Below are 86,928 nucleotides of genomic sequence, written 5' to 3' on the forward strand. Positions count from 1 at the left end.
CCGCAGCTCGGCCCTTCGTGCGCTCATCGCAGCGACCATGCATCAGATGCAATACGTAAGGTTCACGCGATAATAATCTGTTATCACGTACATGGGATAATGGGCGAACCGAGAGGTCCCGCGACGATCATCAGCGCGCCGACATAGGTTTTCTCTCCGTGCCGCTGTTGCTCAGAAAATTCGCGGTCCTGTCCTGATAGGAGGTGAAGCGGGGCGGCGTTGCGAGCTGTGGCCGTCAACCTCGATGGTGGCCGGGTCGGGGTGGGCGGCGAGGCTGTCGTACCAGGCCAAGCCTGTCCACCGGCCCACCCGACGACATCGCCGCCGGCCCTGCCCAAGATCCAAGATCACGAGGCCCGGGCATTTCAGCACGACGAAAGTGTGGCAGGAACAGGGACGCTAACGGTGGTGCGTCACCGCCAGGGTGCGCACGACGCAGAACTCGTTGCCCTCGGGGTCGGCCATGACCACCCAGCTTCGGTCTGGGCCTTGGCCCACATCTCTCTTGACGGCGCCGAGACCGAGCAGCCTGGTCACCTCGTCGTCGGTGCTGCCGTCGATCGGGCTGACGTCGAGGTGGAGCCGGTTTTTCACGGTCTTGCCTTCGGGCACCTGAATGAACTGCAGGGTGGGCGGCATCTGGCGGGTGAGCACCTGCTCGATGGTCGGCTCCCAGGAGCCGATCTCGACCTTGCCGTCGTTGCGGTCGATCACTTTGAAGTCCAGGACCTCGCACCAGAAGGCCGCGACCGTCTCCGGGTCGTGGCAGTCGATGGTCAACTCGGTGAATCTACTTGTCATGTCTCTCTCCGGTGTTCGAAGGCGTTCCGAACCATGCGGAGAGTGCCGCACGCAGCGAGGGCGTGGCGGTGTCCGCGGGTTCGTCGAGGCCGGCGGCCCAGGCGAAGTGGCCGTCCGGGCGGATCAGCAGGGTGTCGGCCGGCCGGTCGGTGGTCTTGGCGGTGTGGACGTCGAGGAGATGCCGCCAGTCCCGGGCGGCCTGGCGGAGCTCTGGGCGGTCGGCCAGGTCGAGCAGGACGGGCCGGGCGGTGTGCATGAGCTCGGCGACGCTGGTGATGCCTTCGTCGGTGTGCAGGGTGAGGTCGGGGGCGAAGGTGCCGGCCAGCCGATGATGACCGGTGCCGGGCATCGGGTAGCGGATGTCGGTGCCGGCGACGAGGGCGCCCATGCGGCGCAGCGGCTGCTCGTCGGTGAGCAGTTCGGTGAAGAGCTCCCGGAGCGCTTCGGCGGCGGCGTCGTGCCCGCGCCGCAGGGCCACCTGCGCTCGGGTATGCAGCATGGTGCGGGCGCCGGCGAGACGGCGTTCGGCGTGGTAGGTGTCCAGCAGGCCGGCCGGGGCCGTGCCGTGCAGGTCGGCGGCCAGTTTCCAACCCAGGTTGACCGCGTCCAGCATGCCGGCGTTGAGCGCCACTCCGGTGGCGGGGAACAGGTGCGCCGCGTCACCGGCCAGGAAGATGCGCCCCTCGCGGTAGCGCTCGGCCTGGCGGGCCTTGAAGGTGAAGCGCGACAGCCGGGTCGATCCCGCCAGCGGCAGGTGGGCGCCGAGCACGCGGTGGATGCTGTCCTGCAGTTCGGTGAGGGTCATCGGGACGTCGTCGTCGTATTCGGTGGTCTCGTCCTCGATGGTGTAGAGGGAGACGGACCGGCTGCCGGGTGAGGAGCCGACGCCGAGCAGGCCCTGATCGGTGCGGGTGAATCCGGCGCGGATGGTGCCGAAGCCGGGGACGTCGAGATCGCCGTTGCCGAGAACGGCGACCGTGTCGGGCAGGGTGACCTGGGCCAGCCGGTTGACCTCGGGATAGATGGTGCCCGGGAACGGGATGCCGGCCCCCTCGCGGATGCGGCTGCGCGCGCCGTCACATCCCACGACGTAGCGGGCGCTCACCTGGTAGGGGCCGTTCGGGCCGCGCACGTCCACGGTCACCGCGTCGTCGTCCTGACTCACCTCGATCACTTCGTGTCCGCGGCGGACCTCGGCGCCGAGTTCGCCGGCGCGTTCGTCGAGCAGCCGCTCCAGCAGTTGCTGCGGCAGGGGCAGGGCGTGCATGGGGGGATCCGGCATCCGGGTGAAGTCCAGGTGCACCCCGCCGAACGGGAACCGGGGGGCGGGCATCGGGCCGGTGCAGGCCGCTTGGAGACGTTCCAGCAAGCCTCGGTGGCGCAGCAGTTCCAGGATCTGGCCGCCCAGGCCGCCGGCCTTGGGGGTGTCGCGGGGTCGCGGCTGTCGTTCCAGCACCAGCGGCCGCACTCCGGCCAGACGCAGTTCGGCGGCCATCATGAGGCCGGTCGGGCCGGCCCCCACGATGATCACGTCGGTCTTCCCCGCCGGCCGCTCTTCTTGCGCGGGCTGGGTGGCATCGTGGTGCTTCATCATCAATGATCTCTCAATCGTGTCGGGACGGAGCTGTCAGCCGGGAGCCAGGCGGCTGAGGTGTTCCCAGGCGCGGTACTCCTCGGTCCTGGCCTGGTTCATCTGCTGGACCAGGTCGAAGGACTGGCCGCCGACGATCAGCCGCAGGGGCGGGCGGGGCAGGTCCACGAGTCGCATGACGACCGGCGCGGCCGTGCTGGGGTCGGGCCCCGCTTCGTCGCCCCACATCTCGGCGAGCTTCGCCCGCAGCGCGTCGTACGCCGGGTCCGGCGTGGTGGCCGTCGTACCGGTCGTGAACAGTCCGGTGTCGTAGCCGCCCGGCTGGACGATGGTGACCTTGACGCCGAAGGGCTCGACCTCCATGGCCAGCGCCTGGCCGAGGGAGTCGATCGCGGACTTGCCGGCCGCGTACAGACCGGCCGAGGCCATCCCGCCGCCCGTGCCCATCGTCGTCACCAGGAGGATGTGGCCCGAGCCCTGGGCGCGCAGGTGGGGCAGCACGGCCTGGGTGACCCAGATCTGGCCCAGGACGTTGACGTCGAAGTGGGCTCTGATCTGGAGCTCCGTGGCCTCTTCGACCATGCCGTACAACATCGCGCCGGCGTTGTTGACCACGATGTCGAGCTTGCCGAACGCGGCGACCGCCCGTTCCACGCCCTCGTGCACCGCGGCGCGGTCGGAGACGTCGAGCGGGAGGCACGCCAGGGTGTCGGGATGGCGGGCCCGCAGGGCCGCCAGCGGCGCCACGTCGCGGGCCGCGGCCACGACGCGATCTCCTCGCTCCAGCGCCGCCTCCGCGAACGCTCTGCCCAGCCCCCTGGAGGCGCCGGTGATGAACCAGACACGCATGATATTCACTCCTTGCATCAGTCGTCGATGGCCTGGTAGACGGTGGTCCAGAAGTCGGCCATCAGGTGGGCCGGATTCGGGACGGTGTAGCCGAGCTGGCAGAGCAGGATGCCGGTGAGCTGGTTGCCCGGGTCGGCGTAGGCGGAGGTGCCGCTGCCGCCGTCCCAGCCGAACTGGCCGATCGGCGCGTAGTCGCCGCGATAGGTGCGCACCGCCATGCCCAGGCCCCAGCCGCCCTGCTGGCCCTGGCCGAAGGAGATGTGCACGGCGCTGGTGGCCAGGGCGGTGCGGGCGGCGTTCTGCTCGGCGGTGAGCCGGTTGGTGGTCATCAGCTCAACGGCCGCCCGGGACAGGACGCGGCGGCCCTGGTGCACCCCGCCGTTGAGCAGCATCCGGAAGTAGGCGTGGTAGTCGTCGGCGGTCGACACCAGGCCGCCACCGCCGCCCTGGAACGCCGGGGGCTTGCTCCAGCGACCGTTCTCGGGCTCGTCCCAGGCGAGGAACTCGCCGGTGGACGGGTCGGGGGCGTACAGGGTGGGCAGCCGGTCGAGCTGGTCGACGGGCACGTGGAAGCCGGTGTCGCTCATGCCGAGCGGTTCGAAGATGCGCTCGCGCAGGAAGTCCTCGAAGCTGTGGCCGGTGACCCGGGAGACGAGCACGCCGACCAGGTCGCTGCTGATCTGGTACTGCCACTGCTCGCCGGGCTGGTGCATCAGCGGCCGCTCGCCCAGGCGGCGCATCCACTCGTCCTGCTCCGGCACCTCGGTCGGCAGGTTCGGGGTCAGCCCCCGCTCGAAGATGGCGTTCAGGATCGGGGTGCCCAGCGCGGTCATGTCCATGCCGAGGCCGAAGGTGGAGGTCAGCACGTCCCGCACGGTGATCGGACGGCGGGCCGGGACGGTGTCGTCCAGCTCGGCGTCGATGCTCTTGAGCACCTGGCGGTCGGCCAGTTCGGGCAGCCATGGGTCGATCACGTCGTCCAGCCGCAGCCGGCACTCGTCCAGCAGCACCATCGCCGCGGCGATCGTGACCGGTTTGGAGGTGGAGGCCATCCGGAAGATCGTGTCGCGGCGCATCGGCGTGCCGCCGTCGTGCCGCATCGTCCCGATCGCCTCGACGTGTGTCTGGCCGCCGCGGCTCACCAGGGCGACGAGGCCGGGGATCCTCCCCGACTCCACGTGCCGGGTCAGCACCTCACGTAGTCTGCGTAGTCCCTGCTCGGACAGGCCGTTCCTGCCGATTGCCATGATTTTTTCCTGTCGTCATGATTGGTCCGCCGGTTCCGTTCCGATCCGGCGTTCGTGCGTCCCCCTCGCGGAGGGGCCTGTCAGCGGGCAGCCCGGCCCGGTGACGACCGCTCCGCGGCGAGGCCGGGAGCGTAGTTCCTGAGCCGTACGAGGTGCGGGCGGGCCACCGTCGTGCCGAGCTCCTCCTCAGGAGGTGGGCCCAGGAAGAACTGGTCGGCGCCTTCGCGGCCCATCTGCTGGTGCTCGGCGACGAAGCCGCGCATCTCCCGCTCGTAGGCGGCGAACGCCTCCGCTTGGTCTCCAGCGGTGGCCAGTTCGCCGGCCAGGATGTAGGCGCCGATCAACGCCTGGGAGGCGCCGCGACCCGAGGACGGCGCCGCGCAGTAACCGGCATCCCCGACCAGCACCACCCGGCCCGCGTACCAGCGGTCCATCTCGACCTGGGCGTTCGCCTCGAAGAACAGATTCTCCGCCTCCCACATCTCCGCCAGCAGGCGCCGGACCAATCGGCCTTGGCCGGCGAACCGCTCGGCCACGATGTGCTTGTGCTGCCCGTGGTCATCGCGGTTGTAGGCCAGCGGTCCGGAGGCGAAGTGCAGCGCCGCACGGGCTCGGCTGCCGTCGCGGGTGACGAGCACCCCGGCAGCCTTGCCCGGTACGCGGTGGACCCGGCCGCCGAACCGGCCGGGCAGGCCGAAGACCGCCGTGTAGAGGCCCAGGTGCCGGACGAAGCGCTCCTGCGGCCCGAAGACCAGTGAGCGGGTGCGCGAGTGCAGCCCGTCGGCGCCTGCCACCAGGTCGAAGCGGCGCGGCCGGCCGCGGTCGAAGGTGACCCGCACGTCGGCGTCGGTCTGCTCCAGGGTCGCGATCGAGTCGTCGAAGACGTACTCGACCTCCCCGCAGGTGGCCTGGTACAGCAGGCCGGCCAGGTCGTCCCTGAGGATTTCGACGTCGGTGGGGCGGATCGCCACCGGCAGGGCGTCCTCGTCCGTCATCGCCGCGCCGCCCAGGCGCAGGTCCAGCGCTCGGACCTGGTCCAGCAGGGCCATCCGGTCCAACACGTCCAGCGCCTCGCCGCGCAGGCCCGTCGCGTAGCCGCCCGTGCGCACTCCGGGCGCACGTTCCACCACGGTCGGGGTGAACCGGTGGTGGCGCAGCCAGTACGCCAGGGCGGCCCCGGCGACGCCGGCACCGCAAACAAGGACGTCCATCCACGTGCTCCCTCGACCGACGGCGAATCGTACGAATCGAGGATCAAGTACGGTGAATATCCGGAACAACGGCGAAACCCGAAAGATCATCTTCAGTGGGAGTGGACGGAGCAGGTCAGGCGTGGAACTGCGGGACATCGAGATCTTCCTGACCTTGGCCGAGGAGTTGCACTTCGGCCGGACCGCCGCTCGGCTGTGCCTGTCGCCCGCCCGCGTCACCCAGGCGATCCAGAAGCAGGAACGGCAGGTCGGCGCGCCGCTGTTCGAGCGCAACAATCGCACGGTCCGGCTGACGGAGGTGGGGCGGCAGCTCCGGGACGACCTCCGTCCGCTGTATGCCGGGCTGAAGGAGAGCGTGGAACGTGCCCAGCTCGTCGGCCAGGGCATCACCGGCACGCTGCGCGTCGGCATGCTCCCGCTCAACGCCTACGACCTGCGCCCCTACTGGGACGTCTTCCGCCTGCGCCACCCGCGATGGAAGCTGCGCATCCACAAGGCACAGCTGGGCGAAGCCTTTCCCGCGCTGCGCCGCGGGGACATCGACGTCCTGGTGAGCTGGCTGCCCGTCGACGAACCCGGCCTCACCGTGGGGCCGGTCGTGTTCGCCGAGCAGCGCGTGCTGGCCGTCGCCGCCGACCACCAGCTCGCCGGGCGCGCGTCGGTCTCGCTGGAGGTGATCTCCGACTTCCAGCACCCGCACGCCGACACCGGCCCCGGTTACTGGTATGACGCCTACGCCCCTCGCCTCACCCGGCGCGGACGTCAGATCGAACGCGGCCCCGTGGTCCGGGACGCGGAAGAGGCCATGACCCTCGCCAGCATGGACGGGCTCGTCGTGCTCTTCCCCGCCCACGTCAGCCGCTACTGGGCGCGGCCGGACATCGCCTACCTGCCGGTCACCGACATGGAGCCGCTGCCGTATGCGCTGGTGTGGCGCAGCGAGGCGGAGAGCGAGCCCATCCGGGCCCTGGCCGGGATCATCCGCGACCTGGGCCCTCTCCCGCCGGCCTGAAGAGCCCGTTCAGACCGTGGTGAAGTCGAGCCGGGCATCCATGTCCAGCCGGAACCGGCCGTAGGGGTTCACGTGAGCCCAGAACAGCGGGCTGAGGGCTCGCCGGTCCTCCTCGGTGAGCTTGCGGGCCCACTGCGGATCTCGCAGAACGGCCTGAAGGAGCTGGGTGTTAATGAACACCAACGCCGACTGCAGCAGGTGCAAGGTGAGCATGGACACCTCGGCGTGCTCACGGTCAGCCCCGGTCAGCACGCCTTCGCGGCCGTAGAAGATCTTGTCGTTGGCGCTGTTCCAGTTCTCCACGACCTGTAGACCGCTGTTGATCTCCCGGCGTAGCTGCTCATCCGCGAGATAGTCGCAGGCGAAGATCGTGCGCACGACCCGGCCGAGTTCCTCCAGGGCCAGATAGACCGGGTGCTTGGGGCCGTTGCCCTTCATGAAACGGCGCAGCACCTGCTCGGTTTCCGCTGTTCGCAACCGCAGCGCCGTCGCGTACTTGATCATCTGGTCGTAGTTGCGGGCGATGAGGTCCCAGTCGATCGGCCGCTTCTTGAGAATCTTGTCCACCTTCGGCCAGGCGGTCTGGACGGCGTCGGGGCTGTACAGGTCGATCGCGCCGATGTTCTTCAGCCGGGGCAGCAGCTTGAAGCCCAGCAGCTCGGTGAAGGCGAACCCGACCGTGGTCGCGCCGTGGGTGTCGGTGTAGTTCGCCTCGATCTCGGCGTTGGTGCAGTGCCGCAGCAGGCCCTCGATCATCGCCGCGACCTCGGAGGAGGAACACGACTTGAGCTGGGAGTAGATGCACAGGCGGCCTTTGTCGACGTGCCAGTAGATCATGACGCCGTAACCGCCGTAGCGGGCGTGGAACTCGGTCATCAGATTGGAGTCCCAGGAGGCGAATCGCTTGGAGTCTGAGGCGGTGCTGGTCGCCTCGCCCCACCACGCAGGATCGCGGGCCTCCAGGGTGGCGTTGACCACCGCGACGATCGCCGCCCGCAGGTTCTCCCGGGTTGACGTAGGTCGCGCGCACGTGCCGTAGCGCGGCCTCGTCCTGGCCGTGGTCGCCGGTCGCGGCCATCTGCCGGATCCCCATGTTCGTGCCCAGCGCGAAGAGCACGAGCAGCAGCCGGCGGTTCAGCGTCTGCTTGTCCAGCACCTCGCGGGTGGCCACCGAGGTGAAGGCGTCGGTGAAGTCGGTGAGGAAGGCGGTGTCCTTGAGGATGTCGAGCAGGTCGATGGTGCCCCACCGGCGCTGGACCTCGGCCTTGAGCTTGCCCAGGTTCCTCGGCTCGGGCAGCTTGTCGAGCTTGGGGACGCTCACCCACGGCTTGCCGGCCCGCGTGATGATCCGCACCCCGCCGGTACTGCCGGCGGTCAGGCCGGCGTTCAGCTTGTCCAGCGCGGCCCGCATCCGCGTCTTCAGGCCGGCGATGAACTCCGTCGGGTCCAGCGGTTTGTCCAGCGCCGCGTAGTGCACGTCCCGGTTGTCCTCGAAGTCGCCGGGCAGGTCCTCATCGGGGTCACGCCAGCGGCCGGCGCCCTCGACGTAGATCTCGCGGCGGCGCAGTGCGTCCTTCAGTGCCTGTCTTTGAACCCCCGACTGGACCTTGAAGGCGGTCACCGTCGGCCGCCAGCATCGTGAGAGCCGAGGTGTGGAAGACTCGGTCAGGTGTCGTGATATCTAGCCGCGTGCCATCCAAAGTGGCCAGAGATGTGGTCAGTGCCAGTGGAGGGGCCAGGCGCCGGCTTGATGACTTCACAGGAATAATGGGCGCAATCATGACCCGTTTCCTGTACCTCACGCGCCACGGCGAGGCCACTCCGGACGAACAGGCCCTCACTGAGAACGGCAGCCGTCAGGCCGCATTGCTCGGCGAGCGGCTCCGCGACGTCCCTCTTTCCGAGATCCATCACGGTCCGCTCTCCCGGACGACGCAGACCGCCCGCCTGATCGGCGAGCATCTTCCCGGCATCCCCCTGGTGGAGTCCGAGGCTGCCGGTGACTACGTCCCCTACCGGCCGGACAAAGATGAGCTGCCGCCGGAGCACGCCGACCGTTACCTGAGCTTCCTGGAGCAGTTCCCCGCCGACGAGGGCGACGATCTCGCCGCACGCGCCCTGCGTACGTTCACGGGTCCGGCGGCGCAGGGAACCCGCCACGAACTGGTGGTCACGCACAATTTCCTCATCGGCTGGCTCGTCCGTGCCGCCCTCGACGCGCCGCAGTGGCGCTGGCTCGGACTCAACCACGGCAACGCCGCCCTGACTGTCATCCGGTACGCAGCCGACCGTCCCGCATCCATCCTCTTCTACAACGACATGGGGCACCTGCCCGCCGAACTGCGCTGGACCGGCTTCCAGCCTGAGCTGCACGTGTGACCCTTGGCCCTCAACGGATGCCGTGGCCAGATCGGGTGTCACCTGACAATCCCCGGCAGCATGAAGTGACGGGGGGTCGTGGTGTTGCGGTTGTCGCCGTGCTGATCAATCGGATGGGTCAGCGCCTTCGGGAGCGTCAGGCTGGGGAGATGCCTGCATTGCCTGGATAGGCTCCTCCATCGAGGCTTCAACCTTGAACGCGGTGCGCAGGCCGGCGATCTTCAAGATCCGCTTCAGCAGGGGCGGGAAACCCGAAAAGACCTCAGCCACGGGCCGCAACGCAAAGCGACAATAGGTAGACACAAAGCACTTTCTCACAGGTCAGAGCGGGCGGAAGATCGCTCCATGAGCCGTTCGTAACGCCGTCACGGTGACGGCGTTACGAACGGCTCTGACGCTGTCTCCACGCCCTCGTCCGGCATCTCGGGCTGCAGTAGATCGCGCCCGCCTGGTGCTCGGTGCCCGCCACCCATCCCGTCCCGCACTGTGGACACACCACCCAGCCCTGCGCCGACCCCGATTGCAAGATCGCCACAACCGTCCGGCTGCGCCGCACCCACCTCCACCGCCTGCTCCGGCACGCCGGCGAGCAGTACACCGCGTCTACCCGACAACGCGTCGGCAACTCCCGGCCGCAGGCCAGGCACATCAACACAGTCGCCGAACTCCAGCAGCGCGAGAAGAACACGCGACACTACAGCGCCACTACTTGATCTTGATGTTCAAAGACAGGCACTCATCGCGATCAGCACGCACAGCTCGTACGGAATCCGCTCCACCCGGCCGCTACCGGCGTCGACGACGCCCTCCAGCCATGCCTTGGGCACCACCCCGTCGATCGGCACCGTCTCCGCCGTCGCGTAGTGCCGCTGATCGGAATCGACGCCCGCGTAGCGGGCCAGCAACTCGATGGCGTCCATCACCGGCCGGTAGGCGGTGTTGTGGCACTTGAACTCCAGCGCGGCCAGCAGCGGCGCCAGCATCCGCCGGTAGTAGTGCGAGTAGGAACCGCGCAACTGGTAGCGGATCCGCTCGGCGACTACGCGCTCGGTGGCCATCAGCTCCTTGGCCAGCGCCCGCAGCGTCTTCTCCCCGCCCGGCACCGCGGGGAAGACCACCTGCCGGACCGTCTCATCGGGCTTGCTCAGCGCGGCGTTGACCATCTTGGTGAAGATGCCGCGCTTGCCGGGCACCGCGGCGAGCTGACCGATCAGCTCTTTCTCCACCCGCCGCTCGGCGCGCGCGTTGATCCGGTGGATCAGCCCGATCAACAGTTCCACCAGCCCGTCCACGAGTTCGGCCTGCCGGGTCCAGCACAACGCCGCCAGCAGCGTGTAGCGCACCGGCGCCGAGCAGGCCGCGAAATCCGAGGGATACATCCGCATCGCCCGGCCCCGCCACGCCGCCACGATCTGATCGGAGATCTCGGCGAACACCGCCTCGCCCAGCCCCAGGGAGCGAGCGGTCGCCAGCTTGCCGATCTCCACCAGCAGGGTGTCCAGCCCCAGCGGCCCCGGGTCGGCCTTCAACTCGGCCAGCACGTGCGGCCGCCGCAGCAACTCCTCCAGCCGAGCGCACACGGCCGGCCCGAGCCGCGCCATCACCTGCTCGGCGAAGGCATTCTCGAAACGGCGGCATCCGGAATTGACCACCCGTTCCACCTGGCCACTGGCCGGCGGTTCGATCCTGGCGCTGCGGCACCGCTCGCGCACCGCCTCGGCCAGGCGATCACGGTTCGTCTCGATCGGGCACACCTTGTCGGCCAGCCACTGCGCCAACCGCTCCTCATCGTCCTCAGACGCCGGACGGGTACCGAATCGCTTGCGGATCCGCGCCGGTGACGCTCAATGGTCCTGCCCCGCCAGGAGTACTTCGCCAGCAGCTCCGGCTCGACCTCCACCAGCGATGCCACGTACTGCACCGCGGCCGCCGGTATCTCCTCGGGATAGGCGGGAAACCGCCCCTCGATCTCGTAGAACTTCAAAATCAAGGCGAAACCGAGCTTGCCGGCCCCTGCCTTTTCCCCGACCAGGTCCCAATCACCCTCCACCAGCGTCCACGCGCTGATCAGCTCATCCTGTTCCCAGTCGGTACGCATCTCGGCGCTCCTCCCCAGACCGGCGTTATCAGCAGCTCGATCACCATTGAGGAGCTCGAAGGGGTTACCGGAAGGTATGCACTACTTGAGATAACTACGTGCTGGAACCGATAACTAACTCTTCGCATATCCCTCATTGGCCCTCAGGACTGGCCGGGGTGGCGGCTCGCCGTAGCTACAGGAGGACCAGGCCAAGTCCTCGAGCCTGGTGGTTCTGAGAAATGTTTGTGAGAGGATTCGGGCATGGCCGACGGCCCCCAGGCTCGCGAAAGCACCGCATCCGCCGCCGATTCCGGTATCTCCTCCGCCGATGTCACCCGTGACGCTGATGAGGTCGAACGTCGTTCCTGTCCACGATGCGACGTCGAACCCGGATCGCCCTGCCGGTCACGGTCCGGCGCCGTCGCCGGGACCTACCACACTGGCCGCTTCACCAAGGTGCCCCGGCTGGCCAAGCGACTGCGCGTCCAAACCCCCGCCGACCGCAGACCCGGCCAGCCGTGGCGGCCCGGCACCCCGCCACCCGCCCCCGTCGACTCCGACCGGCCCGCGGCCGACATCCGCATCGGCTACGCCCGCTGCTCCTCCCTCACCCAGGAGCTCCAGTCCCAGCTGGACGCCCTGGAAGCGCACGGCATCGACCGCGACAAGATCTTCTGCGAAAAGATCTCCACCCGCCTCAAAGTCCGGCCCGCGTTTGAAAAGGCCCTCGCCACCGCCCGGCAGATCAAGGCCCATGCCCCACACTGCCGCGTCATCCTCACCGTGTACGAGATGAAGCGACTCGGCCGCGACGCCAGCGAACTCACCGCCCTGGCCGACCACCTCACTGCACACGGCCTGATCCTGGAGATGCTCGCCGGACCACTCGCCGGGATCTACGATCCGGCCGGACCCGGCCGGATGCTGTTCGCATTCTTCGCCGCCATCCGAAACCGAGCGGGAAGCAATCCGCGAGTCCACCCTGGAAGGACTGGACGCCGCAGCCCGCAAAGGCAACCACGGCGGCCGTCCCACCGTTATCACTGACGACATGATCCACACCGTGCTGCGGCGCCGCGCAGCCGGCGAACCCGTCGAAAAGATCCGTAAGGACCTGATCATCCCCACCGGCAAACGCAAGGGCCACAACCCGTCCCTCGCCAGCATCTACCGCACCCTCGCACAACACGAGAAGGCCCAGCGCTACCCCGATGCTGTCCGACAGGCCCGCGACGAGTACGCCACCATCCGCAAGGGGTTCCAACCTCGCTAATTTGCGGATCCGCTCTCCGCGCCAATGACCACGGGTGGTCCTCCTGTAAGGCTGCGGCACACCCTGTTACCGCAGGTCAGGAGCGGGTTCGTTGGATTCTGCTCCGTTGCTACTGGAACCCCTGGAAGCCGGAGTCCCACAGGTGCGAGGGGCCGGCGATGCGGGCGACCAGGTCCACCCAGCGGCGGGCGCTGTCGTACTGGCGGGCCAGCACCTCGGTATCGCCGGACGCCTGGTACAGCGTCCACGGCGCGAGCGTGACCACGTCCCCCCAGCCCGCGCCCGGCCGGACAGGGGTCCAGGCGGAAACGCCGGGGATGACCGGTACGTACCAGGGGACGGTGCCGTCGTCGAGCTGCTCGTCGGCGACGTCGCGCAGCCAGGAGCCGAGCATGCCGTGGCAGTCGTACAGGAACGCCGCCGTGGGGGCGAAGATCTGCAGGTCGCCGGTCCAGCCGAGGCGTTCGTCCCGTTGCGGGCAGTCGGTGGGCAGGCCGACGAAGTTGCTGCGCATGCTCCATCGGATGTTCTGGTGGAGCTGGTTGACGAGGTCGTTCGAGCACGTGAACCAGCCCGTGGGCGCCATGTCGGTGTGATACACGCGAGCGACGACTTCCTCGGCGGGGTCGCCGCCGCGCCAGCCGGTGACCTCGGCGTAGCGGAAGCCGTGGAGGGTGAAGCGCGGCTCCCAGGTCTCGGGGCCGTCGCCGCGCAGCACGTAGCGGTCGGTGGAGATCGCCTCGCGCAGCGGGCGGACGCACAACTCGCCGTCCTGGAGGACCTCGGCGTGCCGGAGCGTCACCACGTGCCCGGCCGGACCGTTGACGGTGATGCGGAGGCGGCCGGCGAGGTTCTGGCCGAAGTCGAGGATCAGCCGGTCGCCCGGGCGTGCGGTCACCGAGACGGGACGGATCTCCTCGGTGCAGCGTACGGGCGGGCCGGTGGGTGCGGCCAGCGTGGCCGGGTCCCGTGCGATGACGCGGACGGGGCTCCAGCCGGTGTCGTCGAAGCCGGGCCGCGACCAGCCCGGTCGTTCGGCTCGCGCGTCGTGGGTCTCGCCGTCGAGCAGCCCGGCGGCCAGGATCGGTCCGTACGTGCCGCGCCAGGACTCGTCGGTCGCGACCGTCACGCGGCGGCCGTCGGCGAGGACGACCTCCAACTGGGCCAGGAGCGCCACATCGGTGCCGTACAGGCTGGCGTGGCCGCCGTGGTCGCCCAGCCGGCCCCGGTACCAGCCGTCGCCCAGCCACGCGCCGATGGCGTTGTCGCCGGGGTTCAGCAGGCCGGTGACGTCGTAGGTCTGGTAGAGCAGGCGGTGCCCGTAGCTGGTCCAGCCGGGCGTCAGCGCGTCCCGGCCGACGCGGACGCCGTTGACCTCGGCCTCGTACAGGCCGTGGGCGGTGACGTACAGGCGGGCCCGCTCGACCTGGCCGGGCAGGCGGAACTCCTTGCGCAGCAGGGGTGGGCGGCGGTCGTCGCTCTCCTGAGGGGCGACGGCGACGGCGGTCCAGTCCTCGGCGCGCAGCAGTCCGGCCTCGACGGCCAGCGGCGGGCTCCACGAGCCGGCCGGGCCCGCGCCGCCGCGCACCCGGACCTGGAGGTGGACGCGTTCCCGTGAGACGAGCGGTGCGCGGGCCCAGGGCACCAGGACCGAGTCATCACCGGTGATCCACTCGGTGGTCTCGGTGCGGCCGTGGCTCTCGAACCGTAGCTGGTAGGCGCGCTGGACCCAGTCCGGCGGCGCGGTGGTCTTCCAGGAGATGCGCGGGCCGGACTCCCCGATGCCGAGCGGTTCTCGGTGGTGCTCGACGGTCGGGGTGGAGACGGTGACCGTGGCGGGGGTGGTGTTCAACTCTTGACCGATCCGTTCGTGAGGTGGGGCGGGGATGCCTGCGCAGGTCGTTTCGGGATACGCCGCCGGAGAACACGAAAGGCCACCCTCGCAGGAGGGTGACGGAGTTCGGGCCTGTGGCGTTCGGATCGGGGAGACCAGCCGTCCGTTGTGCGGAACCGCTGGTCTCCCCGACCTTGTGGCGATCTGGTTACTCCTTCTTGTCGAGGTCGTCAGCCGCCGCGGCCAGGGCGTCGAGCGCCGCTTCGACCTGCTCCTGCGACTTCGGCGCCGCGAGGACGGTCTTGGCCGTCTCCAGCACCTTGGCGAACGGCGCCCATGACGTGGCCGTGTAGTCGTCCTTGACCGTCGGCGCCTTCGTCACGACGTCCTTCAGCGTGGAGGCGTCGACCGCCGCCTCGTTCTGCGGCTGCGGCTGCAGGCCGAGGATGGCCTCGTTGACCTTGGCCGTGCGGTTGTCGATCTTCTTCTGGGTCATGTCGGGGTCGTCGACGGCTGCCAGGGCCTTTCTGCCCGCGTTCACGGCCTTCCGCAGCGCCTCGACCGACGGCGCGGTGTACTTCGACGACTCCAGCAGCCTGGCCTCGCCCTGGTCGATGGCCTGGGCGAGCTTGGTGAAGTCGACCGTCACCTGGGCCTCGATCCCGACCAGCTGCCTCATGGCGCGGGTCAGCGCGTTCACGGCCTGGTCGACCTCCTGCTGGGTGTGCTGGGTCGCCTGGCCCTCGCGCCGGAGCGCGTCGAGCAGGGCCTGGGCGGGAGCCAGCTTCTCCCTCAGGTTCGCCAGGCTCTTCGCCGTGAAGGTGTCGGTCATCGCCGCCAGGATCGTCGCCTGCCCGGCGGCCTGCTTCAGCGTGGTGACGTTGAGCGGGATGAGCTTCTCCGCCCTGATCGTCATCTCGTACATGCCGCGGGCCCAGTCCGCGCGCCAGTTGTGGATCACGTCCCAGACATCGTTGTTCTGGTACTTCAGGTAGCGGTAGGTCCGGCCGGTCAGGTCGTGGGACTGGAAGCCGGGGAAGTCGTTCTGGTTGTTGTTGACGATCGTGGTCCAGTTCTGGTTGTCGTTGGACCCCGAGATCGTGTACCGGTGCGCCGCGTCGGACCCGCCCACGGCCCGGAACGACAGCCCGATCGTCGTCAGGTCACGGGGCTGCCCCAGGTCGAGGGTGATGAAGAACTTGCCGTTGACACCGCGGTAGGACTGGTCGGTGCCGTCGTAGTTGTCCAGGTCCCAGTCGATGCCGTTGAAGGCCTGCCCGACGTCGTAGCGACGGACGATGCCCTGCTGCTCCAGAGGGCCGCCGGGGCACGTCGTCCAGTCCTTGACGCCCTGCGGGTCGATCTGGTCGCAGGTGTAGAAGTCACCGATCGGCTGGAAGTCGATCACGCGCGGCGTGTGGTTGTCCGGGTCGGTGTTGCCGAGGTTGGCCGGGTCGGTGGCGATCGGGATCTGCTCGTCGTAGACGTTGGCCGGCCCGACGGTGCCCGCGGTCAGGTCCACGTTGACCTGCTGCATCCACTTCACCGACACGCGCCCCGGGTAGGGCTTGTAGGTCGGCGAGGTGACCGGGCCGTCCTTGCCGGTGCCGACGGTCACCGTCTTACCGGTGTCCCCGCCCGGGCCCATGGCGTCGTCGTCGATCGTCAGCGGCAGCCAGATCGTGGTGGAGTGCTCCAGGTCGTTGACGAGCCAGCGGCTCCCGTTGAACAGGTAGACCGGCTGGTCTTTGGTACCGAGGTTCCAGACCCCGCCGACCTGGCTGTTGTAGGTGGTGTTGTCGGCGAACGGCTGCAGAGGCGTCCAGGCGTCCTGCCCGTTGCGGAACCCGTGCTTGTCGCGCGGCCGGGTGAAGCCCTCGGAGATGTTGGCGATGCGCTGGTACATCGCCTGGTTCTTGAACCAGCCGGACTGGCCGGAGGTGAGAAGGTAGACGTACTTGCCGCCCGGTCCGCGGATCGCCTGCGGCGCCTCACGGTGCTTGGCGATGTTGATGTCGTACGCCTTGTCGGGCACCACGCCGGTGAGGTCCGCGTTCAGCTCCCACACCCGCATGTAGATGTGGTCCGTACCCGTGATCAGGTACTGCTTGCCGTCGCCGCCCATCGCCGGGTCATCGGTGTAGATGGCGTAGTCCCGGCTGCCGAAGCCGATGTTCTGCCCGTAGCGGGGCGGCACGGGGCTGCCGCCGTCCATCGCGTAGTAGACCTCGGCGTTGTACGTCGGCGACAGGATGCGCAGCTCGGCGTACCCGAACATGCCTCCCTCCGCGGGAACCTTCCAGTCGCCGCTCTTGAAGGTCATGACCGGCTCGAACACCGGGACGTCCTTGGACTCCTGGCTGCCGGGCTGAGCCACCTTGAACGTGGTGGTGGCGACGTCGGAGAACTGGGTCCTGTCGGAGTTCGCCGACACGGCCTTGACCACCATGCCGTCGCGGATGGGGACGTTCGGCACGTCCCACCGGTTTTCCCACTGGAAGGCCGTGCCGCTGGTCCTGGGGTCGGAGCCGTCGGTGGTGACCAGCACCTTGTATTTGTTGAGGTCGATGTCCGCGGTGACGTAGACGTTGTCGCGCTCGTTGACGACGACGGACTGGTTGCCGGCGTTGACGCCCCGGTTCTCGTCCACGCGCGGCGAGATCAGCGGCGTCTTGAGCGTCTGGCGGGCCTGGCTGTCGTCCTTGACGGCGTGGTAGCTCTCCTTGGCCACCGTGGACTTGGCCATCTCGTCCACGATCGGGACCGTCGCGTCGTTCGGGTTCGGGTCGTACGCCCCGTTCGAGCCGCCGTACCCTTGGGCCGAGATGCCCGCGGCCTTCGTCGGGTCGGACTTCGCCGCCGGGTAGCGGACGATGTAGGACTCCGCGCTCGGGTTGACGCCCTGGGCCTTGGCGGCGTCGTAGGCCGTCTGGTCGTAGGGGGTCATCCGCACCGCGACGGCGGTGAGCGTCATGTCCGTGCGAAGGTCGTTGAACTGGTACGTCCACCAGTTCCCTACCTGGGACGTCCCGTAGCTGCCGCCCCCTACGCGGCCGGGCTTGTCCGGGTCGTAGCCGCCGCCGCGCGGACCGCGCGGAGTTTCGAAGCTCTGCACCTGGGACGGGTAGTCCCGGCCGTTCACCGGAATTTCCGGGCTGCCGTCGTAGGTTCCGGCGGCGTTCTTGGTGTCCCAGTCGGGGCGTAACTGGCCGACCCGTTCGCCCATGGCGTCGGTGAAGTCGGTGGTGCCGGGCTGGCCCTGCGGGCCGACGTTGAGGCTGGCGCCCGGCCGGGCGTGGTCGGTCACGACCGTGTACGGGCCCTCCGGCCGGTCGGCCTGCAGCACGACCGTCTGCGAGGCGCCGTACCCCCGGAACAACTCCCAGTGTGCCCAGATGACGTACTTGCCGGTCTTGGACCGCTCGAAGTCGATCCGTTCGAGATTGGCGTTGGCGAACGGGTAGGACCGGGTGCCGTCGGGGTGCACGTACGGCGTCTCCGGGCCGAACACCTTGGTGACGCGTTCCTTGTCGATCCAGCTCTTGCCGCGGTACAGGTACATGTTGTTGCCGCCGGCGGAGCTGTCGAGCTGGGCCTGCCCGATCGAGTAGTAGTAGCCGTCCACGGCGGTGTTGTCGAGGCCGGGGCCCAAGCCCTTGCCGTCGGGCGTCAGCCCGGTGGAGTTGTCGATGGTGATCGGGCCGTCCGCCGCCGCGGCCGAGGCCGTCGGACCGGCGAGGGCAGGAGAGGCGATGAAGGCCGGCGACATCGACGCGGCGATCGCCACGCCGATCAAGCCTGCGGTGAAGCGGTTGGCGCGTGAGCGCGACCTCGTCTGAGGATGGAATTCCATGGGGGGTGTCCTTATTTCCGACCCGCTCGGAAGTACGAAGTGCTTGAACAGTGAGATTTCGCGGGGATGTCAGCCCCTCTTCGCAGTCGGGCGCTGACCGGGGCGTTCATGTCGTTCGGCTCAGGTCATGGTTCTTCCTCCCGGTGAGAGGACGCATTGAGGGACGGACGGCTGCCGTGACTGCTCGCCTGCAGGGGGAACACGCGCAGCGCGTTTCGGCGAGGATGTTTACGTAAACATCAGCGCCGTCGGAAAGCTCGCGCAAAGGTCGTGAGATAGCGGAAGTGTGTGTCGATTACGTGAACTTCGCCGCGTCCCGTGCGACGTTTACGTAAACACGACGTGATGATTGCGCGGATCGCCACGAGCGTCAACCCCCACGGGATGAGAACGAGTGGCCGGTTCCGAGCCCGGTATCACCTGACTACCGCGCGGGAGACGCCGAACTGTCACGCACCACCAGGCGGAGAGGGACGAGGTCGGTGCCGGGCGGAAGGGCGCCGCCTTCGCGGATCTGCCGCAGGACACCCTGGACGCAGCGGCGTCCGACCTCGGCGAAGTCCTGGTGGATCGTGGTCAGGGGCGGGATGCAGAAGGCGGCTTCGGAGAAGTCGTCGAAGCCCACCACGCTGATGTCACCCGGCACCGAACGCCCCCGCTCGTGGAAGGCGCGCAGCAGCCCCATGGCCATCTGGTCGTTGGCGGCGAACACCGCGGTGCAGTCCGGCTCCTCGGCCAGCCTCAGACCAGCGACGTAGCCGGACTCGGCCGACCAGTCGCCGGACAGTTGCGGCGGGACCGGGCGCCCGGCCTCCTCCAGCACCAGGCGCCAGGTCTTGGCACGGGTCTGCGCGGCGAAGGACGACTCGGGCCCGGCGACGTGCCAGACCGTGCGGTGGCCGAGGTCGAGCAGGTGGCCGACGGCCAGGCGGGCGCCCTGGGCCTGGTCGGTGTCGACGACGCTGTAGCGGTCACCCGCGTCGGAGTTCACGACGACGGCGTGGACGCCCGGGGGCAGCGTCACGGTGCCGTTGTCGGGCAGGCGGGTCTCCATGATGATGATCACGGCGTCGACGGCGAGCTCGCCCATCCGGGTGAAGGCGCCCAGCACGCTGTCCTGGGTGGGGACGTCGAGGGGGATCAGGGTGATCGCGTACCCCTCGGCGGCGGCGTGGGTGGCGATCGCCTCGACGGTACGGCTGTTGCCGATGGAGGACAGGTCGAACAGGATCACGCCGATCGTGTTGAACTTCCCGTACCGCAGGGCCCGGGCGGCGCTGTTGGGCCGGTAGCCGAGCTGGCGCATCGCGGCGAGCACCTGCTCGCGGGTCGAGCCGATGACGCCGGGGTGCCCGTTGGAGACCCGGGAGACCGTCTGGGAGGAGACGCCGGCCAGCTTGGCGACGTCGGCCATGGAGACGCGCTGCTTGCGACGCCCACCCGGGATGCCGGAGCCACCGCGGTCCGCCCCGCCCGCCGACACGCGAACCTGCTGGTCAAGATCGTCACGGTCCATCGTCGTGTCCGCTCCCGCCTGATCCGCTCGCCTCCGCCGGCCGAAGCTCGGCGATCGAGGCTCTTGACCCTCTGATGTGATGGGTGCCACCATACCGCAACGGAAGTTTACGTAAACATCCACGGCATGGCTGTCGCTCGCAGCCGACCCGGACCCCGGCGACCGTCAACTGAGACGCGCGCATGTCCCGCATGTTCACGTCACCATCGCGCACGCAGAAGCCATCACCCCGCCGGCACATGGCGGCACGCAAGAACCGTCGCGCAGCCAAGCACAGAACTTCGCCCCCCAGAAAAGGTGGCCCCGATGGACAGATCACTCTCGCGCCGCGGACTCATCAAGGGGTCCGTGCTCTTCGCCGCCGGCGTGGCCGTCTCCGCGTGCGGCGGCGACCCGCTGGCCAAGACCAAGTCCTCGGCGCCCGCCGCGGGCGCTCCCAAGGTCACGCTGAATCACTGGTACCACGAGTACGGCGAGGAGGGCACCCAGCAGGCGGCGATGCGGTACGCGGCCGACTTCACCAAGGCCAACCCCGACATCGCGGTCAAGGTGTCCTGGATCCCGGGTGACTACGGCACCAAGTGGACCGCCGCCGTGCTGACCGCCGACGGCCCCGACGTCTACGAGGTCAACGACGTCAGCCCCAACATGGTCAAAGCCGGCCAGGTCACGCCGCTGGACGACGTGCTGGGGGCGGAGAAGGCCGACTTCAGCGAGAAGGTGCTGGCGCCGTACACGTGGGGCGGCAAGGTCTACGCGGTGCCGATGATCATCGACCCGATGCTGCTGTTCTACCGCAAGTCCCTGCTGCAGAAGGCGGGAGTGGCGATCCCGACGTCGTTCCCCGAGCTGGTCGAGGCGGCCAAGAAGCTCACCGCCGGCAAGCAGAAGGGGCTGTTCATCGGGAACGACGGCATCGGTCCGATGAACAAGCTGGTGCCCTGGTCGAACGGCAACATGTTGATCGACGATCGGACGATCGCCTATGACGACCCCAAGGTCGTCGAGGCGCTGGCCGCACTGAAGGGACTGTACGACAGCAAGGCCACCCTGCAGGGCTACTCGACCGACTGGTGGGACCCAGGCGCGTTGATCAGCGGAGCGGCAGCCATGCAGTGGATCGGCATGTGGGCGGTGCCGGGCATGACCGCAGAGCTGGGCGACGACGTCGACGCCTTCCCGCTGCCCGCGTTCGGCCCCGGCGGCCAGGAAGTGGTGGAGATGGGCGGCTGGGTGCAGGTCGTCAACGGCAAGAGCAAGAACCTGGAGGCGGCCAAGAAGTACGTGCGCTGGCTGTGGGTGGAGAACGCCACCGCGCAGACCGACTGGAACCTCGGCTACGGCTTCCACATCCCGCCCCGCACCAGCACCGCCGCCAAGGCCGGCAAGCTGAGCAGCGGCCCGGCCAAGACCGTCATGGACGCGGTGGCCGCCCACGGACTCAAACAGCCGGCACTGTGGACCACCGAGGTCAGCCAGCCGTACGTCGACGCGGCCACCGCCATCGTCAAGAAGGGCGCCGACCCGGCGAAGACGCTGGCCGCCGCGGCCAAGCGCTCCCAGGCCATCCTCGACAAGGTGCCCGTCCTGTGACGACGACCGCCGCACACCCCACCCGCCGGTCGCAGAAGGCGCACCGGGCGCCCGGCCGGTGGGCCGCCCGGTGGCCGGCCTGGCGCGCGTTCATCCTGCTCACCCTGCCGATGGTGGCCGGGCTCTTCCTGTTCAAGTACGTCGCCATCGGCTGGGGCCTGCTGCTCAGCTTCAACGACGCGCGCGGCACGATCGCCCTGGACAGCTGGAACGGCCTGGACAACTACCGGCAGCTGCTGTCGGACCCGGCCTTCACCCGGTCGCTGGTGACGATCGTGCTGTTCACGCTGTTCATCGTGCCGGTCACGTTCGCGCTGGCTCTGGGCCTGGCGGTGCTGGTCAACCGGCTGCGGGGCGGGCGCGCGTTCTTCCGCACCACGTTCTTCATCCCGGCGGCGGTGTCGTACGTGGTGGGCGCGCTGGTGTGGAAGATGAGCCTGTTCAGCGGCACGCCCTCCGGCGTCGCCAACAGCATCGCCTACCTGCTGGGGCACGAGGACGCGATCGGCTGGGTGGCCACCGTGGACCCGCCGCTCTACTGGATCGTGCTGGTCACCGTACGGCTGTGGCTGCAGACCGGCTTCTACATGATCCTGTTCCTGGCCGGCATCCAGCAGATCCCCGCGGAGCTGTACGAGGCCGCCCGCGTGGACGGCGCGCACTCCGAGCGGCAGTTGTTCTGGCACATCACCTGGCCGATGCTGCGCAACACGTCGGTGGCGGTCACCCTGCTGCTGATCATCAACGCGTTCCAGGCGTTCGACGAGTTCTACAACATCCTGGCCTCCAACCTGTCGGGGCTGAGCGGCGCGGACGGCCGCACGCCGCTGATCTACCTGTTCCAGACCGCGCTCGGCCAGCAGAACTACGGCGCAGGGGCGGCGGGCGCGTTCGTGATCACCATCCTGATCGTGGCGTTCACGCTGCTGCAGGGCCGCTTCGCGGGGTTCGGCAGCTCGGCCGAGGAGGAAAGCCGATGAGGAAACGGCACCTGGGCTCGTACGTGGCGGTGATCGTGTTCGCGGTGCCGTTCCTGCTGCCGTTCTACCTGCTGCTGCGCAACGCGCTCATGACCAAGCGCGAGCTGGGATCTCTGGAGTGGACCTGGTGGCCGGAGCACATCAGCTTCCAGGGGTTCGCCGACGCCTTCGGCAACGACGCCGTGCCCTTGGCGCACGCGTTGGGGAACTCGATGCTGATCGCGACGATCTCGGCGCCGGTGTCCACGCTGCTGGCCTCGATGGCCGGATACGGCCTGGCCCGCGTCCCCGTCCGTGCCTCCAAGCCGGTGTTCTACTTCATCATCGCCACGATGATGGTGCCCGGCGCGGCCACGTTCATCCCGACGTTCGTCGTGGTCGGGGCGATGGGCGGGGTGAACACGATGTGGGGCCTGATCCTGCCCGGCCTGTTCAGCGCCTTCTCGGTGCTGCTGTTCCGCGGGTTCTACCTGCGCTTCCCGCGCGAGCTGGAGGACGCGGGACGGGTGGACGGCCTCGGCTACCTGGGTCTCTACCGGCGGCTGGCGCTGCCGAACTCAGGGGCTTTGTTCGCCTCGCTCGGCATCCTGGCGTTCATCGAGCAGTGGAACGCGTTCCTGTGGCCGCTCGTCATCGGCCAGGACCCGGAGTTCTGGACCGTGCAGGTCGCGCTGTCCACGAACCTCAACCAGCAGGCCGTCAACCTGCCGGCGCTGTTCGCTGGCGCACTGGTGGCCATCCTGCCCCTGGTCGCGCTGTTCCTCATCGCCCAGCGCTGGATCGTCCGGGGCGTGCTGCTCTCCGGCATCAAGGGCTGAACCTGCGCCACCGCCCCCGGCGGCACGCGCAATCGAGATCGTTGCTGAGAACAGGAGCCATTTGTGACAGTTGACCCCACCCCCCGGTGGCTGCGCTGGCCGTCGGACCCCGCACGCCCCCGGCTGGCGTACGGCGCTGACTACAACCCCGAGCAGTGGCCGCGCGAGGTCTGGGACGAGGACATGCGCGCGATGCGGGCGGCCGGGGTGAACATCGTCTCTCTCGCGATCTTCTCCTGGGCGCGGATCCAGCCGAGCGCGGACGTGTGGGACTTCGCCTGGCTGGACGAGGCGATGGGCCTGCTGCACGCCCACGGCATCGCGGTCGATCTGGCCACGGCGACGGCCTCGCCGCCACCGTGGCTGACCGCCGCGTACCCGGAGATCCTGCCCGTCGACCAGGAAGGGCGCACGCTGTGGCCCGGCGGGCGCCAGCACTGGCGCCCCACCTCACCGATCTTCCGCGAGCACGCGCTGCGCCTGACCCGCGCCATGGCCGAGCGGTACGGCCGCCACCCGGCGCTGGCCGCCTGGCACGTCAGCAACGAGCTGGGCTGCCACAACATCTACGACTACTCCGACGACGCCGCTGCCGCCTTCCGCGACTGGCTGCGCACCCGGTACGGAACGCTGGAGGAGCTGAACCGCGCCTGGGCCACCACGTTCTGGTCCCAGCACTACAGCGACTGGTCGCAGATCCTGCCGCCGCGCCTGGCCGCCACCTACCTCAACCCCACCCAGCAGCTCGACTTCAAGCGCTTCTCCTCCGACGCGCTCAAGGACCATCTGCGCGCCGAACGCGACCTGCTGCGCGAGCTGACGCCCGGCGTCCCGGTCACCACCAACTTCATGATCATGGGTGAGACCAAGGGCATGAACTTCGCCGACTGGGCGGCCGAGGTCGACTTCGTCTCCAACGACCACTACGTGGACAGCGGCCCGCAGGCCCGGGATGAGCTGTCGTTCTCGGCCAACCTCACCGGCTCCCTGGCCGGCGGCAGGCCCTGGTACCTGATGGAGCACTCCACCAGCGCCGTCAACTGGCAGCCCGTCAACCTCGCCAAACGGTCCGGCGCGCTGGCCCGCGACTCCCTCACCCACGTCGCCTACGGCGCCGACGCCGTCTGCTTCTTCCAGTGGCGGCAGTCGGCGGGCGGTGCGGAGAAGTACCACTCGGCGATGGTGCCGCACGCCGGCGAGGACAGCGAGGTGTTCCGGGCGGTCGCCGATCTCGGCGCGACGCTCGCCGCGCTCGCGCCGATCGCGGGCACCCGGCGCAAGCCCGCCCCCGTGGCGATCGTCTTCGACTGGGAGTCGTGGTGGGCCAGCGAGCTCGACTCCCACCCCACCTCACGGCTGCGTTACCGGCAGGAGGCCCTTGACTGGTACAGCGCGCTCCTCGATGCGGGGATCCGCGCCGACGTCGTCGGCCTGGACGCCGACTTCACCGGTTACCGACTGCTCGTGGCGCCTGTCCTGCACGTCGTGCCCGACCGGCTCGCCAAGCGGCTGGAGGACTACGTGGCGGCCGGCGGTCACCTGGTCACCACCTACTTCTCCGGCATCGTGGACGAGAACGTCCATGTCCGGCTCGGCGGGTACCCGGGGGCGCTGCGCGACCTGCTCGGCATCCGCATCGAGGAGTTCGGCCCCTTGCTGGACGGCGACGCGGTGGACCTCGACCTCGGTGTCACCGGCACCGTGTGGACCGACCGGATCGACGTGACCGGCTCCGCGGTCGAGGTGGTGTCCACCTACAAGACCGGCGATCATGCCGGGCGTCCCGCCGTCACGCTGCGCCACGCCGGTGCGGGCTCAGCCGCCTACGTCTCCACCCGGCTCGGCCCCGACGGTCTGGCCGTGCTCCTCCCTGACCTGCTGGAGACCTCCGGCGTCGGCTCCGACCTGCCGCCCGAGCTCCGCGGCCTGGTCGACCAGGCCGTACGCACCGACGGGACGCACGACTACTGGTTCCTGATCAACCGCACCGACGACCACATCGATCTGTCCGCGCTCTCCGGCCGGCCCCTCCATGGCCCTTCTCTGGCTCCGGACGCGTCCGTCGCCCCGCGCCAGGTCCGCGTCCTCCGATACGCCGCATCTTGACCGTAAGCCCGCCCTGATCCCTGGAGTGCAACGTGCACACGGCGCCCCTCACCCTCGATCCCGCCCTGCGCGTGGCCTCCGTCCGGCGGCGCACCTTCGGCACTTCGTCGAACACCTCGGCCGCTGCGTCTACACCGGCATCTACGAGCCCGGCCATCCCACAGCGGACGCGGAAGGGTTCCGCGGCGACGTGCTCGGGCTCACCCGGGAGCTCGGCGTGACCGCCGTGCGCTACCCCGGCGGGAACTTCGTCTCCGGCTACCGCTGGGAGGACGGCGTCGGCCCGCGCGAACGCCGCCCCCGCAGGCTCGACCTGGCCTGGCGCACCACCGAAACCAACGAGGTCGGGCTCGACGAGTTCGTCCGGTGGAGCCGCGCGGCCGACCTGGAGCCGATCATGGCGGTCAACCTCGGCACCCGCGGCATCCAGGAGGCGGTGGACCTGCTCGAATACTGCAACATCCCGTCCGGCACCGCCCTGTCGGACCTGCGGATCGCCAACGGCGCCAAGGAGCCGCACGACATCCGCATGTGGTGCCTGGGCAACGAGATGGACGGACCCTGGCAGATCGGGCACAAGACCGCCCGCGAGTACGGCCGCCTCGCCGCCGAGACCGCACGGGCCATGCGCATGGTCGACCCCGGTCTCGACCTGGTGGCCTGCGGCAGTTCCAACTCCTCGATGTCCCACCTTCGGGGCCTGGGAGACGACCGTCCTGGAGGAGACCTACGACCTGGTCGACCACATCTCCTGCCACGCCTACTACGAGGAGAAGGACGGCGACCTCGGCACGTTCCTGGCCTGCGCGACCGACATGGAGCACTTCATCTCCACCGTCGTCGCCACGGCCGACCAGGTGGGGGCCAGGCTCGGCTCCCGCAAGACGATCTCCATCTCCTTCGACGAGTGGAACATCTGGTACGCGAGTCGCTGGGAGGCGTCCGCCCCCCTCCAGGGCTGGCCGATCGCACCGCGACTCATCGAAGACCAGTACCATCTCGCCGACGCCGTGGCCTTCGGCGGTCTGCTCATCACGCTGCTGCGTCACAGCGACCGGGTCGCCGCGGCCTGCCTGGCGCAGCTCGTGAACGTGATCGCGCCCATCATGACCGAGCCGGACGGCCGGGCGTGGCGGCAGGCGATCTCCCACCCGTTCGCGCAGGCGGCACGGCATGCCAAGGGTGACGTCATACGGGTCGAGCCGGTGTGCCCGGCCTACGAGACGGCCGAGTTCGGCGAGGTGCCCGTGCTGCACGCGGTCGCGACCCGCGACGAGGCGGACACGACGCTGTTCGTGGTGAACAGGTCGGTGCACGAGCCGGTGGAGCTGGAGCTCGACGCGCGGGCGCTCGGGCCCGCGCGGATCGCCGAGGCGACCACGCTCACGCACCAGGACGTCTACGCCCGCAACACCGCCGACGACCCCGATCAGGTCGCCCCCCGCCCCAACACGAACCACCGCAGCGATCCGCTCCGGATCGTGCTGCCCCCGGTCTCCTGGAACGTGATCAGGCTGACGAGGGCATGACCGGCGAAACGCCTGCCTGCATTTCCAAGACGGCACTCCTGATCATCTGCGTGTCGTGTCTCCGCAACGGAGACGATGACGAGACGTCCCATCCCCCTGTTGTGAGGTCCTTATGTCGTCATTTTCGCCGGGGCCGCAAAGCTACACCCCGAGCTGGCCGTCGGTCGACCTGCATCCTCCAGCCCCGGAGTGGTTCCAGGACGCCAAGTTCGGCATCTACTTCCACTGGGGGGTGTTCACCGTTCCGGCCTTCGGCACGGAGTGGTATCCCCGCAACATGTACAACAGCGGCTGTGATGAGAACAATCACCACAAGGAGGTCTATGGCGATCCCGCGGCGTGGCCGTACCACAACTTCATCCATGGTGCTCATGACAAGGCCGGCAACTGGGTCGAGTTCGCGCCGAGGCTGAAGTCGGCCGGGGGGAACTTCGACCCCGACGAATGGGCTCAGCTGTTCGTCGACGCCGGAGCCCGCTTCGCCGGGCCGGTGGCCGAGCACCACGATGGATACTCCATGTGGGACAGCCGGGTCAACGAGTGGAACTCGGTCGCGACCGGGCCGGGGCTCGACCTGATGCGGTTGCACGCCGACGCCATCCGGGCCAAGGGCCTGAAACTCCTGGCAGCCCTGCACCACGCCTACAACTTCACCGGCTTCTACGAATGGGCGCCCGCACAGTCCTCGGCCTCATTGAAGAAGCTGTACGGCCAGCTTGACCCGGATGCCGAGTTTCAGCTGTGGTTCGACAAGCTCAAGGAGGTCATTGACGGCTACCAGCCGGACATCATCTGGCAGGACTTCGACCTCAAGCGGGTCCCTGAGGCCCAACGTCTCGATTTCCTGGCGTACTACTACAACCAGGCGGTCGCCTGGGACAAGGAGGTGGTCGTCACCTACAAGGACGGGTTCACCACCGAGGGCGAGGTCTTCGACTTCGAGCGCGGCGGGCCGGCGATCATCCAGACGCCCTACTGGCTGACCGACGACAGCATCTCCAGCTCCAGCTGGTCCTACACGGTCGGGATCGGCTACTACTCGCTCAGCACCATGCTGCACGCCCTGATCGACCGGGTCAGCAAGAACGGCACCATGCTCTTGAACATCGCCCCGACGGCCGACGGCACCATCCCCGACGGACAGCGGTCGATCCTTCTGGGCATCGGTGACTACCTCAAGCGCTTCGGCGAGTCCGTCTACGACACCCGGGCCTGGGAGACCTACGGGGAAGGCCCCACCCACATGGGCGGCGGCGACTTCGTCGAGCCCCGGGCAGGAACCAAAACCGACATCCGTTTCACCCGTAGCAAGGACAAGACCGTGCTGTACGCCACCGTGCTCGGCTGGCCGGGGAGCACGCTGCACATCACGACGCTGGCCGCCGACCGGATCAGCCTGGACAACCTGGCCTCGGTGCAGTTGCTCGGCCCCTCCACCGGCCAATACATCACCTTGCCCGGCCATAGCCAGGACGGTTCGGGCCTGCACATCACGATGCCGTCGTCCGATGCCCCGTTCAGCGCCCCGGCCTACCCGGTCAAGCTGACCTTCAACGGCGAGATCCCCGCACTGAGTGCGATCCCCGTCCCGTCCGGCTGGGTACAGATCACGAACGTCGCCACCGGGCTCGTCCTGGGCAGCGGTGGGAACGTCGTTCCCGGCTCCGCGCTCAAGCAGTGGAACTGGGACGGCAGCCCGAACCTGCAGTGGCGATCGGAGGACTTGGGGGCGGGTGGTTCCGTCTGGTCAACCGCGCCAACGGCATGGTCGCCGACAGCTGGGGGGACTTGGCCAACGGCGTCCACTGCAAGCTGGCCGCCTGGAACGGCGGCGACAACCAGCAGTGGCGGTTCAACGACGCCGGAAACGGCCGCTACCAGATCATCAATCGCGGCACCGGCACTGCCTTGGACAGCGGCGGCGACACCACCATCGGCTCCAAGGTGAAGCTCTGGAGGCTCGATTGGAGTCCTAACCTGCAGTGGAACATCACCGCGCTCTGACCCACGCGCTGGCGGGTGCACCTCCACGCTGAAGGATGTCGTGGCCAAGGCCACCACCCTTGTCCGTCACCGGGTCGGGGAAACCAGTGGCTCTGTACAACGGACCTGCCGGTCTCTCCGACCGCCCGGCATGGGCAAGCGCCGGCCTGGCTGCACCGCGACGTGGCCGGGACCACGTCCACAGCCTCGGCTACCGCCACATCTCGTCGCCCACAACTCGGCGGCGACCTGACCCAGGCCGCCGCCGAGCACGAGTCCCTACGGCTACACCGCCCGAGGGAGGTCTCGAAGGGATGAGGGAGATGGTCACCATCACGAACAGCTCCGGTGAACGCATGGCGGACCACCCGTCTGGCCCACTGCTCCGACGCTGGGGACCTGCGGCTGCCGGTGAGGAACTCGCCCGCCTCCTCCTGCCGCCGGATGCGGCCTTGCCGGCACCGCCTGCCCAGGCCGGCGTATGGGACACGATCAGGCAGCACCGCGGCCAGGCTCTGCAGGCCTCCGTGGAAGCCGAGGCCGAAGTAGGTACACCATGGCCGCAACCTCTGGCCTCCCCGTATGCCCGCTTCTTCCACGACGGCGACCGCACCGACTACGAAGCCCGGGGGTTCGCCCCTCAGAACCGCCTGACCCGAGCCGTGCTCATGGCGACGGTGACGGAAGACGACACGTGGCTGAACGAGGTTGCCGACGGCATGGTTCAACCGTGCGAGCAGAGCTCCTGGTGCTGGCCGGCCCACGAGGAATCATGCCGGGTGAGCGGGCCTGTCCTCCCCGACATGGCGGAGCCGTGTCGGGATCTCGGGGCCGCCGACGTCGCCGCTCAGCTCTCCTGGGTCGATCAGCTCCTCGGCCCCTGGTTGGACAGACGGTTCCCCGGGCTGCGCGAGCGAGTGCGCTCGGAGACTCACACGCGAGTCCTCGGCCCTTACGCGCGGCGGCGTGACTGGCATCGGCTGGAGAATCGCTCACCACCGACTTGCCTCGCCGGCACATCTACTGCTCGGTGAAGCGCTACCGCTATCGCGGTGACAACATCGCGACTCCATGGACTCCGATACCGGTAGCCCCTTGGGCGGCTGACCAGCGGGCAAGGTACGTGGAGCGCCCGGCGTGTGGAGACGCGCACGCCGGGCGCGGCGGGCCGGCCGGGGAAACCACCGGGAGCAATCACGGCAGGGCGCCTCGGTCCGACCCGACACAGCACTCCGGGCTCGCCGTAGGAGTGAGTATCACTCTCACCCGCTCCGGCAGGGCGATGCCGCCACGCTCCAGCGCGGTGCGCACCATCTGGCCGATGCGTGCGCAGGACATCACCCGATCACGTGGCGACTGCCTGGATACGGGCACGGCCAGCAACGGACCGGACAGCAGCACGACAGGCCGGCCCACCCGCTCGACCCGCAGCGTGAGATACGCGCGCAAAGCGGCCGACAGATCGGCGCCGAGTTCCTGGAAGGGATGCGGCCGGGGCGGCTGCTCACCGGTCCACAAGGTCAACGGCCCCTCGCTCCGGTCGCGCCCCAGCAGATTCCGCACCTGGCCGGCGGGGTTGGCTCGGCATGCCCCTTGCTCGATCATGAACGTGTACCACGATGACACCACACTCAGATGCTGGACGGCGGAGGCGGCCGGCTGGTCAGGAGCCCACCGGTAGCTGTGCCGGTCCAGCCGCAGCCGCAGCCGCAACCACAGGATGATCGCCCTCACCCTGACCAACGACGACCGGGGTCAATGAAGATACGTGGAAGCCGATCAAGCGGTTCGGAAAGCACCTCTTGAACCGCCCTGATGACGGCTCGGCTTGCACATCCCGGCCGCGTACCACCTCATTCGCCGAACATCCACCTCACTGCTGTCGCCGGTCAATCAAGTTGGAGGCACGTCCGTGGCGGTCCCTCGCCGTACCACTCGGCAAGAGCGCACGCGTCGCTGTGGCCGAGAATGTCGAAGAAACCACAGCCCAGATCCGGTTTGGCGGCCCATCGCATAGTTCTCAACGGCGCCCTTCTTCCGCGGACTGTATCAGGGCGCGCTCACCGGCCTCAGAGATAGGGCGGGGCGTCCTGACACAGCCGACCAGAGCGAGGCGACGACGGATTGGGCGCGATCTTCGTAACAGAGGAGACCCGGGTCCAGGCGAGCCCTGGGGGAGGTCTTCGCCCCCGCTGCCGCCGGCCGAGCTTCCCCGCCACCCCGATGACAAGAAGAGGAGCTGATCATGAAAATCTCCCGGTACTCGGTCGGCCACGAGGTCGCCGCCCTGCCACAGCCCGTGCCGCCGGCACAGCTGACCGCCCAGATCGTCGCCGCCCGGATCGAGGACAGCTTCGTCCAGGCCGTGAATGTCGACACCACCAGGGTGGCGGACGCGACCGAGGCGGAACTCCTCGCGCTGCGCTGGCTGCTCGCCGACAACTCCTGCTATGCCGGGATGGCCGGTAAGACGTACCACCAGATCGTGACGTTCGGGGAGGGACGTCACGGCCAGGTCGTCTTCCGCTACACCGCCGCCGCGCAGGGCGGCATGAACGTCGACGGCACCGCCGTCTTCCTGGGCCGTGGCCTGCCTTACGGCGCCGCGACCGCCGACGCCGCGACCCTCAAACAGGAGCTCGGCGGGACCTACGGCGTCCGGTTCAGCGGCAACTGGACGGACGTCGAGCTGACCAAGGTCAAGTGCGCGCTGAGCCTGGTGCCCGAGGCGGACCGTGAGGCCGTGCGCGGCGTCGAGTTCGCCCGCGTCGCGGGGCTGTCGGGCGACGGGCACAACGGCTACACGCTGGCGCTGTTCGAGCACACTTTCGCCGCGCACATCGCCTCGACGGGCACGGTCAAGGTGGCGACCGCGGCCTTCGACAAGGACGCCCGCGGCTTCGTCGGCACCTATGAGCGGCGCCTGCCGCCGAGCGTACGCGTCCTGCTGCACGAGATCGGCCACGCGGTCGAAAGCGCGCCCCACCGCATCGACGCCTGGCGGAACACGACGGTGACCGTGAACGGCCTGCACCCCGGCACCGTCCAGGACCACACGCCGGTGACGCAGGACGTGCTCGACGAGGCCCTGCGGCTGCACCACCGCGACTTCAGCGAGCTGAACAAGCTCAGCCTGCTCGCCTCCGGCACCTACAACGCCGCCCTGCACAAGGAGCCCGAGGTCAAGAAGCTGATCGCCGACTGCGCGGCCCGCAAGGGCAAGCTGGCCGTCCTGGCCGGCCAGGTCACCGCGATGCTCGACGACCCCGGCAAGGGCGATATCGCGGCGAAGACCGTCAAGGACATCCAGGCGGACTTCAGAGCCATCACCGACGCCTACACGTACGCGGCGAAGATGCTCTCCGGCGGACCCTACACCGACGACTCCTACCAGGAGCTCAAGCGCGACGCGGCGAACCTCAGCCAGGACGTCATCTGGCAGCCCTACCGTGAAGAGCTCCTTCGCTGGGCCGACGTCCGGCTCCGGCAGAACGCATGGGAGGCGCTTCACAAAACGTGGCAGGGCGGCCGCACGGGACGCGAGCAGAACTTCGTCAGGTACGTCAACCAGCAGAACATCGGCTACGACCTGACGAACTATTCGACAACCCACTGGCGCTCGATCGACAGGTTCGGCTATGAGCTGTACGCCGAGGCGTATTCGTACTGGCTGGTGCACCCTGACGCGCTCACCGCGCACCACGCCCAGCTCCTGCCGTACTTCACCAACGGCACCCACCGCATCAGCGCCACCTGACCCGCCACCGCCGCCACCGCCGCCACTGCCGCCGGGTGCTCCTTCCCGGCGGCAGTTCATCGCGGGCCTGTCCAGCGCTGACGGCTCTGGCCCACTTCCGGTGGTGACAGGACGGCTTCACCAGGGCGAATGTGCCTCGCGCCTTTGGAGAAGCCACCCCTGGGTGAGGGTCATCCGATCGCGTAGGCGTGGTGGATGGTCTGGCGGACGGTGTTGCCCACGGTGTCGGTGGACGTGGCGCGCAGGGAGACGAAGCCTGCCGTGCGCGGGTGGCCAACCGCGCCGTCCAGCCCGAGCCGCTGGCTTTGACCCGGATGTCGCGCCAGGTCACTCCGTCGTCGGCGGACATCTGCAGGCGTGCGGCGAGCAGGAGCATCGCGCGTTTCCACTCGGGCGTGGGACGCCGGTCCTCGCCTGCGGGGTCGTCATCATCGCCAAACTCCGGCAGAGCACCGCGGGCCTTGCGGGCCTTGCGCGAGAGCAATAGTCAAGACCTGTGGATCGTGAGTTCTTAGGCGGCTGTGGGGACGGGCGATCCTGATGGGCGTTCGATGAGTTTGCCGTTGGTGAGAAGGTGTCTTTGATCCCTGTTGATGATCGTTAGGAAACACAAAAGACCTTGTTTGCCAGGGATTGTCACTAGCCGTGATCAATAGGATGCTTAATGTTGGTGGTCCGCATCCCGCCGTTGTCCCGTACGTCGCGTGCGAGGGGAGAGCGGACCATGCCGACCATGATCGGTCACGTCAGCCAGGAGCGGTACGAACAGATCATCACTCGTGCCCGGGAGCTGATTGAGCTCCAGACCCGTTCCCAGTTCGAGCTCGGGGACCTGGCGCTGGAAATCGAGCCGATGCAGCCGCACGGCGGCGCGCACCCGGACCGGGGCGAGGCGCTGTTCGGCGTCTTGGAATCCCTGCAGCTGTTCGCCGACGATCTCGCGATTCCGGTGAAGACCCTGGAGACCTATCGCTGGGTGGCCTCCCGCTGGCCGGCTCAGCACCGCCGGCACAGGGTCCCGTACTACATTCACAAGACGTTGGCCTCGCTGCGCGATGATGAGGAGCGGTGGGAGCGCATCACCAAGCCGCCGCTGGACAGGCGCACCCAGACGCACCGGTGGACCGATACGGCCGCCAAGCAGGCCGTCGACCAGAAGTTCGCCGACACCACCTCGGTGCAGCAGAAGGTGGAGCGCATCCACGACCTGGCCCGCGACGAGCAGGTCGCCGCCGCCGTGGCGACCGATCTGCTGCGCCGCCCGGAGGTCGCCTTCAAGGCGATGACCGACACCACCGTCCGGCATCTGGTCAACCGTGCGCAGGTCGATCAGGCCCGGCAGGCCGGCGAGGCGGCCCGGGAGCGCACCCCGGCGCTGCCCCGGATCGAGCGCAGCCGTGACCTCATCGAACTGGTCGGCGCGTGCTCGGTGGTCGTGGCCGCGGTGGGCCGGGTGCTGCCGACGCTTCGCGGGCACGCCTTCACCGCCGAGGAGAAGGCCGTCGTGGCGCGCAATCTCGGCCGGGTGCGCGCGACCGCCGACTGGCTGGAGGCGGCCGTCGAGTCCGGCGACGTGAGCCTGGACGAGGGCCTGGCCCGGCTGCTGCGCGGCGAGTAGCGCCATGCCCTCCAGGGGCCTGGCCGCTAACGTCTGCGGCGACCAGGTTCGTCTCGCGCTGCTGGAGGCCCGCCCGGCCGGGCTGACCGCCCGGCAACTGGTCGGCGCCACCAAACTGAGTCTCTACCAGGTCCGCAAGGGCATCCTCTACATCCGGGAGGCCTCGGCGATGGCCCATTTGACCCCGCTGATCTGGACCTACGCCGATGGCTACCGCTTCTCTTCCCAACCCGATGACTGGATCGCATACGAGCGCTCGCGGATGCGCACCGAACTGACCCGGATCAGCCGCCTGCTCTGGGCGACGGTGGCACCGCACGCGGCCGCCCGGCCGGAGGAGGAGTGGGTCAACCTGGTGCTGGGCCAGCTCAACGTGGTGCAGGCGGCGCTGGGTCTGCTCAACAAGGCCGGGCGAGCGTGAGCCGATGCGTCCGCGCCGTTATCCGTCCGACACCGGCGATGAGGAGTGGGCGTTGATCGAGCCCCTCCTGCCGGTGCCCGCCTGCCGGACGCGCACCGGTGGGCGCCCGGAAAAGCACCACCGCCGCGACATTTTCGACGCGATCAGGTACGTGACCGACAACGCCTGCAAGTGGAGGGCCCTGCCAGCGGACTTTCCGCCTTATCAGACCGTGTTCGGCTTCTTCAGCCGGTGGACCCGGGCCGGGGTTTTCAACCGGGTCCGTGATGAGCTTCGCCGTGCCATCCGATTGCGAGCTGGGCGCTGCCCCAACCCGGTCGCGGGCGTCATCGACTCCCAGTCGGTGCGCGCCGCGGCCACCGTCACCGGGCGTTCGCGCTCCTATGACGCCGGGAAAAAGGTGGGAGGCAGGAAACGTCACCTGGTCGTGGACACGTTCGGCCTGCTCATGATGGTCATGGTCACGGCCGCCGGACAGCCCGACCGCATCCGCCACAGCGTCTTTTCGCGCAGCGGGATGTCGCGGCGGGACAGCAGCAGGTGGATGGTGGCCTTGGCGACCGCGCGGGTCTCGTCGGGACTTTCCTTGCGGCGTTCGGCCTCGGCTGGGACCGATGGGGCGGCCCAGTGCTTCTTGGCCTGGCACCAGGCGAGTCAGGAGGTGACGGCGGCGCGGTTGCGGTTCCAGGTCGCCGGCGCGCATCGGCCCCACAGCTCGGCGAGTGCGGCGCCGATCTCGGCGTCGGCGACCTCGGCCAGCGGCCGGTCACGGCCGAGCCGCTCGATGGTGCGGCCGATGGCCGAGGCGTAGGCGCGGTGGGTGTTCGGGTTGGCCGTGCGCGCGGCGGACAGGAAGGCGTTGGCCGCCGCGGCGAGGGTGGCGTCCCCGCCGCGCAGCGCGGCCACTTTCGGCGCGGCGTTCATGCCGGCCGCCCGGTGAGCTTGGTGCGCGGCGCGGCGCGGCGCTCGCTGAGATGTACCGGATAACGTGCCGGAGTCGCGCATCGCTCGGGCGAGGGGTTGTCCTAGTCGCCGCTCCACCGTGATCGCTCATGTACGTGATAATCGTCCATTCCATGTCGCGAGAATCTAAGAGCGTCTCGCTCCTGCGAGACGCTCCCGTCGGGGTGCTGCTGGGCTCGCAGTCAGGCGAACCGGTGACGCGGAGCGGATGACATGGGCCCAGCGCGGCTGCAGCGCTTCGATTCTGTACGCCCTTCGCTTGGGCCCACGGGGCCTTCTTAGCTGGCCAGGGGCGGTCCGAAGTCGAGTCGTGCCGGAGCGTCGAGGCGGGGGATGAGCAGGGTGCTGTGGGATTGGGCGCCGGGGTGGTCGAGCTTGGCCAGCGGCATGGTTTCCAGGTCGGTGCGGGCGGCGGTGCCGGAGGCGGTGTGGATGTAGTGCACTGGGTGCTCGGCCGGGTAGAAGCGCAGCAGGTGGTCGCGTAGCGCGGTGATCTGTGAGCTGACCGCGATGGTGGCGGCGGCGATGTCGGGGCCCTGCTTGATGCGCAGGACTGGCGCCTGGGGCAGCAGCAGGTTGGACTTGGTGTCGGGGACGATGGCCAGGTCGAGGAAGACTGAGGCTTCCCAGACCGAGAAACCGTAGAAGGGTTCGATGTTGAGGTCGGCCCAGATGCCGTCGAAGCAGGACACCGTTTTGGTGACGTGCACGCGCAGCCCGCGCTCGGGGGCTTGCTGCAGGAGCTGGTGGGCGGTGGAGGCGCCGCACATGACGCTGCCGTAGGTGGCGAAGGCCACGGGGGGCTCGGCGGCGGCCGCGCTCAGGATGAGGTCGGTCCATTGGCGGTAGGTGATGCTGCGGTCCTTGTCAGGACCGTAGTGCTGGGTGAGATCTTCCATCGTGGGCAGGCCGAAGTCGGGGGCGTGCAGCGGGGGGACGGCGAAGACGCGGGTGCAGCGTTTGAGGACGGCCAGCATTTCCAGGGTGAAGTCGTTGGGCAGTTGCATGCCGTACCCGACGAGGTAGATGTCGGCCTCGGGGACGCGCAGGTCCCACGGCACGGTGACGCTGGCCGCGAACGGGCGGACGGGTTGCGGGTCGCTGGTCATGCTGGTCTCCCTTACGAAGGTCTGGGTCAGGCTTGAGGCCAGGTGCGGGCGGGGCCCACGGTGACGGGCATGACGTCGGTGACGTCGATGGCGTAGCGGTACAGGCGCTTGGCGCGGTGGCTGTTGTCGGGGTCGAAGAAGCGCAAGGTGACGTCGAAGACCTCGCTTGCGGGGCGGGCGTGCGGGCTCGGCTCGACGTCGATGTGCTGCAGGGCCAGGCCGCGCCGCAACGCGTCGGACAGGACGTCGCGGGCCTGGACGGCGTTGGTGGCGGCGAAGTTCAGCGCCCGCTCGGGGCCGGTCGCGCCGCGGTTGCGCAGGTCGTGGTAGATGCGGGCGAGGAAGTCGGTCAGCGCGGCGGGCAGCCGGCCGCCGGCCGGGCCGGTGCGGGGGCCGGGGTGTGGGGACTATTTCCTCAGAGAACAACGCTAAGGATTTTCCGCACGTCAGCACGGGTGCGCTGAGCATGGCCCACGGAGCGTGGTTAGTGGAGGTCCTCGGTGATGGTCCAGCGATGGCCTCGCCCGATGCGTTGGACTTCTTGGCGTAGAGATCGGGCGCGTTCGCGGGCGTCGGGTCCGGCGATGCCGAGGGTGATCCGGTGGCCGGTGGCCTCGTAGTGGGTGCGGTGGTCTTCTCCGGCGGCGAGGCGGAGTGCGATGGTGAGCCGGGCGCGGAGCCGGATGCGTTTGCGGGGGTTCTGGTCGGGGTTGAGGCCTTCGATAACGATGTAGGAGAAGTGCGGCGCGAGTTGCTGGTCGGTTTGGGCGCGCGCGGTCTCGCGGGACAGTCGGTCGGCGTCGATGGTCTGACGGAGCCGGTCGCGTTCGGCGACGGGGATGGGGCGGCGTCCGAGCCAGTCGGGCCAGCCGTCAGGCCGGGTTGGCGACAGGGGTGGCACGGGGTCGGCGTCCTGTCCGGCTGGCGTGCTGCTGCCCTCGGCCACGTGGCTCCTTTGTCTCAGGTGGGATGCTTGTTGATCAGCTACATATCGCATGTGCTGGCGGTCTGGGCAGCTCAGCCGCTGGTCCTGGGGGCGAGCAGGCTGGTGACCTGGGCGATGGCGTCCGGTGAGGGCTTGAAGTAGCGGCGCAGGTTCTCCGGTTTCTTGTGCCGGGATTTGGCCATCAGCATCAGCAGGCTCGCGCCGGCCTCGCCCAGGTGGGTCAGCGCCGAGTGGCGAAATTCGTGCAGGTCCCAGCCCGTGCCGGGGCCGCCCAGCGCGGTGTGCTCGTCCAGCAGGGCGCGGGCTTGGCCGTAGGACAAGCGGGCCAGGCCGGTGTCGGGGCAGATGTCGCGGGAGCTGACGACCTTGCCGGGGCCGGGGCGGCGGTGGGTGACGAAGACCGGGCCGCGGGTGCGGCCTTTGAGCAGGCGGGGCAGCAGCCGGGCGGCGCCGGCGTCCCAGTAGACGGTCTCCAGCACGAAGTCCTCGCGGGCCTGGCCGCGGCGGCGGGTCTTGGCGCGGGCGCCTTTGGCCTTGACCTGTGCCTGGCGGGCGGTCAGGTCGAGGTCTTCGATGTTGAGGGTGAGGATTTCCTCGGCCCGGGCCGCGGTCTCATACAACAGGCGGTAGAGGGTCTTCTCGCGGACGCCGACGTCGCGGCGGGCGATCAGCCGGTCGATCGCGGTCCTGGAGCGGGCGGGGGTCTGGCTGTCGGGGGCGGCCAGCCGCCTGGCCCAGGCGGGCACGGCGGGTGCGGTGTGGCCGTGCTCGCGGCACCAGGCCAGCCACGACAGTACGGCGGCGCGGCGGGCGTTCCAGGTGTTGACCGCCGCGCCGCCCCACAGCGTCTCCAGGGCCTCGCCGATCTCGTCGTCGGCCACCGCCGCGAGCGGGCGGTGCTCGCCGAGCCGCAGCGCGGTCTTGCCGACGCCGGCGGCGTAGGCGCGCATGGTGTTGGGGTTGGCCACGGTGTCGAGGAAGACGTCGGCCGCGGCGCGGACCGTCAGGCCCTGCCCTGTCGGCAGCGGCGTCACCACGGCGGGCACGGCGTCCTCCTTGCCGCAGATAACAGGGCCGCTTCGCGTACGCCCGGCGGCAGGTCACCGCAGGTCGTGATCAGCGATGCCACAGATAATAGAGTGTTATCTGCAGGATCAGCCATCCCCGGACCTGGCCCTTGGGGCGGTCGAAACTCGTGCGTACGCTCAGACGGTCATTGGCCAGCTTCCCTCGGTGTCCAGAAACACCTACTTTTAGGGGTGCCACCGGAATACGGCGGAAACGGGCCGCGTGCTTGATCACCGTCACAAGGATCTTGGTGTTCAACCTGGTTGGTGACGGTTTCCCGGGTTCGGGTAGCTCGGCCTTCGGGAGGCTCGGGCGGGTCAGATGTGTGGGAGTGTGTCAGGCGTTGCTGGCAGTGTTGGGGGTGTCCAGTCCCACAGGGGACCGAGTGTGCGGGGCGCGAGGCGCGCCCACAGCGTCGAGGGAGTGAGCCGGAGGGCGAGAGCAGTCAGGGCGTGGGTGAACGGCCCGGCGTTGATCACTTGAAGGCCGGCCTGGTGGGCGTTGTGGGCGGTGGCCTGGGTGCGGGGGCGACGCTGGGCATCGTAGGCGTTCAGCGCCGCGGGTACGGGCGCGTTGTCGGCGAGGGTGGCGGTCAGGCCGACGGCGTCTTCGATCGATTGGCCGGCGCCTTGGCCGCGATCAGGGGGCGGGACAGCCGGGGCTCACGGCGGCGCGGCGCCGGTCGCCGGGCAGGTCTGGAGTGAGCGCTGTTCAGGTCCGTGCGCTAATCGTGTGTGATGTCCGGGTTCTGGATCAGGGCGCGGAACCCGGTCAACAATGCCTTGAGGCCTACTTCGAACTCGTCGTCGCTGCTGACCTCCGCGAGGGCGTCGGCGTGCTGCACGATCAGGGGCAAGACCGCGGCGTCTCGGGAGCGGAACAGCAGGCGCCGGTGACGGCTCTCTTCGGGATCTGACGAGTCCAGGCCGAGGTTGAAGTTCACCGAGCCGATGATGAAGGTGGCCAGCGACGATGCGGCGGCGTACGCGAGCCAGGGGCTGAAGCCGGCGCCGATGAACAGTTCGAGGGAGTATTGCACCCCGGCCAGCGAGTTGGGGCCGAGCCGTTCGGTCCCGCGAAGGAGCGAGGCCACGCCGGGGTGCCGGAGCAGGTGCTCGCGGAACAGGCGTGCGGACCACGCCGCCTTCTCGGCCCAGTCCGTGTCGCCGGGCGGAACCGAGCTCGCCACGCTGAGTGCCCGGTCGACTAGCAGGGTCACCAGTTCCTCGCGGTTGCGCACGTGGCGGTAGAGGGACGCCTGCGTGCAGCCGAGTTCCTCGGCGATGTTGCGCATGGTCAGCGCGGCCACCCCGCGCGTGTCGAGCAGGGCCATGGCCGTGTCGAGGACGGCATCGAGGGTCAGTGATCTGCGCCGCCGCCGCCGCGCGGGTTCGTTCTCCTGGGCAAGCCACCAGGCCGCCGTGCCCGGCCTCGGTTCCGCCCGCTGGTTCTTCCGCGGGTCATGCGGGGGCAGCTCGCCGGCCATGCCTGTCGTTGTGAGTTCGCGCACGGGACCACGATAAGGCCTAGGCGAACGCCGATCACTTATCATAAGCTAACAGCGTTCACATAGTGGCGCGTTGAAGGGATCATCATGCGCGCAGTGCGCAACACCGACCAGGGCATCCTCGTGACCGAGATCGACGAACCGGTAGCGCCCGGCGTACGCCTCACCATCGCCTCGACGGGCATCTGCGGGACCGACGTGAACTTCGCGGCCGGCGGTGCTCAGGGCTACACCGTTCAGGGCTACACCTACGGCCACGAGTTCGCCGGCACCGCCGCCGACGGCCGGAGCTATGCCGTCGAACCCCTGGTTCACTGCGGACAGTGCGACCAATGCCGCACCGGCCATGTCCAGCGGTGCACTGCCCCGGAACACGGAACGCTCGGCATATTCCGAAACGGCGGCATGTGCGATGCCGTGACGGTCTCGGAGAACATGCTCGTCCCGCTTCCGGCCGGCCTGGACGTACGCGACGCCTGCCTCGTGGAGCCGGCGTCAGTGGCCTGGCACGGCGTCCGCAGGGCGGCGCTCACGCCGGGCGAGCGGGTGGCGGTCGTTGGCGGCGGCAGCATCGGGCTGCTGGCCGTGGCCGCGGCACGGCAGCGCGGCCACGACGTCGATATCGAGGTGCGCCACAAGCACCAGAGGATGGCTGCGGAACGTCTCGAAGCCGGCCCAACCGAAGGCCTCTACGACGTCGTGATCGACGCCGCCGGCAGCGAGTCCGGTCTCGCCCGCTGCGCCGAGCTGGCCCGCCCCGGCGGTCGCATCGTGCTGCTGGGCGTCTACGTGCACACCGTTCCCATCCCGGGCGTCGCCAGCCTCGTCAAGGAACTCACCTACGTCAACTCCATCTCCTACAGCCGGCACGACGGCATCCGCGACACCGAACAGGCCGCGGCGTTGCTCGCCGGCAACCCTGCGATCGCGCAGACGGTGATCACCCACCGCTTCCCCCTCGACGATGCCGCAGAGGCCTTCCGCGTGGCCGGTGACCGGGCCTCCGGAGCCATCAAGGTCGTCCTCCACCCCTGACGGTTGTCTCCCCGTCTCCATCACCCGCTGTGGCCTGCGGCAACGCTCTACTCGGCACTCATGGCAACCGACCCGAGGCGAAGGCGGCACTGCGACCTCAAGAGGCACACGAAGACGCAGACGAGTATCCGACAGGGTCGGCACCTGCCAGGGACGGGGGCGTGTACCTCAAGGACAACGACATCTCGCCGGTCGACCCCCCACCCCGCCGGGTGCCCGGTTCGACGGCCCGCCGCCCATGGACGTCGCGCCGCACGCCATCGATCCCGAGGCGGCCGAGCGGCTCTGGACGCTGAGCGAGCGGCTGCTCATCGCCTGACCCGTCCCCAGACCACGTACGTACGAAGGAGTGATGACATGTCCACGCAGAACATCATTGGCGTCACCCCGCCGGTCGCCGAGGAGGCCAGGCGTACCGTCCCCGAGTTCGTCCGCCCGGGTGAGCGCCTCATGTGGATCGGCGGCCGTCAGGTGCCCGGCTCGTCCGGGGAGTTCCTGACGAACACCGACCCGACCACCGAGGAGGAGCTCGCGAGCATCCCCCGCGGCACCGCAGAGGACGTCGACGCGGCCGTCCAGGCAGCCCAGCGGGCGTTCACCGACCCGTCCTGGTCCGGCATCGACCCCGACCGGCGCGGCCGGATCCTTACCCAGATCGCCGACGTCTTCGAGGAGCACGGCGACGAGCTGGCCAACATCGAGTCCCGCACCATGGGCATGCCGAACTGGATGACACGGCACATGATGGGCGCCGTCGCCCAGACCTACTGGCACTTCGCCGGCTGGCCCACCAAGCTCAACGGGCACACCGTCCCGCTAACGCCCGGCCGCCTCGGCTACACCCGGAAGGTGCCGCTCGGCGTGGTCGGCTGCATCTGGGGTTGGAACGGCCCCATGCCGCAGCTGGCGCTCAAGCTCGCCCCGGCGCTCGCGGCCGGCAACACCGCGGTGCTCAAGCCGCCGGAGTGGGCGTCGCTGACCACATTGCGCTTCGCGGAACTGCTGGACCAGCACACCGACCTGCCTGCGGGCGTGGTCAACGTGGTCACCGGCCCCGGGAGCGTGGCGGGTGAGGCCCTGGTCCGCCACCCCGGCGTCGCCAAGATCGCCTTCACCGGCTCCACCCAGGTCGGCAGGCACGTACACGAGGTGGCGAGCGCCGACCTCAAGCGGCTCACCCTGGAACTGGGCGGCAAGTCACCCGTCGTCGTCGTCTTCGCCGACGCCGACCTGGAGGCCACGGCCCACGGCGTCTCGATCGCCCTCCTGGGCGGCAGCGGACAAGCGTGCACCGCCGGCACCCGCATCCTCGTCCAGGAGAGCGTGCGCGAAGAGTTCACCGAGCGCCTGACGGCGGCCATGGCGGCGTTCACGGTCGGGGACCCTTTCGACCCGGCGACGATGATGGGCCCGCTCGCCACGCGCCGTCACTTCGAGCGCGTGACGGGCTACTTCGACATCGCCGCGCAGGAAGGGGCGCGCACCCGCACCGGCGGCACCCGATACGGCGACCGGGGCTACTTCGTCGCCCCGACCCTCCTGGACGAGGTCACCCCAGACATGCGGGTGGTACGGGAGGAGATCTTCGGGCCGATCGGCGCCCTGATGAGCTTCACCGACACCTCCGACGCCGTTGCCAAGGCCAACCAGACCGAGTACGGCCTGGCGGCGTCCGTATGGACGAAGGACCTCAGCACCGCTCACCAGGTCGCCGACGGCATCGACGCGGGCACGATCTGGGTCAACACCCACCACGAGATGACCACCGGGCCCATGCCGTTCGCCGGGTTCAAACAGTCCGGGGTCGGCGGTGAGGGCGGGCCCGAGGTGATGGACGCCTTCACCAAGCACAAGGCGATCCTGGTCGCCCTCTGACGGTGCAGACCAACCCGGCTTACGATCGGGGTGGGCGCACAGGCGCGCCATCATCCCCGGTTCACACACGACAACATGTTCATCGGAAGGGGACAAGCATGCCCAACGGCACAACTCCGACGAGGCGATCCCAGCGGCGTTGGGGAGCCCGCGGCGCGTACGTCATCGTGGGTGTCCTGCTCGCTTCGTTGGCTCTCGTAGCTTCGCCTGCCAATGCCTATCCGCCGAATCCCGGCATCATCCGGAACTGGGCGACTGGGCGGTGCCTCGACAGCAACTTTGCTGGACAAATCTACACGTTGCCCTGCAACAACGGCAACTTTCAGTTGTGGCAAATCTTGTACTACGACGGTTCATGGTGGCGCATCAGGAACTACCAGACTGGTCTATGCATCGACGGCAATAACAACTCGGCCGTCTACATGTCCCCGTGCCAGGATCCGAACCTCTGGCAGAAGTGGAGCATAAACTGGCGGGAAGGGGCTGCGATCTGGAGTAATGTCACCTTCAAGCACGCCACGAACTCGTGGTGCCTCGACAGCAACGGAGCCGGCGCGGTCTACACGCAGCCCTGTAATGGAGGGGGGTTCCAGGACTGGCGCCCCGACGGCTACATGTAGCAATCGAAAGCCAGGCCGTCTTCCCATAGCCCCACGACCGACGTCACAGTGACCCAGCTCCGGGGAGACCGAGAGAAACCGTGGGAACGGTCAGGCCGGGGTGCTTGGCATCCGGCTGAGCAGTCCGTCGTAGGCGGCGGCTGAAGGCGTTGGGCGGCTGTCTGGAGGCAGGGCCGCCACGACAGCTTCCGGCTTGGCGTGCGCGGTCTGGTCGTCCGTCAGTGCGGCGGCCAGCGCTTCGTAGGCGGTGGATCGGCCGATCTTGAGGGTGCGAGCGGCTTCGGTGACCGAGACGCCGTCGCGTACGAGACGGCGGAGGGCGGCAAGTTCGGCGGGGCCGATGACGCGGGGCCGGCCGGTCTTCTTCTTGCCGGGCAGCATGCGCCCTTCGGCCTCACGGCGTGCGGCGGCGGCGATGCCGTCGGCCTGGCGCTCGGCGCGCAGCTCGAGTTCGTACTCGGCTGCGGCGGCCAGGACGGTGAACATGAACCGGCCTTCTTTGGTGTCCAGGTCGAAGTTCTCGGTCAGGGAGACGACCTTTACGCCCCGGGCACGCAGGTCATTGACGGTGGTCAGGACGTGTGCGGCGGAGCGGCCCCATCGGTCGGACTTCCAGAACTTCACGGTGTCGCCCTGTCTCGCCATCGCCAGGAGCCGGCGCCATTCGGGCCGGTCGACGCCATGCTTGCCCGAGAGCTTCTCAGTGAACATCTGGTCGTAGCCGGAGGCCTCGATCGCGTCGATCTGCAGTTGGGGGTTCTGGTCACGGGAGGAGACCCGGACGTAGGCGAGGATCCGCCCGGCGCCAGCGGCTGGCTGTGGCTCGGCGAACTCCACATTGGGGTAGAGCTCGCGGTAACGGGAGGCGTTGGCGAGCACGTGCGCCCGGCCGGCGTTGTTGATGAAGGCGTAGGTGCCACGCGGCTCCCGGCCGTCCGGCACGCGCCGGTCGACCAGCGGCCCTTCGGGCGTCGGGCGCCGGTAGACGTCGAGGCGGGTGAACTCGCGGGCGGCGTCACCGCGGACCGCGAAGCAACCCTCATCGCCAGCGAGATACGCCTCGACCAGACGCCGCCACAGTTCCTCGGGCAGCAGCCCTTTCGGCGGCCGCTCCGGCATTGCGGCACCTCCGAGTCCAGAAACGTCTACCTTTCTGGACACTCTAACGACCAGGCTCGATACCGTCCAGAAACCCCATCCGAAAAGTAGGCGCGTCGGGGCTGCCGGTTATGGGGCGAAGAGGACTTGAGACTCGAGGTCGAGTCGGGTGGTGGGGCTGGCGGCCGGCGGGGTCAGGTTGAGGATCCAGTTGCCGAACCGGCGGATGACGTGGGTGATGTAGGGCGAGATGGTGGCCAGGTCGTCGAGGTCGACGGGGTGGCCGTCGGCGGCGATGGCGTTGGCCGCATCTGTGATGTCCTGGGCGGTCGAGTAAATGACGCAATTGGCCAGCAGCTCGTTGACCTTGATGATCTTCTCTTGATAGTCGGGGTCGTTGTGGCCGATGAGTTTGCCGCCGAACATCAGCCAGTCGGCGAAGTTGTGGAAGGACTCGTTGCGGTTGGTGACCTGGGTGATCTGCTCACGAAGGTCTGGATCCGACAAATACCGCAAGAGCGTGATCGTCCTGACCGCCCGGCCGAGCTCGCGGAAGGCCCGGTAGAGCCGGTTCTTGCGGGAGTGGTTGCCCAGGCGGCGCAGCAGAGTCACCGAGGACAGCCGGTTCTCGCGGATCGAGATCGCGGTGCGGAGCAGGTCCGTCCAGTGGGTCTCGATGAGAGCCCAATCGATCGCCTCGTCGCCGAACAGCGAGTCGATGTGCTGGTACCGGGTGCCCGGGGTGGGTCGGTAGAAGACCAGGTCGTGCCAGTTGCGGATACGGGGCAGCAGGTCGAACCCCATGAGCGCGGCGAGTCCGAAGACCGGCAGCGACTGGCCTTGCGTGTCCGCATGGATGGTGTCGGGCTGGATCTCCGAGGCGTTCTTCAACAGCCCTTCGATGATGTAGACCGCCTCCCACACGCCACATGGGATGAAATGGGAGAAAAGCGCCACATGGGTATTGGAGATGTGTCTGTAGGCCAAACCTCCATAACATCCGTACCGAATGTGACTCTCCGCAAACAGATTGTTTTCCCACGTCTCGATCTGGGAGCCGTCGGCGGCCACGGTCTTGCCGTCACCCCAGACCGAGGCGATGTCGAGCTTGTTGAACTCGTTGATGACATCAGTCGAGGCTTTGGAGATCTTGTCGCTGGTGGAGTGCTTGTTCGCGGTCATGGCGATCTCGGCGGCGCTGACCTTGCCGCGCATGTGCGCGGAGACCTGGGCCGGGCCGAGCAGTGTCCCGTAGGTGAACACCATCAGCACGTACCGGCCGAGCGCTTCCTTGATCTTCGGGTCGGAGCCTGAGGCCGGGCCGAGGTGCCGGGTCCAGCCGGTCTGGTAGGCGGTGCGGGTGAGGATGTCGAGCAGGTCCCGCTGCGGGAGCCGTTCGTGCACGGCCTCCTCCAGCTTGAGCGCCTCCTTGCTCCGCTCGGCGCCCTTGCGCCGTTTGAGCACCGGCCGTCCGCCCTCAAGGGTCAGGTCCGTGTTGGCCGGATACCCGGCGTCGACCCCGGCCGCCGTGTCGGCCAGGAGCTGCCTGTAGTGGCGAGTCAACTCGCGCGGGTCGGTCGGCAGGTCGGCCTCGGTGCAGAACCCCTCCACGAGCGGCTCGCACTCCTCCCAACTCATCAGCTGATCGTGCAAGTTGGCATAGGAGTCCGACCCGGCCACCGCGATGTCCCCCGACTTCAGTTCCGAAGCCAGGTAGGAGAACACGCACACTTCCAGGTGACGGCGCACCAACATGCCCGGCCGGTCCGGGTCCTTGAGGATCTTCCGCCACATCGCCGAGGCGAACGCGTCCACGTCCACCACCATCTCCACCGTGACCGGGGCGCCGTCCGCGCCCGTGAGCTTCACGCTGATCCGGTCGGACACGAACGTCGCCCGCGCGTTGCGCTGGGCTTGCAGGTACTCCACCGCGTCCAGCACGCTGCGCTCGGCGTTGGTCGACTCCAGGTCGATCGAGTCAACCAGGGTGAACAGCGCCGAGCGGTGGGACCGGTAGTGCTGGTCGAGCAGCGGCAGGTAGTTGTTGCCGTGATAGGCCGACACCGCCTCGTGCGCGGCCGCCAGAACGTCCAGGCCGCCGGCCTCCTCCAGCGCCTTCAACACCAGCCGGCCCGCCCGCTCAGCAACATCCCCGGATCCGGAGCCCGCGCTCGCAGCAGAATCGGTACTCGCGCCGTCCGCCGGCGGACCGGCGGCGTCGGACTCCGCGGGTGTGACGGCCTCGCGGACGCCGTCCAGAACACTGCCGAACACACCCAGCAGGTGTTCGGACTCGGCCCGGTGCGCCTCCCGTAAGGCTTCCAGCTGGTCGCGGCCCTTCTTGTGGATTGTCGCGATCCGCTTGCAGAACATCGTGACCACGTCGTCCCGCACTCCAGTCCGCACCGTGTGCAGCAGGCTCACGATCAATGTGAGGCGCTTGTCCTCGTCCAGCACCTTCCGCAGGTCCGCGACATCGGTGACCCTCGCCTCTCCGGCGAAATGTGCGATCTTCCCCGGCGGGATCCCCTCTAACCACGCCTCGGTCGGCCCGAGGGCGTCCAGTTCCCGCAGGAACGCCAGACGGCCCTTGAACTTGTTGAGCGACGCGGCCTGTGCCACGTCCTTCAACCCGTCGTACGCGCTGCGCCGGGTGATGGGGTCGACCAGCAGCAGCCGGGCCAGCCTTGCCCGGGCTCCGGCGTCGACCCGGGCGGACACCAGCGTGAAGAACCCGCGGTTCACCTCGGTGCGGATCTTCTTGGTCATCTCATCCAGCGTCGTGTAGCCGGGCAGCTCGCATTCTGCGCGAACCAACTCCTCCAGCGCCACGTTGATCAAGTCAGCGGGGTTGTCCTTGGCCTGGGCCGCCTTCCGGATTGCCTCATCAGCCACCTCCCGGACCCGAGCCGCGTCATAGGTGACGCCCATCCGCTGGCGTACGAACGACCGATGCCGCTTCGCCGATCGCTCCGCGGCATCCTCCAGCGCCACCCCCTCCGGCAGGCCGATCACCTCTCGGATGTGCTCGGAGACCACTGCGGGGACGTCCTTGAGCTTGGGGAAATATCCCAGCCGCTGGTAGGCCTTCAACCACACCAGCAACGCCAGCAGATGTTGATCATCCTGCGTCTTGCCGCGCGCCCACTCCACCTCGACTGCCGACGGAGTGAACACCTCCGCCAGTTCCCGCGCCGACACGGCCCGCGCGAACCTCGGGTACGCCGTCCGATCGATCGACGCCACCCAAACCCTCCGGAACCATCACTAACCAGCGTGAAGTCAGGAGTTTAGCGACCGGCGATCAAGAGCACGGCCCGTTTCTGCCGTATTCCGGAGGCACCCGTTTTACAGGCGATACGGCAGCCGTGTGGCAACGGGCAAACGGTCCCTGCCATGCCGTCTACCCGAGCCCCGTTGCGCCGTCTACTCCACGATCGGCGGGCTGTCGGCGACGCTCACCTTCAACTGTGCCCTCGACGACACCACGCTCCCGACCGGAGCATCGGCCAACTTCGCGTCCACGACCACCCCCCGGCGGCCGAGATAGTCGTAGGTCTTCCGGTCGAAGATGTACTCCTCCCTGACCCCCATGGGCGAGACCATCGCCGCCGCGATGCCCTTGCGCCCCGCGGCGTCCTGCGCCTCCTTCACTGTCACCACCCCGGGAATCGTGGCCGCGGCGCGGAAGAGCGCGGCCCGCTGCGCGGCGGGCAGATAGGACTCCTGCAGCAGCCCGCCGACCCGGTTCCACGCCTCGTAGTCCTGCAACCCGTCGTTGGGCAGCTGCGTGTAGAGGTGCTTGCGCATGCCCTCGGTGTCGGTCGGCAGCTTGCTGACGTAGGCGTAGTCGTTGCGCAGGAACTCGGCGCGGTCATCGAAGTCGGCCGCCCGCCCCGGACGGCCGGGCTTGCCCACCAGCGCCTGCTCCGCTCGTGCGGCCGGCGGGAGGGTGTGCCCCGGATACGGCAGCGGCGCCAAGAGCTCCTCCTGCAGGACTCCCTTGACCGCGCTGCCCTCGACCGGCAGCCAGATCGTGCGCTTGGAGCGCGACAGCCAGATCCCCGCGTCCCCTCCGGAGGTGTCCATGCTCTGCGACTCATAGACGAGGAACTGGCCGGGCCTGGGATGCAGCTCCGGACGGCTGCCGACGTGCTCAGCCGCCCGCGACAGCACCTCCACTGCCGCGACCGTGCGGATCATCGGCGGGGGCGGCACCGGGGCAGGTGGGCTCTGGACGACGAACACCGCCGCTGCCACCGCAGCGGCCAGACCCCCTGCCAACGTGGCGCGCAGTGCGAGTCGGCGAAAGCCGGAGCGGACCGGGGCCGACATACCGGCCATCAGGCGCTCCGCCTCGGCGCGCAGGTCCTCCTGCGCGGGGACCTCGGAGCGGAAGCTGTTGAGCTGGGCCAGCTCATCCATGGCGAACCTCCTCGATGACGAGTGCTGTGGGGTCGGTCCCGCCCAGTTCCTCCCGGATCTTCGCGCGGGCCCGGTTGACGCGCGAGCGGACCGTTCCGACGCGGATGCCGAGCGCCTCGGCGGCTTCGGTGTAGGTGAGGCCGCCCCAGGTCACCAGGAGCAGCACGTCGCGGTGCCCGGCGGGCAGCGCGGCAAGCGCGGCGGCCAGGCGTTGCTGTACGGCCTGAGCGCTCAGCCGCTCGTCGCTGCGCGAGGTGAAGGGTTCGGTGACCGGGTCCACACCGGTGCGGGCCAGCAGGTTCAGCTGCCTTGCCTCGGTGCGCTTGTGGCGGCCGATGAGGTTGGTCGCGATGCCGTACAGCCAGGGCAAGGCGTTGTGCCTGACCAGGTCGTAGCGGCCGCGCTGGCGGAAGGCAGTGAGGAAGGTCTCCGCCACCACGTCCTCGGCGACGTCGAGTCCGAGGCGGCGGACGACGAATCTCTTGATCTCAGGCGCGTGTCTGCGGAAGATCTCCGCGAACACCTCGGGCTCCTGCCGGGACCGCGCGATGACGGCGGAATCGGCGGGGCTCGTTTCTGACATGCTCTGGCCTCTCGGCTCACGGATGGGACACCCCTACTTGCCCGCCCGGGGCCGACCGGTTCCCGCCATCAGGTCCGGACCTGCGGACCAGAACGAAACCCGCGACGACGAGGACGACCGCTGAACGGCTGGCCCAGCGGCTGGCCTGCGTGGAGGGCGCCGGGCGCCAGCCTGGCGGAGAGATATGAGACCCCCATCGTGATCAGACCTGTTCGTCGCCTTCGGCCGTCGCATCGCGCAGCGGCCGCAGGTTCCCCGGCGCCTCCGGCCGGGTGAACGGGTAACTGCCGTGGAAGTTGATGTGCTCCCAGATCAACGGAGTCAGCCGGGCCCGGATCTCCGGGCCGATCACCAGTTGCCCGTCCGCCTGCAGGGCTTTCACAGCGGCGTCAATGTAGAGGCTATTCCAATAGATGATCGCGTTCAGACCCAGGCCGAGCGCGCCGAGCTGGTCTTCCATGCCCTTCTCATACCCCTGGCGGAGCTGGCCGAGGTTGCCGAAGAAGACGCGCCGGGCCAGGCCGTTGCGGCCCTCGCCGATGTTCAGCTGGGCGCCCATCATCCGCCGGTAGTCCTCCAGGTGGGCCACATGCAGCAGGTGCATCGACTTGAAGATGCGGCCGTAGTGGGCGAACGCCGCCCCAAGCCCGGTCAGGCGGCCGTCGGCCGACAGCATCCGCAGCAGGTCGTAGGCGCGCACCTGGTTGGTCACCAGCGACCCGGCCACATGCAGCATGTCGGCCCAGTGGTGTCGGATGATCCGAATATTGATCTTGCGCAGGCCCAGATCGTTGAGGTGCCGGTAGCCGTTGTCGGCCTTGGCGACCGCCTGGCCGGCCAGGCCGACGTCGACCAGGTCCAGCCGCCACATCTGGGCGTCGCCGATGTCGGCGATCCTGGGGGCGAACTGGTAACCGCAGATCGCGAACAGGCCGAACACGATGTCGCTGTAGGAGGCGGTGTCGGTGGTGACGATGTCGGGCTGCTCGATGGCGTCCAGGCGGTGCAGGGCATCCAGGATGAACAGCGAGTCCCGCATCGTCCCCGGCACCACCAGCCCGCCCAGGCCCATGACCCGGTCGTTGACGACCGCGAGCCAGGTCGAGCCGCGGGAGCGTTTGCCGCGCCCGAAGTAGACCGGGTTCGGCCGGGAATGCAGCGACTTGACCGGGACCACGAACCGCAGCCCGTCGGCGGAGGCGACCAGGCCGCCGCCCCAGTCCTGCACTGCGATCGAGATGTCGCTCTGCGCGGTCACCAGCGTCGCCGACGCCACGGCGATGCCCTCGTGGTGGAAGTATCCCTTCTCCACCCCGAGCAGGCGGCTCAGCGTGAGCGCCAGCTGACCGGCCTTGACCACCGGGACGAATCCGACGTTGTAGGATCGGGCGACCAGCACGCCGGCCTGGCTGATGTCCAGATCGGGGCGCCGCGCCTGCGAGCCCGACAGGTGCGGCATCACCTCTAAGTACCCGGTGTGGCCGTTGACCTCCAGCAGCAGCTCGGGGTAGTCGATGCGCGGCAGCATCGCCTGCACGGCGTCGTGTACCGCCTGGTAGCCGTCCGGCAGCGGCAGCGCCTCCAGCTTCTCCAGGTTCAACCGGCCGCCCTTGACCGTGACGGCCGGGTTGGCCGCGACCTGCTTGTAGGCGGCGTCCAGGTCCTCGGCCAGATCCTGCAGATGCCGGGTCGGGTCCATCTCCAGGCCGAGCGCGGTCAAGACGCTGTCGCGGTGCACCTGCCATACCGGCTGCGGGATCAGCTTGCCGCGCGGATCGCCCCACCGGTCAGCGCCGATCGCGTAGACGTCGCGCCGTCGCAGAGCCGCGTGCAGGGCCTCCAGCAGGCAGAAGGTGTAGGCGGCACGGTCCAGCGAGCCGTCGGGCAGGTTCGGGTTGTGATACACCAGCCGCCGCCACGACCCGCTCACCAGTCCGTCGTGTTCGCGCATGTGCTCGACCCCGGCGTACTTGCCGCGCGCCAGCAAGGTGGGCAGGTCCTTGACCGCCTTCACTATCGGCGTCCCGGCCGGGGTGCAGCCCCACGGGATCGCCTGGGCCAGAGAGTCGATGAACGGCCGGACCGTCTTGAACCGGGCGATCAACTCCGCCCGCCACTCCAGATCGTCGTCGTCTTCCTCACCCGGCACCAGCTCGGCGATCAGATCCAGCGCCGCGGTCAGCCGCTCCTTGGAGATCACCTGCTCGATCCGGCCGACCAGATCCGCCGCCCGCGTCGGCCCCTTCTCGGCCTCCAACGGCGTCGCATACACGACCGCGACCGCCGCGGCCAGGTCAGCGGCGGCCTTGCGGAGCTTGGGCAGCGACTGCAGCTTTTGCTCCCGCCCGGCCCGGGCGGCGCGCGACAGCAGCCTGGTCGCCATCAGCACGTCGAACAGCAGCAGCGCGTCGTCCACCGACGCGCCTTCCAGATGCCGGACCGTCGCCAGCAACGTGGCCGAGCGCCGCATCGCCTCCAGCTGCTTGATCTTCGGGGCCTTGGCGGACATCCCGTACGCGGCGAGCTCGGCCAGCTTCACCGGCGCCACCCCCAGGGTGTCCACCGCGCCGCCGCCCAGCGCCCACACTGCCTCGACCCGCTCCAGCGCCTTGCCCTGCCCGGTCCCGGACACGTCCGTCACCGTGGTGCGCATCCACTCCAGCGTGGAGACCCTCCGGCCGTCGGGGACCTCCAGCGTCTCCAGCAGTTCGCGCCGCAGTTCCACCGGCGTCCGCTCGGTCAGCACAACGTTGATCGCGTCCAGCTCGTCCGTGCGCACATCGCGTACCAGCCGCTCCAGCACGGTGATCCCCGGCAGCACGACCTTGTTGTCGATCAGCCACACCACCGCCCGGTCGAACAACTCCCGCCGCGAGACCCGGAAGTTCCGCACCCGCGAACCCAGGAATCTCAGCAGCTCGTCCTGGCCCTCGGCGAACTCCCGGTACTCCAGCAGCTCCCGGATCTCGCCCTGATGGTCCCACTGGGTCTGGGCCCGCTCCGGATACAGCTTGATGCACGACAGGTCCGCCACACCGATCTGCTCGGCCACATAGTCCACCGCGGCGTGCGGAACATCTCGCGGATCAAGCAGGAACGTGCCGAGCATCCGCACCGTGCCCCATTGAACCGCCCAGCCCAGCCGGTTGTGAGAACCACGCTTCTCCGCCACCTTGGCCAACGCCGGGGCATCCAGGTAGAAGAACCGCTCCAGATCAGCCGGCGACGGCGCCGCCGGAAACCGGCTATACCGGCTTACCTGCTCATCGGACAGATACTCGGCCACAAGGGGCGAAACTAATGATCAACCGCTAGCTACCGGCGAGTACATCCAAGCTGAGACCTTGATCCGTCAGCCATGCTCAGCGCACCCCTTGCTGACGTGCGGAAAGTCCTTAGCGTTGTTCTCTGAGGAAATAGTCCCCACACCCCGGGCCAGCTCGCCGGCCAGGCGGGCGGCCGACCACGCGTACAGGCCGCGACCGGTGGCGATCTGCAGCACCGGCAGCACCTGTCCGGACAGCAGCCGCACGGTGCGGCCGGGCAGCAGGCCGGGTATCGAGACCCGGTCGACGGCATCGCCGTCGGCGGCGGGTTTCAGCTGCCGATCCAGGAAGTCGACCAGCTGCTTGTAGAGGCCGGGGGCGTAGCCGCCGACCGGTTCGATGGCGTAGATCGGGGTCAGGTCGAGGTTCAGCGTCCAGATCAGCGCCCGCGCCTCCGACGGGTCCTCGCGCAGGTAGGCCAGCATCTGGCGCGGGTCGTAGGGGTTGGCGGGCACGCCGGCGCCGTCGGCCCCGACCTGCGGCATGAGCTGTTTGAAGCTGTCGCGACGTGCCTCGGTGCCGAAGTCGTAGGCCAGGGCGCCGAGTGCGTAGGCCGCATGCGGGCGCGCTGGGCCCGCGGTCGAGGGCAGCACCTGGCCGCCGGCGAGGGCCTGCCGGGTGGCGGCCGGCAGGTCGAGTTTGCCGTCCAGGCAGCGTTCGGGCCGGCCGTGGCTCTGACCCGGCGTGCAGGGCCGGGCGGTCTGCAGCAAGGCCCGGCGCACGGCGAGCGTGTCGTCGCCAAGCCCGGCTTGCCGGCGTGCGCTGAGCAGCAGGGCCGCGACGCCGGCCATCAGCGCGATCGAGACGCTGGTGCCCTTGTGCGCTACGGTCCCGCCGCCGGGGAGGGCGCCGAGCACGGCTTCGCCGGGAGCCACGATGCCGTGCCTGCGATAGGCCGTGCCCCAGTTGCTGAACTTGAACATCACCCCGTCGTTGCGGTGCGCGCCCACGGCCAGCACCTCGGGCAGCACCGCCAGCGCGTTGCGGCAGGTGCCCTCGTCGTTGCCGGTCGGGGCCACGATCAGCGCGCCTGCCCGGGCGGCGGTCTGGATCGCGCGTTTGATGGGCCAGGCTACGTCGTCGGAGATGGTGGCGTGCGCCAGGCAGAGCAGGATGATGTCCGCGTCGTGCTCGGTCAGCAACTCGATGCTGCGGGCCACGTTGAGGGGATCGAGCAGGGTGCTCTCATCGCGTACGGCAGGCACGAACAGGCCGCGGCTTCCCGGGGCCAGCCCTTCGACCTGTGTGCCGGGCTGTCCGAACAGCACGCTGGCGGTGTAGGTGCCGTGCTGGACGGCGTAGCTGATCGCCGGAGTGGGCGGCAGCCACCAGGGCTCCAGGACGGTCACCTCGGCACCGGCCAGGCACGGGTGGGACAGCTGCGGCGGCCCTTCCAGCACGCCGATGGTGACTCCGCGGCCGCCGCCGGTGCACCGGCGCAGTTCCTGGGCTCCAGGGACGGCTTCGGCGGGCTGCAGGCCTGCCGAAGCCGGGCGGTCAGACACTCGGCACACCCTCCCTCAGGCCTGCGGGGCGGCGCTGACGCGCAGCTCCTCATAGGTGGGCGGGCAGTACGCCGGGGGGTCGTTGTAGTTGGCGCCGTAGCGCAGCAGCGCCTGTCTGCGGGCGTGATCGCCTGGGCTGTCGCCCTCGATGCCGAGGACGGTGTGCGGCTGGACCAGCTCGGGCCGGCGCACCGGCGGTGCCTGGATGGGGAAGCTCATCATGTACTCCCTGCCGGTCAGGCTTCGGGCCAGGAGCGGACCTCGCCCACGGTCACCGGCATGACGTCCTTGACATCGACACTGAAGCGGTAGACCCGCTTGGCCCTTCTGCTGTTGTCGGGGTCGAAAAAGCGCAGTTTGACGTCCCAGGTGTCGCTGTCCGGGCGGCCGTAGGGGCTCTTTTCGACATCGATGTTCTGCAGCGCCATGCCGTTGCCGAGAGCTTCGGCCAGCGTCTGACGGGCCTGGACGGCGTTGGTGGCGGCGAAGTTCAGCGCCCGGTCGCGCGCGGCCATGCCAAGGTTGCGCAGGTCGTAGTAGATGCGCTGGAGGAAGTCAGCGACGGCGTCGCGCAGCTGGCCGGTGGCGGGCTGCTGCTGGTTGTGCTCGGGCACCCCGCAGTCGCTGACGGCCCGGGCCAGGCTGGTGACCGACCAGGCGTACAGGCCGCGCTTCAGCTCGACCTCGACCACCGGCACGTGCTGGCCGGAGAACAGTTTGACGGTGCGGCCCCTCACGTGGCCGGGTACTGAGATCCGGTCGACGAAGGCTGGGTCGTTGTCGCTCTTGAACTGCCGGTCCAGGAAGTCGACCAGCCGCTTGTAGACGCCGGGGGCGTAGCCGCCGACCGGTTCGATGGCGTAGATCGGGGTCAGGTCGAGGTTCAGCGTCCAGATCAGCGGGTGCGCCTCGGAGGGGTTGTCCCGCAGGTAGGCGACCATCTGCCGGGCGTCATAGGGGTTGGCCGGCACGTTGCCGCCGTCGGCCTCGACATCGGGCATGAGCTGTTTGAAGGTGTCGCGGCGCGCTTCGGTGCCGAAGTCGTAGGCCAGGCTGCCCAGCGCGAAGACCTTGGCCGCCGTCTGCGTGGCTCCGGACGGGGCAGCTGACAGGGCGAGGCCTGACTCCGCGCCGATGGCAGCGGCGGGCACGGGCAGCGAGGTGGTGACTAGTGCGGTGACCGGCGCTGAGGGGAGGGGGCACTGGCACTCGCTGGAGGGCGGGTCGGCCGGCGGTGGCGCCGAGACGGTGATCATTTCGGGGGTGGGCGCAAGGGGCTTGCTCCCGGTGGACTCGCTGACGCCCGCGGGCGTGTCGGAGGTGTGGGAGATGTCGTTCGTCATGGCGGTGACCGCTTTCGTGATGCTGAGGGTTCCGGTCAGGTAGCGGGCGCAGGCCGCCGGTTCGCCTGCGTCACAGGGGTCGGCGCTCGCCAGCAGCAACTCGGCGATCGCGTGCGGGTTCGGGCGGCGGCCGGCGCCCAGTTGCAAACTGAGCAGCAGCGCGGCGACACCTGCCACGATGGGCGTGGCCACGCTGGTGCCGCTCTGCTTGGTGGTGCCGCCGCCGGGCGCCGCCACGGTGATGTTCTCTCCTGGGGCCAGCAGTCCCCGGCGCTGGCTGTGCGGCCCCCAGTTGCTCATCGCCAGGGGCCGGCCCGCGTCGTCCAGCGCGCCGACTGCCAGCACGCCGGGCAGCGCGGCCGGGACGTGGTCGCAAAAGCAGCCGTCGTTGCCGGCGGCCGCCACGATGAGCACGTTGTCGTCCTGGCACCGTCGCACGGCCCGCACCAGCAGGTCGTCGGCGGCTTCGGGCTGTGTGAGCTGACCGCCGCTGATGTTGATCACATGGGCGCCGGCCTCGACGGCCGTCTCGATCCCGCGCGCCAGATCCACCTGCGAGGTGGGCCGCCGATCGGAGAAGACCGGAACCAGCAGCCCGGTGCACCGCGGCGCCACACCGGCTACCTGGCCGTGCCCGAACAACACGCTGGCCACAGCCGTGCCATGCGCTGCCCTCACCCCGGCATCGCCGTCCGGAGGAGCCTGGCCGACCGGCTTCAGGAGCGCTGTGGCCAGGACGGGATGCGTCCGCTCGACCGGGCCGTCGACGACGGCTACCCGCACGCGCTCATCGCCACGGGTCAGCTGCCACAACGGGGCCAGCCCGGCGATGTTGGGCACTTCACACAAGACGAACCCCCTGGGTCGCAGGTTTCGGCGGAGGTGGGTGCCGGCCCGGCGCGGTGCTTACCGGACCGGCACCCGGGAGGGGTGGCTACTCCTGCTCGTCACCCGCGAAGGTGAAGCCGCCGGTGGTGACACCGAAGATCGACTGGCCGACCTCGCCGCTGTCGTCGGCGGCGGTGCTCGTCAGGGCGCGGGTCACCGGGGTGGACAGGACCGGCGCGAGCGAGTCCATCAGGTTGTTCGACATTGCTGACCTCCACTGTTGTCGGCGGATCTTCCGCCGTCGGGAATTGCCTTCACAGGCATCCCCACCAGCAGAAATAACTATTTGTATCCTATTAGTTATTGCGTGTAGTTATCTGAAGTGTCGAAATATGACTACGGCGTCGCTTGACGCGTATGCATGTGCAGAGAACCTGCGCCGCCTCCCATGCCGTCCGGGCACGAGGCTCTACCTCGGGTGGCACCGGAATACGGCAGAAACGGGCCGCGGGCTTGATCACCGGTCGTGGGATCTGAGGGTTCGCGCTGATTGGTGACGGTTTCCGGAGGTTCGGGTGGCGTCGATCGATCGGACGGCCTACCCGAGGTCCGCGCGGGCCGTGTCTACTCGGGAGCTGACGGAGGTGTTCACTCCGTCGCTGGCCGAAGTGGAGTGGGCGCGTGGCAAGACGCAGGACGATCAGCATCTGCCGGCGCTGCTGGTGTGGTTGAAGGCATACCAGCGGCTTGGGTGCTTCCCGAAGCTCGGGGACGTCCCGCCGGTAGTGGCCGCGCACATCCGTGGCGTGGTCGGATTGCCAGAGCAGGTCGTGCTGACCGACGCTGCGGAGCGGTCGGCCAAGCGGCATCGGAGCTTTGTACGCCAGCGCATGGGTGTGGTGTACGACGCGGCCGGCGTACGGGCGGTGGCGGCCGAGGCCATCCATAAGGCGGTGCAGGCGAAGGACAACCCGGCCGATGTGATCAACGTGGCGCTGGAGGAACTGGTCCGCGCGCAGTGCGAGCTGCCCGGTTACACGACGCTGGACGAGCTGACCAAGAAGATCCGTACCGACGTCACTGCGGGTCCCCGGCGACCGCGGTGGCGGCCAGGCGCTTCTCCCGCGCCAGGCCGGGCGCGTCGATCAGCTCTTCGTGGGTGCCGTGAGCGCCGCACGCGAACGCCCCGGAGACGAGACCGGCGAAGACAGCCTCCGCCAGCGGCTCGTCCCGCAGCCAGGCGGTGAGGAAGGCGGAGACGAACGCGTCTCCCACACCGTTGCTGTCCACGACCGGCCTGCTCGGAGGCGTCGCGGGGTAGTGACGTGGCGCGTCGTCCCCGCGCAGCCGAACGTGGCAGCCGCGGGCGCCGTCCATCACGACCACGACGCGGGCCCGACCACGGTCGATGATCCGGGCGGTGACCTCCGCCTCCCTGCCGTGGATCAGCTCCCCGCTGAGGAAGACGAGGTCAGACCCGTAGGCGTAGTCCGCCGCGCTGGGGTGCTCGCCGTCCCAGGTGTGAAGGTCGGTGGAGACGGTTCTGCCCGCGGCCCTCGCCACCGGGAAGAGATCCCTGACGTGGTCGGCGCGGGTGAGGTGCACATGCCGGACATCGCGGACGAGCGGCTCGGCGACGTCGGCGGGCATCCGCAGGTCGGCCGGGTGGCGCCCATCGTAGAACGAGAAGCGCCGTCCCTTGCGGTCCACCAGGTTGACGCTGCGGGGGGTGCCCGCAGGGGCGGGTAGGCCGGTGAAGTCCAGCCCCGCCGCATGGTAGCGGTCGCGGATCAGCCGGCCCTGCTCGTCGTCGCCCACGTAGTCGAGGAACGTCGTCCTGACGCCGAGCGTGTGCAGGCCCAGGGCCACGCCGTTCCCGGTGTGGGCGACGTAGTCCCGAATCGGCGGCACCTCCACGGAGTCGCCAGCGGGGAGGGTCAGTTCGTCCACGCGGACGAGGGTGTCGACCCCCGCCCCGCCGACGACGAGCACATCGAACCGCGTCATGAACTTTCCTTTTCCGCAGACTGCGGGGCCAGTACCACAGCTCGGCCCGGTTCAGGCTTGGGCACGGCGCAACCGCTCGGTGATCTCACCGGCCAGCTGGCGCTGGCCTGGGCCGTTCGGCATCCTGACGGATTCCTTCTTGGCGTTGAACGCCAGCACCCACACACCGGCCGCCCAGGCCACACGCCGCTCTTCCTGGTTCCACGTCCCGCCACCCGCGGCTTCGTAGGCGGCCAGGAAACGTTCGGTCTCGTCGATGCGTGTGTGCGCGCCGGAGGCGTTCGTGGTCTTGAAGACGGCCGCCGCAGCACCTGCCACGGCCGCCTCGGGCAGGCTGACCACGCTGTCCCAGTCGTGCACGACGTGGAGCCGGCTGTCGTCCCAGCGCAGGTTCTGTGATTCGAAGTCGCCGTGGCCGACGACGGGCGGCAGGCGGGTGCCGGTCAGGCGGGAGCGGACGCGCTGGGCGGCCTCGGTCAGCCAGGCGGGCGCAGGGTGGTCATTGAGGTCGGCGTCGAGGTCGTCGGGACGTGGCCATGGACGCTCGTCGTCGTGGTCCCAGCCGACCCACGGGGGCGCCGGGGTCAGCGTGCCGATGGTGTCGACGGTGGGTGCCGTAGCGATGAGGCGAGCCAAGGCGGCCGCGAAGAGTTCGGGCATGTCGTCGCGTCCTGTCAGCATGCTGCCGCCGAGCACGAACTCCTCCGCCGTGGCAATCGTGGCGTCCAGCGGGGTCGGTGCGACCAAGGGGCGCGGACAGGGGAAACCTGCTCGGTGAAGGTGGTGTTGCACCTGGTGGCAGGCGACGAGCCGCTCGGCGTGCGGCCGGGTCTTGACGACGACGCGCTTGCCGTCATGTAAGCGCACGCCGATGACGGCGGACAGGTGGGCGCGTTCGAAGAGCCGTTCGGTTACCGGAGCGCCGAGATTGCGCTCGCACCAGGTGGAGAGGCTCTCGTCGCTGGGCGAGGGCACGAGTCGTCCACCTCCGAATGCGGCGACCGGGCTCACTTGATGGCTCCGACGGTGACGCCGCGTGTCAGCGTGCGCTGGAAGATGAGGAAGAAGACGATGGCGGGGATGATGCCCAGCAGCGCTGAGGCGCTGGAGGTGGTGACGTCCATCAGCTTTTCGCCCTGCAGCAGGCCGAGAGCGACCGGTACGGTCTGCCCGTCGTTGGAGATGAGGAAGATCAACGGCAGGAAGAAGTCGTTCCAGGTCCAGATGAAGAAGAAGATCAGCAGGACACTCAGGGTTGGCCGGCTGATCGGTACGACCATGCGCCAGAGCTGGTACCAGCGTCCGGCACCGTCGATGGCCGCGGCTTCGATGATCTCGCGGGGGAACTGGCTGAGCACCGAGGAGAGCAGGTAGGTGCCGAACGCGGCTTGCATGACGGTGAGAATGATGATGATGCCTAGCCGGGTGTCGTACAGGCCGGCCTCTTTGGAGAGGTAGTACAGCGGGTAGATCAGCGATTCCTGCGGCAGCGTGTTGGCGATCAGGAACAGCACCAGGACCCACAGGCGTCCCTTGACCCGGCCGATGCCGAGAGCGTAGGCGCTCAGCACTGACAGCAGCACGGCCAGCACCGCCACCGAGGCGCTGATGAGGAAGCTGTTGAACAGCTTCTCCGTGTAGTCGACGCGGTTCCAGAAGTCGATGATGCCGTCGAAGGTGATGGCCTCGGGCAGGCTCAGCGGGCCGTTGGCGGAGTAGTCGGCCGAGGTCTTGACCGCGTTGAGCGCGATGATGGCGAAGGGGAACAGCACGACGACGGCCATCACGACGAAGGAGATCAGGACGGCGTACTTGGGGAGGCTGCGGGTCATCGGGCGTCCTTGGTGTTCTGGAAGCGCAGGAAGACGAAGGTGATCACCAGGATGATCACCGCGAGGACGGTGGCGATGGCCGAGCCGTACCCGACGTTGGCCTTCTCGAAGAAGTTCTGGTAGCTGAAGTAGGAGGGCACGATGGTGGCCCGGGCAGGGCCGCCCTTGGTCAGGACGAAGATCGGCCCGAAGACCTTCAAAGCGGCGACGGTGCTGGTCAGCAGCACGACGTAGATCTCGGGCCGGATGCTGGGGACGGTGATGTGCCGGAAGCGCTGCCACCAGGTGGCGCCGTCGATCTGAGCCGCCTCGTACAGGCTGGGGTCGATGCGCTGGAGCGCGGCCATGAAGATGACGAGCGGGTAGCCGAGCTGGAACCACACCATCACGGCCATGACGGTCGGCAGGGCCAGGTCCTGATCGCCGAGCCAGTTGACCTTGATACCGAGGATCTGGTTGAGCGCGCCGTAGGAGGGATGCAGCATCCAGCCCCACACCACGCCCGCGACCGCGATCGGCAGGAGTTGTGGCAGGTAGAAGGCGGCGCGCAGCGCCGAAGCGGTGCGTGGGCCGAACTTCTTGCCGATGTAGTCGAACAACGTGGCGGCCATCATCAGCCCGATCAGGGTCGGGACGATCGCGATGGCCAGGATGAGGGCGATGTTGTTGCGGAAGGAACCCCAGAAGATCGAGTCGGACAGGAGCCTGGTGTAGTTGTCCAGGCCGATCCAGCGTGGGTCGCCGATGCCCGTCCACTTGGTGAAGCTGACGTAGACGTTCATCAGGAACGGGCCGATGATGACCAGGACGGAAGCGGCGATGCCGGGAATCAGGTAGGGCCAATAGCCGATCCGGCGCCGGGCGCGGCCTGGATGGGTCCTCTTGTGGCTGGGGCGTGCGCCGGTACGCCGCCCGGTGAGCTGGTCGACTGCCATGGAATGCCTTTCAAGGGAGAGCGCGGGACCCGCCCCGTGAGGGCCGCCTGGGGTCCCGCGCTCGTCCGGAGGGTGTCAGCCGCCGATTTCGGCGAGGTTGTCGTTGTACGGACCGGCGAGTTCGTCCAGAACCTTGGCGGGCTCCTTGGTGCCGTTGATCAGCTCCTGGACGCCGGCGGTGACCACGTCGTAGTACCCGGGCGCGGGCCAGTCGGGGTAGAAGGCCAGCCCGTCGGAGGCGGCGACCTTGTTGTAGAGGCTGATCAGCTCCTTGTTCTTGGCCTCGGTGATGGCCGAGGCGTCGGCGGCCACCGGGACGCCGCCGGAGTTGCCGAGCAGGTTCTGGATGTTCTTCTTCATCGTGATGTCGATGAAGTCGTAGGCCAGGTCCTTGTTCTTGGACTTCTCGGGAACGACCCAGTGGTTACCGGCCGAGCCGAGCGTCAGCGGCGAGCCCGGGAACAGGAAGGTGCCCCAGTCGAACTTCTTGACGTCGGAGGCGAAGGTGCCGTACCACCAGCTCCCGGAGAACAGCATGGGGAACTTGCCGGCGATGAAGGCGTCGCCCATGTCGGGGCCGCGCAGCCCGGCCGAGTCCTTGCTGATGTAGCCCTTCTTCACCCAGTCGGCGAAGGTGGTCGCGGCGTAGGTCAGCTCGGGGCCGTGGAAGTCGGTCTTGCCCTTGTAGAGCTGGAAGGCGTCCACCCAGGGCCGCTGGGCCTTGGTGAGGGCAAGCTGGTAGAACAGATGGCCGGCAGGGTACTCGGCGCCGGACATGGCGATCGGGGTGATGCCTTTCTTGGTGAAGGCGTCCAGGGCGGCGGTGAACTCGTCGAGCGTGGTCGGAACGCTGATGCCGTTCTTCTGGAACAGGTCCTTGTTGTAGTAGACCATGGTGAATTCGGCGTAGTTCGGGACGCCGTACCACTTGTCGCCGCCCATGACGCCACGCTCGTCGTACTTGGCGGTGGTCTGCAGCGAGGGGCTGAGCAGTTTGTCCCACCCGCGCTTGGTGGCCTCGGGGGTGAGGTCGGTGAGCAGACCCTGCTTGGACAGCAGGCCGGTGGTGGCGTTGCCCTTGTTGTACTCCATGACGTCCGGGACCTGGTCGGAGTTGAGAACCATGGCCGCGGTCTTCTGCATCTGCTCGAAGCCCTTTTCCTCGAACTTCACCTTGACGTTCGGGTGGGAGGCCTCGAATTCCTTGATCGCCTCCGCCCAGGCCTTGCCCATGGCGCTGTCGGCGGTTTCGTAGTGCCACAGGGTGAGGGTGCGCGGGCCCGAGGTGGTGGCGGGCTTGTCGCCGCCGCTGCCGCAGGCGGCCACTGCCAGCAAGGCGCAGGCGGCGACGGCGGCCACCTTGATCTTTTTCATCGGTTCTCCTTCGGGGGCTGGTTCGCTCAGGCGCGGAACCAGGCGGTGCTGTTCGCCGCGACCGTGCCGGGAGCCGGCTCGGTGGAGGCGAGGATGGGGGTGCCGTAGGGCGTGGGGTAGGGCTCGGAGCCGAAGACCGTGACGCCGATCAGGTCGCCGCGGCGGAAGGCCAGCACGTCCGGCCGCTCAGTGGGCAGCCAGGTGAAGTCACCGTCGAAGTCGCGCCGCAGTTTCAGCGCTTGGCGATGCAGTTCGAGGGTGGAGCCTTGGACGTCCAGCTGGGAGTCGACGGCGTAGTCGGCGAACCAGGACGGCTGCGGCAGCCAGGTCTCCGGCTTGGTGGAGAAGCCGAAGGCCACCTGGTCGGCGTTCCAGGGCAGCGGCACGCGGCAGCCGTCACGGCCGTAGTCGGCAGGGCCTGATCGCAGGAAGGTCGGGTCCTGGCGGGCCTCGTCGGGCAGGTCGAGCACTTCGGGCAGGCCGAGTTCCTCGCCCTGGTAGAGGTAGACCGAGCCGGGCATGGCGGCGAGGAGCATCATCGCCGCGCGGGCCCGGCGTACGCCGAGGTCGACATCGACCTCACCGCGCGGCCGGTTGGGCGGGCCGCCGGTGTAGCTGACCAGGCCGTAGCGGCTGACGGCACGGTGGGCGTCGTGACTGGCCAGCGTCCAGGTGATGGTCGCGCCGGTGGAGCCGATGGCCTCCATGCCCCTGTCGATGGAGGCGCGGAACCCGGCGGCGTCCCACGGCTGGACGAGCAGGTCGAAGTAGAACGCCTGAGGCAGCTCGTCGGGACGCAGGTACAGGGCGAGATCCTGGACCGAGGGCACCCACACCTCGCCGACCAGGGTCAGGTCCCGGTCGTAGCTGTCGGCGAGCTTGCGCCAGCGGCGCAGCACCTCGTGCACCTCGGGCTGGTTCTGCGAAAGAATGTTGTACTCGGGGTGGTTCGGCCAGTCGGGCAGGTCGGCGTGCTTGAACAGCATGTGCGCCACGTCGATCCGGATGCCGTCCACGCCCCGGTCGAACCAGAACCGCAGCACGTCCTCGAAGTACTCGCCGACCTCGGGGTTACGCCAGTTGAAGTCGGGCTGGCCGGGATCGAAGCTGTGCAGGTACCACTCGTCGTCGACCCGAGTCCAGGCAGGGCCGCCGAACATCGAACGCCAGTTGTTGGGCGGCTGGTCGCCGCGCCCCGGGCGGAAGATGAACCGTTCGCGGGCCTCGCGGTCACCGGCCAGCGCGGCCTGGAACCAGGGATGCTCCACGGAGCAGTGGTTCGGCACCAGGTCCATGAGCACCTTCAACCGGTGGCCGTGCGCGTCGGTGAGAAGCCGGTCGAAGGCGGGCAGGCCGCCGTAGCGCGCGTCGATGTCGGTGTAGTCGGAGACGTCATAGCCGTGGTCGGCACCCGGCGAGGGATAACACGGGTTGAGCCAGAGTCCGTCCACACCCAGGGAGCGCAGGTAGCCCAGACGCAGGCGCAGTCCTTCGAGATCACCGATGCCATCGCCGTCGGAGTCCACGAACGAGCGCAGATAGACCTGGTAGATGACGGCGTTGCGCCACCACGATGTCGTCATAGGGGTCTCCCTGATAGGTGAATGAGTTGCCACTTGCCCAAGGGCGGCAAGGCGGCGATGACATGCCCGCAGCCGGGGGGCTGCCCGGTGAGGCTGATGAGGCGGATCGCCGGGAAGTGGCCGGCATGGCGGATCTGCTGCCAGATCGTGTTCGGCCGAGCGTCATCGCTGATGAGTACGTCGCCCCCAGGCTGAGATCCTCTGCTGCGCGCCTGTCGCTGGGCGGTGTCGGCCTGGCGCCGGCGGCCTTGCCGATCATCAGAGAGGCCGGCGGCCTTGGCAGGACGAACGTGCGGCGTCGTGCACGTACAGCCGAGACAGGTCGGCCCAGATGAGACACCTTCAGAACTGAGCCTGGCACGGGCACCTGGACCGGTTCCCGGGGGCAGAAGGACGCCTTGGCCGGGACGTGCATGGCGCCCCCTTCGATGCCCACGAGTCCGAGAGCGGGGCGGGTGCCGCGCTTGGGCGAGATCGTGGCACGCGAGAGTTAATTTCGTCAAGAAAGTTCCAGTCACTTGCTTGACACACGAAAGAAACATGGCTGACTCTACGGAGCAGCACCCCCCATGACGGAGGCCACATTGGCTCCCATCCCGCCCCGCCGGCCGGGGATTCAACGAGCACGTTGGGCCGGCCCGCAGCGTGAGTTGGCCGCCGGGCTGCCGACCTTCGTCACGTCCCTTCAAGGAGCCGCATGCGCGCGCACCGTTCCAGGCTGCCCGTGGCGTTGGCCACTGCTGTCCTGACCTGCCTCGTCCCCCTGAGTCCAGCCGCCGCCCGATCCGTAGCTGATCCGCCAGGCGCGCCGGGAGCATCGGCCACGTGGACGTCCGGTAACAAGGAAGGAATCGGCACCTCGGCGAGCCGACAGTCGAAGGTGTGGTTCACCCTTACCGAAGGCGTGATGAGCGAGGCTTACTACCCCGACGCCACCGTCCCCAATGTGCGTACGCTCGACTTCGCCATCACCGACGGCGCCACCTTCACCCAGCGGGAGACCGACCACACCCGCCGGTCGGTACGTCTGACCGATGAGCGGTCGCTGACCTACGAACAGCGCAGCGAGGACGATGCCGGGCGCTGGCGGCTGACCAAGACCTACGTCACCGACCCCACGCGCGCGACCATCGCGATCGAGGTCACCTTCGAGGTGCTGCGCGGAGGGCCGTTACAGCTGTACGCGCTCTACGACCCGTCCCTTGCCGGCTCGGCCAAGGGCGATGCCGGTCGCACCGGCGACGGCATGCTCCTCAGCGAGGACACTGCTGGGGGAGTGGGCTCGGCCCTGGCCAGCTCGGTCGGTTTCGCCGCCGCCTCCACCGGCTACGCCGGATCGGACAGTGACGGCTGGAGACAGCTCCAGAGCGAGCACCGGCTGCCGGCCGGCTACGGCTCGGCGTCAGCCGGCAACATCGTGCAGACCGCCCAGATCCCGACCCCGGGGCGCTCGACGCGCTTCACCCTCGCCCTGGGGTTCGGTGCCGACGCCGAAGCAGCGGCGCGAACCGCCCGGCTCAGCCTCCACCAGCCGTTCTCAGCGCTCAAGACCATGTACCAGGTCGGCTGGCGGGCCTATCTGGCCGGCCTGAAGCAGACTCGACTGACGGGCAAGCTGCGTACCCAGTACGACGCGGCCCTGATGACGATCAAGGCGCACGAGGACAAGACCCATCCGGGCGCGTTCATCGCCTCCTTGACGCTGCCGTGGGGGCAGGCGGTCGACGCCGACGGCACGGGCGGCGGCTACCACTTCGTCTGGGCACGCGATCTCTACCACCAGGTCACCGGACTGCTCGCGGCCGGCGACATCCGAGCGGCGAGGGACGCGGTGGCATGGCTGTTCGGCACCCAGCAACTGGCTGACGGCCACTTCCCGCAGAACTCCGCCCCGGACGGAACCCCCGACCAGAACAACATCCAGCTCGACCAGACCGCGTTCCCGATCATCCTCGCCCATCACGTCGGGGTGTGGGACGCCAGGGTGAAGCGGGCCGCCGACTACCTGGTGGCCAACGGGCCGATCACCGCCCAGGAGCGCTGGGAGGAGACCGGCGGCTATTCACCGTCCACCATCGCCGCCCAGATCGCCGCGCTGGTCTGCGCCGCGGACCTCGCCCGAGGCCACGGCCGGCGGGCCGACGCCGCCGTCTACCAAGGACTGGCCGACTCCTGGCAGCGTCAGGTCCAGTCCTGGACGTACACCACGACCGGCAACCTGAGCGACGGCAAGTACTACGTGCGCGTCAACGCCTCCGGCCACCCCGACGACGGGGCCACTCGCGAGTACGCCAACGGCGCCGGCACGCACCAGGAGAACAGCGTCGTGGACGCCGGTTTCCTGGAACTGGTCCGGCTCGGCGTCAAACCGGCCGGCGATCCGGCGATCGCCCACTCGCTCGCGGCCGTGGACGAGTCGATCTCCGTCCGGACCCCTTCGGGCAGGATGTGGAAGCGCTACACCTTCGACGGCTACGGCGAGACCGCCGACGGCGCCCCGTGGACCGGGGTCGGCATCGGCCGGCCGTGGCCCCTGCTGTCGGGCGAACGGGGCGAGTACGAGCTGGCGAACGGCCGGGACGCGCGGGCGTACCTGCGGACCATGGCCGACAGCGCGAACGACGGCTACATGATCCCCGAGCAGGTGTGGGACCAGCCCGAGCCCACCTCGTACGGACACGTCTTCGGCAAGGGCACCGGCTCGGCCGCCCCGCTGTCGTGGGCGATGGCTCAGTACGTGCGCCTGGCCCAGGGCATCGAGCAGGGGCGGCCCGTCGAGACTCCCGAGGTCGTGGCCGACCGCTACGCAGAAACCCGTTCGACGCCCGCCCTCGGCCTGGAGACCCCCGCCGACCTGACCACGGCCGCGGGCAAGACGATCGAGGTCACCGGCAGCACCGACGCCGCCAAGGTGTACGTCGCCGTGGACGGCGTCACCACGACGCTGACCCCCTCGGGGGGCAGGTTCACCGCCACCGTCGCCCTGCCTCGCGTGCAGAACCACATCACGGTCGTCGCGGTCGCGGGCGACGGCGGCACCAGCGCGCTCACCCGCCGCGTCCTGTCCTTCGGCGAGCGCGTCGGCACCCTGACCGACCCGGCCGGGGACGACAACGGCCCCGGTACCTACGTCTATCCCGCGGCCGGCGCCTTCAATCCGGGCGCGTTCGACCTGACCGGCTTCGGCGTCTATCGCGACGGCGACACCTTGCGCCTGGTCACGCAGCTCGCCGGAGCGATCGGCAACCCGTGGGGCGGCAACGGCATGAGCGTCCAGCGGCTCAACGTCTACCTCGGCTCCGGCGACGGAGACCCGAGCCCCGCGCTGCCCGGCACCAACATCGCCACCGACCACGCCTGGCGACTGGCCGTGGTGGCCGACGGCCGCTACCCCGACGCCGCCTTCGGCACCGGCGCCTACGCCCCGGACGGCACCAGGAAGGCCGCCGTCGAGCTGACCGTGCTGCCCGCCTCACGGCAGATCGTCGCGAGCCTGCCGGTCAGCGCGCTCGGGGGCGCCGACCCCGCCGACGTGCGCTACGCGGTGGCGATGTTCAGCGACGCCGAGGACGGCGAGGGCATCGGCAACGTCCGGCCCGTCTACAGCCTGGAGCACTGGAACACCGGCCCGTGGTGGGTCCACGACTACCGCTTCGGCGGGGGCGCCGGCGAGTTCACCGACACCACCCCGGCCCGCGACACCGGCACCGCCGACCCGAACGCGATCGACGTGCTGGTCGGGCCGGGACAGCAGCAGTCCGCGGTGCTGGACTGGCACGCCCACCAGCCTGTCGCCATCCCCTTGCTCGGCCTGACCGAGTAGCAGAAGTGGGGCTGGAGAACGCTTGCACCGCTCTCCAGCCCCGCCCGGCGAGCCTCACTCGCCGCACCACCCCACCCTTCACTGGAGGCAGAAGTGAAACGCAGCACCAGGCTCGCCGGGCTGCCAGCATTATTGCTGACAACCGCCCTGGTGGCACTACCGGCCACCCAAGCCGGCGCGCTGGACAACGCGCCCGGTTCACCCGGCTCGTCACCCACCTGGGCTCCCGCCGACAAGACGGGCTTCGGCACGTCGAAGACGCTGACCAGCAAAGTCTGGTACACGCTCGAGAACGGCGGGTTGTCGGAGATCTACTACCCCGACCTCGACACCCCCAGCGTCCGCGACATGCAGTTCATCGTCACCGACGGCAGCTCCTTCGCCGAGCGCGAGAGCGACGCATCCGACAAGTCCACTCGCCTCGCTGACCCCAAGGCGCTGACCTTCACCCAGACCAACACCGCCAAGTCCGGCAAATGGCGGCTCACCAAGACCTACGTGACCGACCCCGACCGCTCCACGGTCATGATGGACGTCACCTTCGAGTCGCTGACGGGCCAGCCGCTGCAGCTGTACGCCCTCTACAATCCCCGCCTCAGCAACGGCTCCACCTACCAGCTCGACGACAAGGGCTGGAGCGAAGGGTCCGCGCTGGTCGCCGAGGACGGCCAGAACGGCAGTGCGCTGGCTGCCTCACCGGCCTTCACCGCCACCTCCAGCGGCTACAAGGACACCAGCGACGGCTGGAGCGACCTGAAGAACGACCGCACCATGGACTGGCACTACGACGCCCGCCAGCAGGGCGGCAACCTCGTCCAGACCGGCAAGCTGGCCCTGACCGGGCTGTCCGGCAGCCAGAAGGCCACCGTGGCGCTGGGGTTCGGCGACAACGCCGCCGCCGCCACCTCCACCGTCCAGGACTCGCTGGCCTCGGGTTTCCCCGCGGTGTCGGCGAAGTTCGCGAGCGGCTGGCATGACTACGTCGCCACGCTCAAGCCGCCGCCCGCCAGTCTGAAGACGCAGCGCGAGAAGGACGTCTACAACGCCTCCGTCATGGTCTTGGCCTCGCACGAGGACAAGACTCACCGGGGTGCGTTCGTCGCCTCCCCGACCATGCCCTGGGCATGGGGCACCTCCAATCTGGAGAATCCTTCCACCGTCTACCACCACGTGTGGGCGCGTGACGTGTCCGGCAAGGCGGGCGGCCTGCTGACGGCCGGCGACACCGCGGCCGCCGAACGGGCGCTGACGTTCCTGTTCACCAAGCAGCAGAAGTCCGACGGCTCGTTCCCGCAGAACAGCGACCTGGACGGCAACCAGCACTGGAACAACACCCAGCTGGACGAGGTCGCCGCGCCGATCCTGCTGGCCTGGACGCTGAAGAAGACCGACGCCGACACCTGGAGCCACGTCAAGGCGGCCGCCGACTACATCGCCGGCAACGGCCCCGTCACCACCCAGGAGCGGTGGGAGAACCAGGGGGGCTACTCCCCGGCCACCATCGCCGCCGAGATCGCCGGCCTGGTCTGCGCCGCCGAGATCGCCAAGGCCAACGGCGACACCGCCAAGCAACAGGCGTACCTGGCCAAGGCCGACGACTGGCAGTCCCACCTCAAGGACTGGACGGTCACCACCAACGGCCCCTACGGCTCCCAGTACTTCCTGCGCCTGACCAAGGACGGCAAGCCCAACCAGGGCACCACGTACAAGATCGGTGACAGCGGGCCGGCCAACGCCGACCAGCGTGCGGTGGTCGACCCGAGCTTCCTGGAGACGGTACGCCTCGGCGTGCTCTCGCCGTCCGACCCGGCCATCCTGAGCACGCTGCCCATCGTGGACCAGCAACTCGGCGAGAACACTCCCAACGGCCAGTTCTGGCACCGCTACAACTGGGACGGCTACGGCGAGACCAAGACCGGCGCCGAATGGAACTTCGGCTACCCCGACGGCAGCCTGACCACGATCGGCCGCCTGTGGGTGCTGTTCGCGGGCGAACGCGGTGAGTACGAACTGGCCGCGGGCAAGAGCGCCGACGCCCGCCTGGCCGCCATGGCCGCAGCCGCCACCGAAGCCGGACTCATCTCCGAACAGGTGTGGGACCACAACGGCCCCGGCGCCGCCGGCACCCCGTCCTCTTCGGCGACGCCGCTCGGCTGGGCCCACGGCCAGTACGTCCGCCTGGCCTGGTCGATCGCCGAGGGCAGGTCGCTCAGCACGCCCTCGGTGGTGGCCTGCCGCTACCTGAAGAGCTCCTGCGACCCCACGGCCCAGCCTCCTGGCGCCCCGGGCCAGCCGGCCGCGTCCGACATCACCACCACCTCGGTCAAGCTGACCTGGACCGCGGCCGGCGCGGGCAGCAACCCGATCGCCGGCTATGACGTCTACGCGGGCGGCGAGAAGGTGGCTTCGGCCACCGGCCTGTCGGCCACGGTGACGGGCCTGACCCCGAGCACGACCTACAGCTTCACGGTCAAGGCCAAGGACAGCACCGGCCTGTCCGGTCCCGCCTCCCCTGCCACCAGTGTGACCACGGCGCCCGATCAGCAGAGCGGCTCGTGCAAGGTGTCCTACCACGTCGGCAGCGACTGGGGCAGCGGTTTCGTCGCCTCGGTCACCATCGCCAACACCGGCACCGCTCCGGTCGCCAACTGGGCGCTCGGCTTCTCCTTCGGCGGGAACCAAAGGATCAGCAGCGGCTGGTCGGCCATCTGGGGACAGAACGGCGCTCAGGTCACCGCCCGCGGCGAATCCTGGAACACCACCCTGAACCCGGGGGCCTCGATCACCGCCGGGTTCAACGCCACCTACAGCGGCGCCAACGCCAGGCCCACCGCCTTCACCCTGAACGGCTCGGCCTGCACCCTCAGCTGAATCGCCCGGGTGCGGCTCCTCACCCTCCGCGAGGGGCCGCACCTCATCCCCAATGGTTCGACGAGAGGTTTCCCATGCACGGAGCAAGCCCACCTCGCCTGCCCATCCTCATCACCGGGCTGGCCCTCGCGGCGGCGGCCGTCGCGGTCGTCCCCGCCACGATGGCTTCGGCGGCCACCGTCACCGACGCCTGGACCGACGCCTCCCGCTACGCTCCCGGCCAGGAGGCGACCGTCACCGCCAAGGTCGACGGCAGCGGCCCGGTCACCTTCGCCCTCACTCACCTCGGTGACGTGGTCCAGCAGGCCACCGTTCAATCGAGTGGCAGCGGCGAGGTGACGTGGAAGGTCAAGCCGCCGTCGACCGACTTCACCGGCTACCTGGTCGAGATCGAAGGCGGCTCCAGCCGTACGCAGACGGCCATCGACGTCTCCAGCACCTGGACCCGCTTCCCCCGGATGGGCTTCCTGGCCTTCTACGGCACCGGCATCTCCGCCGGCGAGGCCGACGGCGACATCGCCGAGCTGTCGCGGCGCTACCACATCAACTCGCTGCAGTACTACGACTGGCTGTGGAAGCACGAACTGCCCGTCAAGCACGACGGCTTGGGAGTGGCGAGCACCTGGACCGCGTGGAACGGCGACACCATCAGCTCCCAGACCGTCAAGAACTACATCGCCTCCGGCCACGCCCGCAACGTCGCCGCCCTTCCCTACCACCAGTCCTACGCCGCGCTCAACGACTACGACACCTCCAAGGTCAACCCTGACTGGCGGCTGTTCAAGGGCAACGGCCAGGAGTGGACCTACACCATGCTTCCCGGCCAGATCCTGCACTTCATGAACCCGCAGAACCGGTCCTGGCAGGACTACATCATCGGCCAGTACGCCGACACGGTGAACTCCATGGGCTTCGACGGCGCGCATCTGGACCAGATCGGCTACTGGGAGGAGATGTACGACGTCAACCACAACCGCGTCGACCGGCCCGCCGGTTTCGCCCAGCTCACCGACCGCACCAGGCAGGCGCTCGGAAAGCCCGTGGGCTTCAACGCCGTCGACGGCTACGGCCGCTCCGAGCTGGCCGACTCCAGCGCCGACTACCTCTACACCGAGCTGTGGAGCGAGTTCGAGACCAACCCCAGCGTCAAGAACCTGCTGGAATCGCAGCGCCAGGCCTCCGGCGGCAAACCGCATGTCCTACCCGCGTACATGAACCGGCCCAACACCCCCGAAGGCACCCCGAACAGCAACAGCGTCTTCGACACCACCTCCGTCCAGCTCGCCAACGCCGCCTTCGCCGCCAACGGCGCACACCACCTCGAACTCGGCCCGAACGACCACATGCTCAACACCGAGTACTTCCTCAACAAGAGCAAGACCATGTCCCCGGAGCTGAAGGCCTGGGAGAAGACCTACTACGACGTCATCACCGGCTACGAGAACCTCTTCTACGGCCCCAACCTGCACACCGCCTCCAACGCCGTCCAGATCAGCGGCCGGCCCACCAGCAGCGACGGCTCGGCCAACAGCATCTGGGCGAACGTCATGCGCAACGACGGCACCGACGTCATCCACCTGATCAACCTGCTCGGCAACGACAACAAGTGGCGCGACTCCGGCACGGCGACCCCGCCCACCCTCGCCAACCTGCCCGTCAAGTACTACCTCGGCGATCAGGCAGTACCGCCGAGCATCCACCTCGCCAGCCCCGACCGCGACGGTGGCCGCTCCAGCGAACTACCCTTCACCGCCGGCTCCGACTCCGGAGGCCGGTACGTCTCCTTCACCGTCCCCCAGCTCAAGAACTGGGACTTCATCTACTTCGACCGCACGCCCGACGACCCCACCACCAGTCCGACGCCGACCATCACCCCCACGCCGGGTGACGGCGGGCACATCGTCAACAGCAACGGCAAGTGCGTGACGGTGGCCGACGGCGCCACCGCCAACGGCACCCCCATCCAGCAGGCCACCTGCTCCAGCAGTGCGAGCCAGTCGTGGACCCTGGACGGCACGCAGCTCAAGGCGCTGGGCAAGTGCATGGACGTGGTCGGCGGCGGTACCGCCAACGGCACCAAGGCCCATCTGTGGGACTGCGGCGGCTACACCTCCCAGCAGTGGGTGCCGCAGTCCAACGGCACGCTGAAGAACCTCAAGTCAGGCCGCTGCCTCGACATCGAGGCGCAGAGCAGCAGCGACGGCGCCGCCCTGCACCTGTGGGACTGCGGAACCTGGGCCAGCCAGAAATGGACCCTGGCCTCCTGACCCGATGACCGGGACGTGACGGCGGGACATGCCATGACACCGCGGCCACGTCCCCTTCCGCGAGCCGGCAGGACGACGCCGGGACCGCGCCGACCCATCGGGGCCGGTCCCGGCGTTCGTCACATGGCGGCGTAGACCGACTCCCTGATCACCAGACAGGCGGCTCCGCGCGCCCAGAGCGAATGGTCGGCGTCATGAACGACGACAACGCAGTCGTCGGCGGCGCTGGAGAAACCGTGGTCACGCAGCGAGTCCTGGCACGCCTCCCCGAACAGGTCGTAGGAACCGATGCTCTCACCGGTCAAAATGATCTTATCCAGATTGAGCAGGTTGCACAGGGTGGCCAGGCCCCGCCCCAGCGACCTCCCCATCGCGGCGAACGCGTTCAGGGCGATGTCGTCCCCCGACCGCGCCAACCGCACGGCCTCCTCCATCGAGGTGCATGGCACCCCGGCATGCTGGGAGATGTCGCGAAGAATCGCCAGGTCAGAGGCCACGGTTTCCAGACAGCCGCGGTTTCCGCAACTGCACAGCAGCCCATCGGACTCCAGCGGCATGTGCCCGAATTCCCCTGCCAAGCCGGAAACCCCCGTGTACAGATCTCCGCCCAGCATCAGGCCGCAGCCCACGCCTGCCCCCACCGTCACAACGGCGAAGGACGCGCTGTCCCTGCCGGCGCCGAACCACCGCTCGGCCACCACCAGCGCGTTCACGTCGTTGTTGACCACGACCGGTAGATCGAGCGCGGCGCTGAACAGCCCGGCGACGTCCACGTCATCCCAGCCGAGAACGCCCGAGTGCACACACCGCCCGAGATCGGCGTCCACGTGACCGCCCAGCCCGACGCCGACCCCCAGCACCCGCTCCCTGGCATCCGGCTCGGTGTCGAGCACCTCCTCGATGCCACGCACCGCGGCCTCCACCCCGGCCTGGGGGGAGTAGCCGGCCTCCATGAACTGCCGATGCCGGGCCAGCACGGACGCGCTCAGGTCGGTCAGCACCACCGTCACATGCGCGGGAGCGAGCTTGACTCCGACGACCACATACCGATCCTCGGCGACCTTCAGCATCCGCTGAGGACGGCCGTTGCCGGAGCTGCGCTCCCCGACTTCGAGCAGATAACCCATCTCGATGAGGGGATTGACCGCCTTGGTCACGGTCGACTGCGACAGGGAGAGCCGTTTGGCCACCTCGGTCCTGGAGAACGGACCCGCGGTGAGGATCTCCGCGAAGATCCTGGCGCGTGTGTCATCGCCCGCGGCCCCCACCAGAGCGGGCTCGCTCGCCATACGGATCAGCCCGACAGCCCCCTTGCCCCCACCGTGCACCGCCACTGCCGACCCCGATCCCTTCGCCATACCCATAGTTTACTTTCGTTCCCTATAAAATTCCCCGCCAAGGCTTGGCGCTGTTCCTCACCCGGCGCCCGACGAGAGAGCGAAGATCTGAGGAGACACGAGCGGCACGGCTGCCGGAAACCTGGCCTCCGCGGATCCGCGGCCCCGGAAAGAGTCGCCGCAGTCGGCAAGCCGTGAAATGTACAACCTTCTCTCCACGTGCCGGCTCATAGCCGCTTCCTCATGCCCGGATGGCGCGAGGACCCATTTGACAATCACTTGCACTACACATTCTTGACACACGAAAGAAAGGTTGGGACACTTAGAGAAAGGCACGGTAAGGACACCGCGCAAAGGTCACCTTACGCGTCGCCCCTCACGACGTCGTCGAGCGCTTGCACCGCTTGAGGAACGTCCGCCGACAGGAATGCCCTGCGGCATGAAGACCCACCCTTCACGGAGGCAGCAGTGGAACGCAGAAATACGCTCGCCAGAACATCGGACGTGCCCCTTCTCTCGGCCGGCCGAGGCATTTAAGGCATACACCAGCCTTCGGGCAGCGGGCGTCGCTCGCGAGCACCATTCGCTGCGGAATGCGCGCTCGTCATGACGCGCCATGCCCTATGAGTCACCTTCCGGAACCGCGCTGTTTCCCGGCCGTCGCGGCTCGACCGCATGATGTCCGAGTCGTGTCATCGCCACGCCTGCCGTGGAAGATTGTTTTGGCCTGCGCGCATTTCCCGTTCCTCGTGAGGTGACGATCCTGCCGCACGAGCAGCTACGAAAGAGCACGGTATGAAACGGCTCTGGATCATCTTGGCTTTGATGGCCTTACCCCTCACCGGCTGTCAGGCATCGCCGCACGATCATCACGATCATCACGTCTCCATGTCGACGCATCCCTCAGCCGCGCCGTCACCATCACCGGATCTCGCCGTGCAAGCGCAGATGGAGGCCGCCGCCGGCAGCTATCTGGATCTGCTGTCCGCCGGCGACTGGACGGCGGCCTGGCAAATGTGGACCTCCTCGGCCAGGAGTCGCATTCCTCAACAGGCATTCGTCAGGCAAAGCACAGCCTGCGCGACCTCGGCGGCAGCCAAGCCTTACCAGATTATCGCCGTCCAGAATATCTCCACGGGGATCGCACGGGCCGTATGGGTGCACGGCGAGCAAAGCGGCGACCTCATCCTCCGGCGCGAAGAAGCGACCTGGAGCGTCGAGCCCTTCGCAAAAGACGCGGCGGGCGGTTGCACCGCTGACGAAACGCGAGCGCCACGCTGACGCGCGCGCACAGCCCACGAGGTGAATCCATGGGACTTGTCCACGACCGCTCACCCGCGTACCGAATGGCCGAACGTCTCGCAACGGCAGAGAAAACCACGCTCATCTTCTTGCGCCGGTATTCACCTACTTTCATGAGATGGGCGATCGGCCTTGTCTTCGTCTGGTTCGGCGCGCTGAAGCTCGCCCAGGTCAGCCCAGCGGCCGGACTGGTGGCTGAAACCCTGCGTTTCCTGCCGATATCGCCCTCGTTCACAGTCGCGGCCTTAGGCGTCTTCGAGGCCGCTGCCGGAATCGCGCTGATCGCGAATCTGCTGCCTCGCACCGTCCTCGCAGCCATTCTGCTTCACCTGCTGGGAACACTGTTCGCGCTGATTTCACAGCCGGCCAGCGTATTCCAGCATGGAAATCCGTTTCTTCTGACGATCGAAGGCGAATTCATCGTCAAGAACGCTGTGCTCGTGGCAGGGGCGCTGGTCGTCGCATCCAGCCTGCCCCCGAGAAGCTCAGACGGCGGATCGTGACGGTCCGCCGTCGCCTCCCGTCCCGCTGCACGGCGGGTCACGTCCGGACATCGGCTCGCCTGCCGGAGGCCGGTCCATCATCCCCTCGCAGAAAGGCGCTGCCATGGAGCTCGTGGTCAAGCACCAAGGTTCGTTCCTGGCCCTGTACCGGTTCGTGGTGGGACTGCTGTTCGCCTGTCACGGCGTGGCGACGCTCTTCAACGTTCTGGGCGGCCCGCATGGCCAAGCCCCCAGCATCGGGCAGTGGCCCGGCTGGTGGGCAGCGCTCATCCAGCTCATCGGCGGCATCCTCGTCGTCGCGGGTCTGGCCGCCCGCCCTGCTGCGGTCATCTGCTCGGGTTGCATGGCCTACGCCTACTTCGTCGTCCACCAGCCGCAGGCTGTCTTCCCGATCCAGAACGGTGGCGAGCTGGCCGCCCTGTTCTGCTGGGCCTTCCTGCTCATCGCCGTCCTGGGACCCGGCCGATGGGCCCTGGCGACGCTACTGAGGACTCCCCGAACCTCGACCACGGGAGGTGACAACAGCCACGCACCCCAACCCGCCCGGCAGGTGCCATGAGCACCACGACAACCACATCCGGCCGGCCTTGCCCTGGCCACGAAAACCCGCACACAACGGCTCAGCGCAAAGCGGCTGAGCCAGGAACAAGGAGCGCCATGAACCTCGCACCCTCACGCTTACCGACGCGTCGCATGACCCGGCGCCTGGCCGTGCTGCTGTCGGTCGCACTGCTCGCCCTCCTTCCCCAGAACGCCGGCCCGGCCTTCGCCCACGGCACGGTCATCGACCCCGCCACCCGCAACTACGGTTGCATCACCCGCTGGCCCTACCCCGACGCGCCCGGCATGCTGGAGCAGGACCCCATGTGTTACCGGGCCTGGCACCAAAGCCCCGACGCCATGTGGAACTGGAGAGCTCTCTACGCCAACAACCTCGGCGAGGACATCGAGCACGTCGTCCCCAACGGGCAGATCTGCAGCGCCGGACGCGCCGAGATGGGCCGCTACGCCCCCATGGACAACCCCGGCCCGTGGAAGATGACCGACATCAGCAGCAACTTCACCATCAACCTGGAAGACGTCGCCCGCCACGGCGCCGACTACCTGAAGATCTACATCACCAAGCAGGGCTTCGACCCCTCGATCGAACCCATCGGCTGGGACGACCTGGACTTCATCAAACAGACAGGCCGTTACCCGTCCCAGCTGAACTACAAGACCGATGTCCAGACCTCCGGCTACAGCGGACGCCACGTCATCGTCACCATCTGGAAGGCCTCGCACATGGACCAGAAGTACTTCCTGTGCAGCGACGTCAACTTCGGATGACAAGCGGATCGTGACGACGTAGACGCGCGCGTCCCGGCGTGCCTGGCCCTGACAGGTGTGGAAGGCGACGGCTTCGACGAACCGCCGACCGGGAGGCCGCTTCCAGCAACGGAACGGAACAGGCGGTAGCGCACCGTCACGACTGACGTCGGCGTGACACCGGCTCCGGCCTCGCCCACATCCGCCAGGAACGCGTCTGGAAGCGCTTTCGAGCCAGGAAACCCAGGAACAGCTCGAGGAGGTCCGCGGCGAGCGGCTCTCGCTGCCGACCTCCATCACGTGGAGAGCCGGCCCACCGCGAACGGCCGATGGCTTGCCTGCGCGACCGGGCAACGCACGCTGACGACTCCCGCCGCCGAGGGTGATGGCCGGATGAATTCTCCCTGCTCGCACTCGGTGTGCTCGTCGCCCACGATGCCCTCCCGCACCTTGACCGCGACGCCGCGCTGAGACAGGTCGTTGAGGATGACCAACCCTTCCAGGAGGTGCCGGCCGACGCCGTCGTCCACACCACAGGTCAGGTTCGGCGGCGGGGTCGTTCAGGGCTCGCAGGATCTCGGCGATGTGGATGGCCAGGCAGCACGCCGGTCTCCGACTCCGCATGACCCCGCGGACCACGACATCCCCGCCGAACAGGGCGGGGCCGTGCCGGTAGGTGCGGTCGGGACCGGAAGTCGGCTGGGACGGGCTGGTCGCCGCTGTACTGAACCCCTCGTGCGGGTCACGATTGCGGGGCCTGTGGCTCACGTCGCTAACGGGCGGCTTGCGCGATGACGGCGGCGTAGGCGGCCATGCCTTGGGTGTTGGGGTGCAGGGGCGTGGCGGGGCCGGTGGGGATGAGGCCCTCGATGTAGCGGTCGGTGGGGGCGGCGCACATGTCATGGCCGATCCCGACGAAGGTGAGATCGACGTAGGTGGCATCGTGGGCCTCGGCCTGCGCACGCAGGCTGCTGTTGAGCCGGTTGACCAGGCTCTGCAGGTGGTCCGCGTCGCGGGCCCAGACGGGCTGGGTGGGCCAGCATCCGCCGGGGCGGATGTAGGCTCCGTAGCCGGTGACCAGGATCTTCCCCTTCGGGGAGCGCTCGTGGATCTCCCGCAGTGCCGTTCCGAAGGTCGAGGCCCACGAGTCGATGCGCCGGGCGGTGAGCGCTACGACCGCGGCCACACCGCCCTGGACGGCCACGCCGCCTACCGGCTCACCGGCCTGCTCACCCGCCGGCCCGCTCCCGGCCCCGCCGAGACGGGCCCGCCCCCTGCCGCCGCCGCGCACGCCACCCGAACCGCTGGTGCGGCCGCGGGCATGCGGGACGGCCGCCGTCAGGACGGCGGTACGGTACGGCGGTTCGCCTTCCGAACCCGCCGCGGACCGGCAGAAGCCCCAGTGACCCGGCCTGAACCTGCTGAGTGATCAATCGGCCACCCGCCGGCCCAGCATGGACGAACGGCATGCGGGAGTGCCCCTGCGAGCGCAACAGGATCATGCGAAAGCCGATTCATCCACCGTGTCCGTAGCGGCGCGTCCGGGTGTCCGGGTGTCCGGTGGAGGTTTCCCCAGCGGCGCTGGATGCGTCTCGTCCATCGTCCTGAATCCGAGGTGGAACTGCTGAGCCGCACGCGTGAGGAGCCGATTCTTTCTGCCGTCGGGGATGTCGGATCCGCCTGCCATACTCACCCGTGATCATGACAGAGAGGGAGCGAGGGACCCGATGCGCAAGATCACGTCCGCGGACTACGCGTGGGAGAACGACTGGGAGGAGATCTACACCCTCACCTTCGTCCGCGACCTGGACGAGCGCGAGACGCTCCGGCGGTTCGGCGTGGCCGACGGCAACATCCACCTGGTGGACGACGAGGAGCTCATGGAGCGCATCGAGGAGACCGCCGGCTGCTGCGACATGGTGCTGGTGACCCGGGCCGGCGACTGGACGATCGCTTTCGAGTACGGCGGCTGGGAAGGGACCCGGCCCGAGACCCTGCGCGAGCTGACCCGCGACGGCGGTGAGGCCGTCTCCGTCATGCGCCACAACTACGCGACTTCGCATGACTTCGAACACGCTACGGACGGCCGGATTCGCACGGCCTTCCGTCCGCAGACACCCCAGAAGCGCTGGGGCAGCCACCCCGACGCACTGAATGAGGACATGCGCGAGCTCGGCCTGGAACCCGAACCGGATGAGGAGTTTCAGTACCTGTCCGGCTCCGTTGCCGCGGCCCTCGCGCTGGCCAGTCGTATCTCCGGCGTGTTGTTCACCCCCGCACTGCTGGACGGGCCGCTGCTGGGCGGGGTCATCACCGACGCGGTTCCCGACGATCCTCGGGAAGGCGACCCGCTCACCCGGCACGCCCTGCGGGCCTTCCACCGGGAGCTCGCCGACGCCATCGACCATGCCTCTCCTGACCTCCAGTGGCGGGCCGCGGTCACCGAAGCCCGACGCCAGTGCGAGCTGGCCGGCGTGGCTGACCACCCGGTGCTCGCCGCCGCACTGGCTTCGGCCGAGCGGGGCGAGAGGGGGCCGGTCGGGCACGACTCCCCGCTCGCCGAGCTCATCCGCGGTTATGAGTCGGAGCTGACCGGCCATCCGATCGACCAGGCCACCGGCGCGTGGATGGCCGGCCCATCTGCCGATCCACGCCGCTCTCCGGACGTCAGGCGCAACATCTTCTCCATCGATACCGCGACCGGTATGCCGGCCTGCCCGAGCTGCAAGTGGCACCACCGCCCGGGCGAAGCGGAGCGGGAGGCAATCCGGCCGCGCTGGCAGGCGGGGAGATCAGTACGCCACGCTCTGTCACCCGACGCCAGGACGGCCGCCTACAACGCCCACTTCCCCCTGGTTAACCGAGGTCAGGTGATGGCCGACCCTGACCACGCGGCGGCCGTTGCCGCGATGCTGCGCGCCGCCTCGACATAGCCGGCAGTGGCGTTGCTCACCCACACCGCCTACCTCACCGGCCGCGCGAGTCGATGAGCAACTGTGCGACGAAGAGGACCAACGAAAAGGCAAGCCCACCGAGCAGACCGGCCCAAAACAGCGCCCGGTCTGCGTCAGCCTTGACGGGGATCGACACGAGCAGGGCCGTCATGGGCCGCTCGCAGGTCAGCCAGCGAAGCCCTGGACCATCGAGTGGCGGAGCCGCGGCTTCCAGTCGATCCTCCGGACCTAGCGGCCCCAGGTCGACTATGCAATCGGGGGTCAGCACCACCGACGCCGATTACCTGCCCGGGGCTATGAGGGGAACCGCTGTCGAAGCTCTTGAGCGCGTCGGCGAACTCCTCACACGGGGGGCGAGGAACAACGGGACAGTCATCAGCGGTACGGGCTGCTCAAGCAGATCAGGGCGGTGCACGACCAACCGTGTCGAGTGAGCTCTTCGGCCCGAACATGGCGGGATAGTCCGGCGCGACAACACGATCTTCAGTGTTTCCGCAGGTCGCGGCGACCATGCGCACCATGATCCATCTCACCGCCCATGGCTGTCCCTGCGTTCCCCGACCCCGTGGACCGGCTGCGCGCCGCGGTCGCCGACGCCCAAGCCGGCCGGGAGCGCGCCGCCGGCGAGGCGCGGGAGCTGCGCGAGCGGCTGGCCGTCGCGCAGGCCGCCGCCGGCCTGGTGCTGCCCGAGCTGATCGACCTCAGCCGCGACCTCGGCGACGGGGTGCGCGGGGTGACGCTGCCCGAAGCCGGCATCACGGTCGCCCGGCAGCCGGACGGCGCCGTGCTGCTGCACGCCGGAGACCTGCGGCACCGCCTCGGCGACGCCGAGCACGCCGCCGCGCACGCCCGGGCCCTGGACGCCGCGCTGCTCGCCGTCTGCGCGCGGTGACGATCGCCAGTGGCAGGAGGAAGCCATGGACGTGATCAAGAGGGCAGCGGCCCAGCTCGATCCGGTGACCCGGACCGCGGCTCGGGTGGCGATGGACGAGCTGGCCGCAGCCATCGAGGCGCACGACGCAGACGCCGGGATGGCGGCCATCCGCAGGCTCCAGGCTCTGAGCCCGCAGGTGGGCAACGAGGTCTTGGACCACCTGGCCGACGAGGGACTCACCGAAGCGCTCCGGCGTATGGCCGGCGGGGAACGGTGACGCGCCGTCTGTTACGGGGAAGGCCCCATCGCATTGTGGTGCGGCGCTGACCTCGCCGTTGTCACGGGTCGCCCTCCCCGACCACGCGCATCACGGGTACGGTCACGACCTGCTTCCCGCGCTCCTGGAGCCCCAGGCCTACGCGGTGGGGCCGGAGCCCTCGGGGTGGCCGTGGCGGCGGTCGCGGCGGTACCGGCCCGCGTGCTGGCGGCGTCGGGCGGTACGCGGGTCGTCGTCCCCGACGGCCCCGTCGCCGACGCGTTCCGCCCCGTCCTCGACCTCCTGCTCCCCAGGGGCCGCCGGCGAAGACCCTTGCCCCCGCTGGACCGGCGGCCGGACCGGGACGCGTTCCTCCACACGCCGGCACAGCTGCCGGAGGTTCGCCGGGCATGGCTGCGCGCGATCTACGACGGTGCGATGGATCGCCGTTCCGGTCGCCCCTTCTAGTTGCGGCGCTGCTCTTCCCCCGTCCTCGTCCGCGGGTCACCACGGCCTACGTCACGCAGACAGTGGTTTCCGGAACTCTGCGTTGATCTTGTGCGCATAACGGCGCTTCGAGTAACGTCGCAGCGTTGAAGCGCTTTCCGCCGACGTAACGCGGTTCATCGTTCACGGTGTTTCGTCACGGGTGACTTCCGTACCGCGCCGGCCCCTTGTGCGAGCACGGCCGCGGGCCGCCGCATCACTCCGTCCGTCATGCTGTTCCGCGCTGCCCGAGAAGAATCGAAGTGAATACATGGCATCGTCCGACACGCGCGCCAGGAGCGCGAAAGGGAAAGCATCGCGACTGCTGGCCGTGACCCTTACCGGGGTCCTCTGCGTGAGCGTCGGTGCGACCCCCGCGTACGCGCACTGGAACGGGACCGGCCAGCTCATCGCCAGCATCGGCGTCTACCCCTACAACTACAACAACACCTGGCAGGCGCCGATGAACAAGGCGCTGGCCAACTGGAACGCCACCTCCTCACCCGCCAACCTCTACAAGAACCGGCACTCCGGCTCCACGATCACCGTGAAGTCGTACCGGAACACCTGGTACGGGCACTACACCAGGTGCGGCGACAGCTGCCTCTACATCAAACTGAATGTGCGCACCATCAACCGGGACGCGAACAACTTCTCCAACTACGTGACGGGTGTGCTCGTCCACGAGTTCGGCCACGCGCTGAATCTCGCGCACAACAGCACCACCTCCATCATGAACAGAAGCAGAAACCGCGACTCGATGACCAAACCCCAGGCGCACGACGTCTCGGACGTCAACGCCTATTACTGACCGGCTTCGATCGACGATATTCACGAGAAGAACGGAGTCGAAGCCGATGAAGGCTGCAATACGGCGGCTCGGCGCGGCCGCCCTGGCCGCGCTGTTTCTGTCCGCGTGCTCGGCGGAGGACACGACGGTCCTCTACGAGGCCGACTACCCGGCCTACGACAGCGCCGACGCGCTGTTCGCCGGCTCGAAGCTGGTGATCGAGGGCCGGCTGACCGGGATCAAACGCGTCATGACCGAGGTCGAACCCGAGGACGACGCCACCGAGACCGACCCCCAGCTGAACCCGAACGCCGGCGCCACGCCCGACACCGCGACCCCGCCCGCGGGTCCACCCACTGTCATGACGGTCAGCTCGGTCGAGATCCTCAAGGTGCACAAGGGGCTCGCCCGGATCGGCCAGGTCATCCAGGTGAAGGAGCTCGGCGGGACCCTCAACGGCGTGACCTATGAGGAGGCGGACACGACGCCGCTGAAGTCAGGCGTCACCTACATGCTGTTCCTGGAGACCTATCCCGACTCGCCGGCCTCGCTGCTCAACCCGGAGCAGGCCAAGTACGTCGTCACCTCGGCGGGCACCTACTCGGCCATGCCGGAGAACACCGTCAAGCTCGACGGCACCGACGTCCAGCGGCTGTCGGTCAAGGAGTAGGAGCGCGGGATGCCCGCCGGTCCAGGCCCGCACCGCACCTCCTGACGGTTCGGAGCGGGTCGTGGATCGGTGGCCAAGCGGCGCATCGGAACGATCCAGCCGCACGAAGGACGCGCCTCACCCGGACCCGCTCTCCGGCTCCGCCCCGCGGAAAGTGCACCATTGACGGATTCCGATCGCAAAGTTACGACCGGGCCCGTCATTGCGCACCAACGAACACCCGCGGAGGTGGTGCTGTGCGGCATTCCCCGGAGGGTCCCTTGGCGCAGCCGGTCCGGCAGCACGCTCGACGCCCGTCCGCCCACCCGGAAGGCGGCGGCGCGTGAGGCGCGCCCTGCGCGGAGCGGCGGCCACGGCGCTCCTGGCGGCGCTCCTCGCCGCGCCGTTCACACCGGCGGCCGCGGCCGACCTGCGGATCGTCAACGGAGGCTTCGACGACGGGCTGACCGGCTGGAGCGGCTCGCACAGCCCTGGCGGCGTCGACGCCGTCACCTGGGACGGGCGGACCACGGCGCACGTCACCGACGCCGACCCCGCGGCGACGGGCCGGCGGTGGAACCGCGTCACGACCTCGGGCGTCGCGCCCGCCGGCACGGCCACCGTCTCGGCCCTCGTCTACTCGGGCGTGGCCGACGTGGGCACCGCCTACTGGGACGAGGTGCTGATCACCTCCAAGGTGACCGATCTGGGGGTGCAGATCGAGAGCGGCGTGCCCAACGCCACCACGTTCGCGGGCGGCAGCGCCTATGCCCTCTACACCGGCACCGCCGACGTCAACCCGCAGCTCGCCGTGGTGGACCTGGCCACCGAGCAGGTCACCCGAAAGATCACCATCCCCGACTCCGCTGCCACGCCGACCGTCGGCGGCTGGGCGGCGGCCACGGCCACCGACGGCAGCGTCTACCTCGGCACCCATCCCAGCGCCAAGCTCTACCGGTACGTCCCCGGCCAGCCCGCGGTCACCGACCTCGGCCGGGCGGAGGGCGGTTACGCGTTCATCTGGGACCTGGAGCCGGGAGGCGTCCCTGGGCAGCCTGCTGCCGGCTCGGTGAGGCGGGCTTCGAGGCCGGCGATCATCTGGGTGAGCCGACTGGTGTTCTCGCGCCGGACCGCCTGCTCGCCGACCGTGTCAAGGCCGGCCTGGGCAACCTGCTCGCGGACGAGATCCGCTGGCAGGCCCGCGTCAATCCACTGCGTACCGTGGGAGATCTGGACACCACCGAACGTGCCGCGCTGTACAGGGCGATGCACCGTGTCCTGCGAGAGGCGATCAAGGCCGGGTGCGTGCCCGCCCGTGACGCCTGGCTCACCGGGGCTCGTGACGAGCCCGGCAATCCCTGCCCGCGCTGTGGCACTCCCTGCTCCGCCGCCGGATCACCGGCCGCACAACGGTCTGGTGCCCTGACTGCCAACCGTGAATGCTCAGCCGTTGATCCTCCTCTGTTGCGACTTGGACCGTTTACCCACCAACTGCCTGCGTGGGCCATCCGGTGGAGGTACGAAGCGCTGTGCGGCGGCGCGCGCACGTTCGGCCAGCCGGAGGGGATCCAGTCCTTTGTGCAGCTGGTGGAGGTACGTCATCGGAGACTCGCGCAGCAGTTGGTCACGCAGCCGCCGCCGTTGCAGCGCCGCCGCCCACACCCCGAACGCGAAGCCGCCCAGGCCGATCGCCGCCGCCTGCGCGGGAGTCGGCTGGGTGGCAAGCACGGCGAGCGCGCCGGTCGCCACCGGTGGCGCGGCCGCCTGTACGTTGATCGCACCCCACATCGTTTCCATCCGGCGGCCCCGCATGGCGCGCTGGAGATCGTCCAGAGCAGGCTTGATCCGGGTCTCGAAGCGCGACTGCAGGTGGTCGAGCAGGATCTCCCGCTCCCGGATGTCGTCGAGCGTGGTGCTCTCGACGACCATGGCGTCCACCGCGTCCCTGAACCTCGCGCGTTCCCCGGCGTACTCACGCCTGAAATCGATGATCCGTTCCACCGAGATCTCTCTGATGTCCCGTGGCAGCACGGCTGTCACGGACAGGTTGACCAGCATCGCGGTCCGCTCGCCGGCCTCCACCTCGGGCGCGGGCCGATTCAGTACGCCCGCCACCAGCCGCCTCGCCCCGAGCCTGGACGCCGTCAGATCGGTTTCGTCGTCCGTCAGCGGAGCGGCGCCGTAGCCGGGCGCCGTCAAGGACCCGAGCAGCAGGAGATAGGCGGTGGCGAGGCTCCTGTGCATCCGTACTCGCCCGGACGTGGTGGACGACCGGGCGGCAAGGTCCATGTCCACCAGTTGGTCGATGAGCCGTGGTGCGGCCTTCCACACCGCCAACCCCGCGCGGAGAGTGTGATGATTGTACGCCTCGGACGGCGGGAGCTCGTAACGAGACAGGTCAACGCCGTCGAGTGCCTTGAGGAACCGCCTGGCCGCCACGCGCACGTCCCGCTCCCGGGGCATGGTGGGCCTGACGAATCCATGAGCGACCAGTTCTACCTCGGCCCCGTAAATGTCAGGAAAGGAGTCATCATGGTCGTCGGCGTTGAAGCGATAGAGCCGGTCCCAGTAAAGCGCGGTCAGCTTCAGCCAGTTCTCGTCCCGGAAATGAACGTGCGGGTAGTACAGCCCGATCCATTCGCGCATGGTCAAGCTCTCCTGTCGCCGGTGAGCATGAACAGGCTACGCGCACGGGAAGGGCCGGAGGCGAGCCTCCGGCCATGTTATTCCCAGCGGTCAGCGTCCGCCGCGACCGGGCTCGTGCAGGCACACCATCCCGAGGGCGAGCCACAGGTCGAAGGAGCGGTCGTCGGGCGGGGTGGCGGCGGCATCCGGCCAGACGGTCAGGTCGCCGCCGGCGGGCACCTCACCGGGCGGCGTGCCGCGACGCGCCCTGATGACCTCAAGGCGCTGTCCGCACCCTCAGTTCCTTCTTGGGTCCGGGGCTACGTTCGGTCAACTTGGCCCGCTTGAAAGAAGAGATCATCCTCCTCTGACCTGGGCTGCGTCCACGGGAGTGGTGTACGAGTTTGACCTGGTCACAGGCGTGGCGTCGTGAAATGAAGACGGCCATCGCGTGATCCTTCGAGTAGCAA

Annotated in this window: 66 protein-coding genes and 7 pseudogenes; 32 read left to right on the top strand and 41 right to left on the bottom strand. The window is 68.7% G+C overall.

Annotated elements, in window-relative coordinates; translation table 11 throughout:
- Positions 1–399: 399 nt before the first annotated feature.
- The 5 genes from AB0H75_RS43760 to AB0H75_RS43780 form a co-directional block, all read right to left on the bottom strand.
- Complete coding sequence (locus tag AB0H75_RS43760; protein WP_367806732.1) at positions 400–801, bottom strand: VOC family protein; 402 nt, start codon at positions 799–801, stop codon at positions 400–402.
- Positions 791–2,392, bottom strand: a complete 1,602-nt coding sequence (locus AB0H75_RS43765) for an FAD-dependent monooxygenase (RefSeq protein WP_367806734.1) — start codon at positions 2,390–2,392, stop codon at positions 791–793. Before AB0H75_RS43765 ends, AB0H75_RS43760 begins: the two co-directional genes overlap by 11 nt.
- A gap of 36 nt (positions 2,393–2,428) precedes the next feature.
- Positions 2,429–3,241, bottom strand: a complete 813-nt coding sequence (locus tag AB0H75_RS43770; RefSeq protein WP_367806736.1) for an SDR family NAD(P)-dependent oxidoreductase — start codon at positions 3,239–3,241, stop codon at positions 2,429–2,431.
- A 17-nt stretch (positions 3,242–3,258) separates the two neighbouring features.
- Entirely contained in the window at positions 3,259–4,488 is a 1,230-nt protein-coding gene (locus tag AB0H75_RS43775; RefSeq protein ID WP_367806738.1) for a serine hydrolase domain-containing protein, read from the bottom strand.
- Positions 4,489–4,568: 80 nt separating this feature from the next.
- Positions 4,569–5,699: an FAD-dependent monooxygenase gene (locus tag AB0H75_RS43780; RefSeq protein ID WP_367806740.1), complete on the bottom strand. Its 1,131-nt coding sequence runs from the start codon at positions 5,697–5,699 to the stop codon at positions 4,569–4,571.
- Positions 5,700–5,820: 121 nt separating this feature from the next.
- Between AB0H75_RS43780 and AB0H75_RS43785 the strand changes: the two genes are divergently transcribed.
- Positions 5,821–6,711, top strand: a complete 891-nt coding sequence (locus AB0H75_RS43785) for a LysR family transcriptional regulator (protein WP_367806742.1) — start codon at positions 5,821–5,823, stop codon at positions 6,709–6,711.
- A 9-nt stretch (positions 6,712–6,720) separates the two neighbouring features.
- On the opposite strand, the gene AB0H75_RS43790 is transcribed toward AB0H75_RS43785, so the two are convergent.
- Both AB0H75_RS43790 and AB0H75_RS43795 read right to left on the bottom strand, forming a co-directional pair.
- Positions 6,721–7,689, bottom strand: coding sequence for a Tn3 family transposase (locus AB0H75_RS43790; protein WP_367806744.1), 969 nt, complete (start codon positions 7,687–7,689; stop codon positions 6,721–6,723).
- An 88-nt stretch (positions 7,690–7,777) separates the two neighbouring features.
- Positions 7,778–8,122: pseudogene (locus AB0H75_RS43795) on the bottom strand (Tn3 family transposase); the annotation flags it as partial.
- Between the two features lie 368 nt (positions 8,123–8,490).
- Between AB0H75_RS43795 and AB0H75_RS43800 the strand changes: the two are divergent.
- Positions 8,491–9,090: a histidine phosphatase family protein gene (locus AB0H75_RS43800; protein ID WP_367806746.1), complete on the top strand. Its 600-nt coding sequence runs from the start codon at positions 8,491–8,493 to the stop codon at positions 9,088–9,090.
- Between the two features lie 105 nt (positions 9,091–9,195).
- On the opposite strand, the gene AB0H75_RS43805 is transcribed toward AB0H75_RS43800, so the two are convergent.
- Both AB0H75_RS43805 and AB0H75_RS43810 read right to left on the bottom strand, forming a co-directional pair.
- A complete protein-coding gene (locus AB0H75_RS43805) occupies positions 9,196–9,360 on the bottom strand; it encodes a hypothetical protein (RefSeq protein ID WP_367806748.1) in 165 nt (54 codons plus the stop codon).
- A gap of 452 nt (positions 9,361–9,812) precedes the next feature.
- Positions 9,813–11,188, bottom strand: a pseudogene (locus tag AB0H75_RS43810) (DUF4158 domain-containing protein).
- 243 nt (positions 11,189–11,431) lie between these two features.
- Here AB0H75_RS43810 and AB0H75_RS43815 point away from each other — a divergent pair.
- Both AB0H75_RS43815 and AB0H75_RS43820 read left to right on the top strand, forming a co-directional pair.
- Complete coding sequence (locus AB0H75_RS43815; protein ID WP_367806750.1) at positions 11,432–12,217, top strand: recombinase family protein; 786 nt, start codon at positions 11,432–11,434, stop codon at positions 12,215–12,217.
- 4 nt (positions 12,218–12,221) lie between these two features.
- A complete protein-coding gene (locus AB0H75_RS43820) occupies positions 12,222–12,443 on the top strand; it encodes a hypothetical protein (RefSeq protein ID WP_367806752.1) in 222 nt (73 codons plus the stop codon).
- A 109-nt stretch (positions 12,444–12,552) separates the two neighbouring features.
- On the opposite strand, the gene AB0H75_RS43825 is transcribed toward AB0H75_RS43820, so the two are convergent.
- The 3 genes from AB0H75_RS43825 to AB0H75_RS43835 all read right to left on the bottom strand — a co-directional run bounded on the left by AB0H75_RS43825 (position 12,553) and on the right by AB0H75_RS43835 (position 19,544).
- Positions 12,553–14,295, bottom strand: coding sequence for a family 78 glycoside hydrolase catalytic domain (locus AB0H75_RS43825; RefSeq protein WP_367806754.1), 1,743 nt, complete (start codon positions 14,293–14,295; stop codon positions 12,553–12,555).
- 190 nt (positions 14,296–14,485) lie between these two features.
- Positions 14,486–18,130: a discoidin domain-containing protein gene (locus AB0H75_RS43830; RefSeq protein ID WP_367806756.1), complete on the bottom strand. Its 3,645-nt coding sequence runs from the start codon at positions 18,128–18,130 to the stop codon at positions 14,486–14,488.
- 424 nt (positions 18,131–18,554) lie between these two features.
- Positions 18,555–19,544 carry a LacI family DNA-binding transcriptional regulator gene (locus AB0H75_RS43835; RefSeq protein ID WP_367806758.1) on the bottom strand — a complete coding sequence of 330 codons (990 nt, stop codon included), beginning with the start codon at positions 19,542–19,544 and terminating at the stop codon, positions 18,555–18,557.
- A 408-nt stretch (positions 19,545–19,952) separates the two neighbouring features.
- Between AB0H75_RS43835 and AB0H75_RS43840 the strand changes: the two genes are divergently transcribed.
- The 7 genes and pseudogenes from AB0H75_RS43840 (at position 19,953) to AB0H75_RS43870 (ending at position 28,676) form a co-directional block, all read left to right on the top strand.
- Positions 19,953–21,239 carry an ABC transporter substrate-binding protein gene (locus AB0H75_RS43840; protein WP_367806760.1) on the top strand — a complete coding sequence of 429 codons (1,287 nt, stop codon included), beginning with the start codon at positions 19,953–19,955 and terminating at the stop codon, positions 21,237–21,239.
- Entirely contained in the window at positions 21,236–22,219 is a 984-nt protein-coding gene (locus AB0H75_RS43845) for a carbohydrate ABC transporter permease (RefSeq protein ID WP_367806762.1), read from the top strand. Before AB0H75_RS43840 ends, AB0H75_RS43845 begins: the two co-directional genes overlap by 4 nt.
- Positions 22,216–23,037, top strand: a complete 822-nt coding sequence (locus AB0H75_RS43850; RefSeq protein ID WP_367806764.1) for a carbohydrate ABC transporter permease — start codon at positions 22,216–22,218, stop codon at positions 23,035–23,037. Before AB0H75_RS43845 ends, AB0H75_RS43850 begins: the two co-directional genes overlap by 4 nt.
- A 63-nt stretch (positions 23,038–23,100) precedes the next feature.
- Positions 23,101–25,143, top strand: coding sequence for a beta-galactosidase (locus AB0H75_RS43855; protein WP_367806766.1), 2,043 nt, complete (start codon positions 23,101–23,103; stop codon positions 25,141–25,143).
- 32 nt (positions 25,144–25,175) lie between these two features.
- Positions 25,176–26,672 (top strand): annotated as a pseudogene (locus tag AB0H75_RS43860) (alpha-N-arabinofuranosidase).
- A 112-nt stretch (positions 26,673–26,784) separates the two neighbouring features.
- A pseudogene (locus tag AB0H75_RS43865) lies at positions 26,785–28,401 on the top strand (alpha-L-fucosidase); the annotation flags it as partial.
- A gap of 35 nt (positions 28,402–28,436) precedes the next feature.
- Positions 28,437–28,676, top strand: coding sequence for an RICIN domain-containing protein (locus AB0H75_RS43870; protein WP_367806768.1), 240 nt, complete (start codon positions 28,437–28,439; stop codon positions 28,674–28,676).
- A gap of 1,173 nt (positions 28,677–29,849) precedes the next feature.
- Here the strand turns inward: AB0H75_RS43870 and AB0H75_RS43875 are convergent.
- The gene (locus AB0H75_RS43875) at positions 29,850–30,368 is read right to left on the bottom strand and encodes a hypothetical protein (protein WP_367806770.1); all 519 of its coding nucleotides are present in this window, start codon (positions 30,366–30,368) and stop codon (positions 29,850–29,852) included.
- Between the two features lie 532 nt (positions 30,369–30,900).
- Between AB0H75_RS43875 and AB0H75_RS43880 the strand changes: the two genes are divergently transcribed.
- The 4 genes and pseudogenes from AB0H75_RS43880 to AB0H75_RS43895 form a co-directional block, all read left to right on the top strand.
- The gene (locus AB0H75_RS43880) at positions 30,901–32,412 is read left to right on the top strand and encodes a hypothetical protein (RefSeq protein WP_367806772.1); all 1,512 of its coding nucleotides are present in this window, start codon (positions 30,901–30,903) and stop codon (positions 32,410–32,412) included.
- Between the two features lie 724 nt (positions 32,413–33,136).
- Positions 33,137–34,030 (top strand): DUF6192 family protein, encoded by an 894-nt coding sequence (locus AB0H75_RS43885; protein WP_367806774.1) that lies wholly within the window; start codon positions 33,137–33,139, stop codon positions 34,028–34,030.
- A 4-nt stretch (positions 34,031–34,034) separates the two neighbouring features.
- Positions 34,035–34,451 carry a hypothetical protein gene (locus tag AB0H75_RS43890; protein ID WP_367806776.1) on the top strand — a complete coding sequence of 139 codons (417 nt, stop codon included), beginning with the start codon at positions 34,035–34,037 and terminating at the stop codon, positions 34,449–34,451.
- A gap of 4 nt (positions 34,452–34,455) precedes the next feature.
- A pseudogene (locus tag AB0H75_RS43895) lies at positions 34,456–34,923 on the top strand (IS5 family transposase); the annotation flags it as partial.
- Between the two features lie 182 nt (positions 34,924–35,105).
- Here AB0H75_RS43895 and AB0H75_RS43900 read toward each other — a convergent pair.
- From AB0H75_RS43900 to AB0H75_RS43930, 7 genes are all read right to left on the bottom strand, one after another.
- Complete coding sequence (locus tag AB0H75_RS43900; RefSeq protein ID WP_367806862.1) at positions 35,106–35,375, bottom strand: hypothetical protein; 270 nt, start codon at positions 35,373–35,375, stop codon at positions 35,106–35,108.
- A 317-nt stretch (positions 35,376–35,692) separates the two neighbouring features.
- Positions 35,693–36,523 (bottom strand): SAM-dependent methyltransferase, encoded by an 831-nt coding sequence (locus AB0H75_RS43905; RefSeq protein WP_367806778.1) that lies wholly within the window; start codon positions 36,521–36,523, stop codon positions 35,693–35,695.
- Between the two features lie 26 nt (positions 36,524–36,549).
- Positions 36,550–36,888, bottom strand: coding sequence for a hypothetical protein (locus tag AB0H75_RS43910; protein ID WP_367806860.1), 339 nt, complete (start codon positions 36,886–36,888; stop codon positions 36,550–36,552).
- 119 nt (positions 36,889–37,007) lie between these two features.
- A complete protein-coding gene (locus AB0H75_RS43915; RefSeq protein ID WP_367806780.1) occupies positions 37,008–37,469 on the bottom strand; it encodes a hypothetical protein in 462 nt (153 codons plus the stop codon).
- Between the two features lie 71 nt (positions 37,470–37,540).
- Positions 37,541–38,515, bottom strand: a complete 975-nt coding sequence (locus AB0H75_RS43920; RefSeq protein WP_367806782.1) for a tyrosine-type recombinase/integrase — start codon at positions 38,513–38,515, stop codon at positions 37,541–37,543.
- A gap of 70 nt (positions 38,516–38,585) precedes the next feature.
- Complete coding sequence (locus AB0H75_RS43925) at positions 38,586–38,771, bottom strand: hypothetical protein (protein ID WP_367806784.1); 186 nt, start codon at positions 38,769–38,771, stop codon at positions 38,586–38,588.
- Between the two features lie 490 nt (positions 38,772–39,261).
- A complete protein-coding gene (locus AB0H75_RS43930) occupies positions 39,262–40,047 on the bottom strand; it encodes a TetR/AcrR family transcriptional regulator (RefSeq protein ID WP_367806786.1) in 786 nt (261 codons plus the stop codon).
- Between the two features lie 93 nt (positions 40,048–40,140).
- On the opposite strand from AB0H75_RS43930, the gene AB0H75_RS43935 reads away from it, so the two are divergent.
- The 3 genes from AB0H75_RS43935 to AB0H75_RS43945 all read left to right on the top strand — a co-directional run bounded on the left by AB0H75_RS43935 (position 40,141) and on the right by AB0H75_RS43945 (position 43,574).
- Positions 40,141–41,079: a zinc-binding dehydrogenase gene (locus AB0H75_RS43935; protein WP_367806788.1), complete on the top strand. Its 939-nt coding sequence runs from the start codon at positions 40,141–40,143 to the stop codon at positions 41,077–41,079.
- A 357-nt stretch (positions 41,080–41,436) separates the two neighbouring features.
- Positions 41,437–42,954, top strand: a complete 1,518-nt coding sequence (locus AB0H75_RS43940; protein ID WP_367806790.1) for an aldehyde dehydrogenase — start codon at positions 41,437–41,439, stop codon at positions 42,952–42,954.
- 98 nt (positions 42,955–43,052) lie between these two features.
- Entirely contained in the window at positions 43,053–43,574 is a 522-nt protein-coding gene (locus AB0H75_RS43945) for a ricin-type beta-trefoil lectin domain protein (protein ID WP_367806792.1), read from the top strand.
- Positions 43,575–43,664: 90 nt separating this feature from the next.
- On the opposite strand, the gene AB0H75_RS43950 is transcribed toward AB0H75_RS43945, so the two are convergent.
- From AB0H75_RS43950 to AB0H75_RS43990, 9 genes are all read right to left on the bottom strand, one after another.
- Positions 43,665–44,693 carry a recombinase family protein gene (locus tag AB0H75_RS43950; RefSeq protein WP_367806794.1) on the bottom strand — a complete coding sequence of 343 codons (1,029 nt, stop codon included), beginning with the start codon at positions 44,691–44,693 and terminating at the stop codon, positions 43,665–43,667.
- 108 nt (positions 44,694–44,801) lie between these two features.
- Positions 44,802–47,918: a Tn3 family transposase gene (locus AB0H75_RS43955; RefSeq protein WP_367806796.1), complete on the bottom strand. Its 3,117-nt coding sequence runs from the start codon at positions 47,916–47,918 to the stop codon at positions 44,802–44,804.
- 180 nt (positions 47,919–48,098) lie between these two features.
- The gene (locus AB0H75_RS43960) at positions 48,099–49,097 is read right to left on the bottom strand and encodes a CU044_5270 family protein (protein ID WP_367806798.1); all 999 of its coding nucleotides are present in this window, start codon (positions 49,095–49,097) and stop codon (positions 48,099–48,101) included.
- The gene (locus tag AB0H75_RS43965) at positions 49,090–49,620 is read right to left on the bottom strand and encodes an RNA polymerase sigma factor (protein ID WP_367806800.1); all 531 of its coding nucleotides are present in this window, start codon (positions 49,618–49,620) and stop codon (positions 49,090–49,092) included. Before AB0H75_RS43965 ends, AB0H75_RS43960 begins: the two co-directional genes overlap by 8 nt.
- Before the next feature lie 262 nt (positions 49,621–49,882).
- The gene (locus AB0H75_RS43970; RefSeq protein ID WP_367806802.1) at positions 49,883–52,966 is read right to left on the bottom strand and encodes a Tn3 family transposase; all 3,084 of its coding nucleotides are present in this window, start codon (positions 52,964–52,966) and stop codon (positions 49,883–49,885) included.
- 66 nt (positions 52,967–53,032) lie between these two features.
- The gene (locus tag AB0H75_RS43975) at positions 53,033–54,511 is read right to left on the bottom strand and encodes a S8 family serine peptidase (RefSeq protein ID WP_367806804.1); all 1,479 of its coding nucleotides are present in this window, start codon (positions 54,509–54,511) and stop codon (positions 53,033–53,035) included.
- A 15-nt stretch (positions 54,512–54,526) separates the two neighbouring features.
- On the bottom strand, positions 54,527–54,730 hold the full coding sequence (locus AB0H75_RS43980) for a hypothetical protein (RefSeq protein ID WP_367806806.1): 204 nt from the start codon (positions 54,728–54,730) through the stop codon (positions 54,527–54,529).
- 17 nt (positions 54,731–54,747) lie between these two features.
- The gene (locus AB0H75_RS43985) at positions 54,748–56,694 is read right to left on the bottom strand and encodes a PatA/PatG family cyanobactin maturation protease (protein WP_367806808.1); all 1,947 of its coding nucleotides are present in this window, start codon (positions 56,692–56,694) and stop codon (positions 54,748–54,750) included.
- 94 nt (positions 56,695–56,788) lie between these two features.
- The gene (locus AB0H75_RS43990; protein ID WP_367806810.1) at positions 56,789–56,947 is read right to left on the bottom strand and encodes a hypothetical protein; all 159 of its coding nucleotides are present in this window, start codon (positions 56,945–56,947) and stop codon (positions 56,789–56,791) included.
- Positions 56,948–57,257: 310 nt separating this feature from the next.
- Here AB0H75_RS43990 and AB0H75_RS43995 point away from each other — a divergent pair.
- Positions 57,258–57,728, top strand: a pseudogene (locus AB0H75_RS43995) (DUF4158 domain-containing protein); the annotation flags it as partial.
- Positions 57,729–57,759: 31 nt separating this feature from the next.
- Here AB0H75_RS43995 and AB0H75_RS44000 read toward each other — a convergent pair.
- The 6 genes from AB0H75_RS44000 to AB0H75_RS44025 form a co-directional block, all read right to left on the bottom strand.
- Positions 57,760–58,689: a carbohydrate kinase family protein gene (locus AB0H75_RS44000; protein WP_367806812.1), complete on the bottom strand. Its 930-nt coding sequence runs from the start codon at positions 58,687–58,689 to the stop codon at positions 57,760–57,762.
- 51 nt (positions 58,690–58,740) lie between these two features.
- Positions 58,741–59,664, bottom strand: a complete 924-nt coding sequence (locus AB0H75_RS44005; protein ID WP_367806814.1) for a phosphotransferase — start codon at positions 59,662–59,664, stop codon at positions 58,741–58,743.
- A 32-nt stretch (positions 59,665–59,696) separates the two neighbouring features.
- Positions 59,697–60,521 carry a carbohydrate ABC transporter permease gene (locus AB0H75_RS44010; protein ID WP_367806816.1) on the bottom strand — a complete coding sequence of 275 codons (825 nt, stop codon included), beginning with the start codon at positions 60,519–60,521 and terminating at the stop codon, positions 59,697–59,699.
- On the bottom strand, positions 60,518–61,456 hold the full coding sequence (locus AB0H75_RS44015; RefSeq protein WP_367806818.1) for a carbohydrate ABC transporter permease: 939 nt from the start codon (positions 61,454–61,456) through the stop codon (positions 60,518–60,520). Before AB0H75_RS44015 ends, AB0H75_RS44010 begins: the two co-directional genes overlap by 4 nt.
- Before the next feature lie 75 nt (positions 61,457–61,531).
- On the bottom strand, positions 61,532–62,830 hold the full coding sequence (locus AB0H75_RS44020) for an ABC transporter substrate-binding protein (protein ID WP_367806820.1): 1,299 nt from the start codon (positions 62,828–62,830) through the stop codon (positions 61,532–61,534).
- 26 nt (positions 62,831–62,856) lie between these two features.
- Positions 62,857–64,413 carry a glycoside hydrolase family 13 protein gene (locus tag AB0H75_RS44025; protein WP_367806822.1) on the bottom strand — a complete coding sequence of 519 codons (1,557 nt, stop codon included), beginning with the start codon at positions 64,411–64,413 and terminating at the stop codon, positions 62,857–62,859.
- Positions 64,414–65,110: 697 nt separating this feature from the next.
- Here AB0H75_RS44025 and AB0H75_RS44030 point away from each other — a divergent pair.
- From AB0H75_RS44030 to AB0H75_RS44040, 3 genes are all read left to right on the top strand, one after another.
- Positions 65,111–68,236, top strand: coding sequence for a glucan 1,4-alpha-glucosidase (locus AB0H75_RS44030; RefSeq protein WP_367806824.1), 3,126 nt, complete (start codon positions 65,111–65,113; stop codon positions 68,234–68,236).
- Positions 68,237–68,329: 93 nt separating this feature from the next.
- Positions 68,330–71,107, top strand: a complete 2,778-nt coding sequence (locus tag AB0H75_RS44035) for a glycoside hydrolase family 15 protein (protein ID WP_367806826.1) — start codon at positions 68,330–68,332, stop codon at positions 71,105–71,107.
- A gap of 74 nt (positions 71,108–71,181) precedes the next feature.
- Entirely contained in the window at positions 71,182–73,374 is a 2,193-nt protein-coding gene (locus AB0H75_RS44040) for a glycoside hydrolase family 66 protein (protein WP_367806828.1), read from the top strand.
- 119 nt (positions 73,375–73,493) lie between these two features.
- On the opposite strand, the gene AB0H75_RS44045 is transcribed toward AB0H75_RS44040, so the two are convergent.
- On the bottom strand, positions 73,494–74,732 hold the full coding sequence (locus tag AB0H75_RS44045; protein WP_367806830.1) for an ROK family protein: 1,239 nt from the start codon (positions 74,730–74,732) through the stop codon (positions 73,494–73,496).
- Between the two features lie 774 nt (positions 74,733–75,506).
- On the opposite strand from AB0H75_RS44045, the gene AB0H75_RS44050 reads away from it, so the two are divergent.
- From AB0H75_RS44050 to AB0H75_RS44065, 4 genes are all read left to right on the top strand, one after another.
- Positions 75,507–75,992 carry a hypothetical protein gene (locus tag AB0H75_RS44050; protein ID WP_367806832.1) on the top strand — a complete coding sequence of 162 codons (486 nt, stop codon included), beginning with the start codon at positions 75,507–75,509 and terminating at the stop codon, positions 75,990–75,992.
- A gap of 29 nt (positions 75,993–76,021) precedes the next feature.
- Positions 76,022–76,516, top strand: a complete 495-nt coding sequence (locus tag AB0H75_RS44055; RefSeq protein ID WP_367806834.1) for a DoxX family membrane protein — start codon at positions 76,022–76,024, stop codon at positions 76,514–76,516.
- Positions 76,517–76,619: 103 nt separating this feature from the next.
- Positions 76,620–77,075: a DoxX family protein gene (locus tag AB0H75_RS44060; RefSeq protein WP_367806836.1), complete on the top strand. Its 456-nt coding sequence runs from the start codon at positions 76,620–76,622 to the stop codon at positions 77,073–77,075.
- Between the two features lie 134 nt (positions 77,076–77,209).
- On the top strand, positions 77,210–77,845 hold the full coding sequence (locus AB0H75_RS44065; protein ID WP_367806838.1) for a lytic polysaccharide monooxygenase: 636 nt from the start codon (positions 77,210–77,212) through the stop codon (positions 77,843–77,845).
- Between the two features lie 275 nt (positions 77,846–78,120).
- Here the strand turns inward: AB0H75_RS44065 and AB0H75_RS44070 are convergent, their stop codons facing one another.
- Positions 78,121–78,354, bottom strand: coding sequence for a hypothetical protein (locus AB0H75_RS44070; RefSeq protein WP_367806840.1), 234 nt, complete (start codon positions 78,352–78,354; stop codon positions 78,121–78,123).
- Positions 78,355–78,596: 242 nt separating this feature from the next.
- Positions 78,597–79,010, bottom strand: coding sequence for a GDSL-type esterase/lipase family protein (locus tag AB0H75_RS44075; protein WP_367806842.1), 414 nt, complete (start codon positions 79,008–79,010; stop codon positions 78,597–78,599).
- 541 nt (positions 79,011–79,551) lie between these two features.
- On the opposite strand from AB0H75_RS44075, the gene AB0H75_RS44080 reads away from it, so the two are divergent.
- The gene (locus AB0H75_RS44080; RefSeq protein ID WP_367806844.1) at positions 79,552–80,757 is read left to right on the top strand and encodes a DUF6461 domain-containing protein; all 1,206 of its coding nucleotides are present in this window, start codon (positions 79,552–79,554) and stop codon (positions 80,755–80,757) included.
- A 34-nt stretch (positions 80,758–80,791) separates the two neighbouring features.
- Here AB0H75_RS44080 and AB0H75_RS44085 read toward each other — a convergent pair whose 3' ends face one another.
- On the bottom strand, positions 80,792–80,929 hold the full coding sequence (locus tag AB0H75_RS44085; protein WP_367806846.1) for a hypothetical protein: 138 nt from the start codon (positions 80,927–80,929) through the stop codon (positions 80,792–80,794).
- A 387-nt stretch (positions 80,930–81,316) separates the two neighbouring features.
- On the opposite strand from AB0H75_RS44085, the gene AB0H75_RS44090 reads away from it, so the two are divergent.
- The 5 genes and pseudogenes from AB0H75_RS44090 to AB0H75_RS44110 form a co-directional block, all read left to right on the top strand.
- Positions 81,317–81,670: a hypothetical protein gene (locus AB0H75_RS44090; RefSeq protein ID WP_367806848.1), complete on the top strand. Its 354-nt coding sequence runs from the start codon at positions 81,317–81,319 to the stop codon at positions 81,668–81,670.
- Between the two features lie 25 nt (positions 81,671–81,695).
- Positions 81,696–81,929 carry a hypothetical protein gene (locus AB0H75_RS44095; protein ID WP_367806850.1) on the top strand — a complete coding sequence of 78 codons (234 nt, stop codon included), beginning with the start codon at positions 81,696–81,698 and terminating at the stop codon, positions 81,927–81,929.
- 820 nt (positions 81,930–82,749) lie between these two features.
- Positions 82,750–83,205, top strand: a complete 456-nt coding sequence (locus AB0H75_RS44100) for a matrixin family metalloprotease (protein WP_367806852.1) — start codon at positions 82,750–82,752, stop codon at positions 83,203–83,205.
- Between the two features lie 46 nt (positions 83,206–83,251).
- Positions 83,252–83,854, top strand: coding sequence for a hypothetical protein (locus tag AB0H75_RS44105; protein ID WP_367806854.1), 603 nt, complete (start codon positions 83,252–83,254; stop codon positions 83,852–83,854).
- Between the two features lie 552 nt (positions 83,855–84,406).
- Positions 84,407–85,075 (top strand): annotated as a pseudogene (locus AB0H75_RS44110) (hypothetical protein); the annotation flags it as partial.
- Positions 85,076–85,276: 201 nt separating this feature from the next.
- Here AB0H75_RS44110 and AB0H75_RS44115 read toward each other — a convergent pair.
- Entirely contained in the window at positions 85,277–86,479 is a 1,203-nt protein-coding gene (locus tag AB0H75_RS44115) for a DUF6236 family protein (protein ID WP_367806856.1), read from the bottom strand.
- 90 nt (positions 86,480–86,569) lie between these two features.
- Positions 86,570–86,698, bottom strand: a complete 129-nt coding sequence (locus AB0H75_RS44120) for a hypothetical protein (RefSeq protein ID WP_367806858.1) — start codon at positions 86,696–86,698, stop codon at positions 86,570–86,572.
- Positions 86,699–86,928: the final 230 nt, after the last annotated feature.

Origin of the sequence: Nonomuraea sp. NPDC050783 (assembly GCF_040802095.1) — a bacterium.
Classification (GTDB): Bacteria; Actinomycetota; Actinomycetes; order Streptosporangiales; family Streptosporangiaceae; genus Nonomuraea.

Bases quoted from the DNA above. Each gene is read 5' to 3' on its own strand.
- AB0H75_RS43760 (WP_367806732.1), bottom strand. From the start codon at position 801: ATGACAAGTAGATTCACCGAGTTGACCATCGACTGCCACGACCCGGAG.
- AB0H75_RS43765 (WP_367806734.1), bottom strand. From the start codon at position 2,392: ATGAAGCACCACGATGCCACCCAGCCCGCGCAAGAAGAGCGGCCGGCG.
- AB0H75_RS43770 (WP_367806736.1), bottom strand. From the start codon at position 3,241: ATGCGTGTCTGGTTCATCACCGGCGCCTCCAGGGGGCTGGGCAGAGCG.
- AB0H75_RS43775 (WP_367806738.1), bottom strand. From the start codon at position 4,488: ATGGCAATCGGCAGGAACGGCCTGTCCGAGCAGGGACTACGCAGACTA.
- AB0H75_RS43780 (WP_367806740.1), bottom strand. From the start codon at position 5,699: ATGGACGTCCTTGTTTGCGGTGCCGGCGTCGCCGGGGCCGCCCTGGCG.
- AB0H75_RS43800 (WP_367806746.1), top strand. From the start codon at position 8,491: ATGACCCGTTTCCTGTACCTCACGCGCCACGGCGAGGCCACTCCGGAC.
- AB0H75_RS43815 (WP_367806750.1), top strand. From the start codon at position 11,432: ATGGCCGACGGCCCCCAGGCTCGCGAAAGCACCGCATCCGCCGCCGAT.
- AB0H75_RS43820 (WP_367806752.1), top strand. From the start codon at position 12,222: ATGATCCACACCGTGCTGCGGCGCCGCGCAGCCGGCGAACCCGTCGAA.
- AB0H75_RS43830 (WP_367806756.1), bottom strand. From the start codon at position 18,130: ATGGAATTCCATCCTCAGACGAGGTCGCGCTCACGCGCCAACCGCTTC.
- AB0H75_RS43835 (WP_367806758.1), bottom strand. From the start codon at position 19,544: ATGGCCGACGTCGCCAAGCTGGCCGGCGTCTCCTCCCAGACGGTCTCC.
- AB0H75_RS43840 (WP_367806760.1), top strand. From the start codon at position 19,953: ATGGACAGATCACTCTCGCGCCGCGGACTCATCAAGGGGTCCGTGCTC.
- AB0H75_RS43850 (WP_367806764.1), top strand. From the start codon at position 22,216: ATGAGGAAACGGCACCTGGGCTCGTACGTGGCGGTGATCGTGTTCGCG.
- AB0H75_RS43870 (WP_367806768.1), top strand. From the start codon at position 28,437: ATGGTCGCCGACAGCTGGGGGGACTTGGCCAACGGCGTCCACTGCAAG.
- AB0H75_RS43880 (WP_367806772.1), top strand. From the start codon at position 30,901: ATGAAAATCTCCCGGTACTCGGTCGGCCACGAGGTCGCCGCCCTGCCA.
- AB0H75_RS43885 (WP_367806774.1), top strand. From the start codon at position 33,137: ATGCCGACCATGATCGGTCACGTCAGCCAGGAGCGGTACGAACAGATC.
- AB0H75_RS43890 (WP_367806776.1), top strand. From the start codon at position 34,035: ATGCCCTCCAGGGGCCTGGCCGCTAACGTCTGCGGCGACCAGGTTCGT.
- AB0H75_RS43900 (WP_367806862.1), bottom strand. From the start codon at position 35,375: ATGAACGCCGCGCCGAAAGTGGCCGCGCTGCGCGGCGGGGACGCCACC.
- AB0H75_RS43905 (WP_367806778.1), bottom strand. From the start codon at position 36,523: ATGACCAGCGACCCGCAACCCGTCCGCCCGTTCGCGGCCAGCGTCACC.
- AB0H75_RS43940 (WP_367806790.1), top strand. From the start codon at position 41,437: ATGTCCACGCAGAACATCATTGGCGTCACCCCGCCGGTCGCCGAGGAG.
- AB0H75_RS43945 (WP_367806792.1), top strand. From the start codon at position 43,053: ATGCCCAACGGCACAACTCCGACGAGGCGATCCCAGCGGCGTTGGGGA.
- AB0H75_RS43950 (WP_367806794.1), bottom strand. From the start codon at position 44,693: ATGCCGGAGCGGCCGCCGAAAGGGCTGCTGCCCGAGGAACTGTGGCGG.
- AB0H75_RS43960 (WP_367806798.1), bottom strand. From the start codon at position 49,097: ATGGATGAGCTGGCCCAGCTCAACAGCTTCCGCTCCGAGGTCCCCGCG.
- AB0H75_RS43980 (WP_367806806.1), bottom strand. From the start codon at position 54,730: ATGAGCTTCCCCATCCAGGCACCGCCGGTGCGCCGGCCCGAGCTGGTC.
- AB0H75_RS43990 (WP_367806810.1), bottom strand. From the start codon at position 56,947: ATGTCGAACAACCTGATGGACTCGCTCGCGCCGGTCCTGTCCACCCCG.
- AB0H75_RS44000 (WP_367806812.1), bottom strand. From the start codon at position 58,689: ATGACGCGGTTCGATGTGCTCGTCGTCGGCGGGGCGGGGGTCGACACC.
- AB0H75_RS44010 (WP_367806816.1), bottom strand. From the start codon at position 60,521: ATGACCCGCAGCCTCCCCAAGTACGCCGTCCTGATCTCCTTCGTCGTG.
- AB0H75_RS44015 (WP_367806818.1), bottom strand. From the start codon at position 61,456: ATGGCAGTCGACCAGCTCACCGGGCGGCGTACCGGCGCACGCCCCAGC.
- AB0H75_RS44020 (WP_367806820.1), bottom strand. From the start codon at position 62,830: ATGAAAAAGATCAAGGTGGCCGCCGTCGCCGCCTGCGCCTTGCTGGCA.
- AB0H75_RS44025 (WP_367806822.1), bottom strand. From the start codon at position 64,413: ATGACGACATCGTGGTGGCGCAACGCCGTCATCTACCAGGTCTATCTG.
- AB0H75_RS44030 (WP_367806824.1), top strand. From the start codon at position 65,111: ATGCGCGCGCACCGTTCCAGGCTGCCCGTGGCGTTGGCCACTGCTGTC.
- AB0H75_RS44040 (WP_367806828.1), top strand. From the start codon at position 71,182: ATGCACGGAGCAAGCCCACCTCGCCTGCCCATCCTCATCACCGGGCTG.
- AB0H75_RS44045 (WP_367806830.1), bottom strand. From the start codon at position 74,732: ATGGCGAAGGGATCGGGGTCGGCAGTGGCGGTGCACGGTGGGGGCAAG.
- AB0H75_RS44050 (WP_367806832.1), top strand. From the start codon at position 75,507: ATGAAACGGCTCTGGATCATCTTGGCTTTGATGGCCTTACCCCTCACC.
- AB0H75_RS44055 (WP_367806834.1), top strand. From the start codon at position 76,022: ATGGGACTTGTCCACGACCGCTCACCCGCGTACCGAATGGCCGAACGT.
- AB0H75_RS44060 (WP_367806836.1), top strand. From the start codon at position 76,620: ATGGAGCTCGTGGTCAAGCACCAAGGTTCGTTCCTGGCCCTGTACCGG.
- AB0H75_RS44065 (WP_367806838.1), top strand. From the start codon at position 77,210: ATGACCCGGCGCCTGGCCGTGCTGCTGTCGGTCGCACTGCTCGCCCTC.
- AB0H75_RS44080 (WP_367806844.1), top strand. From the start codon at position 79,552: ATGCGCAAGATCACGTCCGCGGACTACGCGTGGGAGAACGACTGGGAG.
- AB0H75_RS44085 (WP_367806846.1), bottom strand. From the start codon at position 80,929: ATGACGGCCCTGCTCGTGTCGATCCCCGTCAAGGCTGACGCAGACCGG.
- AB0H75_RS44090 (WP_367806848.1), top strand. From the start codon at position 81,317: ATGGCTGTCCCTGCGTTCCCCGACCCCGTGGACCGGCTGCGCGCCGCG.
- AB0H75_RS44095 (WP_367806850.1), top strand. From the start codon at position 81,696: ATGGACGTGATCAAGAGGGCAGCGGCCCAGCTCGATCCGGTGACCCGG.
- AB0H75_RS44105 (WP_367806854.1), top strand. From the start codon at position 83,252: ATGAAGGCTGCAATACGGCGGCTCGGCGCGGCCGCCCTGGCCGCGCTG.
- AB0H75_RS44115 (WP_367806856.1), bottom strand. From the start codon at position 86,479: ATGCGCGAATGGATCGGGCTGTACTACCCGCACGTTCATTTCCGGGAC.